The following is a 115,343-nucleotide window of genomic DNA, read 5'->3' as shown; positions in this document are numbered from 1 at the left end:
AACTGATTTTGATTGTTCATCATGACTTAAGTAGGGTCAGGAATTACTTTGACCAGCTTATCATCTTGAATAAAGAGCTGGTTGCATATGGTCCTGTGGAGACTAATTTCACGGTGAATAACTTGAAGCGAGCCTTTGGGAACCTAGTTTTCTTGGGGGAGGTCTAGAATGTTAGGTGAATTTTTGTCTGGTCTTGGGACCTATCATTTTTTTACAAAATGCCTTGGTAACGGCTCTGGTTATCGGTTTAGTGGCTGGTGCCCTTGGCCCCTTTATTGTTTTGCGTTCCCTGTCCCTGATGGGGGATGCCATTTCCCACGCTGTTTTACCGGGAGTTGCCCTATCCTATATGCTGGGAATTAATTTTTTCTTTGGGGCAATTGCTTGCGGGCTACTGGCGGCTATCATTATCACCTTCATCAAAGAAAATAGTTTCATTAAAGGGAATGCAGCAATCGGTATTACTTTTTCCTCCTTTCTAGCTCTGGGAGTAATCCTTATTGGTCTGGCCAATAGTTCGACGGATCTCTTCCATATTCTCTTTGGTAATATTCTTGCCGTACAAGATAGTAATAAGTGGCTGACCTTGCTTGTTTCAACCCTGGTCTTAGGGCTTCTCTTGCTTTTCTTCAAAAAGCTTTTGCTAACCACTTTTGACCCTATCCTAGCCAGAACCATGGGAATCAGAGTTGGTTTTTACCACTACCTTCTGATGATCCTTTTAACGGTGGTTTCGGTAACGGCTATGCAGAGTGTTGGAACTATTTTAATCGTTACTCTACCCCCGCAGCAACGGCCTATCTATTTGCCAATAGTCTTCGGATGATGGTGATTTTATCTGCCGGGCTAGGAGCGCTTTCGTCAGTTTTGGGACTTTTTATCGGTTATAGTTTTAATCTGGCTGTTGGCTCCACCATCGTCTTGACCTCAACAGCTATTTTCCTAATCAGTTTCCTGATGTCACCCAAGCAAAAGCTCTTTAACAAGCGCCTGTTAAAAAAGGACTACAAGGAAGAATCATGTGAGACCCTTCCTTGTAGAACCGAGGAAAATGAATTTTATGAACACAAAAAAACGAATGCCAGGCTTGCTATTCTTCTATGAATCCTTGCATTCGTTTTTTCTTATATAAAACTTTTTCTCTGATTACTAGTCAGCTTTCTTGACACTTGACTTTTTCACTGGTATTAATACCCAGTGTTTCGACCTTTTGAACCGTTACTTATCTGTTTTTAGCATCAGATGGAGAAAATAAGGGGCACCGAGGACCGAGACGATGATACCTGTTGGAATGCCTGTTCCAACCAGCAGCAGGCGGCCGATAGTATCCGAGCTCGTCAAAAGAATCATGCCAATAATCAGCGAGGCTGGTAGGCTATTTTGGTGTTGGCTACCGAGGAGACGATGGCTAATATGGCCAGCAACCAGGCCTACGAAGGTGATATTACCGACCAGAACGACGCTAAGTGAAGCTAGAGCAGTCGCTAGACTCAGGGTGATGAGGCGTTCCCTTTGCAGGCGCAGTCCCAGAGCCAGAGCTGTTTGCTCATTGAGAGCCATAATATTGAGGGCCCTGCTTCGACTAAAGGTTAGAAGCCAAAGGATGATTAAGAGGGGAGCGAAGATGGCCAGACTGGTCCAGTCATTACCTGTAATCTTGCCACTGAGCCAGGAGATAATGCTGGTCATCTTATTGTCATCCGTCAAGCTGAGAATGGCTACCATAAAGCCTGATAGCATACTGGAAATTCCAACTCCCGTGATAATCAAGCGGTTGGGGTTTATGCTGTGATTTTTCTGCAGCGATACAAGGTAGACGAGAAGGATAGCGGCTGCTCCCCCTAGCATGGCAAAGAGGGGGAGAGAAGCGGTTGCCTCCAAGCTAGTATCTACTGATAGGCCAATCATGATGGTCATGACCAAACCTGCCCCAGCATTAATTCCCAGGATACCAGAGTCCGCTAGAGGATTCCTGGTTAGGGTCTGCAAAAGGACACCTCCTAGGGCTAGGGAACCACCGCCGACTAGACAGGCCAGAATCCGAGGCAAGCGAATCTGAGTAATAATAAAATTTTGAGCCTGTTCTCCCTGACCAATCAAGAGTCGTCCAAGGTCCGTGAGAGAGGAATGACTGTAGCCCAGCGAAAGAGAAAGGTATATGACGGTTAGCAATAAGGCGGTCAGGAGGATTAGCACTTTGAGGGAAGATTTCTTGGTCATCATAAGTCGCCTCCTTTTTTAACCAGCCAGAGGAAGCAAGGTAGTCCTGCTAGGCAGACAATGGCACTAATGGGAACCTCTGTCGGAGGATTGAGGATACGACTGAGGAGATCTACATAAATCATAAAAGTGGCTCCGGTAAAGGCTGTTAAGGGGAGCAGGTAGCGGTAATCTCGGACGATGAAAACCCGAATAAAATGGGGAATAATTAGACCGATAAAGGCGATACTACCAACCAGAGCTACGGCCCCAGCTGACAAGAGGAGGACAATGCCCAGAAGTAGAAAACTGATGGTGTTGGTCCTTTGACCCAGAGATTTGGAGACTGTCTCATCCAGGCTGAGAATAGTCAACTGGTGGGAGAAAAGCTGAGCCAGAACTAGCCCTAGAATAATCAGGGGACCGACTATGGCCAGCATCTTCCAATTGATTTGTGAAAAGCCTCCAGCCTGCCAGCCGATGACATTGGTTTCTAGATTGAAGTAGAGGGTGACAGCTTGACCTATGGCAGAGCAGAGAGTAGCCACCATGGCTCCAGCTAAAATCAGGCGAATGGGATGGTAGCCTCGTCTAGGCTGATAGGACAAGCCCAGAACTAGGAGGGTCGCCAAGAGAGACCCCAAGAGGCAGAGCAGGAGAATGAGATTGTAATGGAGACTGCCGAAGATGGCGTAGCCTAAAATCAGGGCCAGCCCAGCACCAGCATTGATGCCGAGTAAGCCTGGGTCGGCAATGGGGTTGCGGGTCACCCCTTGCATAATGGCACCAGCCTGAGACATGGCTGCCCCAACTAGGGTAGCCGCTAGGAGCCTGGGTAGACGTAAATCAATAACAATGTCCTGCATAGCCGAATTCGTAAAAGGATGTCCCAGGATCTGCCAAAGTTGGGCTTGACTATAGTTGACGGCTCCAAAGCGCAAGGAAAGGTAGCAGGCCAAGGTAAATAATAGGAGAATGACGAAAAAAACAAGCCAAGTAAGATTTGGCTTATTCTTTTGTTTCAGAAGAGAAGGCTTCTTCATAGTGTTTTCCAATCTAATTGGCTTCTTTGACAGCCTTGACGAAGGCAGGAAGCTGTTTGTCAAGCGACATAGGGTCGGAGAAGTAGAAGAGCTCTTCTTCAACTTCTAGGACGTGTTTGTTTTGAACGGCTGGAATATTTTTCCAAACATCACTTTCTTTCAGGGAAGCAGCTGAGTGCTTGGTTGCCTTGCTAACATTGAGGAGGGCGTAGTCACCGATATAATCGCCGAGGACTTCTTGGGAAACTCCGAAATAGCCTGTTTTAAAGACATCATCTTGGACCTTTTGTGGGGCAGAGTAGCCCAGGACATCATAGATGAGTTCGCCACCGCGCCCCCAATTTTTTCCGTAGAGGTAGATGTCCTTATCATAGAAGTCCATAACGGTGAAGCTGGTATTTTCAGGCAGGTAGCTCTTTAATTCTTCCTTAGCTTGAGCTGTTTTCTTCTTCCAGTTGGTCAACCAGGTTTTGGCCTTGTCTTCCTTGTCAAAAACCTTTCCCAGGTCCGTCAGCATTTGTAGGTAGTCGCGTTTACCGTACTCAATGACTAGGACGGGAGCAATTTCTTTGAGTTGCTTGATAGTCTTATCCGTTGAAAAGGCGATAATCAGGTCTGGTTTTTGGGCTGCAATCGCTTCGGTATCTTCAGAGGTCAATTTTTTAGCCTTCTTGAGTTTATCACCAAAGGCCGGGCTATTGATTTCGTTATCCAAGGAATAGCTGGAGACATTGACACCCAGCTCAAGCAGGTAGCCAGTATAGGAGTAAGCAAAATTAACCACTTTCTTAGGATTTTTTGGAACCTTGCCATAGTAGGTGAAGCCAGAAATCTTTGGCATGGATGAAAGGGCCTCGTCTTTATGAGCCTGCTTGTTATTGCCACAAGCCACAAGGACAAATACAGCAAGAAGGGCAAAGAGGGCTGTCATTATTTTTTTCATAGAATTTCTCCTGTGAATCTTATCTATTTAATCAGCTGATAGGTCAGCAGTAGGGGACGTTTAGTGATGGGGTCTTCGGTCAGCTGAGCCTTAATACCGAAGATTTCCTTGAGAATGTCAGCGCTCATAATCTGAGCAACGGGACCCTGATGGAGGATTTGACCATCCTTCATGGTAATCAGAAGATCAGAAAAGCGAGCGGATAGATTGAGGTCATGCAGGACCATAACAATGGTTTTTTCAGTATTCTGGTTGAGTTTCTGGAGCAATTCCAGAACTTCCAGCTGGTGGTTCATATCCAGATAGGTGGTTGGCTCATCTAGGAAGATAGTGTCGGTATCCTGAGCCAAGGCCATAGCAATCCAGACCCTTTGGCGTTGACCACCAGACAGGCTATCAACATCCAAGTTAGCAAAGTCCGTAACCTTGGTGACCTCCATGGCCCAATGAATGGCATTGCGGTCTTCTTTGGTCAGGCTTCCCAGGTACTTTTGATGAGGAAAGCGACCATAGGAAATGAGATCATAGACAGAAATCCCCTTGCTAGCCTGTGTTTGCTGAGGGAGAAGGGCCAATTTCTTAGCGATTTCCTTGGTGGGTAGACTAGCAATGGCTTGACCATCGAGGTAGATTCTTCCCTTCTTAAGTGGGTGAATCCGCGTTAGAGCCTTGAGCAGGGTTGATTTACCACAGCCGTTGGCACCGATGATGGTGGTTATTTTCCCTTCTGGAATTTCCAGAGATAGGTGATCAATAATGGTGTGATTGTCATAGGCCACCTGAATTTGGTCCGCACGAATTTTAGTCATCTGAACCTCCTTTCTTTTTGAGATGGAAGAGGGTCCAAAATGGGTCTCAAGCTGTTGGATTAGATTGGACTCTTCCTGAACCTTCAAATTATCTCAAGCACTCATTTTTGAGCAAGCTGAGATTGAAAATTCTTCCACATTATAGCATAGGAATTTTAAATTTGGAATCGTTTTTAGACAATTTTTGAATAAAGTAAAAGCCAAGTCCCCCAAGGGATTTGGCTACTTGTAATTATTTTTATTTAGCCCGCTAAATAAAAATAATTGTTTAAGAATTTAAGTACTTTTTGGCGATAGCCAGGTCGCCAGCATAGGACGCCCGTTTGCCATCAACAATTTGGAAGGCATCCGCTCCCTTACCAGCGATGATGACGGCATCCTGGGCTGTTTGGGTCAGCTGCAGAGCCGTTTTAATAGCCTTTTCGCGGTCAACAATAATCTCAACGGGCCGCTTAATGTGGCTGGCAATTTCCTGACAGATGACTTGGGGGTCTTCCTTGTTTGGGTCGTCGGCTGATAGGATGACCTCTAGGTCAGGATGGTGATTGATGACAGCCCCGAAATCGGCCCGTCGACTTTCACCTTTGTTTCCGGGAGCACCCAAGATAAGAATATTTTTCCCACTTTGGTGCTGGGCAACAACAGATAAGAGTTTTTTAAGGCTATCTCCATTATGGGCATAATCAACGAAGACCTTGGCCCCATTGGTCTGAGTCAAAACCTCCATGCGACCTGGGACGGTCGTTTCCGCAATCCCCCTTTGGATATCGGCTGGGCTGGCTCCTAGACGCAGGCAGGCTAAGCCAGCGGCCAAGGCATTTTCCTGATTGAAATCACCGATGAGTTGGATGTCGTAGTGGCCTGCCAGTTTACCGGTCAAGTCAAAGTCAAACGCTCGGCTATTTTTAATCTGGTTGTCAGAAAGTTCTCCGTAAAAATCATGAGGGATTGAAGCTACCTGGTCACGCAGGATGGCAAAATGGTCCATACCACTATTGACAACGACTGCTCGACTATTCTCCATTAGTAAACGCTTGTGGTAGAAATAGTCCTCAAAGGTCGGATGCTCAATTGGTCCGATGTGGTCGGGGCTAATATTGAGAAAGACGCCGACATCAAAGGTCAGGCCATAAACGCGTTTGACCAAAAAGGCCTGACTGGAAACTTCCATAATCAGATGACTACGACCATTCTCAACGGCCTGGGCCATCATCTCAAAAAGATCCAAACTCTCGGGTGTGGTCAGCTGAGATTTAAAAAAGGTCTCCCCATCCAGGGTGGTATTCATGGTTGAGAGCATGGCTGGCTTCTGGCTCTGCTTGAAAATATTGTAGGCGAAGTAAGCAGCCGTGGTCTTGCCCTTGGTTCCAGTAAAGGCTAGAATTTTTAGCTTGTCTTGGGGGTTGTCATAGAAGGCCATGGCAATCAGACTCATGGCCTGTTTAATGTCATTGACCAAAATAGCTGGAATGCCAACCTCATAATCCTTTTCGGCAATATAGAAGGCCAAGCCTTTTTCAACAGCCCCTTGCAAAAATTCCTTCTTAAAGACAGCTCCCTTGGCAAAAAAGAGGCTGCTAGGAGTGACATGACGACTGTCATAGCTGAGATGGTCAAAGGTGACTCCGCTCCAGTTGTAAGCATAATCGCCCTGATAGGCAATGTCTCGAAAATTCTTATCTTGCTTGAGGATATCAAGCACTTGCTCAATCTTTATCATGACTACTATTTTAGACGGAAAGTTCCCGTTTTACAAGTCACAGGCAAAAGTTTATAATAGTAAGGCTAGTTTATACTCAGTAAATAGCCAAATTTTATTTTGATATTTTCTAACGTAGCAAGTTTCAAAATACTATCGATTTTGAAATTCCATGTCGTTAAATAGTGCGGACGGAAGTAAATTCTAACAAGATACAAAGCCGTTAAGCACTACGGCGAAAATACTAGGCTAAGTTCGCTCCTTTTAATTTACTCCGAACAAGTGATTTATTTTGCTGATATAGACTGATAATTTTGAATTTAACTCAGTATTAACCAAGATAAGAAAGAGATCTATGGCAGAAAAACAACTGACTCAAAATGAAAAAATGGCTCGAGGGACCTTCTGGGCAACGACGGGGAATACCCTCAGTCGCCTCATGGGTGCCCTCTACATTATCCCATGGTATGCCTGGATGGGGAAGTATGGCAACCAAGCCAATGCCCTCTACGGTATGGGCTACAATATCTATGCCTACTTCCTCTTGCTGTCAACCACAGGTATTAATGTTGCCGTGGCCAAGCAAATTGCCAAGTACAATGCCATGGATAAGGAAGACCATTCCATTCACCTGATTAAGGGCTTCCTCAAGCTCATGGGCGTGGTCGGTCTGGTCTTCGCCATTATCATGTATCTGGCCTCACCACTTTTTGCCATTGTGTCGGGGACTGGGCCAGAGCTGATTCCGGTTATCCATAGCCTGTCCCTAGCCGTGCTGGTCTTCCCCGCCATGAGTGTTATTCGGGGGATTTTCCAAGGGTACAATGACTTTAAGCCCTATGCCATGAGCCAGATTTTTGAGCAACTGATTCGGGTTATCTGGATGCTTCTGACCGCCTACTTCATCATGCAGATGGGTTCGGGAGATTATGTGACAGCTGTCAGCCAGTCAACATTTGCCGCCTTTATCGGTATGATTGCCAGCATGACGGTTTTGGTTTTCTACCTCAATAAGGCAGGTCTACTCAAGAAAATTTTTGCCAAGGAAGCCAAAAATATTAAGATTGATACCTTGGGTCTACTCAAGGAAACCTTCAAGGAAGCCATTCCCTTTATCATCACGGGTTCAGCCATCCAAACCCTGCAGCTGATTGACCAAGGAACCTTCAATAATGTCCTAGCCCTTTTCACCAACTATAGCCAGACTGAACGTAATATCCTCTTTAGCTATATGTCTGCCAATCCAAGCAAAATCAATATGATCTTGATTTCGGTAGCCACCTCAATCGGAGGTGTCGGCATCCCGGTTATTACCGAGTCCTTCACCAAGAAAAGATGGGAGGAGCTCCGCAAGGTGGTTGTCAATAACCTGCAGATGCTTTGGCTCTTTATCCTGCCAGCGGTTGTCGGGTCGGTTATTCTGGCCAAACCTATCTATGTGGTCTTCTACGGTCTGCCAAGTAAGACGGCCCACTATCTCTTTGTCTTTGTTATGGCTGAGACAATCCTCCTAGCCCTCTATTCGCTCATGGCTCCTATGCTCCAGGCCCTTTTTGAAAATCGCAAGGCTATTCAATATTTCCTCTGGGGAATTTTGGCCAAGCTGGTCTTCCAGGTACCCATGCTCTATGTCTTTGGCCCATACGGTCCGCTGGTGGCAACAGCCCTGGCTCTCTGGATTCCTATCGTTCTTATGTATTTCAAAATCCAAGAAGTGACTGGTTTTGACCATGCTGAAATCAGACAGGATGCCAAAACTATTCTTTGGATGACCATTATTATGGGACTGGTCGTTGGTCTTGGCTACTTCGGCCTCAGTCAAGTTTATCCTGTTGTCGGCCGAGTTTCCAGTCTCGTCCATGTAGTCGTTCTCGGTGCTCTGGGCGTGGTTGTTTATGGTTACTTTGCCCTGCGTACCCGCCAGATTGATGGCCTCCTAGGTCGTCGTGCCGAGAGCCTGAGACAGAAGTTTGGAATTAAATAAGGTGAACGAACTAGCAACTCCTTTAAACAGAGCTTGTTTTTCTTTCCTTCGTCTTCCTCTTATAACTTTTTCTTATATCTGTCTATCAAATTTAAGTATGGGATGGGTGGCTGTCTTCCTTCAAAATCGTGCTAAAATAAAAGGCAGATGTTAAAACTCAATGAAAATCCATCCAGTCTAGGCCAGAAGCCTTGCCGACGGAAGGTTTTGATTTTCAAGAGTCTAAGGAGGCGTTTTGATGACACAAGACTATAAATTGGCCACACTATTGGCTCATGCCGGAATTAATTCAGACAGGGAAACGGGGGCCTTGGCTGCCCCCTTGCATTTTTCAACCACCTACCAGCACCCTGAATTTGGTCAGTCAACCGGTTTTGACTATACGAGAACCAAAAATCCAACTAGGGCAACCTTAGAAAAAACGCTGGCAGCCATTGAAAAGGCGGACTATGCCATCGCGACTAGCTCTGGTATGAGTGCGGTTGTCCTAGCTCTGGAAATTTTTCCAGTCGGCTCCAAGGTTGTGGCAGCTAGGGACCTTTACGGGGGTTCCTTCCGCTGGTTTAATGACCAAGAAAAACAGGGGCGCTTTTATTTCACCTATACCAACTCCCAAGAAGAAATGCTGGCAGCTATTGGTGATGATACCGATATTGTCTATATTGAAACGCCGACCAATCCCCTTATGATTGAGTTTGATATAAAGGCAGTCGCTGAGTTGGCCCACCAAAAAGGGGCGGCCGTTATTGTGGATAATACCTTCTACAGTCCTATTTATCAAAATCCCATTGAGCTGGGGGCTGATATCGTTGTCCACTCGGCGACCAAGTACCTAGCTGGTCACAATGATGTCTTAGCAGGTGTTGTCATCACCAGCAATCAAGCCTACTATGATAAGCTCTTCGATAATCTTAATACGACTGGCCCCAACCTTTCGCCCTTTGATAGCTACATGCTCATGCGGGGGCTTAAGACCCTCAAGCTTCGGATGGAAGCTTCAACACAGAACGCAAGAGCTGTTGCCCAATACCTAGAGCAATCGCCTGCCGTTAAGGAAGTCCTCTATACGGGTAAGGGTGGCATGATCTCTTTCAAAGTCAAGGACCAAGCCAAAATTCCAACCATCATCAATAGTCTGCAGGTCTTCACCTTTGCGGAAAGCCTGGGAGGGGTGGAAAGTCTCATTACCTACCCAACCACCCAGACCCATGCTGATATTCCAGCAGATGTTAGGGCTTCCTATGGCTTGACAGATAATTTGTTACGGTTGTCTATTGGTATTGAAGATAAGGAAGATTTAATCGCCGATTTGGCCCAAGCCCTTAAGGCCTAATATAACTAGTATTCGCTCATGACTTCCCCCTACATTCAATCTTGAGCGATTTATACTCTTCAAAAATCAAAAATATCCCACGGATAAAGTCACTCTATGATTTCTCATTAGAGTGACTACGAAAACTACGATTGTAGTTTTCTATATCCCTGACTAATTTCATAAAAACTGGAATATTGACAGTTTTTACTCCATGTCGCATCGTTAACTCACTTTGCCGTACTTACTGAGGAAAGCAAAGCTTTCCCGATTTCCAACCTCAAAAGGTCTCCTAGAGCTTTTGAGCTACCTGCAGCTCGTGCGATGCGGAGCAAAGTTGGTCGATTTCACCAACTTTGTGAGGTTAGTAAGGGAGCTAGGCAATCGCTATGGAGATTGCCGTTTGGGAGTAAGACAGAAGGGCTTTGACAGATGCCAAAACCTTCGTCACCTCACACCTTTTTATTTTAAAGTGTCGGCTAAGACAGTCCACCGGACTGTCTTACTACCCCAGCAAGGGTGACTAGCTGTCTGCTGTGCCACAAAGTGGCGCAAAGATAGCAGACACCTACTGCGACATCAGTCACTTTAGTGACTTGATGTCATTGCTCCTTGCCTTGGCTAGATTGATTTTTATTGAGTATTATTAGGCCCTCAGCCCAACTAGTGAGGAGAAACAGATGATAGATTTTGATTTTAACACCCTACCCGACCGCCTAGAGAACCACTCAATGAAATGGAAAGAAGTAGAGGCCAATCGGGACCTGCTACCTCTTTGGGTAGCCGATATGGATTTCCTGCCTTTTCCTAAAATGAAGGCAGCTGTAGAGGCCTATGCCCAGCGTGGCGACTACGGTTACCCTTATTTTTCTGACCAAGTCCTAGAGTCCATCCAGACCTGGGAAAAAGAGGAGCATGGCTATGGATTTGAGAAGGAAGCTCTGGTTCTGATTGAAGGCGTGGTACCAGCTATTTCGGTGGCCATTCAGGCCTTCAGTAAGGAAGGCGAGGCGGTCCTCATCAATACCCCAGTCTATCCGCCTTTCGCTCGCTCGGTCAAGCTCAATAATCGCCAGTTAGTTGAAAACTCCTTAGTCGAGAAAAATGGACGTTTTGAATTAGAATTTGAGCAATTGGAAAAGGACCTTGTTGAAAACCAAGTCAAGGTCTATGTCTTTTGTAGTCCTCACAATCCAGGTGGCCGGGTCTGGAGTCCAGAAGAATTGGTTAAGGTGGCAGAGCTTTGCCGTAAGCATAATGTTATTCTGGTTTCTGATGAGATTCACCAAGACCTGGCCCTCTTTGGGAACAAGCATCATTCTCTCAACACCTTAGGTGACTTCAAGGATTTCACCCTAATTCTAGGTAGTGCCACCAAGACCTTTAATGTAGCAGGGACTAAGAATAGTTTTGCCATCATTGAAAATCCTGAACTGAGAGCCATTTTCAAAAAACGGCAGCTGGGCAATAATCAGCACGAGGTTCCAACCATTGGACTGGTGACCACCGAAACTGCCTTTCGCTACGGTCGCTCTTGGTTAACGGAACTCAAGAAAGTTTTGGAAGAAAATATCAATCTGGTGGTTGAGCGCCTGACAAGGGAGACTCAAATAAAGGTCATGAAGCCAGAAGGAACCTATCTGGTCTGGCTGGACTTTTCAGCCTATAGCTTGGATGATGAAGAACTTCACCGCAAAATCAAGGAGGAAGCCAAGTTGATTCTCAATGTCGGCTCCACCTTCGGGAAAGAGGGTCTTGGTCATGCTCGCTTAAATGTCGCAACGCCACAGGCTACCCTAAAAGAGGCTCTAGACCGCCTGAGTCAGGTTTTCTAAAAAGCTCCTCAGCTGGCTTATTTCCTGAATTTTCCTGCTAATTATGGGATGTTTTGCTATAATAAAGGAAAACAAGAAGAAAGGTGGAAAGCTTCACAGAAGCGGACACATTATGGGAAAATTTCAAGTTATTTCACATCCACTGATTCAGCACAAATTATCAATCTTGCGTCGTGAGGATACCTCAACCAAGGTCTTTCGCGAATTGGTCAATGAAATTGCCATGTTGATGGGCTACGAAGTTTCTCGAGACCTCCCCTTAGAAGATATCGAAATCCAGACCCCCATCACCAAGACGACTCAAAAGCAGTTGGCTGGTAAGAAATTGGCCATTGTCCCTATTTTGCGGGCTGGAATTGGGATGGTTGATGGCTTGGTTAGCTTGGTCCCTGCAGCTAAGGTTGGCCATATCGGAATGTATCGCGATGAAGAGACCCTGCAACCTGTTGAATATCTGGTTAAATTGCCAGAAGATATTGACCAAAGGCAAATCTTCCTAGTTGACCCTATGTTGGCGACAGGTGGCTCAGCAATCTTAGGCGTTGATTCCTTGAAGAAGCGCGGGGCAGCTAACATTAAATTTGTCTGCCTAGTCGCTGCTCCCGAAGGGGTGAAGGCCTTGCAGGAAGCTCACCCAGATATCGACATCTACACCGCAGCTCTTGATGAAAAGCTCAACGAAAATGGCTATATTGTCCCTGGCTTGGGAGATGCGGGCGATCGTCTCTTTGGAACAAAATAAGTTGATAAAGCAAGAAGTTCCCTCAGAAGGTAGCTTCTTTTTCTTAGCCTAAGTTTTTTATTTGACCTTTTTTGACCAAATCGCTATAATGGTGACACGGTGATAGAGCGACCAATCTCTAATCAATAGATTGGTCTTCTGTCCAGATTTAAGTTAAGAAACGGAGAATTTTTATGATTCCAGTAGTTATTGAACAAACCAGCCGTGGAGAACGCTCCTACGATATTTATTCTCGTCTTTTAAAAGACCGGATTGTCATGTTGACAGGGCCAGTCGAAGACAATATGGCCAACTCCATCATTGCCCAGTTGCTCTTCTTGGATGCCCAAGATAGTAGCAAGGATATTTATCTTTATGTCAATACCCCAGGTGGGTCTGTCTCAGCCGGTTTGGCCATTGTAGACACCATGAATTTCATTAAATCCGATGTGCAAACTATTGTTATGGGGATGGCTGCTTCCATGGGAACCATCATCGCTTCCAGCGGTGCCAAGGGCAAACGCTTTATGTTGCCTCATGCTGAATATATGATCCACCAACCAATGGGTGGTACTGGCGGTGGAACCCAGCAATCCGATATGGCTATTGCGGCTGAACACCTACTGCAAACTCGGGAAACCCTTGAAAAAATCTTGGCTGACAATTCAGGCCAAACTCTCAAGAAGATTCACGCCGATGCCGAACGCGACAACTGGATGACCGCCAAAGAAACCTTGGATTATGGCTTCATTGATGAAATCATGGAAAATAATGAATTAAAGTAAAATGCTAAGAGCGTTAAAAAGTCATATGAAAATGGGAAAGGGGCAGAAAATTCTGATTTTCTAGGACCTTTAACTTTTTCACTAGGCTTTTAACCCGAGATCAATTAAATCAAAACCACCAGTTCGAAACTTGAGCTGGTGGTTTTGATTTGCTTCTTTATTAATCAAGAGACATCTCTCAATGAATTGACTTCTTAATTGTACCTTCGAACTTGTTATAGGCAGCCACAGCATCCCTATAAGAGGCATTGGCTTCGCTGAGGGCTTTGAAAAAGACTAAGGTTTTAATATTACTTTACAAAAATAATTTTTAAGGTAACTCTTTAATTGAAGATATAGAAGCTCGCTGACCCTGTTGTTCTTTTGTAAGAATATATAAGTAAATGCAATGGACGGAATTGGAAATATTCCCACAAATATGAATCAATTTTTGGGCAAATAGAGAAAAGATAATTGGAAGATATAGCAATTGGAATTTAGGTTAGGCCATCGTTAACGCGTCTTGATGAACCGAGTAGAAGGCAGAGTTTTCTCTATCCCCAGCCTCAAACAGTCTGCTAGACTGTTTTGAAGCTTGCCTAATCCGATTCCTAAATCAAACCGCTATATTACTTATGTTAGGCATTTATTTTCACCCAATCTCTTAATTCTGCCAAGCTATAATTTGAGCTTATTTGGTCGAAGACCTGAGCTAGAGTAATTGAAGAAAGTGTCGTAACCAATGTATCCTCAATTGCATCAAGCGAGTCTGTAACCGCACATTTTTGAGCTTTTTTACCTTCATTTTCACCTAGGAATTTTTTCAATAATTGTTGACTAGCAAATATTTTTCCCCTTCCCTCAATTGCTACAAATACATCATAAAAAGTAATTTCTTTTAATGGCTTCGCTAAAGAAAATCCACCAAATTTTCCTGGAACCGAAGTAATTAATCCTTCATTAACTAGCAGTTTTATGATTTTTTTTAAGTATGAGTGGGATGTTCCTAACCTTTCGCTTAGCAATTGGGAATTCATTGTCTGCTTATCAGGTAATTGTGAAAGTATTAGCAAAACATAAACAGATTGTTCCCAACCAGATGATAGTTTCATATTGACATTTACCTCCAATAGTAATATACTCTCTATTAGAGATATAAAATATCTCTAATAGGAGCAATTATTTTCTCTTATTATATCTTTTTGATAATGGATTGTAAAGATGGGAGGAAAACTAGTGGTTTTTAAAGTATCATCTAAGAACTCGTTCTTATTTAGTATTATATTGACGACTATATTTATGGGTTCGTCTTTTCCAACTGGGAAATATTTGATTTCTATTAATCGTGCTCCTCCCTTTCTAATTGGAAGTTGGCGTTTTATTATTGCAGGTCTCCTAATGTTAGTATTCACAATTTTAACAAAAGGAATATCTGAAATAATACCTAGAAGCAAAGGAAGTATAAAAAAAGGAATTTTATTAGTTATAAGTATCGGACTATTGCAAACAGCCGGAACAATGGGATTTTTAAATCTTTCTATGGCAAAAGGGCTTTCATCGTCAATGTCCTCAATTATTTTGTTTACGAATCCCTTGTGGCTAGCGCTTTTTGCTCACTTTTTGCTAAATGATAGACTAAATAAATGGAAGATATTATCCCTTATTTTGGGTCTATTAGGTGTCATTTTGTGCTTAGGTGTAGACAAATCAGCAATCAGTATAGGTTCTTTTATTGCCCTCCTTGGTTCTATTTGTTGGGCAATCAATACTGTTATTACTAAGAAAATTCCATTCGATAAGGGTTCATGGGTATTTACTGGCTGGCAACTTCTTATAGGTGGTATAGCAATGTACTTGGTTTCACTAGCGCTTCAGGAGACCTACAATTTTGCACTTATTAATGCAGTAGGATGGTTTTGCTTTGTCTGGCTTGTTTTGCCAGCCTCTATCGGCTCATTTGGCCTTTGGTTTTATAGTCTTAAACAAGGTGGTGCCACGGTTGCCAGTAGCTTCTTATTTTTAGTTCCACTATTTTCTACAATTTTCTCTGTTATCGGTTTGCATGACCACTTTACATTGAGTGTAGTAGTTGGTGGACTTTTAGTAATAACTTCATTGATTTTAGTAAATAAAAGTTCAAATATATAGGAGGTAGTTAATTGGCAAAAGTAGAAAGTTTTGAGCTAGATCATACTAAAGTTCTTGCTCCTTATGTTCGAAAGATTGATGCACAAGTTGGAAAAAATGGTGATTCCATTAGTAATTTTGATGTAAGATTTGTTCAGCCTAATCAAAATGCGATTCCGACAGCTGGCATCCATACTATTGAACATTCGCTTGCGAGCCTTATTCGAGACCGCATTGTTGGGATGATCGATTTTTCTCTCTTTGGTTGTCGAACAGGTTTCCATTTAATCATATGGGGTGACCACTCATCGAAAGAGATAGCATTAGTGATAAAAAATGCTTTGGAAGAATTGGTGAGTGATAGTTTTCAATGGAAAAATGTACCAGGAGTTTCTGAAAAGCAATGCGGAAATTATAGGGATCACTCCCTTTTCACTGCTAAAGAGTGGGCAAAAAAATATTAAGACAAGGGATTTCGAGTAATCCTTCCACTCGTGAAATTGTATAGAAAAATCTAGGAGGTAAGTACAATGGTTGTTAAAGTTGGAATTAATGGGTTTGGTCGTATTGGTCGTTTAGCACTTCGCCGAATTCAAACACTAAATAATATTGAAGTGACACATGTCAATGATTTAACAGATTCAAAAATGTTAGCCCACCTTTTAAAATATGATAGTACCCAAGGAAGGTTTGATGGTACAGTTGATGTTAAAGAAGGTGGATTTGTCGTCAATGGTAAGTTTATTAAAGTAACCAGTGAACCTAATCCTGAAAAGATTGATTGGGCTTCCTATGGAGTTGATATTGTACTTGAAGCGACAGGATTCTTTGCAAGTAAAGAAAAAGCTGAAAAGCACCTTCACGCTAATGGTGGGGCTAAGAAAGTAATTATTACTGCTCCTGGTGGAAATGATGTTAAAACGGTAGTATTTAATGTAAATCACGAAACTTTAACAGGAAAGGAAACAGTAATTTCGCCAGGTTCATGTACTACGAACTGCCTTGCACCAATGGCTGATACACTTAATAAAGCGTTTGGAATTGCAGTAGGTACAATGACAACTATCCATAGCTATACAGGAGATCAAATGACTCTTGATGCACCACATCGTAAAGGAGATTTTCGTCGAGCACGGGCAGCTGCAGTAAATACAGTGCCCACTTCATCTGGAGCAGCCAAGGCAATTGGACTTGTAATTCCAGAATTGGATGGCCTATTAAAAGGTCATGCTCAACGGGTTACTACCCCGACAGGTTCATTAACGGAACTTGTAAGTGTTGTGAAAAAGCCAGTAACGGTTGACGAAGTGAATGCTGCGATGAAGGCTGCGCAAAATGAAAGTTTTGCTTACAATGAAGATTTGATTGTTTCAAGTGATATCATAGGTGATACACATGGTTCAATTTTCGATGCAACTCAAACAGAAGTTACGACGGACGGAAGAAACTATCTTGTTAAGACTGTTGCTTGGTATGATAACGAAATGAGTTTTACTGCTCAATTGATTAGGACCCTAAATTATTTTGCGAGCCTCACTTAATATTTAATGGGTTCTATTTAAGTCTAGTTGCTTAGGAGGATTCCAATGGATGTTGGAAATGATATAGACATAAATGATAGTCATCAGTGGACTTTTTATAATGGAGTGGCAAAACATTTTGATAATCATGTAAAACTATCTGTTCCATTATATGAAGAAGGTCACGAGTTTATTTGTTACTTGAGTGATTTTTTCTTAAAAGAGGGCAGTAATTACTATGAGGTTGGAAGCTCCACAGGGACATTAATCAATAAGTTGTGTGAACGCCATGACAGTAAGAAAAATGTAACCTTTTATGGTGTTGAACCTGTAAAAGAAATGATTGACCTTGCTCAGAAAAAATGTGATAAAGAAATAAAATTTGTTAATGATACCATTGAAAATGTTAATCTTTTACCTGCTAGTCTGATTGTAGGTTACTTGTAGGTTACTATTTCCTGCAATTTATCCCAATCTCAAATCGTAAAGCTGTCATCGAAAAAATTTACGATGCATTAATTCCTGGGGGGTGGTTTCATCTTATTTGAAAAAGAACTACCTTTAGATCCTAAAATATACAAATTGATAACTTCTTCATATATGAAATTTAAAATAGATCATGGATTTTCTCCTGAGGAAGTATTATCAAAACAATTCAGTTTAGAAGGCGCGATGGTGACTAATACACATTCTGAGAATCGACATCTCTTGTCTGGTGCAGGTTTCTCGCATGTTACTACAGTAATGAGATATGGGGAGTTTAATGGTTATGTATGCTTCAAATGACAATAAGTGGCAATCATTACATAAAGAATCCCAAAACAGGAGGATTAGAAATGAGCCAAATTATGCCATAAAAAGAATCTATTCTTTAAAAGATAAAATCTTTCAAAAAGAACCAATAAATCGCACATTAGAAATCGGTTGTGGTTTTGGTAGAAATCTTAGATATTTGATTGATAATAACTTTTCTGATTACTACTACGGGGTAGATTTAACTCAAACAGCTATTGAAAAAGCTTCTGACTTTTTGAGTGAACCAATTGGTCAAGGACTGCTTGAATTGAAAGAATGTGATGTCAGCAAAGGTTTACCTTTCCCAGATAACTATTTTGATTGTATTTTTGACATTATGTCACCAATTACATTTATTGTGAGTAAAAAAGGGCGGGAAAGCTATTTTTCTGAGATCAATAGAGTTCTAAGACCTGAAGGTTCATTTCTTTTTCTGGCAGTACGCAAGGGAGGCATCTTTTACGATGCTTATAATGATTCAGATTTACTGAAAAAGGGATATATTAAAAGAAAACTTGATGGTATGATTGAAAGGGTATATTCATTGGACGAATTAGTGAGCTTACTGTGCCCCTTGCAGCTAGTAGTTTTGGACATAACTTCCGAACACACTAGAGCATTTGGTTCCGAAAAGTTCATACGCGAAAATGGATTTTAGTTCGGTCACTTTAAAAAATAGTGCCTTAAATTTACAAGAATCCTAGAATTTGAAGATTTTGGATGATGCTCTCTCTACGCCTCTTTTACTAAGATACGTCCGTCATACAACCGAAACCGATTAGCTCGAAAAGCCGGCCAGAAAGGGGCCGGCTTTGCAATATGCTATAATAGAAGAATGTTAGAAATTAATGAGGAGCTCTTGGCCATTGATGATGCCATTGAGCAACTAGTTGAGGCGATTCTTGCTAGTCCTCAGGTCCAGGACTATCAAGCCAAGCAAGTCAGTTTGATGGCAGACCAGGACTTGCAAGACCAGCTGGCCCAGTTTCAAGAATTGCAGGCCAGCTATGAGGACCAAAAGGAATTTGCCAAGTATCGGCCAGAGGTTTCCCAGCTTCGCCGTCAGATTTTACGATTAAAACGCCAGATTGATATGACTCAGACCATGCAGGACTTTCGGCTAGCAGAGGTAATCCTGCAGAGCCTTTTGGCCGAGATTACCAGGCAGTTGGCTGAAAGTGTCTCCTCTGATATTTTTGTTGATACAGGGCTTCCTTTGGCTCCTCGTCGTCACAAGCACGGACAAGGACGAGGGGAAAATATTCGTGAGGATGCCCAAGAATAGAGTCAAAGCCCTAGGCCAGTTCAATTAGAAAGGATAAGCTAAACAAGCATGTTTGAAAAACAAAAACGTGTCGGAATCATCGTTTATCTCTATTACAATCGGGATGCCCGCAAGTTAAATCGCTATGGAGATATGATTTATCACTCACGCCGTTTTCGCTATGTCCAACTTTATCTAGATGCGCAAAAGCAAGCAGAGACCCTCGAGGCATTAAAGAAGTTAAAGTTTGTCAAGCGAGTTCGTCCTTCCCATCTGGACGATATTAATCAGGATTTTGTTGGTAGTCTTTTTCGAGAAGACCAGCCAGAAATTAATTAATCGAAATCAAAGCTAGGCACTTGAAGACTCTTTCTTTATTTTTGCCTAGCTTTTTCTAATGCTATCTAAATAGCACTAATTAGTATTATTGTCCTTAGCCTCTTGAAAGCTGATGAGGTCTGCTAAAACCTTCTGTATCCTAGGCCAAGTTTCAAGACCTCTTTAGGTTTCTTGAAAGTAGAAAAAGTCTTGAAAAAGACGCTAAATCAACAGAAGTTGGAATCTGATTAAGTTCTGATTTTTTAATTTGCAGGCGCTAATTCATACGTTCTAGCCAGATTAAAGTCCAAAGCAAGGTAGATGAAAACCACTGCATTTAGCTAGCAGGTAAATACCCTTGACAATTATCTGATAATTCTGTATTCTATTCAGTAGCCTTAAAAAGCGGTAGAAATTAGGGATTTGCTTCCCAGCCGACTTTTTAAAATGAAGATGAGGAGAATAATCGGATGCGTAAAAAGATTATCGCAACTGGTATGGCCCTGCTGGCTGCCGTAACCTTGGTGGCCTGTGGTAAGTCACCCGATGTTACCAGCAATGCTCAGGGAACAAAAATCGGAAATACCATAAAAATTGGTGTCGACATGGAGTTGACCGGTGCGGTTTCTGCCTATGGAACGGCTGAAAATAAGGGAATCAAGCTGGCGGTTGATGAAATCAATAAGGCTGGCGGTGTTGATGGTAAAAAGTTGGAATTGGTTACCAAGGACAACAAGTCTGATAATGCCGAAAGTTCAACGGCTGCAACCAATTTGGCGGTACAAAATCAGGTTAATGCCATCATTGGCCCTGCCACCTCTGGTGCCGTATCTGCAGCTTCCTTGAATGCCCAAAAGACAGGAGTACCTCTCTTGTCCCCTTCTGGTACCCAGGACGACTTGACGGTTGATTCTACTAGTGGTAAGGATAAGGCTAAGCGCTTTGTCTTTAGGACCACCTTTAGGGATAGCTTCCAAGGGAAGGTCCTGGCCCAATATGCTTCTGAAAATATGCAGGCCAAAAAGGTTGTACTTTTCTACGACAATTCTAGTGACTATGCCAAGGGTATTGCTGACCAGTTCAAGAAGAGCTACAAGGGACAAATTGTTTCGACCCAAACCTTTGTGGCCAACGATACAGACTTCCAATCAGCCTTGACAGCTATCAAGGATAAGGATTATGACTTAATTGTTATGCCAGGTTACTATACCGAAACTGGCCTGATTACTAAACAGGCTAGGGATAAGGGAATTGACAAACCAATCCTAGGCCCTGATGGCTTTAGTGACAAGACCTTTATTGATTTGGCCGGCAAGAAGGATGCCAGCAATGTTTACTACGTTTCGGGTTACTCGACCAAGGCAGACCTCTCAGCTAAGGCTAGAGATTTTATCAAGGCTTATCAGAAGAAATATGGCAATGAGCCTAACCAGTTCTCAGCCCTTTCCTATGATTCTGTTTATATGATTGCAGCAGCTGCCAAGGGAGCCAAGAATTCGATTGAGCTCGCTGATAATTTAGCGAAACTCAAGAACTTTGTTGGCGTAACGGGTGAGATGACCATTGATAACCTTCATAATCCGATTAAATCAGCGGTTATGGTTAAGTTAGACAATGGTGTCGAAACCTCTGCTGATACCGTAACGATTAAGAAGTAGTAGAAGTTTTCTTGACAAGATAAAAACAAAGAAAGTTTGGTATTTTATGTTAGCACAACTTCCCCAACAACTGGTAAATGGGATTATCCTAGGAAGTATCTATGCCCTTTTGGCCCTAGGATATACCATGGTTTATGGGATTATTAAATTGATTAACTTTGCCCACGGGGACATCTTCATGATGGGGGCCTTTATTGGCTACTGGGCCATTAATGGTTTACACCTGAATTTCTGGATTGCTCTGATTTTCTCAATGGTCCTTACCGCTATTTTGGGAATGGTGATTGAGTTCTTGGCCTATCGACCTTTGAGAAATTCGACTCGGATTTCAGCCTTGATTACGGCTATCGGGGTCTCCTTCCTCTTGGAATACACCATGGTCTTCTTCTTTGGCTCGAATAAGCGCTCTTTCCCACAGGCTATCAAGATGCATAGCTTTGATTTGGGACCTGTGACCATTACCAATATTCAGCTCCTGATTTTGGCCGTGGCTATCGTTCTCATGATTGGTCTCCAATTGATTGTCAAACAGACCAAGATGGGGAAAGCCATGCGGGCAGTCTCTGTTGATAGCGATGCCGCTCAACTGATGGGGATCAATGTTGACTCTACCATCAGCTTCACCTTTGCCCTAGGTTCCGCCCTGGCTGGTGCAGCAGGGGTCCTCATTGCCCTCTACTATAATTCGATTGACCCGCTTATGGGGATGACACCAGGGATTAAGGCCTTTGTCGCTGCCGTTCTGGGTGGTATCGGTCTTATCCCAGGTGCGGCTATCGGTGGCTTTGTCATCGGTATCTTGGAAACCCTATCCAATGCCCTTGGTCTATCAACCTACCGTGATGCTATCGTTTATGCCGTCTTGATTGTTATCCTCCTGGTCCGTCCAGCAGGTATCCTCGGTAAAAACGTGAAAGAGAAGGTGTAGGACATGAAAAAGAATTTAAAATTAAATCTGACATGGCTTGCTATTGTCGCAGTCATCTACGCCATTCTCCAAGTCTTAGCTAGCACAGGTCTTCTAAACCTCTACTATATTCAAATCCTAATGGGAATTGGAATTTCCATCCTTATGGGCTTGGGAACCAATTTGGTTCTTGGTTTTTCTGGTCAGTTTACCCTGGGTCAAGCTGGTTTCATGGCCATCGGGGCCTATGCTTCGGCTATTGTTACCCAATACTATCCTACCTATGATGGCTTTTACTGGTCTATGCTCTTGGGGGCTCTTATCGCAGCCCTGGTCGCTATCATCTTTGGTGTCCCAACCCTGCGACTTAAAGGAGACTACCTGGCTATCGCAACCCTTGGTATGGCTGAAATTATTCGCATCATCATCGTTAATGGTGGGACCCTTACTAATGGTGCTGCTGGTCTGACAGGAATTCTGCCCTACACTACTTGGCAGGTCATCTTTGTCTTTGTAGTGGTCATTACCATTCTGGTTCTTAACTTCCTACGGTCATCAACCGGCCGGCAAATTATTGCAGTTCGTGAGGATGAAATTGCAGCTGAGTCCATGGGGGTTAACCTGACTCGCCAGAAGGTTTTGGTCTTTGTTATGGGGGCTGTTATCTCAGCCATCGCCGGTTCTCTCTATGTCAGCTATATAGGGACAGTCGTACCAAAAGATTTCACCATCATGAAATCCATTGACTACCTGATTATCGCCGTTATGGGAGGGCTGGGTTCCATTACTGGTACTATTATTGCTGGTGTTGTTCTTGGTATCCTCAATATGTTCCTGCAAAATTTCTCAGAATTGCGGATGATTATCTATTCATTGGCCCTGATTTTGGTCATGATCTTCCGTCCTGGTGGACTTTTGGGAACCAAGGAATTTACCCTATCAAGATTTTTCAACAAGAATAAGGAGGGTAAGAACTAATGGCACTTCTTGAAGTTAAAAACTTAACCAAAAATTTCGGTGGTCTGACAGCCGTTGGTGATGTTTCTCTGGAACTCAACAAGGGAGAACTGGTCGGTTTGATTGGTCCCAATGGGGCTGGGAAAACCACCCTTTTCAACCTCTTAACAGGTGTTTACGTTCCAAGTGAAGGGACAGTCACACTAGATGGCACCCTTCTCAATGGCAAGGCTCCTCATAAGATTGCTTCTTTAGGCCTCTCTCGGACCTTCCAAAATATCCGCCTCTTTAAGGAAATGACGGTTCTGGACAATGTTCTGATTGGTTTTGCCAATCGCCATAGTGCTCACCTCTTGGCCTCATTCTTGCGTTTACCCAAGTATTATCAAAGTGAAAAAGAGCTCAAGGCTAAGGCTCTGGAACTCTTGAAAATCTTTGACTTGGGCCAAGATGCCGATACCCTTGCTAAGAATCTTCCTTATGGCCAACAACGCCGTTTGGAAATTGTTCGGGCCCTAGCTACTGAGCCAAAAATTCTTTTCCTAGATGAACCAGCTGCAGGGATGAACCCTCAAGAAACAGCGGAATTGACAGCCTTGATTCGCAAAATTAAGGAAGAATTTGCCATCACGGTTATCCTGATTGAACACGATATGAGTTTGGTTATGGATGTAACCGAAAGGATTTACGTACTGGAATACGGTCGGCTGATTGCCCATGGGACACCTGATGAAATCAAGACCAATAAGCGAGTGATCGAAGCCTATCTGGGAGGTGAAGCCTAATGTCTATGTTAAAAATTGAAAACCTCTCAATCAGCTATGGGGCTATCGAAGCTGTCAAGAATGTCAGCTTCGAAGTCAATGAAGGTGAGGTTGTCACCCTCATTGGTGCCAATGGTGCTGGCAAGACCTCAATTTTGCGGACTATCTCAGGTTTGGTTCGCCCGAGTGAGGGTAGCATTAGCTACTTGGGCAACCAGATTCAAAAGACAGCTGCTCGTAAGATTGTCGCAGATGGTTTAGCTCAGGTACCAGAAGGTCGACATGTCTTCCCTGGTTTAACCGTTCTAGAAAATCTAGAAATGGGTGCCTTTTTAAATAATAACAAGGACCAAAATCAAGCCAATTTGGAGCATGTTTTTAATCGCTTCCCTCGTTTGGAAGAGCGCAAGAATCAGGATGCGGCAACCCTGTCTGGTGGTGAGCAACAGATGTTAGCCATGGGACGAGCCTTGATGAGTCAACCCCAGCTCCTCCTTCTCGATGAGCCTTCTATGGGACTGGCTCCAATCTTCATCCAAGAAATCTTTGACATCATCCAAGATATTCAAAAGCAGGGGACCACGGTTCTCCTGATTGAGCAGAACGCTAATAAGGCCCTGTCAATCGCTGATAGGGGCTATGTCCTAGAAACTGGGAAAATTGTTCTCTCAGGTACAGGTCAAGAATTGCTGGCTTCCGATGAAGTTCGTAAGGCCTACCTAGGTGGATAAAACTCATAAAATCAAAGTAAAAGCTGGCGGAAGTTCATTTCACCAGCTTTTTCGTGCCATAACGCGATAAGTGGAACTAGCCACATTCAGCGCCTATTCCTTGTAAAGGCGAATGCTTGGTTTAGTCTTAGATATAGATTCTTGGTTCTAATTTTCCCTGACCCTTAAATGAAAATAATGCTAATTTTCTGCATTTTCTTCTCACTAACTTGAATAATTCCCGAAATAAGCTATAATAAATTTTGTATCTGCTTTCAGATGGGGCTTATAGCCCAATGAAAGCTATTCAGACGATTGATGAATAGTCGGTCGCATTCAAGGGAGAGAAGCGCTAGGACTGGCTTGTCGCTATAAGTCTAGTCATCCCAGTTGTCTTCCAATATTTTAAGAGAGAGGGTCTTTATGAAGTTTAAAAGAAGTGAAAGCCTATATTTAGCAATGAGCCTTGCCCTGCTTGTTCTTATTTTTGGTCTCTTTGTCTATACCAAATACAGCAATAAGCCAGTTAAGGGGGGAGATGTAGAGGTAGCGCCAAGGTATATCTCTAGCACTAGCAGTTCCTCTTCGTCATCACAAAGCAATAAGAACGTGGAAGCAGATTTAGAAGCGCTGGAAAATAATCCTAGTGTCGATAAGCTTGACAGTCTCCAAGATGAGATTGATCAGGTTTCCAATAAAAGTCAGAAGGCTGCCTATCAGGAGCGCTTTAATATTGTTTCAGCTAAGCTAGCCTTGGCCAATGCCCAGGCCAATCCGACTGCGGACAATATCCAGTTAGCCCAAGGAGCCATTGACAAGGTAACAACCACCTCGAAAAAATCAGACCTGCAAAGTCAGCTGGATGCTCTGAGCCAGCCAGCCCAAACTGGTCTGCAATAAGTTTAATACCGAGTTAAAACTAAGGTCTGGAATCGATGGACTTGTTTGGAGATATGTTCACTTTCCTCAAATGCTCCCTCCGGCAGAAAATACAGGGATATTTAATTTTCTAAATTATAGAGGGAGAGTGAACCTAGGTGATACTTTCGCCGTAGTGGCATTATTAGCAACAACTCTTTTTGTTGCTAATAACGGATTTTTTGAAGAGATTTCGTCCAGTGGACGAAATCTGCCTGAGCCTAAAAATGTAAAAGCGAAGGGCTCAAAAAATAGCAGGAAGCAAAGACATCAAGCCACTAAAGTGTCTGATGTCAAACGTCCATCTCCATTGAGATGGGTTAGCTTCCTGACTAACTCAGCTAGTCCAGTAATATCGACTGGACTAACTTCGTGTTGGAATGGAACGCCAAAGGTGGTCGCTTCCGTCCGCACTACTTAACGACATGACATTTTCAAAATCGATGATATTTTGGAAATGGTATTAGTAAGGTAGCTAGGTAAATCGCCATAGCGATTACCGTAGTTTATCAGCAATTAAAAGTCGCTGATAAACTTGCTAGGTTAGAAAGTATCAAAATAATAAGTTTGATTTCGACCAAAAGCACTTTTTCGAACAGGTTTAATAAAGAAAAACACCATTAAACCTTGAAATTATTAACGACCGATGTGAGTTTAGTCTGGGATTTGTTGACTGTAAAAAAACTCAGCTGAAAATATTTTTTTAATGGAAAAGAAGCTAACCAATCTTGCTAAATGGCTAGTCTAAAGCCATTTCAGAGCTTCGTTAACTGTTTAAATTATGACAGACACGTTAAAAATGGGTTAAACTTCCTTGGACTTGTCGTAAAAATTAGGTATAATAAAGCGTGAAATCAATAATACTGGAGAAGCAATGATGGCAAGACATAATCGATCCAAGTCTAAGAGTTTTAGCACGCATTATTTCGTCAATATTTTATTATTTATACTCTATACGGCGGTTTCAGCGATGACCCTCTTTATCACCTATAAATATAATTTTTTGGCTTCGAAATACCTTAACCTTATTTTTACAGTCCTCCTAGCCGTAGTATTTGTTTTAGCGGCCTTTCTCATTGTTAAGAATCGCGCCAAGATGTGGACCAGTGTCCTCTTAGTGATTTTTACGGTGATTTCTGCCCTGACTTTTCTTGGCTTTAATAAGTTTGTTAACTTCATTGGCACTCTTAATGACTCCACCAAGTATTCTCAGGTAGAAATGAGCATCGTTGTGCCCAAGGATAGTTCCATTAAGGACTTAGAAAACATTGATGAAGTCGAGGCACCAACCCAAAGCGATGGCACTAATATTGATGAATTCGTCAAAGAAATCAAGGCAGATAAGTCCAAGAGTATAACCGTCAATCATGTCGATTCCTATGCCCAGGCCTATAATGACCTGATGTCCGGTTCTACCAAGGCCATTATTCTGAATAGTGCCTACTCTAGTCTGATTGAAGCCCAGGACAAGGATTTCAGTAAGAAGGTTAGGACCATCTATAGCCATAAGATTCAAACGGCTAATAAGGTTGAATCCAATAAAAAGGTTGATACCAATGCCTTTAATATCTATATTTCTGGTATCGACACCTACGGTCCGATTAACTCAGTTTCTCGATCCGATGTTAACATTATTGCCAGCATCAACCTTAAGACTCACAAGGTTCTCTTGACCACAACCCCTCGTGATGCCTACGTTACCATCCCAGATGGAGGTAACAACCAAAAGGATAAGCTGACCCACGCTGGTATCTATGGTGTTCAGACATCTATGAAGACCTTAGAAAATCTTTACAATATCAACATTGATTATTATGCCCGCCTCAACTTTACCTCCTTCCTCAAGTTAGTTGACCTGCTAGGTGGTATTGACGTTTATAACGACCAGGCCTTTACCGCCCACACCAACAAGGATTATACCTTTGAAGTGGGCAATGTCCATTTAGATTCACAAGGTGCTCTGGCCTTTGTTCGTGAACGTTATAGTCTAGAAAATGGTGATAATGACCGCGGTAAGAACCAAGAGAAGGTCATCACAGCCATCATCAATAAGTTGGCCTCGGCGAAATCAGTTTCTAAGATTTCCTCTATCGCCAACAATCTCCAAGATTCCATCCAAACCAATATGCCAATCAGCGATTTGATGACTATTGCCAATACGCAATTGGACTCAGGAGCTTCCTTCAAGGTCAGCTCCCAAGCTGTTACGGGTACAGGCTCAACAGGAGAATTGCCTTCCTATGCCATGCCTGGAGCTTCCCTCTACATGATGCAACTGGATGATGCCAGCGTATCCGATGCGGCTGACAAGATTAAAGATGTTTTAGGAGGTAAGTAAGTGTGATAGATATTCATTCGCACATTGTTTTTGATGTGGATGATGGGCCCAAGAGCCTGGAGGAAAGCCTCAATCTAATCTCCGAGAGCTACCGCCAGGGGGTTCGGATCCTTGTTTCAACCTCGCATCGGCGTAAGGATATGTTTGAAACGCCAGAGGAAAAAATTCATGCCAACTTTTTAAAGGTCAAAGAAGCGGCTGAGAAAAAATTCCCCGACCTAAGCATTCTCTATGGGGGAGAACTCTATTACACAGAAGATCTTCGTCAGAAATTAGAGAAAAATCTTGTTCCAACCATGGACGGTAGTCGCTATGCCTTGATTGAATTTAGTATGACAACACCTTGGCGAGATATCCACCAGGCCCTGACCAAGGTCTTAATGTTGGGAATCACTCCCCTTGTTGCTCATATTGAACGCTACAATGCCCTAGAAAATAAACCTGACCGTGTTCAGGAAATTATCAACATGGGCTGTTATACTCAAGTCAACAGCAATCATGTCCTCAAGCCCAAACTCTTTGGCGACAAGGAGAAGGTCTTTAAGCAAAGGGGACGCTACTTTTTGGAAGCAGACCTCGTTCACTGTATTGCTAGCGACATGCATAACCTTGATAAGCGCCCCCCTTATATGAAAGAGGCCTATGACTTAGTTGCTAAGACCTATGGCCAAGCTAGAGCTCAAGCCCTCTTCAAGGAGAATATGCAAGCCCTTCTCGAGGATAAAACTAATTAAGGAAAGCTGATTGGACTTTGGCAATTTTCTCTAAGAATCCTTGGTCCCACATGAATTTTTAGGCTGGGATAAGGCCAATAAGGTCAAAGCTTTCATGATGGCCTATCATGCTCCCTTAACTATCACAATCAAAAGGAGAACCTATGACTTCAGCAGATAATGCATCATTTGAAATTGATGTATTCGCCCTACTTAAGAAATTATGGAACCGAAAATTTTTAATTATTTTCGTGGCCCTACTGTTTGGCTTCGTGGCCCTGTTTGTTAGTGTATTTATCATTCCTAAAACCTATACCTCTGCCACCCGAGTCTATGTGGTTAATAGTAGCAACAATAATTCCATCAATTATCAGGACATCCAAGTAGGAACCGACTTGGTTAATGACTATAAGGAAATTATCAAGTCTCAGGATGTCTTGGAAGATGTTGTCAGCAAGGAAAAGTTGGACATTAGTGCTGGTGAACTTTCTCAAAAGATTAGTATTGATGTGCCAACGGATACCCGCCTGATTACGATTTCTGTCAAGGATAAGAGCCCACAGGAGGCCAGTCGTTTGGCGAATGCTGTGCGTGAAATTGCTATCCAAAAAATCAAGGATGTTACCAAGGTTGAGGATGTCACCACAGCAGAAACGGCCAAGGTACCAACGTCACCAACCTCGCCAAGTGTCAAGAAGAATTTTGTTCTTGGGGTCGCAGCCGGTGGCTTCATTGCTATTGTGATTTTGATTCTTTTTGAGGCTCTTGATGATCGTATCAAGACGAGTGAAGATGTTGAAAAGGCACTTGGTCGCACCTTGCTTGGGGTTGTTCCCAATACCGACAGCCTATAGGAGGAAGTATGGGATACTTAGAATTAGCTAGTAACAAAGAAAAATTGATGGATAAGGCTAAGGAATACTACAATTCCATCCGAGCTAATATCCAGTTTAGTGGTAGTGACATCAAGGTCATTGCTTTGACCTCGGTTCAACCCAAAGAAGGGAAGTCCACGACAAGCATGAGCTTGGCAGTATCTTTCGCCCGTGCGGGCTACCGGACCCTTCTGGTTGATGCGGATACCAGAAACTCTGTCATGATGGGGAGCTTTAAACCTGATGCTCCCCTTAAGGGTCTGACCGACTTCTTGTCAGGACATGCTGACTTGCAGACCACTATCAGTCGGACCAGCGTTCCTAACCTGACTATGATTCCTTCGGGACAGGTCCCACCAAATCCGACGGCCCTCTTTCAGAGCGATAACTTCAAGCGGATGATTGAGGCGGTTCGGGAACATTATGATTATGTCTTGATTGATACACCACCGATTGGCAAGGTCGTTGATGCGGCTATCATCGCTCAGGATTGTGATGCCTCTATCATGATTACTGAGGCTGGGGTCATTCGTCGCCGCTTCATTCGGAAAGCCATTGAGCAGATGGAAAAGAGTGGGGCTCAATTCTTGGGCGTTATCCTTAATAAGGTTGATGAGAAATCGGAAAACTACGGCAACTATGGTAGTTACGGTAGCTATGGTGATTACGGCAAGCCATCGTCCAAAGATAAAAGCGAACACACGAGTCACCTGCGTCGTGCTAAATAAAGATTAAGGAAGCCTGAGGGCTTCTTTTTTTGTGAGCTAAGGGGGATGGTCTGGAAGAATAAGTTTTGGTTCTGGGCTGTTTTTATTCTCATCTAGGAGCTGATAAGTGCTTGGACACATCGCGCTACCCTAGCCTCCTTATACTCATGACCAGCCTTCAAATGGGTGGCATGAAAATTGTGTGAACCATTGACCTTGGATAAATTTCAGTTGCGAGACTTTCTGTAAAATTTTTGTTACTTTCAATTTCTTTCATAGTCTAGAGACCATAGAGGCACTAATCTGCCATGAAATAATGGCGCAACAGTCCTGCCTTTTAAGTCTAATCCTTATATTACAAGCGCCGGGGGGCGCTTGACAGAAGATTTTTACCTCGTTAGAATGGGGGGCGAGGTCAGCTCAGGTTGCCTCGTTTTTTCTGAATGGGAACTTTGCTGTATCCGGAAGGTAAAGCACCATTCACAAACAAGCTAGCCGGCTCCTTGTAACCGGTTTGGGTTGCTAGTGGCGTAAGAATCGTAAGGAGAAAAACCAATGACAAAAATGACACAATTAATGAAAACCAAAAAGCTCTCCTATGCTATTTTGACAACGCTAGGTCTTGCTGTAGCCGGTCTTGGTGGTGTATCTGCCGTTTCTGCTAATTCCCATTCTAGTGCTGATTGTATCAGCCAGGAGCAGGCTAAGACTGTGGCCCTTAAGGGTTGTGGTGTAAATGAGAATCAGGCTCACTTTACTAAGGTGGAAAAGACTCGTTACCAAAATGAGGAAGTTTACCTTGTCGATTTCAAGAAGGTCAAAAGGAATACGACTATACTATTGATGCTCACAAGGGAACGGTAACGCAAAAGGACAATAAGTCCCAAAACTCACAAGCAAATAGAGGGACTACACCAACGGGTTCAGCACCAAGCAGTTCAGTTCCAACAAATGGCACGGCTACCAGCTCACAGGCCGGTAGCTCAAGCTCGCAATCTAGCCAGGCTGGATCAAGCTCATCTTCTCAAGCATCGGGTAACCAAAATCAAGCAAGTGTTACAAATGAAGAGGCTAAGCAAATCGCCCTTCATAACGCTGGTTTAGCTGAAAACCAAGTTGGTGAATTGAAGGTCGACCAGGACCAACAAGATGATTCCCCAGTTTATAAGATTAATTTCAAGTATGGTGAATGCGGCTATTCCTGTGTTGTTAGCGCTGTAAATGGCAGCATTTTGGAAATTGATAACGATACCGATAATTCATCAAGTCAATCTAACCAAACCAATTCATCTTCACAAACGAATCAAACGAGTCCCTCATCTGAAACTAGCTCATCAAGTCAAAGCTCTCAAGGAAGCACCTCAAGTAGCTCTACTTCCAGTCAAGCCGATGACCAAGCCGGTAATGATGACAGTGATTACGATGGTGACCACTATCAAGACCATCATGACGGAGATGACGATGACGAAGATCTTAACGATGAGTACGAATAAGTAAAGCAAGATAGCTAATTTCAAGGTCAAGCCCCTTATCGGGCTTGGCTTTTTTTGTGGGACCAACAAAATAAGGAGGATATTTTTTGAACACTTGCAGAGTTTACTATTTGGTTAGCGAGCGCTCTTGAAGGGGGAGCAATACTCAATGAAAATCGAAATTAGCCGAGGCAACGAACCGAAGACAGTACTGGAGTGGAGTACGGCAAGGTGAGTTAACGATGGAAAATTTTGATTTTCGAAGAGTATAAGCAAAATTTCTAGAAGGCAGTTTTACTTGGGGGATGTGCTATAATAGACAATCATAAGGAGGTGCTATTATGGAGCGAGCAATTTTTGCGGGTGGCTGTTTTTGGTGTATGGTCCAACCCTTCGAGACCTATCCTGGGGTTCAGTCAGTTCTATCAGGCTATACGGGAGGTCATGTCATTAACCCTAGCTATGAAGAGGTTTGTACTGGACAGACTGGCCATACCGAGGCTGTTGAGATCATCTATGACGAGACTCAGGTTTCTTATCAAAAACTCTTAGAGATTTACTGGGCTCAGACCGACCCCACCGATGCCTTTGGTCAATTCCAGGATCGTGGCGACAATTACCGTCCGGTCATTTTCTATGAGAATGAGCAGCAAAAAGAGCTGGCAGAGGCCTCCAAGGCTGATTTACAGGCATCTGGTCGCTTCGATGCTCCCATTGTCACTAAGATAGAACCTGCCCAGACCTTCTATCCAGCGGAGGGCTACCACCAGCAGTTCTACAAGAAGAATCCCTTACGCTATGCTCTTTCAAGCGAGCTTCGTCATCAATTTTTAAAGGAGCATTGGTAATGAGAAAATCTTTTTATACTTGGCTGATGACGCAACGCAATCCCAAATCCCAGGAACCAGCAGCCCTGTTGGCAGACCTAGCCTTTAACGATAGCACCTTCCCAAAACACACCGATGACTTCGAAGAAGTCAGCCGCTATCTGGAAGATCAGGCCAGCTTTAGCTTTAACCTAGGCCAATTCGACCAAATTTGGGAAGACTATCTGGCCCATTAGAAAAAGTTATCTTTTTTAATTTGCAGATAAGAAGAAGGAGTCGTGCTGGAGAATCTTTTCCAGCATGATTTTTCTTCTTAAATACGTTATAATGGGGCTAAACTAAGCATAGAAAGAGGTAGTCTATTTGCAGGACTATTCTGTTGATATTACCCTAAAACATCCAGATGACCTCATGGCCCTTTTTGGCAGCAATGAGCGTCACCTGAAATTGATTGAAGAAAATACGGGCGTGGTCATCCATGCTAGAACTGAAGTGGTGCAGATTTTGAGCGATGACCAGGAATCCCTGGAGCTTGCCCGCTTGACCATTGAGGCTCTTTTAGTTCTGGTGGGCCGAGGCATGCTGATTAACACTTCCGATGTGGTGACCGCCTTGAGCATGGCTCAAAACGGCACCATTGACAAGTTTGTCGCCCTCTATGAAGAAGAGATTATCAAGGATAATTATGGCAAGCCCATTCGGGTCAAGACCCTGGGTCAGAAGGTCTATGTGGATAGTGTCAAGAACCATGATGTGGTCTTTGGCATCGGTCCAGCTGGGACAGGAAAGACCTTCCTAGCTGTAACCTTAGCGGTTACGGCCCTCAAGCGGGGTCAGGTTAAGCGGATTATCCTAACTAGGCCAGCGGTTGAAGCTGGCGAAAGTCTTGGCTTTTTGCCAGGCGACCTCAAGGAAAAGGTTGACCCCTACCTGCGGCCGGTCTATGATGCCCTCTATCAGATTTTGGGGAAGGATCAGACGACACGGCTCATGGAGCGCGAAATCATTGAGATTGCCCCCTTGGCCTATATGCGGGGACGTACTCTGGATGATGCCTTTGTCATTCTCGATGAGGCTCAGAACACAACTATTATGCAGATGAAAATGTTTCTGACTCGGCTGGGCTTTAATTCTAAGATGATTGTCAACGGGGACAGCAGTCAGATTGACCTGCCTCGAAATAGTCATTCAGGCTTACTGGATGCCATTGAAAAGCTGAAAAATATTCGTCAGATTGACTTTGTCTACCTGTCTGCCAAGGACGTGGTCCGCCACCCAGTCGTGGCTGAAATCATCAGGGCCTACGAGAATGAAGAGTAGGCTTTCCTAGCACCAAGGGGTCTTCCTATGAAGGTTCCTCTTAAAATCTAGCCATAAAGAAAAGGGAGCTCTCGTCTTGAGGGCTCCTTTTCAGGGTATGATTGGATGATATGGGATTTATACTCAATAAAAATCAAGAATAGCCGAGGCAAGGAGCGAAGCTATCAGCCACTATAGTGGCTTGATAGCTAACGGCAATCTCTATAGCGATTGCCTAGCTCCCTTACTAACCTCACAAAGTTGGTGAAATCGACCAACTTTGCTCTGCATCGCAAAAACTGCAGGTAGCTTAAAAGGTCTGGGAGACCTTTTGAGGTTGGAAAGAGGGAAAGCTTCGCTTTCCTCAGTAAGTACGGCAAAGTGAGTTAACGATGCGACATGGAGTAAAAACTGTCAATATTACAGTTTTTATGAAATTAGTCAGGGATATAGAAAACTACAATCGTAGTTTTCGTAGTCACTCTAAAGAGAAATCATAGAGTGACTTTATCCGTAGGATAGTTTTGATTTTTGAAGTGTATTACTGGTTCTCCTTCTTATTGAGAAAGGCGTAGGCCGCCCCGATAAGGAGGCCACCACCAATCCAGTTTCCGATGAAGGAAATTCCCCAGTGGCGCAGGATATTGGCCAGATTGTAACCATCCAGATGGACGGAATTAAAGCCCATTAAGAGGAAGGAAGAGAAGTTGGCCACCAAGTGTTCTGCGTTCATAAAGACAAACATAAAGATGGCCGAGATGACTAGAATAGTCTTGGCTGTCTGGTCCTTGACTAGAAGGTAGGAGAGGATGGCAATATTAACAAAGATATTAGCAATAATGGCATCAAAGAAAATCTGGCTAGAGGTCTTGGCCAGCTTGGTTTGGACGACACCGACGAGGAAACTCTTTGGGGTCACCAAGGTGTAGGCGAAACTTTGATTAAAGAGGGCGGCAATCAAGGCTGCCCCGACCAGATTGAAGAGGGTGCAGACGACCAAAATTTTCAGGACCTTCTTGACGGAAATGTAGCGGTAGTAGGCCCCAGCGGTCAGGTACATCATGTTTGAAGTGACTAGCTCGGAGTTTAAAAAGAGAATATAGACCAGGCCGAAGCTAAAGATGAAAGGAAAGACGAAGCGACCGAGGCTGGGATGAATCTGATTGATGACATCGGCTGCAATACCACCAACGCCCGTGGAAAGGGTCAGAAAGGCTCCAGCAAAGATGGACTTAACAGCATAGCGGACCATATGCTGGTCTATCAGTTCTTCCTTGGCCCGACAGGCTGCCTGAATTTTTTGTGAAAAGGTCATAAAGATCTCCTTGTGAATTTGTGATAAGTTTATTTTAGCATAGGAAAGGTAGTTTTAAAAAGGTTTTCAGAAAATTAAGTTAGTCAGTCCTGCCAGCTAGCTAGCTATGCTTAAGGCCTTTTATGCTATAATAAAGATGATTATTAGATTGGATAAGCTATGTATATTGAAATGCTAGACGAGACCAAGCAGGTCTCACAAGAAATGATGGATAAAATCAAGGATATGCTCAATTTTGCCGCTAAAAAATTGGGCAAGGAAAACAAGGAGATGGCCATCACCTTTGTTGATAATGAGAAAATCCATCAGATTAATCTTGACTATCGGGATATGGACCGGCCAACTGATGTGGTTAGTCTGGAATACAAACCTGAAACAGACATCGTTTTCTCTGAGGAGGACTTGGAGACCGACCCTGATTTAGCAGCCGTGATGGAGGATTATGATGCCTACATTGGCGAGCTCTTCATCTCAGTCGACAAAGCTCATGAACAGGCTGAGAGTTATGGCCACAGTTTTGAGCGAGAAATGGGCTTTTTGGCCGTGCATGGTTTTTTGCACATCAATGGCTACGACCATTACACCCCTGAAGAAGAAAAAGAAATGTTCACCCTACAGGAAGAGATTTTGACAGCCTATGGACTTACGCGAGACTAATTCACCCAAGAAATGGAAAAACCGAACCCTGACCTCCAGTCTAGAGTTTGCCCTGACAGGGATTCTCACCGCCTTCAAGGAAGAGCGCAATATGCGAAAACACGCTGTATCAGCGATTCTGGCTATCTTGGCTGGCCTGATTTTTCGCATTTCAGCCATTGAGTGGCTATTACTTTTGCTGGCAGTCTTCTTGGTTATCACCTTTGAAATCATCAATTCAGCCATTGAAAATGTAGTTGACCTAGCCAGTAATTATCACTTTTCCATGTTGGCTAAAAATGCCAAGGATATGGCAGCTGGTGCAGTTCTGATGATTTCGGGCTATGCGGTTGTCACAGGCCTCATCATCTTTGTGCCAAAAATCTGGCAACTCATCTTTCACTAATTATAGACAAGACAGAAAGGAAGGAATGTCCCGGACTTGAAGTTGCTCCTCTGGCTAAAGGCTAAGGGGACGCAAGTAGCAGTTGGCATTTCTAAAAATAATATGACATTTAAATCAGGTTTTGTAGCAATCTTAGGTCGTCCCAATGTCGGCAAATCAACCTTTTTGAATCATGTCATGGGGCAAAAGATTGCCATCATGAGCGATAAGGCACAGACTACTCGCAATAAGATTATGGGGATTTACACAACCGACCAAGAGCAGATTGTTTTCATCGACACACCGGGGATTCACAAGCCCAAAACGGCCTTGGGTGATTTTATGGTCGAGTCAGCCTATTCTACACTCCGTGAGGTTGAAACGGTACTTTTTATGGTACCAGCCGACGAGGAACGTGGCAAGGGTGACAATATGATTATGGAGCGGCTCAAAGCTGCTAAGATTCCTGTTATTTTGGTCATCAATAAAATAGACCAGGTCCACCCTGACCAGCTTTTGGAAAAGATTGATGATTTTCGCTCCCAGATGGACTTCAAGGAAATCGTTCCAATCTCTGCCTTGCAGGGCAATAATATTGAAACCCTCATGATGATTCTCAAGGATAATTTGGAGGAAGGCTATCAATATTTCCCAGAGGACCAGATTACAGACCACCCAGAACGCTTCTTGGTATCGGAAATGATTCGTGAGAAGGTTCTCCTTTTGACCCAACAGGAAGTGCCTCATTCGGTTGCTGTCGTTATTGAATCCATGAAAAGGGACGAAGAAACCGACAAGGTTCATATTCGGGCAACTATCATGGTTGAACGCGATAGCCAAAAAGGCATTATCATCGGTAAAAAGGGCAGCATGCTCAAGAAGATCGGCCAGCTGGCTCGCCGCGATATTGAGCTTATGCTGGGTGACAAGGTCTTTCTCGAAACCTGGGTCAAGGTCAAGAAAAACTGGCGCGACAAGAAGCTGGACCTAGCCGACTTTGGTTATAATAAGAAAGAGTATTGAAAAGGTCCAGTGGACCTTTTCAACCCGAGCCTGTCAATAAGAAAGCGAGGTTAGCCTAAAGATAGGCTATTTTAACCCTCGCCTGAAAATGCAAAAACGAGGTAATTGATATGACGGACTTGTTTATCAAAGAAAGTGGTCAGCAAAATGCACAGACGATAGTTTTCTTGCACGCTTCCGGATCTAGCAGTAAGATGTGGCAGCATCACATGGATGCGCTTGGAAGGGACTTTCATTGCCTAGCTATTGACCTGCCTGGGCATGGCAATAGCCGCGATGTAGAGTGGACAAACTTTGACCATGTGACCGAAATGATTGCTGACATCATCAAAGATAAGGCGCATGGCAAATCGCATCTGGTTGGTCTTTCACTGGGTGGCGGTCTTGTTTTGACATTGTTGGAGAAACATGCTGATTTATTTGACCGTGCCCTTGTAGATGGCATGTGTCATCATCCAATCAAAGGTCATCGTAAGGTCATTGTGGCTGTCTGCGTCACGTCATTTCTCAAAAATACTGGTCTGATTGCCAAGGTTATGAGCAAGATGATGGCAAAGGATGGAGTTACTGAAGAGGACTATCAAAGCTTTGTTGCCGATTTGCAGCAAGCTTCAAGCCGATCCTTTCGCCGTGCTATGTCGCAAGCTAATCTCTTAACTACCAATCTCACTTGTGACAATCCTGTCTTCTATGTTTCGGGAGGGAAGGAATCCGATTCAATTCATGAGTCGCACAAGCTACTAGCCAGCCAAAACGCAACAAGCGAATGTGCTTACTATCCTGATAAAGGCCATGCCTGGTTATTTAGTGATGTAACGACACACATTCAGCTCATCCACTATTTCATGCAGGGTTATGCTTTCCCAAACAGGTTACGACACTTTAGCAGAGACTAAACTATCACTAATAAGAAGGCACCTGCACTGTGGACTTAGATGCATTGTTGTGTGTATAGTTAAAAATCGGTCAGGTCAAAAATTTTGGGAAGTCTCAATCAAATAATAATGAAGGAAATGTGATTTATAGCGATAGATTACAATTTTTGTAGGATGATTTTTGTGCTATGGTTACGTAAACCTTTCTTGTAAATAATATTTTAAGAAAGGGCAGGAGTCCTGTAAGCTATGCATGCATAGAATGGAGGGCAGTTTCATTAAAGTAAAGACATGTTTAGGTGTATTATCTAGGGACCGGAAAATTTTTGACCGGTTTTTTTGAGTTTCTTAACAAGAATTTAACACCTGCTTTGCTATAGTTTATCTATCTATAGAAGGTGAGGTTATTATGAAAAAACGATCTCTTGGGAAATTAGCATTGGTTTTTAGTCTGGTGCTTTGTATAATATTAATTTGTATCATTCGACATACTGGTATACTTCGTTTCTCCGAAACAGAAAAAGTTACTGAAAAAACGAATCTCTACAAGACTGTTAATAAAGAATGGTTAGCGAAAACAACTTTAAAGCCTGGTCAATCCAATACTGGAGCTTTTGCGGAATTAGAAGAAAAAGTAGATAATCGTTTAAAAGCAGATATGAAAAAAATGGCTTCGGGAGAACTTGTGACAACGAATGCAGAGCAAGAAAAGATGGTTGCTTACTATAAACAGGCACTAAACAGGCACTTGATTTTGATAAACGAGATAAAGATGGGCTAAAACCCCTGGTTCCCTTTGTTCAACAAATTCAAAATATGTCGACAGTAGCTGCTTTTCAGCAAGTGGCTTATAATTTTCTAATGGCTAATTATTCCATGCCTTTTTCACTAACAACTGAAAGCCTTCAGAACTTCCGTAGCGAAGTTACTTAAGCAGTATGGAATGGATGAACAACAATCAAAAGAGCTGATTGAAAATGCTTTAGCTTTTGATAAGTTAATCACAGAAAAATCTCAAAGCTAAGCAACGGAAGAAGAGAATACTCCGGCAAGTCACTATCATCCCGTAAACTTAGCAACTATTGAAGGCTATCATAAACAGTTTAGTTTTACACAATTAATTGAAAAAGCGGTTGGTCAAACAGACAAAGATGTCAGTGTAGAAAACTTGAACTACTTTAAGCAGCTGGATACCATTATTAATGACCAAAATCTCGAAAAGATGAAAGCTTGGATGATTGCCAATCTTCTCATTGACCGCTCAGACGTATTGGGACAGCAAAATCGTCAGGTGGCCAGTGCCTTTCAGCAAGCAACCTCAGGTACAACGAAAATTGAATCCAAGGAGAAAAATGCCTACACCCACACTTCCTACACCTTTGGGCATGTATTGGGGGATTATTATGGTAAAAAATACTTTGGTCAGCAGGCTCGCCAGGATGTGACTAAGATAGCGAAGAATATCATTGCCAGCTATAAAAAACGCTTAAATGCCAATACTTGGCTGTCACAAGAAACAAAAGCTATGGCTATTAAAAAATTGGACAATCTGAAACTCATGATAGGCTACCCTGAAACCTATTCTGATCTTTACCGTAATTATCAGGTGGACCCTACGAAATCATTTTTTGAAAATGACTACAATTACCACGTCCTATCCAACAAGATGGCCTTTTCTGAGTTTAATAAGCTTAATGACCGTGAAGAGTGGAAAATGAGTGCCAATGCAGTCAATGCTTACTATAATCCCAATACCAATGCTATTATTTTCCCAGCTGCTGTTTTGCAGGCCCCATTTTTCAGTAAAGAGAATACAATCAGCCAAAATTATGGGGGAATAGGTGCTATTATCGGTCATGAAATTTCCCATTCTTTTGATATTAATGGAATGAAGTACGATGAAAATGGGAATTTACATGATTGGTGGACCAAAAAGGACCTGGCTATGTATAAAAAGAAAACCAGAGCCATGGTTAAACAATGGGATGGCTTAAAGGCAGATGGCGGAAAAGTTGATGGCAAAGCGACATTGGCGGAAAATATCGCTGATAACGGCGGTGTCATGGTGGCTCTTGAAACGTTGAAAAAAGAAAAAGCTCCTAATTACAAGGAATTCTTTTATGCTTGGGCAAGTATATGGCGTCAAAAGGCAACCAAGGAATATGGTAAATTTTCCGTTGAATCTGATGCGCATGCACCTTATGAACTCAGGGCCAATATTCCTGTTAGAAACTTTAAAGAGTACTACGATACCTTTGATGTTAAAAAAGGTGATCCCATGTACCTTCCAGAGAATAAACGGATCACGATTTGGTAGAGAGGAAGATAATATGACTCAATTGATAAAAAAACTGATGATAGCTGTGATAGTCTCAATCTTAATCGGAGGAGTCGTCGGCTTTCAAATGTGGAAAAAGTACCAATCCCAATCCCCCATTCAAGCTTACGGTAAGCTGGTTACAGTCGGTGGTCGCAAGATGAATATTTATCAAATAGGAAAAGGCAAGCAGACCTTGGTTTTTATTCCTGGACAAGGCGAACCAGCTCCTAAGGCTAGTTTTACAAATCTAGCCAAGCAATTAAAAAACAAGTACCGTTTAGTTTTCGTTGAGCCACTTGGCTCGGGATTATCCGATGATACGCCAAAGCCACGGACTTCAAAAAATATTGTTTCAGAGATCCATGAAGCTCTCCAAAAGGCAGGAATCAAGAAGGGCTATTTCCTTGCCGGTCATTCTATTGGCGGTATCTATGGTCTTCAGTATGTGAAAACCTATGGCAGTGATGTTAAAGGATTTATTGGTATTGACTCTTCTACACCGGGTATGGAAGGGGGGGATGAAGGTTGAGACACAACAGATTGACTTGAAAAATCTGCATACAATCCCCAACGTTCCTAATGCCATTAACAAGGAATTTAAGGCACTAGCCAAGCGCAATTATAAGACAAAAGCTGTGAAAAATGAAGGTGAACAGATCTCTCAAAATCTCAAAAATGCAGAAGTCGTCACTTTCCCTAAAGACTTTAAGTCCCTCTATCTTCTTGCTCAAGATACCTATGATGATATGGAAAATCGTCGCAAATATTTCGATATTAAGGGAAATTGGATTGAGCAGCATGAAGCCTTATCAGCGGATAAGGGTGATGTAAAAACCAAAGTTCTTAAAGGCGATCATCTCCTTTATTTAACGGCTTATAAGGAAATGGCAAAAGAGATAGAAGACTTTATATCGGCCAATAAATAATTAATGAGGTAAGGAAAAGAGAAGCAATTCAAAATTTATATAAGAAGATTCTCGTATAAATTTTAGATCAAAAAGTCTATTCGTAACAATTGCCTTGAAGATATGGTAGAATGAAAAGTATCAGTAGATTAAGTTTTACTAGTAAAGAAGGCAGCACTAAACAGAAAAAAAGAAGGAGAGTGGTGAGAGGTTTAAGTCTTCATCACTCTCTTTTATATATAAGGAGGAGATTCCTAGGGGCTTATTTAGAGATGCTAGTCTAGAGATCAACCACTCCAAGGTTTCAAAAGGCCTCTACTTGTGCTATTTAAAGTGTCATAGCTAAGCAACTAATAGCTTTCCGTTTTCTGCAAGGGCCTAGGGTCTAGTCTATAACCTGGCCGGCTGGGTATGCAAGCGCATGATGTGAATGGGATTGCAGATTCCTATCTTAAGAGATAGAAACCGTTTGGTTTAGCCAGAGTTGGAAGGAAAATTCCATCTGGACATATTGGGATACTAGGTTAGTACCATAGTCTAATCTGGAAAAGTCTCCAAAGGTTTAGATAGAAGATGTGAAATTAGGGACCAAGCTTTCTAGAAGCCGTTACAGTCCTGACTAAAAATTATTCTAACTCCCTTAATAAGATAGAGCCTAATGATATTATTGATGGCTCTCCGATTTCTGCTGTTACCTGTGGTACACGCTTGGTCTTAATCATTGACGATGTTACCATTGCTCTTGAGCCAAGTCTTTTACGCTAGAAATCTGTTGTGTTTGAGAATACAAATGGCAGAGCAATTTTGTTATTATAATGTAAGAATGGAGAATACGAAATGGATTTATTTTTAACCTCCTATTTGGCAGGAACAAAAAAGTTGCTGAAAGAATTTTTACAACCGCTGGTGTCAAAGGAAGTCGTTTTTATTCCTACCGCAGCGAATGTGGAGGAATATAAGGAATATGTAGATGAGGCTATCAGCGTTTTTCAGGAACTGGGCTTTCACATTAAAATGATGGATGTTGCTGCCATGGAGACTTCTCAAATTGAGGAATTGCTAAAAAACTGTAGCTGTTTGTATATTTCAAGCGGAAATACTTTTTACCTCTTGCAGGAGTTAAAGAGAAAAGGAATCGACAAGACTATCGTTGACAGAGTATCTGATGGAATAGTCTATATTGGAGAATCGGCTGGAGCGATTATTGCCTCAGCTGACATTGAGTATAACCAGATTATGGATGATAAGACTGTAGCTGAGGACTTAAAGGATTACTCAGGTATGAATCTTTTCAACTCTTATATTCTTCCGCATTACGGTGAATTTCCCTTTGCTCAAAGCAGTAAAGAAACGCTGGAGGCTTATGGTTCTTCATTAGATTTGCTTCCTTTGACAAATAGCCAAGCCCTTATTGTGACTGCTGATGGCTATAAGATTCTGGAAGAAAGAAGCGTTAGATAAGGTAATTAACAGAGATCAAGGAAAAGAGCAACATGGCAAAATCACAAATCAATATGATGCTATCCTGTCCAATTGATAAAGTATGGGCAACTGTAACCGACCTCGAGCATTTTGCTTGGCGAAGTGACTTAAAGGATATTGAAATTATTGATAATGCTAACTTTATTGAGGTAACCAAGTCTGGCATAGAAACACATTTTCAAACGACCAAACTGGAAGCCCGCAAATCTTGGGAATTTGACATGGAAAATGATAGTATCAAGGGTCATTGGACTGGAAGTTTCACACCGCAAGGACAGCAGACACTTGTGAATTTTACCGAGAATGTCACAGCCAAAAAGATTTTGTTAAGACCTTTAATTGGCTCTTACTTAAGAAGGCAACAGAAACAGTATATGAAAGACCTCAGGCAGGAGCTAGAAGTGGGAAACAAGTCCTAGGCTCAAGCCATTTGGCTCCCCCGCTGCTTGTTGGGGGCGACTAAAAAGATCATAAGTTCAAAAAAAGGAGCGAAGCACCATGCCCGAATTACCAGAAGTCGAGAACGTCAGACGCGGCTTGGAAAGGCAGATCCTCGGCAAGACCATTAAAACAGTCAAGGTGACCTATCCCAAACTGGTTCGGACCGGAGTAGAAGATTTCCAATTGCTTCTGCCAGGGCAGACGGTTCAAGTCATGCGTCGGCGAGGAAAATATTTGATTTTTGAGCTGACAGGCGGTCTGATTATTTCCCACTTACGGATGGAAGGAAAATATTTTCTCTTCTCCGACCAATTGCCAACTAATAAGCACTTTCACGCCTTCTTTACCTTCACCGATGGCACGACCTTGGTTTATCAGGATGTCCGCAAGTTTGGCACCATGGAATACCTGCCCAAGTCCCAAGAAGCAGCTTATTTTCTCAGTAAGAAATTAGGCCCCGAGCCTACCAAGGAAACTTTTAAATTAGCTCCTTTTGAGAGGACCTTGGTAGAGTCCCATAGGCCGATTAAGTCCTATTTGCTGAACCAATCCTTGGTGGCTGGTCTGGGGAATATCTATGCGGATGAAGTGCTTTGGGCTGCCAAGGTTCATCCTGAAAGACGCTCAGATAGCTTGCGACCAGCCGAAATCAAGCGGTTGCATGACCAGACCATCAGGATTTTGCAAGAGGGTATCAAGCGTGGTGGTTCGACCATTCGCACCTATAAGAATACCTTGGGAGAAGATGGCAGCATGCAGGATTTTCTGGAGGTCTATGGGCGTGAGGGAGAGCTTTGCTCCCGCTGTGGGTCAACTATTGAAAAAATCAAAGTAGGAGGGCGGGGTAGTCATTATTGTCCCAAGTGTCAGAAGAAATGAGTAAGATTATTGGATTAACCGGGGGCATCGCCTCAGGCAAATCAACGGTGACGGCCTACCTCAGGCAAAAGGGCTACCAAGTGGTTGATGCTGACCAACTGGTGCATAGCCTGCAAGCCAAGGGAGGCTTGCTCTACCAAGCTTTGATTTTAGCCTTTGGAACAGGGATCTTGGGACCTGACCAGGAGCTGGATCGGCCTAAATTTGCCCAATTGATTTTCAATGACCCGGCTGCCAGAAAGAAATCAGCCGACCTGCAGGACCGTATAATTCGCCAGGAACTCATCAAGGAGCGGGATCGTTTGGCTCAAGAAGAGGACATTTTCTTTATGGACCTGCCCCTGCTCTTTGAACTGGACTATGAAGACTGGTTCGATGAAATCTGGTTGGTCGTCTTGGACGAGGACCAACAGTTGCAACGGTTGATGGCAAGAAATGGCTACTCCTTTGACCAAGCTCAAAAACGAATTGCAGCCCAGTTGCCCTTAGCTAAAAAGATACGCTTAGCTGACCAGCTGATTGATAACAACGGCAGCCTAGAAGAGACCTATGCTCAGCTGGATCAGCAGCTGGAGCGATTGAAAGCTCAACTTTAATCAATAATTCTCAGACTTGATGTCTTGTCAGTTTATAATACTCGGCACTAACTAGATTGTACTAGTTAGTGTTTTTTGTTTGCGATGGAATCATGGGCAATTTCTTCTTAAGGGAGTTATATTCTCACCAGTTAGTAATTTTTTATGGGTATACCTCCGATTTTATTCGGGTTTTCAGAATATCACCAGTTAGTGTTTTCTGGCAGCGCTGCCTCCGACTTTGTTCGGATTATCCGCAATACCATTAGTTAGTTATTTTTTTAGCTTAGTAAGTTATCTCAGATGAAGTTTTTCGAGTTAGTCTGATTCTCATTAACTAGTGATTTTTGCCTCCCCGAATTAATTAAAAAATCAATCGGCTGATAATTTTTCCCCATGCAACTTGTGGTATAATACTTAGCAGATGATCTGAGAAAGAAGATGATGATCTATTCAAACGCAAAGTATCACTACGGTTAACTGGCAGCAGAATATGCTAGTGGCCTGGCTGGGGAACTTCCTGACTGGGGCCAGTTTTTCGCTGGTCATGCCTTTTATGTCCATCTTTGTCGAGCAGTTAGGAGCTAGGCCGGGAACAATTGAGATCTATGCTGGTCTTTCGGTTTCCCTGTCTGCCCTGGCATCAGCCTTGGTCTCTCCTATCTGGGGAGCTCTGGCCGACCGCTATGGCCGCAAGCCCATGATGATTCGGGCCAGTCTGGTCATGGCCTTCACGATGGGAGGCTTAGCCTTTGTGCCCAATGTTTTTTGGCTCTTGACCCTCCGCTTGCTCAATGGGATGTTTTCAGGCTATGTACCCAATTCCACAGCCCTGATTGCCAGTCAGGCTCCCAAAAATAAGCTGGGCTTTGCCCTAGGGACCCTGGCAACAGGAGTAACAGCGGGGACCCTGATTGGTCCCCTCTTGGGTGGCTACTTTGCCGACCTGCTGGGCATTCGCAATATTTTCTTGGGTGTCGGTTTTCTCCTTTTGGCCCTCAATCTGATGACCATTTTCTTAATCAAGGAAGACTTCGTTCCTGTTAAGAAGGAGCATGAGTTGCCAACCAGGGAGCTGCTCAAACAGGTCAAGAACCGTCAGGTTATGCTGGGGCTCTTTGTGACCAGTATGATTATTCAGGTCTCAGCTCAATCCATCGCCCCAATCTTGACCCTCTATATTCGTCATCTAGGTCAGACGACCAACCTCATGTTTGTTTCAGGCTTGATTGTCTCTAGTATGGGTTTTTCCAGCATGCTGTCTAGCTCATTCCTTGGTAAGATTGGTGACAAGATTGGCAACCACCGCCTACTTCTCATCGCCCTTTTTTACAGCTTTTGCATGTACTTTTCCTTTGCTCATGCTAAGACCCCGCTGGAATTAGGCCTACTTCGCTTTATGTATGGCTTTGGAACTGGGGCTCTCATGCCCAGTGTCAATTCTCTCCTGACTAAGATTACGCCCAAGGAAGGGATTTCTCGCATCTTTAGCTATAATCAGACCTTCACCTATATGGGTCAGGTCATCGGTCCCTTCATCGGCTCTAGTGTCGCGGCCCTCTTGGGCTATCACTGGGTCTTCTATGCTACCTCCCTCATCGTTTTTGTCAATTTCTCATGGAGCTTTATCAATTTTAGACATTATTTGAAAGTTAAGGAAATCTAGTGCGGATAAAAATAAATTTGAAATGCAGCTCTTGTGGCAGTATCAATTATTTGACCTCGAAAAATAAGGCCAATCATCCTGAAAAAATCCAAGTGCCCAAATACTGTCCCAAGGAGCGAAAAGTGACCATCCACCTTGAATCTTAAGGCCATTTATGATAAACTACTTAGGACAATAGTGGAGGAAAGATATGTATAATATTCTACTGACTGCTTTATTGGTTATGTCTGTAATTTTGATTATTGCAATTTTTATGCAGCCGCAGAAAAACCCAAGCAGTAATGTATTTGATAGTAGCGGTTCAGAAGCCCTCTTCGAGCGAACAAAAGCCCGTGGATTTGAGGCCTTCATGGAACGCTTTACCGGTGTCCTAACCTTCCTTTGGTTGCTGGATGCCCTAGTGCTTGCGATTTTATCAAGTAAGTAATGACAAAGGTGAGCCGACGACTTGGTTGGCTCCTTTTTTATAGAAATTTCCCCACGAAAATTACACTAATACTCTAAAGTTCAAAACTTAATACTTATGGCTTTCGCATGGTTCTATCTGGCTAATAAGGCATACTTTTTAAGCCAATGAGGAAAAGATAGCCTGATACTTTCGCCAAACTGGTATCAAACTCCTTTGGATTCAAAGAAATCATCCACTGGATCTTTCTTCTTGCGTCCGCACTTTTAAACGACATTCCATTTTCAAAATCGATGCTATTTTGAAAATGGAAGAGTAAGGTAGTTAGGTAACTCGCACTAGCGATTACCGTAGTTTATCAGTGGTTTTTAATCACTGATAAACTTGCTACGTTAGAAAGTATCAAAAAGTTAGTTTTGACTTTAAATGAGTATCAATGAAAATCAAGAAATGAAGAGGATGAAAGGGTAGCGCTAGTAAAACTAGTCCACCCAAAAAGACTATGGAAGAACAAATTATTAACTATTTAAAGGAGCAGGGCAAATCCAGCGTCAATGATTTGGCGGCTGCCTTAGATATGGCTGGCTCTCAGAAATTTCCCCAGCTCATTAAGGTCATCTCCAAACTAGAGAGTAACAAGAAGCTACGCTTTAATCAGGACGGCTATGTCTCTTTGCGTAAGGAAGTCTCCAAGAAAAAGCATGACATTACCATTCAAGGGGTCTTTCGGGCCAACAAGAATGGTTTTGGCTTCCTGCATGTCAGCGATGATGAAGAGGATATGTTTATTGGTCGCAATGATGTTGGCTATGCTATTGATGGCGATACCGTTGAAGTTGTAGTCAAGAAGCCAGCAGACCGTCTAAAGGGAACAGCCGCCGAAGTTCGGGTCGTTGATGTGGTTGACCGAGCGCTTAAGACCGTGGTCGGGAAGTTCGTTCTGGATGACGAACGCCCACCCTACGCTGGTTATATCAAGTCCAAGAATCAAAAGATTTCCCAAAAAATCTACATCAAAAAAGAACCGGTGGCTCTGGACAGCACCGAGGTTCTCAAGGTTGAGATTGACAAGTATCCGACCCGCCATCATGATTATTTCGTCGCCCATGTGTCTGATATTGTTGGCCACAAGGATGATGTTGGGATTGATGTGCTGGAAGTTCTGGAATCCATGGATATTGTCTCTGAATTTCCAGAAGCCGTCATGGCAGAGGCCCAGGCTATTCCTGATGCTCCGTCTGAGAGCGATTTTGAAGATCGCTTGGACCTGCGCGATGAGATTACCTTTACCATTGATGGCAAGGAAGCCAAGGACTTGGACGATGCCGTCCATATCAAGAGGTTACCCAATGGCAACTTTGAACTGGGGGTCCATATCGCTGATGTTTCCTATTATGTGACTGAAGGGTCTGCTCTGGACAAGGAAGCTGTTGCCCGTGGGACTTCCGTCTATGTGACCGACCGAGTGGTGCCAATGTTACCTGAGCGCCTCTCCAATGGTATCTGTTCCCTCAATCCTAATGTGGATCGGCTGACCCAGTCGGCTATTATGGAAATCAATCCCCAAGGTAAGGTAGTTAAGCACACCATCACCCAGACCGTGATCAAGACCTCCTTTAGGATGACCTACGATGATGTCAACCAGATGTTGGCTGGCAACCAAGAAGTTATTTCCCAGTTTAAGCCAATTATGGACTCTGTCAATGCTATGGCTGAGCTCCATAAGATTTTAGTCGAGATGCGGATTAAGCGGGGTGCCCTAGATTTTGACCGTCCTGAAGCAAGGATTTTGGTGGATGATAAGGGTCTGCCAACGGATGTAGTCGTCCGTGACCGTGGAACGGCTGAGCGGATGATTGAGTCCTTCATGCTAGCCGCCAATGAGTGTGTGGCTGAGCATTTTGCTAAAAGGAAGCTTCCTTTTATCTATCGGATTCACGAGACGCCCAAGGCCGAGAAGTTGCAGAAGTTCATAGACTACGCCTCCCTCTTTGGTGTGCCCATCTATGGAACAGCCAACAGTCTAGGCCAGAAGGCCCTGCAGGAATTCATGGCCCAAATTGCTGGTCAACCTGGTCACGAAGTTATGTCCATGATGTTGCTACGCTCCATGCAACAGGCCCGCTACTCTGAAGACAACCATGGCCACTATGGCTTGGCGGCTGATTATTATACCCACTTTACCAGTCCTATTCGCCGTTACCCCGACCTTCTGGTCCACCGTATGGTGCGGGAATACAGCGATTTGACCGAGGAGAAGAAGGAACACTTCCAGGAGATAATTCCGGAATTGGCCAGCTCCTCTTCAAACCTGGAACGCCGAGCTATTGATGCCGAGCGGACGGTTGAGGCCATGAAGAAGGCCGAATATATGGCTGACCAAGTTGGCCAAGAGTTTGAAGCCGTGGTAGCTAGCGTGGTCAAATTTGGTATGTTCATCGAATTGCCTAATACCATTGAAGGTCTGGTTCACATCACCACCCTGCCTGAATTTTACAATTACAATGAGCGGACCATGACCCTGCAAGGGGAAAAGTCTGGCAAGGTCTTCCGTGTCGGCCAAAAAGTTAAGGTCAAATTGACCCGAGCTGATAAGGAAACGGGAGACATTGACTTTGCCTATCTCCCTAGTGACCTTGATGTCATTGAAAAGGTTGACAGACAGGCCAGAAAGGCCCGTGAGGATAAGGCCAAGGAATTTCGCCGCAATCGTCAAGGTTCAGGCAAACGCCGTTTTGACAAGAAGCAAAATCGCTTTGGCGACAAGGACCAGTCCAGCAAGGGCAAGTGGGACAAGAAGCCTAAGGACCACAAGAAGAAAAAGCCCGACAAGCGCAAGAATCAGAACCGCCCCCACAATGATAAAAAGGGACGCGAATCTGGTCGCCGGCGTAAGAAGCGCTAATGTAAGCTGATGCTGGTGGTCGGGCTGGCTCCAAGCTAGAAGAAGAAAATCTGTAAGAAGGGAGAATTATGGCTAAAAAACCAAGTCAAACTAATAATGTTCTGGCCCAGAATAAAAAGGCTAGACACGATTATTCCATCGTTGATACCATTGAGGCTGGCATGGTCCTGACTGGGACCGAGATTAAGTCGGTTCGGGCCTCTCGCATCCAACTCAAAGATGGCTACGCCCAGATTAAAAATGGCCAAGCCTGGCTGGTCAATGTTCATATTGCTCCCTTTGAGCAGGGCAATATCTGGAACCAGGACCCTGAGCGGACCCGCAAGCTTCTCTTGAAGAAGCGAGAAATTACCCGACTTGAGAATGAACTCAAAGGGACAGGTATGACTCTGATTCCCCTCAAGGTCTATATCAAGCGAGGTTTCGCCAAGATTTTGCTTGGCCTAGCCAAGGGGAAACACGATTATGACAAACGCGAGTCCATCAAACGTCGTGACCAAGAGCGCGATATGAAACGGGTCATGAAGAATTTTAATGGACGGCAGAAATAAATAGACAAACAGGCAGGCCGTTGATGGCTGCCTGTTTTTTGTCAATAAATTTTATAGGGTGTTTCAGTCCTCTTCCACTCGAATATAGTCTTTCAGATCACGGCGGACACCAGAATTTTCACCATAAGACTCAATATACCCTGCCCGTAAAATCATTTGAACAGGCTCATCAACTTGCAAATCCTTCTCAAGATTTTTGTTATAGTCAGAGACTTCAATCATAGCACTGATGGGTTGGATGGCAATCCCTTTTTTGGTGCAATCGTACCAAAAAGCTTGCACTTGGCGACCAGTTGCAATCCAATCTTCTATGGTTTGCTTTCCTGTCATTACAAAGAAACCAGCACAGTTATTGACTTGTTTTTTCAGGGTAGATAGGCTTTGTTTGGCAAATCCTTGATTAGTAGCATTCTGATGGTTGGTGGTCATAAAGTATAGGGATTTCAAAAGAGGATTGAGCCCCAACACGTCTCCTGAAATTCCATCTTTCTTTTTTTCAGTCTCTTGGTTGGAAAATCTGAGCCAGTCACTCTGCTCCTTTAAAAAATCCGAGCTTTCTGACTGCTTTTTGACCGCCCTGATGCTACCCTCTTTTAGGTAGGTAAATTTTTGACTTGACCTAGGATAGTAGTGGAGATTCTTATATCGCTTGGTCGCTTGAGAAATAAAATCTTTATCAAGTTTCCTAGCCAGATACTTTCTTTTATCTGTATGCCGTTTCTTAATAAGGTCAACTTGTTGTTGGTCATTTTTTTCATGATCCCCTTTTTGGTAGTTAGAGATAATAGCTTGGTAGTGGTTGCTGGCCGAAGGGGAGGTTTGTCTTAAGTCGACTTTATAACCGTAGGCCTCAAAGGCCGTCTTTAAGGACTGAATATAGCAACCAAGAGAAATATAAAGTTCCCTATTTTTAGGGTCAACGACATCTAAAGAACGTTTTTTATCCAGGGAGACCGTCAACTCACCCTGGTTGGGCTTCACGGTCACCTTCCAACTTTGGATGTTATGAGAATTAGCCGCAAAAGAACCATAGTAGAGAGCCTCTTCAATATCTGATGGGACCCCTTTTAAATGAATGTCGGTTTGAATAGTGGCTTTCCTTCCAATCGTAAGCATAGATATTCCTCCTGTGAGTATGACGACGATAGGAAATAGCAGAAGAATCAGACTCATCCTTTTTTTCATAATAAGCTAGCCTTTCTTAAAAGCAAGCAAGAGATTTAGGTACTCCTCGTTTAAAAAATCTTGATTATCTAGGCTCAGAAGTTGATAATAGGCCTTTTTATTACCAGCCATGCGAATAATACCCGAAAGAGCACTCCAGAAAAAGATGGTCAGGTGATTAATGTTCAGCCCTTCCTGCAAATAATTAAGTTCAATACCGTATTGGACAAAACGGCTGATTAGCTGGTTCATTTCCAAACCCAATTGGTATATATCTTTATAGATTTGTGGTGTTTCTTCCTTATTTTTAAAGTAGACATAGAGGGTTGCCTTGCTGTAACCTGCAGCTTTGGCAATCATATCAACAGTTGTCGCTGCCAGCCCCTTGCCGATAAAGAGCTGGTGGGCCGCTTGAGCAATAGCCCTGCGGTGAGCTTCTACGGGTTCCTTTTTTCGTCTAGCCATAGTCGTTTTCCTTTTTATCCTATTTAATTAAACCGTTGGTTTAATTAAATATAGGACTTAACGGTAAATTTGTCACCCAAAAAAAGCTCCACAGGACCTGAACCTTTGTGTCTAAGGTAACTGTGGAGCGTTTTTCTTTTAATCAATCCAAAAACTGTTTAAGCCGGATCACTTCAATCTTATAGCCGTCTGGGTCGGTGATGAAGTAGTACATCTTGGGTTTGCCAGGTAAGCCCTTGAGGTCGGTGACGGTGTAGCCAGCTACTTGGTGAGCCTGGTGGCTGGCTTCCAGGTCGTCAACACCAACAGCGATATGGCCATAGCCATCACCTAGGTCATAGTCACCATGGCCGTAGTTGTAGGTTAATTCCAGTTCGTAGTCTGGGTCATCTTCAAAGGCCAGGTAAACTAGGGTAAATTCATATTCAGGGAAATCATTGCGTCGGACTTCCTTAAAATTGAGGGCATCCTGATAAAATTTGATGGAGACTTCTAGGTCCTTGACACGAACGCAGGTGTGTAAAAATTTCATAAGTGCTAACTCTCTTTCTAATAATGATGCTTAAGGGATTAGTCCAACCAAGTGATGACATCTTCCCTCGGCTTGCGACTTCTTGGGTGTTTGGGGTCTCGCAGACGATAACCAAAGGAAACCATGCTGGCAATACCTTCCTTATCAGGTTTGATAATCTGGTGTTTGGCCAAGATGGCATTGACCTGATCATAATCAAAACCTTCAATAGGGCAGGAATCAATTCCCATCAGGGCAGCAGAGGTCATCATATTGGCTAGGGCAATGTAGGTCTGCTTGGCCGTCCAGTCAAAGAGGGTTCGAGGATTGTCGGCCAGTTTCATATCCTTTTCTTGGAAGGACTTGTAGAGGGCTAGGCGAGCTTCCAGGTCTGCCGAATCGGTAATTCCTCAGCGAATTAAGCTTTCCCTAATAGGCTGACTATCGTAGCGGACATCTTTTTCAGCCAGAAGAAGGACAAAATGGCTGGCAGTATCTAGCTGGTACTGAGCGCCCCAAGCAACTTCCTTGAGCTCAGGAGCCAAATCTTTAATGTGCTGGCGGTCTAGAACGACAAAGCGCCAGCCTTCTAGGCCGATAGAAGAGGGACTAAGCCAAGCTGTGTCAAGAATAGCTTCCATATCCTCCCGAGGGATTTCTTGATCCTTGTAAACACGGACCGCTACTCGCCGGTCAAAGGCCTGGCGAATCTGTTTTTTTATAGCATCATTTATCATGTCTTACCTACCTTCCAGAGGTTGAGTGAGGGCCAGCCTCACTATTTTTGTATGAACCATCAATTTTTTGGGAGTGGAAGTGGTGATTTAGCCCAGCGGGTACTCTAAAAATGAGAAAGAGTGACCAATCTGCTGGGCTCCTTAAAGCTAGGAAGCTTTCTTTCAGGATTTTTCAATTTTGAAAGGAAGTTGTAGTAAGTGGGGCTGATTAGTTAGGAACTAGTCTAGCCACCCCCTACTAATGTGAAAAACCCTAGGGAAAATGGCTGGTTGTTTCCTGACGATGTCAATCCTAATTCCCCAAACTTACCTGTTTTGAGTACCAAGCTAAAGTCTTCCTGGCTGGTCCTTCCCCTCCCAGCTTTTATGCTTTCATGATAACATTTTCCGAAAATTCCTGCCAATCTTAGGAAAAATTGTGATAAGATTAACTTAGAAGCATTCCAAAGGAAGGTGAGACTAGTATGATAGTTTTGCCCATAGATATAGGAGGAACGCAAATCAAGTCGGGACTGGTTTCTGATGATTATCAAATCGAAGCGACCTTTCCTCCCCTGCCTTCTCCAGATAATCTGTCAGACTGTCTGGCTCTCTTTGACGACCTTATCCAACCGGTCCTGTTGCAGATTTCGGGGATTGCCATCAGTGCCCCTGGAACCATTGATACCAAGCAGTCCATTATCTATTACGGCGGCACCCTGCCCTTTCTTCATGACTTTAAAGTTAAGGACTATTTTGCCAAAACCTATGGCCTGCCAGCTAGTGCCCTTAATGATGGCAAGGCAGCTGTTCTAGCTGAGCTGGCAAGGGGGAATTTGCAGGGCTGTCAAAATGCTGCTGCTCTGGTACTAGGAACCGGTCTGGGTGGTGGTCTGGTCTTAAATGGTCAACTCTATCAAGGCACTCATTTTCAAGCTGGTGAGTTGACCTTTCTCTTACCTCCAAAATTAGCCAAGATTGAGATTGGCGAGATGCGTGGTGTTGAGGTGTCAGCTGTCGCTCTCGTTCAGCGATTGGCCGAGCTTCTTGGTCTGGCTGATAAAACCGATGGCAGGTCCGTGTTTCAAGCCCTCGAGCAGAAAGATAAGCGGGTCTATTCAATTTTTGAAGACTACTGTCGCTATGTGGCCCTGACCATTCTCAACCTACAGACGACCCTAGATCTAGAACGCTTCGCCATCGGCGGAGGTATTAGTGCCCAGCCCCTGCTTTTAGAGGAAATTAACCGACAGTTTGACCGACTTAAGGAGGAGGTAGCCCCTGTCAGCACCATCATCGAAAGGCCAGACATCGTCGCCTGTCGCCACCATAATCATGCCAATTTAATTGGGGCAGCCTATCTTTTCCAGACCGAGCAGGGCTAAGGATTTAAAAGGATGTAAAATGCTACAGGTGACATCAGACCTTCTCTGCAAAAGCAGCTAGGCTCATGAGAAGAAGTTTGAGGGGTGCCCAAGGTTAGGGGTCTTGCCTATCAGGCTTCATTTTTCAGCTAATACTCTTCAAAAATCAAAACAATCCCATGGATAAAGTCACTCTATGATTTCTCTTTAGAGTGACTACGAAAACTACGATTGTAGTTTTCTATATCCCTGACTAATTTCATAAAAACTGTAATATTGACAGTTTTTACTCTATGTCGCATCGTTAACTCACTTTGCCGTACCTGCTGAGGAAAGCGAAGCTTTCCCTATTTCCAACCTCCAAAGGTCTTCCAGACCTTTGGAGCTACCTGCAGTTCGTGCGACGCAGAGCAAAGTTGGTCGATTTCACCAATTTTGCGAGGTTAGTAAGGGAGCTAGGCAATCTCCACAGCGATTGCCGTTAGCTATTTTTGATTTTTATTGAGTATAAGCTATGTCAAAAAATTCAGTTAAAGGAGTTATCATGCAAAATCAACGGAAGGAATTTGGCTATTTATCCAGTTCAATTCTGACCTCCGTTTTTCGAGGAATTTTAGTTGGCCTTTTTTCAGGCTTTACGGTTAGCCTTTTTCGCTATCTCATTACAATTATTTTTGAGCAATTCCAAAAGGGATTTATATTGGCCCACAACCTTCCTTGGATTTTAATCATTATTCTTCTGATTTATCTGATTTTTAGCCTTATTATCGGTCGCTTGATTGTGTCCGAGTCAGACATCAAGGGATCGGGTATCCCACAAGTTGAGGCCGAGCTCAAGGGCCTGATGAGCCAGAACTGGTGGTCCATTCTTTGGAAGAAATTTCTGGCGGGCGTGCTGGGAATCTCCAGCGGTCTTGTGCTGGGGCGTGAAGGACCTAGTATTCAGGTTGGTGCCGTTAGCGGTAAGGGGCTAGCCCGCTACCTCAAGCTCAGTAAATTAGAAGAGCGGACCCTGATTGCTAGTGGGGCAGCAGCAGGGGTTTCAGCTGCCTTCAATGCCCCGATTGCGGGTCTTCTCTTTGTGGTTGAAGAGGTCTATCATCATTTTTCCAGTCGAGTCTGGATTACGGCCCTGTCAGCCAGTCTGACAGCTAATTTGATTTCCTTGCGGGTCTTCGGACAGACCCCAGTTCTAGCCATGCCTGATAACCTGCCAACCCCGCGTTTATCTACCTACATTATTTTTGTCCTTATGGGCCTTCTCTTAGGACTTTTGGCCTACCACTACGAGTGGCTGGTTTTGCGGATGGGTCACTATTACAGTCGTCTGGGAAAAATCTTCCACCTCCAACCTCAATATTACAGTATCATTGCTTTTGTTCTGATTATGCCTCTAGGCTACCTGGCACCCCAGCTCTTAGGCGGGGGTAATGCCTTCGTTCGTTCGCTCTCATCTTTACAGGCTCCAGTTCTTTATTTTCTAGCCTTCTTCTTGCTCCGCTATTTCTACAGTATGATGAGCTATGGCTCAGGCCTACCGGGTGGCATCTTCCTGCCTATTTTGACCCTGGGAGCTTGTCTGGGTGCCTTTTTCGGTAGTGTCTTTCTTCATCTGGGCTGGATTTCGCAAAATGAATTTCCGATTTTCATTATTCTGGGCATGAGTGCCTACTTTGGGGCTATTTCTAAGGCTCCCTTAACGGCCATGATTTTGGTCTGCGAAATGGTTGGCGACCTCCATCACCTTATGGCTTTGGGAACAACAACCCTCCTGGCCTATATCGTCATGGACCTGCTGGGCGGTGCCCCTGTCTATGAGGCTATGCTGGAAAACCTTCTTGAAGGAGACCAGCCCCATGAAGACGATAGTCCTCTGACCTGGATTGAAGTACCTGTTTCCGAAAAAATTGCTGGCAAATCAGTCTATCAGCTGGAATTACCCAAGGATGTCCTCATTACCAGTCAACGTGAAAATGGCAAGAGTCACATCGTTTCAGGCGGGACCAAGCTGATTCTTGGTAATGCCATTAACGTCGTTTTACCAGAAGATAAGATTGACCAAGTCAGACACCTGCTCTTGGACTAATACTCATTAAAGTCAAAATCAGAATTTGAATGAGTATGAGACCTAGATTTTATAGAATATAAAAAGCGAAATCCCGAAAAGGTGGGATTTCGCTTTTGCTATAGTGAATTGGATTTTTGAAGAGTATTAGAGTTCAAAATATTGCAGTTTCTTTGGGGTTTGTGTCAGAGGATTGAAGCCATCCTTGGTGATGTAACCGCAGTCTTCAATTCGTACCCCAACCTTGCCAGGAATATAGATACCAGGTTCAACCGAGAAGCACATGCCCTCTTGGATGACCAGATCATTACCAGCCATGATGGATGGGTATTCGTGGACATCCATTCCCAGGCCGTGGCCCAGGCGGTGGTTGAAGTAGTCCCCGTATCCAGCCTTTTCGATGACCTTGCGGGCAGCTGCATCAACCTCGCTAGCAGTCACGCCTGGTTTGATAAAATCTTGGGCGGTTAGTTGGGCCTCCAGACAGAGCTTGTAAATATCTTCCTTGAAAGGATCAGGACGACCGACCGCAACGGTTCTGGTCATATCAGAGGTATACCCCTCACATACAACGCCAAGATCAAACAGCAGGAAGGCATTATTTTCAATCGGATTCTTGCCAGGGATACCGTGGGGGTTGGCCGCATTCTTACCTGTCAGAACCAAGGTATCAAAGCTCATTTGGCTGATGCCTTTTTTCTTGAGGTCAAATTCAATCTGAGCTACCAGGTCCATTTCCGTCCGACCAGCTCGAATATGGTCAAAACCAACCTTAACGGCGTAGTCGGCATAAACACCAGCCACCAACATCTTGTTGATTTCATCGGTTGACTTAATCAGGCGCATCTCTTGGATAAAGGGGGTCAGGTTTTCAAAGCGACCTAAGAAAACCGATTGCAGGCCATTGAATTTGGTCACATTGAGGTGATCAAATTCGACAAAGATTGATTTGGAATCAATTCTTGGCAGGCTGTAGCGAATCTTTTGCCAAGGATTTTCAGCATCCTGATAACCGACAACCTCAAAATCGACTGTTTGAGAGGCTCTAGCGACCTCTAGTTCAGGGACGAAAAGGATAGGAGTATTGTCGCTGTAGACAAAAAGAAACATCTGGCGTTCATGAGGGTCGCAGTCAAAACCAGTTAGATAATTGACGGTGACAGGGTCTGAAACAATAGCCAGACGAGCCTGATGCCGAGCGATATAGTTACGGATTTGATTGATTTTTGACATGTCAAAACCTCTTTTTCTGAATTAATTCTTGCCTTTATTCTTTCAAAAAATCCCCTAAATTGCAAGGGCTTACTAAAATTTTCCTCTAGGCAGAAATTTCTATCCCTTTTTTGTCTTGTTTTGTGCTAGAATAGACCTGAGAAAATAATTTCTAAATTTTCCAAAAATTTAGCCGGATCAATATAACTAGTTAGGAACTGCCGGCAAAAAATTTCAGGAGCAAGAGGAGGACTAGGAATGGTAACACGTCGAGAATTTGCTAATGAGGAAATGCGGGCAAAGAGCCCTTATTTTTCTCCTTTAAAAACTGTGATTGAAACGGCTTTTTATGAAAATCATGTTAAACCCATTAAGAGTTTGGAGGAAGCTTATCAGCTAGCTTCATCAGCTGCAGGAACGGTCATTTTAGATATGCCGATTATCCACACCAAGGAGTTGGGGCTCCCTTCCTATGCTAGGGTGCTTTTGACCAATTCAGGAGCAGTAGTAGGCCGAACTGCCAGAGCTAGACGGATTTACGGTCGAAATCCAGCTGAGGACCAAAAGCTCCTTTCCCTAGTGCGGGACGCGGTCCTGCAGGCCAAACAGAAGCCTTTCTACCGTTCGTCAGCAGTTGTAGGTCTGGATGAAGATTTCATGGTTAGGGCCCATCTGATGGTACCTGAGGATGAGAGTCCCAACCTTTATTCCTGGCTCTTAAATTTCCAAATTTTGGACGAGACCTTCAAAAATCGCTTGGTCGCTTCTAAGTCCTACAATGAAAATGATATTTTTATCTTCTTTGATCCCGATTGGTCCCATCCTGATTATCCAGATGGCCTCGTTTACTTTGATGTCCAGCATAATTGCGCCATGATATTGGGTCTACGGTATTTTGGTGAGCTCAAAAAGGCCACCCTGACCCTGGCCTGGAGTACCGCCGCCAGAAATGATTATGTTGCCTGTCACGGAGGCTTAAAAATCTTCAGAAAGAAAACAGCTGCTACTGACCCTGCCTATGTTGCTTCCTTCTTTGGCCTGTCTGGTTCGGGAAAGTCGACTCTGACTCATGCCAAGCACAATGGCAAGTATGACATTCAGGTCCTGCATGATGATGCCTTTATCATTTCAACCAAGGATGGTTCCTCCATTGCTTTGGAACCCTCCTATTTTGATAAGACCAATGACTATCCAACGGGGCACCGAGAACAGGATTACTTTGTTACCGTGCAGAATTGCGGGGTGACTCTGGATGCCAACGGCCGCAAGAAATTGGTCACCGAAGACATCCGCAACGGTAACGGTCGAACAGTTAAGTCCCGTTATGCAACGCCCAATCGCGTTGACCGTATCGATGAGCCAATCAAGGCTATTTTCTGGATTATGAAGGATGACAGTCTGCCTCCGCTCCTCAAAATTGATGATCCTGCTTTGGCCACTACCATGGGCTGTACCCTAATGACCAAACGTTCCAATGCGGAAAATCTCTCAGGCCAGCAAAGGGATCTGATTATTGAACCCTTCGCTAATCCATTTCGTGTTTATCCTCTAGTCGAAGATTTTCGAAAGTTCTGCTCTCTTTTCGAGTCAGGTGTTGACTGCTATATCATCAATACCGGCCTCTACATGGGCAAGCATATTCCTAAGGAAGTCTCACTGGACATCATTGAATCTGTCGTTGACGGCCAAGGAACCTTCAAGCCCTTTGGCTCCCTCAAGGGTATCAATTATCTGGAGCTGGAAAAGTACCCTGTGCCGGCCTTCGACCACCACTACAAACAACTGATTCGCGAAAGAATGCAGGTTAGACAAGACTTCCTCCTCTCCTTCAACCAGAAATATCCCCATACGGCCCTGCCGGTTGAAGCAATTTCCAAGATGGAGGCTGTCCTCAAACATCTAGACTAAAGGAAAGGCTTTGTTTACCGAGATTTCGAAAGCTTAATAAATCAAAAATTGAAAGGGCATACAAAAATTTCAAAAAATTGCTTCTTAATTATTGAAAGTGTTTACAAGATGTGATAATATAATCGTGAAAGCGTAATTTTCATATACATCTCTAGCTGCTTTCCAAGAGCTTAAGGCAGCACAGAGCCAGAATTTTCGATAAAGGGGAGAGCTCGCATGAATACTGATGATACCATTACCATTTATGATGTAGCACGTGAAGCCGGTGTTTCCATGGCGACTGTCAGCCGGGTAGTCAATGGCAATAAAAATGTCAAAGAAAACACTCGTAAAAGAGTTTTAGAGGTGATTGATCGGCTGGACTATCGTCCTAATGCCGTTGCCCGCGGTCTGGCCAGTAAGAAGACCACCACGGTGGGGGTTGTCATTCCTAATATTGCTAACAGCTATTTTTCAATTCTGGCTAAGGGGATTGACGATATTGCTTCCATGTACAAATATAATATTGTTCTTGCCTCTAGCGATGAGAATGATGATAATGAAATCAACGTTATCAACACCCTTTTTGCCAAGCAGGTAGATGGCATTATTTTTATGGGGCACCATCTGACCGATAGGGTTCGTCTGGAATTTTCCCGCTCCCGTACACCCGTTGTTTTAGCAGGGACTGTTGATCTTGATAAGCAATTTCCAAGTGTTAATATTGATGAGGAACAGGCTGCCAATGATGCGGTTGCAGATTTGGCTCAGCGCCACAAGAAAATTGCTTTTGTGTCAGGCCCCTTGATTGATGATATTAATGGTAAGCTTCGCCTGACGGGTTATAAGACTGGCCTAAAAAATGCAGGCATGAAATTCCAAGAGAGTCTGGTTTTTGAATCCAATTATTCTTATGAGGAGGGCTTTGCCCTAGCCAAGAGGGTGCTAAATTCTGGAGCAACAGCAGCCTATGTCGGTGAGGATGAATTGGCGGCAGGTCTGCTCAACGGTCTCTTTGAAGCTGGAAAGTCTGTACCAGATGATTTTGAAATTATCACCAGCAATGACTCGCCAATTGTCAAGTACACCCGCCCTAACCTGTCCTCCATCAGTCAGCCGATCTATGACTTGGGTGCCGTCAGTATGCGGATGTTGACCAAGATTATGAACAAGGAAGAGCTGGATGAGCATGACATCATTCTCAACCACGGTATCAGCAAGCGCCAATCCAGCCTCTAAAAAGGCACCGAGTTGAGTAGTACTTATCTCAATAGAAAAGATGAAAGGTCTGTCTTGGCAGACCTTTTCTCATCAGATTGGCTAGCTTTTTTGTTTAATAAATAAGCCAGCTGTGCTAAACTAAGAGACGAAAATTTTAAAAGAGAAATAATATTCAAGGAAAATCGAATTAGCCGAGGAAAGTAGCAATGACATCAAGTCACTAAAGTGACTGATGTCGCAGTAGGTGTCTGCTATCTTTGCACCACTTTGTGGCACAGCAGACAGCTAGTCACCCTTGCTGGGGTAAGACAACGAAGGTTTTGACATCTGTCAAATTCCTTCTGTCTTACTCCCAAACGGCAATCTCCATAGCGATTGCCTAGCTCCCTTACTAACCTCACAAAGTTGTTGAAATCGACCAACTTTGCTCCGCATCGCACGAAGTGAAGATAGCTCAAAAGGTCCCCCAGACCTTTTGAGGTTGGAAATCGGGAAAGCTTTGCTTTCCTCAGTAAGTACAGCAAAGTGAGTTAACGACGCGACATGGAGTAAAAACTGTCAATATTCCAGTTTTTATGAAATTAGTCAGGGATATAGAAAACTACAATCGTAGTTTTCGCAGTCACTCTAATGAGAAATCATAGAGTGACTTTACCCGTGGGAAAATTTTGATTTTCGAAGAGTATAAAAGGGGAGAAAGATATGACAAATGCTACATTAATGCAGTATTTCGAATGGTATCTGCCGGCAGATGGTCAGCACTGGCAGCGTTTGGCAGATGATGCAGGCCATCTTAAAGACCTAGGAATCAGTATGGTTTGGTTGCCACCTGCCTTTAAGGGAACCGGTCCAGATGATGTGGGCTATGGGGTCTATGACCTCTATGATTTGGGAGAATTTGACCAAAAGGGCACCGTAGCAACCAAGTACGGGACCAAGGAAGACTATCTCAGAGCTATCCAGGCCTTGGAAGACTTGGATATTCGAACCATGGCTGATATTGTCCTCAACCACAAGGCTGGAGGAGACAAGAAGGAGCGCTTTGAAGTTATTCAGGTCAATCCTGAAAACCGCATGGAGATGGTTTCCAAAATCTTTGAGATTGAAGCTTGGACCGAATTTGATTTTCCAGGTCGCCATGATACCTACAGTGATTTCAAGTGGCACTGGTACCATTTCACTGGTGTGGACTATGATGCCAGCAATAACCAAAGAGGCATTTACATGATTCAGGGTATCAATAAGGGCTGGGCGGATACCAGTCAGGTTGATAGCGAGAATGGGAACTATGACTACCTCATGTTTGATGATATTGATTTTGAACATCCTGAGGTGGTCGACCATCTCAAAACCTGGGTCAAGTGGTTCATTGAAACGACTGGTGTTTCAGGCTTTCGTTTGGATGCCGTCAAGCATATCAAGGCCAGCTTTATGACCGATTTTATTAGCTACATCAAAGAAGAAGTCAAGCCTGACCTCTATGCCTTTGCGGAATATTGGAAAAATGATGCCCAGGCCAATCTGGATTATATTGAGGAGACCCAAGGGGTTTTTGACCTCGTTGATGTGGTCCTTCACATGAATCTCTTTGAAGCTGGTCAGCAAAAGGAGAATTACGATCTCAGTCAGATTCTTGAAGGTAGCCTGATGCAAAATTCAGAGACCTTTGCCGTGACCTTTGTCGATAACCACGATTCTCAAAGAGGACAGGCTCTGGAATCCTGTGTGGAAGAGTGGTTCAAGCCTGCTGCCTATGCCCTCATTCTCTTGCGTCAGCAGGGGCTACCTTGTGTCTTCTACGGAGATTACTATGGTATTTCTGGTGAGTTTGCCCAGCAGGACTTTAAGCGCGAACTAGACAGCCTCCTCTATGTCCGTAAAAACCACGTTTACGGGGAGCAACTTGATTATTTTGATGATCCCAATTGTATCGGTTGGGTCAATCTAGGGGATGAGGAACATCCAGATGGCTCGGCAGTTGTGATTTCAAATGGGGATGCCAGCTCCAAGCGGATGGAGATGGGAAGTGCCAACGCTGGTAAGACCTTTGTCGACATCATGGATAATTGCCCTGACCAGGTTCAAATTGGTCAGTATGGCTGGGCAGACTTCCCTGTCCAAGGTCAATCCGTCTCCGTCTGGGTCAACCAAGAAGTTATCCAATAATGCTTCTCTAGCGAGGCTAGAGATTGACGTGAAGCTAAAGTTTAGCGAAATGAAATAGACTTTCTCGAAATAAAAGCGAGCCAAAAGGCGACATCTGTGTCAGGCGACATGAATGTCGCTATTTTTTTTGCGCCATCTTTCCTATAATAGATTTGTAATAAGAAAGGAAAGTGATTATGCTTAAATTTTTAAAAACTCGCGACATCTACACCGTCGCTAACAGGGGCCTCCTTCTAATGGAAGGCTTGACCCTTGTCTTAACGCTTTTTGGTATTTTATCCCATCTATTCTGGGGAAAATCCCTAGACCTAGTTAGTCCTCTAGGCCCCTTTAAGCCGGGATCTAGCTTGGTTATGATTGGACTGGTTCTCAATCTCTTGGTAGCTGTATTGGTTGCGATTGGTCTGATCAAGAATATGCGAGCACCCATCAAGAGAAACTTAGCCAACTACCTGCCCTATAACCTCGCCATGGTTTGGGCCGTGTTGAGCCTGATTGTGGACCTGGTATTGGGGCTCAATTATCAAGCCAGTCTCTATCTGGGACAAATCTTGGTTTTTCTCTTGGCTTCCCTAGCTGCTCAAGAATACAATTCTCGGGAAAAACGGATGCGCCGTCATAACTACATTCGTGGCTTGATACTCAGATAGACGACTTTCTAATAGAGAGAGCGGGACCTTACCGCTGTTTCACTAGCATGTGCATTAATAAATAACACGACGCTACGCTAAAACTATAATATCGATAGTTTTAGCGTAGCTAGTGAGGTGGCTAAGTAAGTACAATAGTGCTTACTGTTAGTCATCGGCTACTTTTAGTAGCCAGATGACTTTGCCACATCGCAAATCAACTACTGCGTCATGTTGAAAAAGTAACGAGGTTAGGCTGTCTGTCCCAACCTCTTTTTTGGCTGTCAGTTTGCCGAGTCTGGGTTCTTGTATAACCGGTAGCAGACCTCCAAGTTCTTAAATCCGAGGTCTGCCTTGACTATTTGGAGTCAAAATCATTTGTGTCAGGCTTGAATGCTAGGCCATTCGTGCTGATTTTGCTAAATTCCCAAAGCAAGTTCCACTTTATAACGAAGTGGAACTTAGTCTAGGAAAAATCACTAAAACCAAGGAGATTTCGTCTCAGAATAAGTTCCCTTGGTTTTTATAATGGCTGATTTTAAGCTCCTAGCTTTTGTAAGTTATGAATTTTAGGCAAAAATAGGCTATAATAGAGCTTATGAAAGTATTACTCTATTTGGAAGGTGAACACCTGATTAGTAAATCAGGTATTGGTCGGGCTATCAAGCACCAAGAGCGGGCTTTAAAGATGGCTGGCATTCCCTATACGACCGACCCCAAGGATAATTACGATATTGTCCACATCAATACCTATGGTCCAAAGAGCCTGGCTTTGCTGAATTCTTCTAGGAAGCAGGGCAAGAAGGTCATTGTCCACGGTCACTCCACCATGGAGGATTTCAGGAATTCTTTTATCGGGTCAAACCTAGTGGCACCGGTCTTCAAGACCTATTTGACTAAGATTTATCAGGCGGCCGACTATATTATCACCCCTTCTGAGTATTCCAAGTCTTTAATTGAAAATTATGGCGTCACCACTCCTATTTCAGCTATTTCTAATGGGATTGATTTGGCCAAATACCAGCCCAGCCCTGAGAAAGAGCAGGCCTTTCGAGACTATTTCGAGATTAAAGAAGGCCAAAAGGTTGTTGTCTCAGCAGGACTTTATTTCAAGCGCAAGGGCATCCTTGATTTTGTCAAGGTAGCCGAGCAGATGCCAGAGGTTCGCTTTATCTGGTTCGGTAAAATCAATGAACTGGTTATTCCAGCCGATATCCGCAAGGTCGTTGAAAAGGATCATCCTGATAATGTCCTCTTTCCTGGCTACTTCAAGGGTGCTATTTTTGAAGGGGCGATGAGTGGGGCAGATGCTTTCTTCTTCCCTTCCTATGAAGAAACCGAAGGCATTGTGGTCCTAGAGGCTCTGGCAAGTCACCAAGCAGTTGTTCTCAGGGACATTCCTGTTTATCAGGGCTGGATTGATGAGTCTTCGGCTGAGCTCTGTCAAGATAACGAGGAATTTGTCGCCAGTCTCTATCGCACCATCAATAAGGAAGTTGATAAGCGAGTGGCAGGTTATGAGGTCGCTAAGACTCGTTCGCTTGAAAATGTTGCTAAACAGTTAGCAGATGTTTACCAGAAGGTTATGGAGTTGTAAGATGCGAATAGGATTATTTACCGATACCTACTATCCCCAGGTTTCGGGCGTGGCAACCAGTATCAAGACCCTAAAGGATCAGCTGGAAAAAAAGGGGCACGAAGTCTATATTTTTACAGGGACAGACAAAGGAGTCAAGCGCTTTGAAGACCCGACCATTATTCGTCTGCCTAGTGTTCCTTTTGTTTCTTTTTCAGATCGTCGGGTCGTCTATCGTGGCGTCATCACGGCCTATAAGATTGCTAAAGATTATCAACTAGATATTATCCATACCCAGACCGAATTTAGTCTGGGTCTTTTGGGAAAATGGGTCGGAGCTGCCCTGCATATTCCTGTTGTCCACACCTATCACACCCAGTACGAGGATTATGTGGATTACATTGCCAAGGGGCGGCTCATTCGTCCCAGCATGGTCAAATACATCATGCGAGGCTATCTTAAAGATTTAGATGGGGTCGTTTGCCCTAGTCGGATTGTCTTGAATCTGCTGGATGGTTACGGCGTTAAGATTCCCAAGCGGGTCATTCCAACAGGGATTCCCTTGGAAGATTTTACCTGCGACCAAGTGACGGATGAAGATGTGGCGGACTTGCGTGAAAATCTGGGGATTGAGCAAGATGAAACCATGCTCCTTAGCCTGTCACGGATTTCCTCCGAGAAAAATATTCAGGCTGTCTTGTCCACCCTCCCCAAGGTACTGACAGAGAACCAGCGGGTCAAGCTAGTCGTTGTTGGAGATGGGCCTTATCTTCCTGAGCTTAAGAAACAAGCAGAAGAGCTCAATCTGGGGTCTGCAGTGATTTTCACGGGTATGATTCCCCATGACCAAACCGAGGTCTATTATAAGGCGGCTGACTTTTTCATCTCAGCTTCGACCAGCGAGACCCAGGGCTTGACCTACATCGAAAGCCTAGCTATGGGGACCCCCATCATTGCCCATGGCAATCCCTATCTAGATGATCTGATTACCAATCGAATGTTTGGTAGCCTCTTCTATAATGATATTGATATAGCTGACACCATCTTGGATGCCATTGCCCTGACTCCTGATTTGACCCAGGAGCAGTTGCAACGTAAGCGTTACGAAGTTTCAGCAGAGCATTTTGGCCAATCCGTCTATGAATTTTATCTGGATGTCCTCATTTCCTATTCCACCAACAAGGCTGATAAATTCTCTCTAACAATCGAGGGCAGTCCAACCGACCGCTCAGTCCGCCTGGTCAAGTCAGCTGTTCGACTACCAAAGAAGGCGGTTCAGACCACAGTCAAAACCTCTCGCAAGGTGGTCAAGGCCCCTGTCAGGATGGTTAAATCCATTAGAGATTTCTTGGGCTAAGTGCCTAATTTTAAACCGTAGAACGGATCATTAGAAGGTTGATAATAAAAAATGGCCTACATTATTTCATATGTGATCAGTTGGATTTTAGGATTGCTTTTATTTTTCCAGAAAAAGGTCTGGTTACTAGTCTTTTACAGGCCCACCTGGTCTTTGGTATTGGTTTTTTTGGGGTCTTTGGATTTCTTGGACATTTTATCTTTAGTGAGAGGGTAGCTCGGTCAATAGGTTGGACTTCCAATGGCTTTCAGAAAGAGCTTGGTCTGATAACTTTGGGAATTGGAGTTAGTGGGGTCTACTGTGGCTTGTCCAATAATGGACAAAATTCTCTACCTCTATTAATTGTTCTCTCTTTTTTTCTAATTGGGGCTGGCATCAATCATATCAGAGAATTGATTATTAGTCATAATACCAATGCTGGTAATGTTGTCATCATCCTTCCGGATTTCCTAATTCCAATTACCTTGTTAGTTTTATTATATCTACAATAATTTTTGTCCATCTGCCGTAGAAATTTCCACTAGAACTTGAAAATTTCCTTCTTCCTGTTATAATAAAAATCGAAGATATGTTTTTTGTGTTTGACTTTTTAGAGAGTGCTTGGTCGCTGGAAAAGCACAGGTCTATCAAGAAATACTCCTTCCCTGTTTTTATGGAAACATAGAAGGGTGGCTCCCTTAAAGCCAAACACAAGGTCAATAGCTTGGCTATTGACGAACTAAGGTGGTACCACGTAGTCTTGCGTCCTTTTTGGAGGTGAGGCTATTTTTCTGCCTTGGTAAACATTATAAAAATCATAAGGAGGCCACTATGGTCAAGATTACTTTTCCTGATGGTGCTGTTCGAGAATTTGAATCTGGCATCACAACCTTTGAGATTGCTCAAACTATTTCCAATTCTCTGGCTAAAAAAGCCTTGGCTGGGAAACTCAACGATAGACTGATTGATACGACTCGGCCAATCACCCAAGATGGTAGCCTGGAAATCGTGACACCCGACCACGAAGATGCTCTAGGAATTTTGCGCCACTCTGCTGCCCATCTCTTTGCCCAAGCAGCTCGTCGCCTTTTCCCAGATATTCATCTAGGTGTCGGTCCAGCTATTGAGGATGGCTTCTACTATGATACCGATAATGGGGCTGGTCAAATTTCCAATGAAGATCTACCAAAGATCGAAGAAGAAATGAAGAAGATCGTCAAGGAAAACTTCCCATCCATTCGGGAGGAAGTGACCAAGGACCAGGCTCGGGAAATCTTCAAGAACGACCCTTACAAATTGGAATTGATTGAAGAACACTCGGAAGATGCTGGTGGTCTGACCATCTACCGTCAGGGGGAATACGTGGACCTCTGCCGTGGTCCTCACGTCCCATCAACTGGCCGCATCCAAGTTTTTCATCTATTGAATGTGGCTGGTGCCTACTGGCGTGGAAATAGCGATAATGCCATGATGCAAAGGATTTACGGTACGGCCTGGTTTGATAAGAAGGACCTTAAGGCCTACCTCAAGCGCCTGGAAGAAGCCAAGGAACGCGATCACCGTAAGCTCGGTAAGGAACTTGACCTCTTTATGATTTCACAAGAAGTTGGACAAGGCTTGCCTTTCTGGTTGCCAGATGGGGCTACTATTCGTCGTACCATTGAGCGCTACATCACAGACCGTGAAGTGGCCTCTGGTTACCAACACGTTTACACGCCACCGATTGCTTCCGTTGACCTCTATAAGACTTCAGGTCACTGGGATCACTACCGTGAAGATATGTTTCCAACCATGGATATGGGTGACGGTGAAGCATTCGTTCTGCGTCCAATGAACTGTCCCCACCACATTCAAGTCTATAAAAATCACGTGCATTCTTACCGTGAATTGCCAATTCGGATTGCGGAACTTGGTATGATGCACCGTTATGAAAAATCTGGGGCGCTGTCAGGTTTGCAACGGGTTCGGGAAATGACCCTCAATGATGGTCATACCTTCGTTGCACTAGATCAAGTGGAAGATGAATTCAAACAAACCCTTCAATTGATTATTGATGTTTATGAAGATTTTAATATCACCGATTATAGCTTCCGCCTCTCTTATCGTGATCCTGCAGATACGCATAAATATTTCGATGATGACGAGATGTGGGAAAAATCTCAACGCATGCTTAAGGCTGCCATGGATGATATGGGCTTAGATTACTATGAAGCAGAAGGGGAAGCTGCCTTTTACGGTCCAAAACTGGATATCCAAGTTAAGACTGCTCTTGGTAATGATGAAACCTTATCAACCATCCAATTAGATTTCTTACTCCCTGAACGCTTTGAATTGACCTATATTGGTGCTGATGGGGAAGAACACCGTCCAGTTATGATTCACCGTGGTATCGTGTCAACCATGGAACGCTTCACTGCTTACCTGATTGAAACCTACAAGGGTGCCTTCCCGACTTGGTTGGCTCCACATCAGGTTACTGTTATTCCAGTTTCTAACGAAGCACATGCTGATTATGCTTGGGAGGTAGCTAAGGAACTCCGTAATCATGGTGTGCGTGTCGATGTTGACGAACGTAACGAAAAGATGCAGTATAAGATTCGTCAAAGTCAAACGCACAAAATTCCTTATCAATTGATTGTTGGCGATAAAGAAATGGCTGACAAGTCGGTCAATGTCCGCCGCTATGGTAGCAAGCAAACCCATACTGAAAGCCTGAATGAGTTTGTAGACAACATCCAGGCTGATATTGCCCGCAAATCCCGCCCAGCCGAAGAAGCAACTAAATAAGCTAGTGAAAGAAGCCCTGTAGGGCTTTTTTTGCTACGATTATCAACAAAAACCGTTTGTTTTGCCAATATACTTGCTTGAATATCCAATAAAAACCCCATATAATGAATCTAAAAAAGAGGTAAGAAAAGTATGATTAATAAAACAATTCAGTCACTTAGAAAAAAGGCAGACTATTCTCAGGAAACACTAGCTGAAATGGTCGGAGTGTCTCGCCAGACCCTTAGTAAATGGGAATTGGGCGAGAGCCTACCGGATATTATCTCTTCAAGTCGCTTGGCAGAAATTTTTGAGATTAGTTTAGACGAATTGGTTAAGGGAGATGAATTACCCTTTATGTCTAAGCCTACAGAAGGTAAATATGTCTTTGGCACAGTAACTGTTGGAGAGAGAGGCCAAATTGTCATTCCCGCACGAGCGAGAAAACTTTTTAAGATCAAGAAAGGTGATGAGCTTATGGTTTTAGGCGATATCAATCAAGGCTTAGCTTTAATAAACAGTGACTTTTTCGTCCAAGCTTTTAAAGAAATGAGGTTACTAAAATGAAAAAATTAACTATTTGGGGTATCTGCTTTGCAGTCTTAATGTTCTCCTTAAATCTGGTTGGTTGCTATGATTTTATCATGGTGGTGACCCATAATCGGGCTTATTTTGCGGAACTTTATACCCCGGCTATCAAGGATTACTTCACCAACTATCCTATCTTCCTTTTGATCTTGTGGATAGGTAACTTATTGGGGGGAATACTGACTCCAATCTTCTATATTTTCAAAAATAAATCGGCTGTTTCTCTGGCTGGTCTAGCTTTTTGGGCAGATGTCCTATTAGTAATAGTAACCTGTCTCTTTAGAAATCGGATTCAAATTTTTGGCTGGCATTTCGCTTTGGATCTAGTTATTCTATGCTTGATTGGAATCTATTATTGGTATTTACGTAAAGTGGTGAGTAGCAAATAGATGACAGATGAAAAAACCTTGAAAAGTTCCTTTCTCGCTACATGGGACAGAAAAAAACTAATCTCTCTATCATCTTCCATCTTCCTTGCTTTTTAATTTCTAGGCAGGACAAATCGAGAGTCACCTTGGACTCTTGATTTTTGCTATAATATCCGTATGAAAACTATTGTCACAACCAGTCTGAGCGAGGATTCTAACTTGGTGAAAAGGGCCCAAGACCTGGCTCAAGAATATTCTTTTACTTATCTGGAAAGGCGAAAGCAGTCTCTAAAGAAGCTGACGGGTGGGCTGGCTTCAGCCCTCGTCGTCTATCAGGACAAATTGGTCCTAGTTCACCCCCAGGGGGGTCGGCTCGTCCTTCATCCTGATACGGCTAGTTTGCGCATTAAGGCGCCTCACGATCCCCTCTTAGATTTGCTGGGGACCCAGCCTTTGAAGATTCTCGACGCCACTATGGGACTGGCCAGCGATAGTATTGTTATGGCTTGGGCAGGCCATAACGTCACAGCCCTTGAGTCCCATCCTCTCATTCATTTGATTGTTAGCCAGGGTCTCGCCCACTTTCAATCTGGTAATCCTGATTTGGATAGGGCTATGCGCTCCATCCGGACCTTCAATCGGGAAGCACTGTCCTATTTGCAAGACCAGGAGGATAAGAGCTTCGATGTTATTTATTTTGACCCCATGTTTAGCCAGGAAATCGCAGAGTCCAAAAATCTGGCTGGTCTAAAACCGCTAGCCAACCAGTCTCGACTAAGTCCAGAATTGATGGCAGAGGCCACTCGGGTAGCCAGCAAGGCCATCATTATTAAAGGGCATTTTAGGGACTCGGTCTTTGAAGATTTTGGTTTCCAAAGACAAATCCGTCCCAACCAGAAGTTTCACTATGGAATCAAATATGTAAACTAATACTCAATGAAAATCGAAAGACCCGAGGCATCGCACGAACCGCAGGTGGCTCAAAAGGTCTCCCAGACCTTTTGAGCTGTCTTCAGTTCGTGCGACGCGGAGCAAAGTTGGTCGATTTTACCAACTTTGTGAGGTTAGTAAGGGAGCTAGGCAATCGCTATGGAGATTGCCGTTTGACATCAGTCACTTTAGTGACTTGATGTCATTGCTCCTTGCCTTGGCTATTTTTGATTTTTATTGAGTATGACCTTCCAAGTAGGAAGTGTCATTCCAGCGAATAAGCTCAAAGTCTTTGCCATCCTTACTATCAAGGATGGTGACACTAGCATTATCAAGCCCCCCATAACGCCGCAATTGCCCTGACTCAAAGCCCAGGAGGTAGTTGGTTGCAGCGGTAAAGCAGGCTCCGTGCCCAACCAAGAGAACGTTTTGGTCATGCTCATAATCCAAGCCAGCCACGAAGTCAGCGACCCGACGGGTGGCGTGATAGACAGATTCTGCTTCAAAGAAATCATTATCGAACTTGGCTAGATTATAGCGGAAAGCCTCCATCTGTTTAGGATAAATCGAAGCGATGGTCGAGATTTTCTGCCCTTCCAAGCGTCCTAGATTCCATTCTCTTAAGGGTCTAACTGGAGTAATTTCGGTCGGTACCAGATTTTCCTCCATAATTAAGAAAGCCGAATCTCTGGCTCGCTTTAAATCACTAGTGTAGACCTTATCGAAGTGGATATCTGCCAGGTAGCGTCCTAATTTCCTAAGATTTTCTACGGATTCTTTTAAAAGAGGGGAGTCGCCTCTAGCACCTTGGAAGCGACCTTCCAGGTTCCACTGGGTTTTTCCGTGTCTGACAAAATATAAACGCATAGGTTAGGTTAACTTTCTATTTTAATAATGTTCTTGGATGCTGACGCCAAAAGGAAAGAGACTGATGGCGGCAAGCTTAATGGATTGCAAGGCAAAAGGAATCCCGATAATGGTCAGGCAAAGTAGGACTGCGCTCACTAAGTGCATCAAAGCCAATTCCCAGCCAATAAGGATAATCCAGAGGATATTAAAGAAGAGGCTGGAAAAGCTAGAGGCCGGCACCACATCCTTCCCAAAGGGAAAGAGGCCAAAGGAAGCAATCTTGAAGCATTGGATACCAAAAGGAATGCCAATAATGGTTAGGCAGAGAACAAGCCCTGCCACAAACCAGACCAGTCCCGCCCAGAGCCCCGAGCAGAAAAACCAAATCAAATTACCCAATAAGCGCATAGCTACTCCTTAATATCTGCAAAATCAGCAGAGACAAAATCTGCCAAGACTTGACTATCAATCCGAATGGAGCGCTTGAGCTCACCAGCTGAGACAATCATCTGCCCCATCTCTAGGGCAACTTGGTCAATGTAAATGGGGAAATTATGCCTTTGGCGAATTCCGACAGGGTTATTAGCGCCATGAATATAGCCAGTTGTCTTTTCCAAATCCTTCTGGGGAATCATGGAAACCTTTTTGTTAGCAGAAACCTTGGCAAATTTCTTCTCTGAGAGATGCTCAGTAATAGGTACAATACCGATAAGGGGCCCCGTCTTGTCTCCTATCAGAGCTAGGGTCTTAAAGATACTGGAGCGCTCAATACCAGCTGGTAACTCGCCATCAAGTCCATTAAAGTCAAGAGATTCATGAGCAATCTTGGCCTTGTCCAAAATTTGGTCAACCAAGGTCTTTTTTAGTTTCTTTTTCTTAGCCATTTTTTCCTTTTAAAATTCCTATTTCAAGCATATTATAGCATATTAGAATTGATTATAATAGGCCTGCCACCTTGCTAGCATTGCCTTAACAGCATCGTTCGTTTGGACTAAAAATTTTCTAGTGGTATCATTTATTGTCTTATCTGCTGATGAGCACGTGGCCAGGCCTGGATAAGAATGGTCCTCTCTCGTATTTCACTATAAGTTACCCACTACAGTTGACAATGAGCCATAAGAATAGAGCCTGGAGGTTGGTCTCCAGACTCTACTTGGGATTTCTACCTTTTCTTTTACTGGTCGACTGGACCGAAAAGTTTTTCAAAGGTTTCTTTTTTATTCTTGTTAGGGTTGATTTGGTTTAAATCAAGGGTATGGTCAAAACCAGGCAGAGACCCTTTAGAAGTGTACTGATGGAGGTCATAGTCAACATCGGTTTCTGGTTGGGCCTCGTAAACACCTGAGTCAGAGCCGTAGGTTGGCAACCAGACAGCATCAAACTTTTTCACAGAAATTTCCTGCTCGGTCATGAAGTAGGTTCCAATATAGATACCAACGTGTTCAGCCCCCAAGCGTTTTAATTCAGCCCGAAAGGCCTCTACACCCGCATCCATATTCTTCATGGTATCTTCCTCAACGTCAATCCAGTAATAGGTTGGCTTATAGGGAGAAGCGTTTTTATAGAAAATCCTTGCTTCCTCGCGCATCTCTTTTTTAGAAGAACCAAGAGCGTAGCTATAGACAGCCACAGGAACATCACGTTTTTGAAATTCCTTAATATGGGTCTTAAAGGATTTATCAATACCAGAGGAGTGGGCAGCATTGGAGTCTTTGGAGATTTTTGATCCTCCATAGACACGGACAATGGCCCCCGAGACGTTCTTGGCCAAACTATCGTAATCGATCTGTTTGGGCAACTGCCATCCTGAGATATCGACAATCGGATTTAATTTAAAATCTGCATCTGTCGAACTTGACGTAGATGTCTGGACCTGACTAGTGGAAGTAGTTGATGGTTGGTTCTTCTTAGCAGCCTGTAAGGCAGTGCTATGGGCATTGGAGACTACTACAGCAGCAATGCTCAAAAGAAGACCGATTAAGCCTAAAAAGACATAAACGACAATCGGTTTTATTCTCTTTCTCATTATGTCCTATTTTAACGTAAATAGTAGAAAAAATCAAAATGAACAGCCTAGAAATAAGCCTTTTAGAGAGCGGGACCAAAATCGCGATTTTCCAAAAATCAATTGGCCTCACTCCTTAATTTCAAGGAGGCTAGGACTTTTTTATACCTAATCTTCCAAGATTAGGCATTTTTATGGGTGAGGAGGAAATCCTCATGACTGTCTGTCCTAACCTCTAAGGTTAAGAAAGCTGTTCTGAGACCTTCTCATTTAAGATCCAAGGCGGGAGCATTTCAGCTAGAGGCTAGAAAGTCGGACTGAAAGACAGGTCTCTTAACTTTTGGGCTTTTCAAACGTATGGCTGGTTTGAAAGAAGCTTTCTCTAAAGTCAGGGCTAGTCTTAAGAAAAGGTCGCCGAAAGGCCGGCTACTCTTTTGAAGCTAGAATTTCTTACGTTTGGCTAGATAGGTCAAACCAGCAATAGCAACCATACCTAGGCCTAGTCCAGCCATCATGGCTAAGCGCCCTTTGTCGCCAGTTTTAGGCAAGCGTTCCTGCCCTTGTTTGGCTTGGAAAGCCTGCTGTTGGGCTTGAGATTGAGGTCCACCAGCTGACTTATTTATTTGCCTACTTGAGACGCTAGAACCTAAACCAGCCTGATTGACTTGTGGGTCGGCAGAAGGACTAGTAGAAGTCTGATCTGGACCCTGATTAGACTTGGAGCTAGCTTCTTGGCCAGCTTTCTCTGCCCCTGGGTCTCCTTGCTCTCCCCGTGGAGCTGGAGTGTTTCCCTTAGCAGCTTGCTCATGAACCTTGTAGCTGGTACCTGGGACATAGTCTTGTCCTGCGGCCTTGGCTGCGAAAAATTGGTTAGCCGTAATAGAAACAGACTGATTGGCCTTGGCCATGTCAGGATTGGTGTAACCTTGGTCGTCATCCAGGTTACCACTGTTTTTAGGGGCTAGGTAGAAGAAAATCCGACTGATTCGCTGATCTACCTTGGCTCCTGAGACCTCTTCTTGCCCATCATCAGTCTTGGTGTACATCCGTGTTGAACCGCCACCATCCAGAGCGTAGGCGAGTTCAATATTATTGTAGCCAATCTTGTCTAGCAACTGATAAACTTCCTTATGGTTAAGGCCAGTGCCGTAGTTAGTATGACCATAGGTTTGGATAATCTTAACGAGGCCAGACTTGGTCAGGACAAGGATACTTCTAGCATTTTTAGCATCAGGATCTCCTGCTGGCCAGCTGGTGTCTACCTTACCGTCTTTATAGAGAGTGCCGAAGGAAACGGTATTCCAGCCCTTGAGGCCAGTATAGTCAAAAATTTGATAAATTTCTTGCCCAGTCTCCCTAATAGTGGTGCTCTTGAAGTGATTTTCCCCATCGGAATAGAGAACCCCGTCGCGACCTTCCGCTTTGGAATGTTCCTGGTCCCAAGGATTATCAAGGTAACCATAGTTGGACCAACCAGCAGAGCTCAAGAGGGGCGTACCTTTGCCTCTGGCCTCCTTGATCAGCTTATCATCGCTGAGGCCACTATCTTGGCTGTAGTAACCCAACCTGAGGGCGTACTTTCCATTTTGCTCCCAGCTAGCAATCTTGAAGGGGACGCCTTCCGTAGAGCCGTCTTGCAAGTTTCCGGTTTCAATCAAGACAGCCCCATCTAGCATCTGACTAGAGGTCAGTTGGTGGGGAAGGTCGCCTTGCTTCTTAAAGGTTGAGAGATCCTTGGTCTGATTTTTTTCAAGTACCGCTGGGCTGGTAGCGACAGAAGGAGCCTGCACCTGAGGCTGATAGACTTGCTCGTCTTGGCTTTGGCTGACTTGACTGTCTCTGTCAAAGTCCGTCAAGTGTAAGGCAGTAGGACTCTGATTTTGGTCCTGACCTTGACTCAGAAGACTATTTTCGACGGGGATTTGTTCCCCCTCTGGGCTAGGGTTGGTCTTAAAAGTCGGCTGACTGCTTTCAGTCGGCTGTTCGGCTGAGTTCTGCTTGACGATGGCACTATCCGCTTCTGTTGGTTTAGTCTGATTGAGCTCGTCAGCTTGGATACTGGTACTGGCTAAGACCGACAGGCTTAAGAGGAGGGCGGAGCCAGTTATTTTTTTAAAAGATGGTTTAGTTAGGTGAGGCATCATTCTATCCTTTTTAATTTATTAGACTTGTTCGAAAACAAGTTCACTTACCTTAAATATCTGAAGAAGACATAGAGCCATTTGATTTATTTGAAGTTTAGTGGAAGATGAGTGAAGTGAAGTAGACGATACTTTCGCCGTAGTGGCATTATTAGCAACAAACATTTTGTTGCTAATAACAGATTTTTTGAAGAGATTTCGTCCAGTGGACAAAATCTGCCTAAGCCTAAAAACGAAAAAGCGAAGGGGCTAAAAAAATAGGAATGGAACGCCAACAGCGATCGCTTCCGTCCGCACTACCTAAGAAAGTATCAAATTTGATTTTAATCAAGTGTACTTTTCGAACAAGTCCATTGATGCTTTTAAGTATAGCATAATTTCAATAGTCAAACTATATTATCTGAAAACTTTCATAAAAATGTAATAGTTAATGATGGTTAATTAGCAGCTTGAGGATTGACCAGCGGATTACCCAGGATGGCTTTAGCAGTTATAGTTCATAGCTATTGGGATAGATAAGAAATATATATTTTACAGCTATAGGAGCTGATGATAGAATAAGGACATATTTGAAGAAAAGCGTCTCTGTAAGAGTGGAGGATAATTATGACTAAAATTCAGTATCATTTTGACCATGTCGGTTCTTATTTGCGACCAGCCAAGCTCAAAGAAGCTCGTGAACAGTATGCTGCTGGTGACCTTAGCCATGAGGACTTGCTGGCAATTCAGGATGAATTGGTTGCGGATTTGGTCAAGCACCAGGTGGAAAGTGGCCTCAGGGTCGTCTCTGATGGCGAGTTTGGCCGTTCTTGGTGGCACTTGGATTTCCTTTGGAATTTAACAGGTTTTGAAGCCTACCAGCAGGAGGATTCTTATAAGTTCCATGGGGCCAAGACCAGAACTACCAACGTTAGGATTGTTGGCAAGATTACAGAGAACCCTAACCATCCCTTCTACCGCGATTTCAGCTACCTCAAGTCTGTCACTCCTGAGGGCGTGACCCCCAAGGTAACCATTCCTAGCCCTTCCTTGGTCATCAAGCGGGACCACCGTTCTGACCTAGCTCTAGACCACTATGAAACTTGGAAGGATTATTTGGACGGCCTGGCTAAGGCCTATCACGATACCATCCAGCATTTCTACGATTTGGGTGCTCGCTATGTCCAATTGGATGACACGACTTGGGGCTACCTGATTCAGCAATTTGAGGATTATAAGGAAGATCCTGACAAGACGGCTGAATTGGCCTCCATCGCCGAGGACAATGTCTACACCATCAATAAGGCCTTGGCTGGTTTACCGGAAGATTTGACTCTAGCTACCCATGTGTGTCGGGGAAACTTCAAGTCCACCTACCTTTTTGAAGGGGCTTACGATTCGGTAGCCAAGTATCTGGGCCAACTCAATTATGATAATTTCTTCCTCGAATATGATGATGCTAGAAGTGGTAGTTTTGCTCCTCTAAGCCAAATTTGGAATAAGCGCAAGAATGTTGAAATCGTTCTGGGGCTCATCACCTCTAAGGATCCAGCCTTGGAAGATGTGAATCAAGTTGTGGCAAGAATCAAAGAAGCTTCTCAATTAGTTCCTCTAGAAAATCTGGCCCTCTCAACCCAGTGTGGTTTTGCCTCAACCGAAGAAGGCAATAGTTTGACCCAAGACGACCAGTGGAAAAAATTACGCCTAATCGCCAGCATTACAGAGAAAGTCTGGGGCAAATAGGCCTCTTCATAAAAAAATTCCAGCACTTTGATAGAGCGCTGGAATTTTTTATGGTCGGACTTCCTACTTCGAAGAGTATAAGTGGTCTCGCTTGCAAACGTTCCTAGACTATTAGGCGACCAAAATTTGATTTGACCTAAAAGCCCCTATATACTAGCTTTCCTTACCCCAAAGGAAATCAATCAGGGCCTTGTCGACCTGGGAATTTTCATGGAGACGAGAGTGCTTGGCATCTGGGCCTGTAAAGGTTTTTTCCTGGTAAGATTTAGCAAAAGGCGCTACCAGATACTTGAGGGATTTGGTAGCAGCATTAGGAACCCGTCCGTCGGACTTATCGCCTACATTCCCCATTAAATTGAGAACCCGAACCTGATTTTTGGGATAGGCCTCTCGCAACTTGGTTAATTCTTGGTAGCTAGCGTTCATCTTATTGGGCTTGCCCTGACTGTCTACTGTCAGTCCCTCAGGAAGCATAATGGCATCAGGAAGTTTACGATTATCAAAACTCAGGCCGGCATAGTGACCGGCAATGCGAACATAATTTTTGACTAGGGGCAGGTTCTTGTTTTGACTATTTTGCAACATATAATGGAGAATGGCAATATTGCCAAAGGAATGGCCCACCATATTGACTTCCTTAGAAGGGAAAATCTTTTGAAGAGCCTTAACGACACTGGTTGCATACTGGCCCCTCATCTCAAACATAGTAGAAAAATGCTTCTCAAAGTTGACCATGACAATAGGATTTTTGTCATCCTTTTCCAGGTCTCCTTGGATGCTTACCTGTCCTTTAGCATCAACCTTTGCTAGAATAACGGCATCGGTGACACCAGCTTTCTTAGCTGCCTCAACCATGTGCTCTTCCGCATGATAGGAACTAAATCCCCCATGGAAAAAAATGGTCGGAACCCCTTCATGGATTAGGTTTTTAGCAGCCTGCTCCCTCTGCCAGGCCCGCCAAGCCAAAAAGCCAAAACAAAGAATTGTAAGGCTCAGGAAGATGAGTCTCATTTTTTTTGACATTATTTCTCTCCCTTTAAATGATAGTGTCGCCACGGACAAAGCAAGTCTATTATTGGTATTTAGACTTGCTACGAGAATTGCTAGGACAATTCTCTTTGCCCCTGACTAACTCCGCTAAAGCAATATTTTCGATTGCTTTATCTTCGTGTCGCTATGAAGCACAGTCATCTAGTTACTAAAGTAACCGATGGCTGACGGCAATCACTAGGGTAATTGCCTAGCCTCCTTACTAACTCAAACCAGACAGTAATATCGACTGTCTGGTTTTCGTGTCACCACGGATAAAGTCGTATTGCCAACTACTTTGTCTCCCATTCTATCTTAGCGGAAAGGCTTTCAAGAGGCAAGTGCGTAGTTCCAATATTAAAGGAAGAAGAGGACGACTTTAGTTATAGTTAAGAAAGGGACTGTCTCATTTGCCCCAGAGGAACTTAATCAGGGTTTTATCAACTTGGGGATTGGAATGCAGTTTGGAATGCTTGGCCTTGGCTCCCCTAAAGGTCTTTTCTTTATAAGACTTTGCGACAGGAGAAACCAAGTATTTGAGCGACAAGGAGGAAACATTAGGCACGGTTCCATCTGTGTGACCGCCAATATCGCCTATCAGATTGATAACTTCTGTTTGGTTTTTGGGATAGGTATCCCGTAACTTGGTCATCTCTTGGTAGGTGGCATTCATCTTGTTGGGTTTGCCCTCTTTATCAAGCTTCAAGCCCTCTGGTTGTCGAATAGCTTCGGGAATACCCTTGAAATTCAAGCCCGCAAAATGCCCAGCAATGGCGACGTATTTTTGCACCTGGGGCATGGATTGCTTTTGGCCATTCTGGAGCATGTAGTAGACGATGGCAATATTACCGGCTGAGTGACCGACCATATTGACCTTCTTAAAGGCATAAACTTTTTTCAAGGCCTTGACAACATTGCTGGCATAACGACCTCGGTCCTAGAAGTCAAAGTTGGTGCTATTTTCAAAATTGACCATAACCAAGGGATTCTTGTCCGATTGGTTTAGCTTTCCCTGTAGGCGAACATGGCCATCCTTATCCACAAAGGCGATGATGGATTTCTTTGAAGCTCCAGCCTTCTTGGAAGTATTGACCATGTGCTCTTCGGCATGGTAGGAGGAGCCACCCCCGTGAAAAAAGAGGGTAGGCACGGATTCATGATTCAGTTTTTTTCCAGCCTCATGGTTTTGCCAGATTTGCCAAGTTCCAAAAATCAGGGCAAGACTGGCTATGATGAGGAGGGCCAGACTAATTTTTTTCTTCAAAATCGCTTCTCCTTAGGTCCTTATTTCGTGCTTTTATCTTAGCCCAAACTCCCCCAAGAAGCAAAGAAAGAGCTTATCTAGTGCTTGATCCTTCTAGCTACCTAGGCGAAGCCCTCTTTAGGGCAATTGATAGGTCGGTTGCTTTAGTCAGTCAGGCCGTGACTTAATCACTTTAGACTCCTAGGCACAGGTTTAGGTTCAATTAATCGTATTGGCAAATCATTATCTCTACTGTCTGCCACGGATAAAGTCACTCTATTATTTCTCATTAGAGTGACTACAAAAACTACGATTGTAGTTTTCTATATCCCTGGCTAACTCTTATAAACTGTAGCAAGGACAGTTTATACCTCGTGTTGCGTCGTTTGAATCCTGAAACTAGCTTGACAGGCCTGGTTTTCTAGCTTAGACTTATAGTTATGAAAAAAAGTCTCAACCGTTTGACCAGGCTAGCCCTCTTGACGGCTCTTTGTATTGTCCTCAGAGAGGCGTTTTCGGGTCTTCCCAATGTCCAGCCTATTACGGCTATCTTTTTGGTAGTGACCACTACTTATGGTCTGCTAGATGGCATCATTCTCTCTAGTCTAACCATGCTTTTGACAGGCTTTCTCCTAGGTTTCGGCGAAGTGGTCTTTCGGCAGATGCTGGCCTTTGCCCTTATTTGTATCCTTTGGTTCTGGCTCAATGACTTCATCAAGAAACTCCCTTTTGGACTATCTCTAAGCCTGCAGATTTGGCTGGCAGCAGGACTTTCCCTACTCTATGGCGTACTTTTAGATGCCAGCTCAGCCCTTATATATGCTACCCCAGCCTGGGCCTATATTTTGGCAGGTCTGTCATTTGATTTGATTCATGCTGCATCTACGGCCCTTTTTTACCCTATCATTTATTCTATTTTTAGGAGGTTTACCCATGGAAAAAATTCTCACTAGTCTGGCCCTGATATTCTCGCTCTTTCTTTTGGTCGCCTGCGGCAATAGCCAAGCTTCTAAGTCAGCTGACAAAAAGTCCGACAGCTCCAAACAGACTGTTACCCTCATTATCAAAAGTGATGAGAAAACGACTAAGCAAACAGTCAGCTTCAAAAAGGGGGACAAGGTGACTGATGTCCTTAAGCGTCAGGCAAAAATTGAAGAGAAAAGTGGCCTGATTACTAGCATTAATGGTGTCAAGCAGGATGAGAAAGCCGGTAAATACTGGTTCTTCAAGGTCAATGGCAAACTCTCTAACACCGGCGCCGACCAAACCAAGGTCAAAAACGGCGACACCATCGAATTCTACATGGACGTGTATAACTAAAAGCTCCAGTGGAGCTTTCAGTCTGAAGCAAGGATAACCTCGCTTTTCTATTGCATAATCTTATTCTTCAGTTCTTCCAGTTGCTTAGTTGCACTGAACTCAACTCGTTTTGTTGTTCCATCTTCCTCAGTATGATAATAACTTGAATGTATCAACACCCATTCTTCATTATCAATCGTCCAATTACTCCGCCTGTAAGCTGGTACATGAGGTAAATGTGTCCAAGGTTTTTATCTTATCCATATGATTCTTTCTAATGATGGTTTCGACGCTTTTCATTATAGATCTTATGGGACTTTTTTCTACAACAAAATAGGCTCCATAATATACATAGGGGATTTACCCACTACAAATATTATAGAGCCTATAAATGAAGGAGAAGATAGTATAGTCTTCTCCTTTATTAATTGGGTAGTGAGGTGTATAATAAAAGTAAGAGATTTTGAGGAGAAGGACCATGATTGTAAAAGTTTGTAATGCAGATTATAGTCTTCAGTGGGATGGAACGTATCAATTTGCTCTTGAAAACTATCCTAAGATTCAAGAATGGGAATTGGAGAAGCTAGCAAAGTTTATTGCTTATGAACAGGACCATCATCGTCAGACCATTGTGGAATGTGAGAATCATGAATTAAATATACAAATTCATGATTACTTGAAAAAGCATAGCTATTTTCCTCCATACAGACCAAGTCATCAGCTTGTAGCTTCTACCTATGATATCCAGAAAAAGTTGGTTACTTCAGATTATTGTAGTCATACTTGTACAGTCGAGGTGGCTCAGACTATTTTTCAGACTGGAAAACTCATGTCAGCGGTTAAAGTATTTGGTAAAAGTGGGGCTGAGCTAGTTACAGATAGTCGTAATGCCGCTTCTGATCCAGCAGACTATTTTGACTATATCATGTTTGGATGGTCTAATACGACTTCGGGTTACCGACTCGCTATGGAGCGTTTGTTAGGACGGGCACCTTCTGAGGAGGAATTGCAAGAAAAGTTCATTCCTGGCATTAGTTTTCATTTCCTGTATGAAGAATTAATTCAAGCACCAGGTTATATTTTTGATGGCTATCACGTTGCGAAGGTAAGAGATAGTTTAGATTTGGATACCCTTCTTTATTTGTGTATTATTCCTTCGAAAGATAAGGCTTGTTTTGAAGGTTTGATTCCTAGTCAATTACAAGATAGAGTGATTTACCTAGACTATGAGGGAGAAGGGTTACAGGCTTGGAATACCAAGGTTATTCAAGTGCTACATGGCAAGGATAAGTTGAAGGAGTAGTGTATGAAAGAGATTGATCAAGCTCTACTGAAAAAGTGATCATCGAGCGTCCTCGCTCTAGTCATAAGGGAGACTACTGATATTTATTTATAACAACACTATATATCTAGTACAGCATAATCATTAGGTATTATAGGTTTTCAAACCAAATGCGAGTCATTCGTTTTTGCCTCACTTTTGCCCCATTTTTAAATCCTGACATTGAAAATACCTAAAAGTATTTCCCTAAAATCAGCTATATTTCAACATTTTTGATTACTTTCGATATAAAAATTTCTTACAAATTCATGGTGGCGAGCAGCCAACTATATTTCCGTAGCCCAAATGTATCTGAAGGATAATCCCCTGTTACGACGTCCGGTAACCAAAGAAGATGTCAAGGTTCACCCGATTGGTCACTGGGGGACCATTGCTGGGCAAAACTTTATCTATGCCCACCTTCTTAGGGCCATCAATAAATTCGAGTTGAATATGTTCTATATCGAGGGGCCAGGGCACGGTGGCCAAGTTATGGTTTCTAATTCCTACATTGATGGCTCCTATAGCGAGCGTTACCCTCAAATCACTCAAGATGAGGCTGGTCTCAAACAGCTCTGTAAAATTTTCTCCTTCCCTGGCGGTATTGCTTCCCATGCGGCGCCAGAAACGCCAGGCTCTATCCATGAGGGTGGGGAATTGGGTTATGCCCTCTCGCACGCAACTGGGGCTATCTTGGACAGTCCAGATGTGATTGCTGCCACCGTAATTGGTGATGGAGAAGCGGAAACAGGCCCTCTTAATGCTGGTTGGTTCTCCAATATCTTTATCAATCCAGTCAATGATGGAGCGGTATTGCCGATTCTCTACCTCAATGGTGGTAAGATTCACAATCCGACTATTTTGGCTCGCAAGACCGATGAGGAATTGACCCAGCTCTTCCAAGGCTTCGGTTGGAAACCTTACTTTGTTGAAGGAGATGATCCTCGAGTCATTCATGGTCAAATGGCTCAAACATTGGATCAAGTTATTGAAGAAATCAAAGCCATCCAGGCAGAAGCCCGTAAACACCCAGCTGAAGAAGCTAGTCAGGCTACTTGGCCAGTCTTGATTGTTCGGATTCCAAAGGGCTGGACAGGTCCGAAGGAATGGAATGGAGAGCCCATTGAGGGTGGCTTCCGAGCTCACCAGGTACCAATCCCTGTTGAAGCTGGCCACATGGAAAATATTGACGCCCTGACAGGCTGGCTGAAGTCCTATAATCCTGAAGAACTCTTTGATGATAAGGGTTATGTCAAGGAAGACATTCGTAGCCTCTCACCAAAGGGAGACAAGCGCATGTCCATGAATCCCGTTACCAATGCTGGTGTGGTCAAGAAGTTAGACTTGGCTGATTGGCGTAAGCATGCTATTGATACCTCAAAGCCAGGTAGTGTCATGAAACAGGATATGATTGAATTTGGTAATTATGTTGCTGACCTTGTCAAGGCCAATCCAGATAATTTCCGTATCTTTGGACCAGATGAAACCAAGTCCAACCGTCTCAATAATGTCTTTAAGGCCACTAACCGTCAGTGGTTGGCTCCTCGTGATCAGGCCTATGATGAATGGCTTTCACCAGTCGGTCGGGTCATTGATTCGCAATTATCCGAGCACCAAGCTGAAGGCTTCTTGGAAGGTTATGTCTTAACTGGCCGTCATGGTTTCTTTGCCTCCTATGAATCCTTCTTACGAGTGGTTGATTCCATGATTACCCAACATTTCAAATGGTTGCGCAAGTCCAAGACCCATACCGATTGGCGGAAAAACTATCCTTCTCTTAATTTAATTGCGACCTCAACCGTCTTCCAACAAGACCACAATGGATATACCCACCAAGACCCAGGTCTCTTGACCCACTTGGCTGAAAAGACCCCTGAGTATATTCGTGAATACCTGCCAGCTGATTCCAACTCCCTCTTTGCGGTTATGGAACATGCTCTAGCGGATGAAGACAAGGTCAACGTTATCGTCACTTCTAAACACCCTCGGCCACAATTCTATTCTGTTGAAGAGGCTGAAGAATTGGTCAAGGAAGGCTACAAGGTGATTGACTGGGCCTCCAATGACCAAGGAGGAAAGCCTGATGTCGTCTTTGCGGCAGCCGGTACTGAACCAAACCTAGAAATCTTAGCTGGAATTTCCATTCTACATAAAGCCTTCCCAGACATCAAGATTCGTTTCATCAATGTTCTTGATATCTTGAAACTGCGCTCTCCTAAGGTGGATCCACGTGGCTTGTCTGATGAAGCCTTTGACCAACTCTTTACTAAAGATAAGCCGGTCGTCTTTGCCTATCATGGCTATGAAGGCCAAATCCGTGACCTCTTCTTTGATCGCCATAACCATAATGTCTATATCCATGGTTATCGAGAAAACGGGGACATCACCACGCCATTTGATATGCGGGTGCTCTCAGAAATGGATCGCTTCCATATTGCTAAGAATGCAGCTCAAGGGGTCCTTGGACAGAAGGCAAGTGATTTCGCTAAGGAGATGGATGATAAGGTAGCCTATCATACTACTTATATCCGTGAACATGGTGATGACATTCCTGAAGTACAGAACTGGCAGTGGGAAAGTATCAACTAAAAGCCTCAGATTGTAGTTCTAGTTTGCTCAGAGTACATCGATAGCTATAAATTTATCTTTGTCGCTCTGGCTCCCTGCAAAGTTATAGAAAAAAGGTAACCGACTTCCAAGCCAAACAGCTTGGGGCGGTTGCCTTTTCTTATGGGTTTTAGTAACAATCAGATAACAAAAATTTGACAATAATGATAAGTTTCTCACGGAATTTCCAAAGGGCAGAAAAAATGCGGAAATTCTGATACAATGGTTGTAAGTGATTTTAAGCCAGACAGGAGCTAGACAAGCACCTGCAGGCCTGGTCAGGAGGACAAGGTGTCAAAAATAAAACTAATTGCAACAGATATGGACGGGACCTTTCTAAAAGAAGATGGAAGCTATGACAGGGAGCGCCTGAGAAGACTTCTTCCTAAACTTAAGGAAAAAGGTATCCTGTTCACGGTCGCTAGCGGTCGGGCTGTGATTGCCCTAGAGAAGGTCTTTGCTGGTTTTGAGCACGACCTTGCCTTTGTCGCTGAAAATGGATCTTTTGTTCTCCATGACCATCAGGTCCTCTTTGAAGCTAAGATGGGCCAAGAGTTTTATCTAAAGTTACTAACTATCTTGGACGGTCTACCCGATTTAAAAGGCTATTTGCTATCTGGTCGTCGGGGTGCCTACGCCCTGGAAACCGCCCCGGATGATTATATTGATTTCGTCAAAGACTACTATGAAAACGTTCAAAGGGTCCCTAGTCTGGCTGATGTCTACGATGACATTTTTAAAATCACAGTCAACTTCAGCCCAGAAACCATCTATGAGCGCGAAGCTTGGTTAAACCAGCACCTAGATGGAGCAGTCGCCATGACCACGGGTTTTCAATCCTTGGATCTGGTCCTAGATCATGTTGATAAATCAACGGGCCTAGCTGCCATGTGCCAAAAATTGGGTATTAGCCCAGACCAAGTTTTGGCCTTTGGCGACAATATGAACGATTATCAGATGTTGGAGTTTGCTGGTCAGGCAATCGCAACGGCAAACGCTAGATCAGAGGTTAAGGAAATTGCGGATCAGGTCATTGGTCACTGCAATGACCAGGTCGTTATGTCATATTTGGAAAGACTTGTTGAGTAAATGTCAGATATTAAACTTTTAGCCCTGGATTTGGATGGTACGCTTTTTAACCGTCAAAAAGAGGTTAGCTTAGAAAATCAGAGTGCTCTTAAAGAGGCCCATAATAGAGGTGTCAAGGTGGTCATCACAACAGGTAGACCCCTAGCTGCCATTGGAAATCTCTTACAAGAATTAGATTTGATTAGTCCAGAGGATTATAGTATTACCTTTAATAGTGGTCTCGTCCAACGCAATACCGGTCAAATTCTAGCCAAGCAGGAGCTGACCTTTGAAGATGTTCAAAAGATTCATGCTGTCCTTGAGCCTCTTGGTCTACCCGTTGACATTCTTTCAGAAGGAATTGTCTACAGTATTCCTAGTCAAGGGCAAAAGTCGCTTTATCACCTAGCCAATCCTCTTTTGACCTTTGTGGAAATTGCTAGCTTGGACCAGCTTACAAAAGATATCGTCTACAATAAAATTGTCACCGTCTGTCCAGAAGATTATTTGGATGAACGGATAGCCCAATTACCTCCTAGCCTGCGCCAAGATTTCGAAGTTTTCAAATCGCGGGAAATTATTCTGGAAATCATGCCCAAGGGTGTCCATAAGGCGGTTGGTCTACAACTGCTCTGTGATCATCTTGGTCTAGATGCCAGTCAGGTTATGGCAGTCGGCGATGAGGAAAACGACCTATCTATGTTAAAATGGGCAGGCCTGGGGGTCGCCATGGCAAATGGAGTTGACCTGGTCAAAAAAACAGCCAATGCTGTCACTAGCAAGACCAATGAGGAGTCGGGCGTGGCAGAGGCCGTTGAGCGCTATATTCTACAAAAATAATTGCGGGATGACGAAAGATGAGCCCCATGTGCCTGCGTCCCCCCTTTTACCCAACCTCTTAAATGAGACCGAGTAAAGTCCAAACAAGTTGGCTACATCAAAAAAACTAGAAAACAAGGAGAAATTTATGGGATTATTTGACCGCCTTTTTGGCAGAAAAAAAGAAAAGCAAGCAGAAGTAGAAGAGACCCAAGCAAGCTCAGAAGTTGTGGAGCAAGAGGAGTTTCAAGCCTCTCAGGCCCCGCATGAGGAATCTGAATGGAGTTCAGAAGCGACTTCAGAGACTAGTGAGGCCGTTTCCCTGTCTGAATCAATTGATGCCTTAGCCTCTGAGACCAAGGCCCCTTCCTGGGTCAAGGATGTGCTTGATTCCGAAAACTTTATGGCCGATTACAATGCCCTTAAGTCATCCTTGGCTGAAGACAATGATATTCTTTCTGAGTCGGTTGCTGATGCTCAAGAGTCCAGTCTATCGGAAGATGATTATTCGGAGGGCTTTGATAGCCCAAAAGAGTCTGAAATCAAAGGAGAGTCCGCATCCTTTGATGAACCAGAGGCTCAACACAATCAAACCAAAACTCAGCCTAAAGCGGATGCCCAATCAAACCAAGAATCAGCCACTGCAGATACTCAGTCAAATTTAGAAGTTGTTAACCATCAAGCTGTTCAAAGCCCTGACCCCACTAAGACCAATAGCACTGAGGATTCAGAAGAAGAACCTTTCTCAGAATCCAGCTTAGAAGAAGGTCAAACTTCTTTAGAGCCCACTTCCGCACCAGTATCTGAGCAAGAAGAAGACTCCCAAGCCAATCCAGAGCTTGACTCGCAAGCAGATGGCCAAGTTAAGCAGCCAGTTCCTGAACCGGCAGAAGCTTCGACGACCCAAGAGACGGAACAAGATAAATACAATCGCAGTCTAAAGAAGACTAGGACTGGATTTGGTGCCCGTCTAAATGCCTTCTTTGCAAATTTTCGTCGAGTTGATGAAGAATTCTTCGAAGACCTAGAGGAAATGCTCATCCTCTCTGATGTCGGTGTGCAAGTGGCGACCAATTTGACCGAAGAACTGCGTTACGAAGTCAAATTAGAAAATGCCAAGAAGACTGAGGACGTTCGACGAGTCGTTATTGAAAAACTTGTGGACATCTATGAAAAAGATGGCCAATTCAAGGAAACAATCAATTTTCAAGATGGCCTAACGGTCATGCTCTTTGTCGGGGTCAATGGTGTCGGTAAAACCACCTCGATTGGGAAGCTGGCCTACAAGTATAAAAACCAGGGCAAGAAGGTCATGCTGGTTGCTGCTGATACCTTCCGGGCTGGAGCGGTTGCCCAGTTGCAGGAGTGGGGGAATCGCGTTGGTGTACCAGTCATCACAGGTCCTGAAAAAGCTGACCCTGCCAGTGTTGTTTTCGATGGAATGGAAAAAGCAGTCGCCCAAGGTGTTGATATCCTGATGATTGACACGGCCGGTCGCTTGCAAAATAAGGAAAACCTCATGGCGGAGTTGGAAAAAATCGGACGGATTGTCAAGCGAGTCCTACCTGATGCCCCTCATGAAACCCTGCTGGCTTTAGATGCTTCAACAGGTCAGAATGCCCTCAGCCAGGCCAAGGAATTTTCAAAAATCACCCCTCTGACCGGACTGGTTCTCACTAAAATTGATGGAACGGCCAAGGGTGGTATTGTCCTGGCCATCCGTCAAGAATTGGACATTCCCGTTAAATTCATCGGCTTTGGTGAAAAAATTGATGACATCGGGGAATTCCATTCGGAAGAATTCATGCAGGGCCTTCTAGAAGGACTGATTTAGAGTGACAGAACTAAGAAAAAGAGAGAATCAACCACTTCTCTCTTTTTTATCCGTTACAAATCAAGTCTGTTCTCCAAGATTTTCCCTGGCTCATCAGACTATCAATTAAAAAACTAGACATCATAAAAACCTGCCCGAATGGACAGGTTTTTTCTACCCCATCGCAAGGATGAGGCAACTAAAGAAGTAGTAGTTAGGATGTAATATTTACATGTTAGATCACTCTTACAGGTCAAATTAGGAAAGAATGATTACATTGGAAAAAGAATAAAAGTAATCTAGTTTATTGTTATAAATCTTACACCTATTTTTAGTATAGCTCAATACTAGAAATTGACTAGACAAAAATCCTAGAATGATATTTTTTTATCTTGAAATGTCAATGGCTAGTAGTTTCATACTAGAATTTAAGGCTGATTTAATGCCTAAAATTAGAAGACACGATAGACATAAGGGTTGTCTGGCTTGTCGACTTCCTGACATTTAGACATTTCTAGGACAGGTAGGCTTTGCTTGAGCGTTTGATTGTATTCAATATGGATGGTGCCTGTGGCTTGAATCCAAGTATTGTCTTCATAATGAGCCTTATTTCCAGTTGTTGAAAGGCCATAGACGCCAGAGTCAGCAATACAGTGAATAATCCCGAAACGAAAGAGGAATTGGTGGTCCTTCTGGTTGGCATCATTGTAGACAAAACCTGTATAGGTAATGGTTTTACCAACGAAGCGGTCTGGATAGAGGTAGATGAGCTCCATGACCTCCATATAATTCTCCGTTGTAATGTTTATCTTATCCTGCTTCAAATATGGCTTGATTTCCTTTTGCATCTCGGTCTTGTAGGCAGAAGAAGTAAAATAAGCTGAAGTGTCAGGCTTGAGGTATTGAACAGTTGTCCCATCTGAACTGGTCCCACCTGAAGAACCGGCAGCTAAAGGGAAACTATAGCCCTTGGCTGAAACCGTGGTTGAATTGAGGGTTACTGTGGGAACAAGAAGTCCCACCATGACAGGGAAAACCAGGATAGCAGGGCTAAAGAGCCGAGCCCAAAATCCCTTTAAATGACTGTGAATCCTTACCTTTTTCATCCAGATGATTAACTGAACGACGGCCAGGATAAAGGACAGCACCATGGAAATATAGGCTAGGTAGGAGTAATGAATATTGATGTACTGATTGAGTTTACCAGAAAGTTGCAGGTACATGGTCAACTCGAAATAACCGACTAGAATTAAAAAGCGAATCATTTAAGCACCCCCACAAGCAAGCAGTAGACGATGATGACGGTGCTAGATACCCCAACAAATTGGGCGATAAAGCGCAACTTGAAGGACTTGAGCATCATCATCAGGTTCTTAATGTCAACCATGGGCCCTATCAATAGGAAGGCTGTAACCGGGCCGACCCCAAGGGTAGAAAGAAGACTGGCACCGATAAAGGCATCGGCCTCGCTACAAAGAGATAGGATAAAGGCCATCAGCATGAGTACTAGGATGGCTAAGAGGGGTGTGCCACCTAGGGTTCGTAAGATGTGGGTCGGGACATAAATCTGCATGGCCGAGGCCACTAAGCTACCAAAAATTAGGTAGCGACCGGTATCAAAAAATTCATCGATAGCATGAGCCAGGGCGTGGAAAATTTTCTTGGGCCAGGGTACCTGACTGAAATCTTCCTGCTCATGGCTGACATAATTGTCCTTGAGAATCTTGTCATCAAGGACAAAGCCCAGCAAAATTCCTAGGCTCATGGCAACGATGATAGCGCCGATGAGACGCAAGGATAAAATATAGAAGGAATTCCCAAAAGCCGAATAGGTGGCAAAGAGCACAATAGGATTAATAATCGGTGCGGTAGTCAGAAAGGGAACCGCAGTATAACTGGGAACCTTCTTCTCTAAAAATCGGGTAATGATGGGGACAATCCCACACTCGCAAGAGGGAAAAACAAAGCCAACCAGTGTTCCGAATAAAATCCGGAAAAATTTCTGCTTGGGTAGGTATTTGTGAACCCTCTCTGGTGTCAAGTAGACCTCAATAAAGCCCGAGAGAAGCGAGCCCAAAAGGATAAAAGGCAGCGCCTCAATGATGATGGACAGAAAGATGGCCATCCATTGAAGGACACTGCTTGGCAAGTTCTGAAAAATACTCATGACATTTATTTCTTCTTGGTTTCTTTCTTATCTTTCTCGGGGTCGGGTTCCTGACCTCCCCCAAAATCAGGAAAGCTAGCAAAGCCCTCCAACATCTTTTCCAGTTCGTCATTTTTCTTATATTGAATAGCCATAGTAATCTCCAATCTATTTTTTTCTTATTATACTACAAAAATGAGGAGCGAGCAGAATCTAAATGACAGGCCAAGCGCCTTGCTTGAAAATGGAAGCAAGGCTGGGTTTGCCTAATGCCTCTTCGCAAAATTATTGAAGGTATTCTGAAAAATGATTTTTGACCTCTAGAACTTACCACCGAGAGAGTCCTCGAATAGCGATATTTCCTGAATTTTTGGAAAAACTATTAGAAAATGTTAAGATTTTCACGAAGCATTGGCCTATCTATGATATAATGAATAGGATTAAAGAATATAAGGATTGTAAAAATGAATCAACAAGAATGGATAGAGTTGTTTGAATCGGTTAATGGCCGAAAGCCAACAGCTGATGAGTTGGTGGCGGCAGCTAAGGCTGGGGTAATTCCCAACCCTTCACAAGAGAAGACTGCTAGGCAGACTTCTGACAATCAGCCTCAGGCTAGTCAGGAAAGACCGGTGTTTTCCCGTCCTGCTCCCGAGCGCGATGAGTTTGGGAGAAAGATTGCCCCAGCTTCTGCCTCAGAGGTAGAGCGCCCTACACCCAACAATGCTGCTAGTTCTCCTGCTTCTAGTCCGGCTAGTCAAGCCTCCTCAAAGCCAGCCAGTCCAGCTGGAGCTGCCGTTCGGCGGGCTACCTTTGGTGGGGTTCACCAAGCGCCTCGGGCCGAAGTTCCTAGGACCGAATCTAGTCCAGCATCAAGTCAAGTTGATTCAGAGTCAACTTCTATTCCTTCTCAAGTGCCAAAAACAGAGACGCCCAAGCAAGAAACTCCCCAGCTTGGACAAAAGAAAAAGGCCAAGTGGCCTAAGGTCGTCCTTACTTTGGCGGTCCTTCTCTTTCTGGCCTTCGCAGGTGCTGGTAGCTATGCCTTCTGGCGTAATAATGAGGGGAATATAGAAGGAACTTGGCAACTAAGCGAATGGCACTATTATGACCAAGATAGTGACAAGTGGGTCGATGTACTGGACCAATACAAGGAGAAGAAGTTCCATTACCAAGACTTTGTTGTGGTTAATAAGCAAAAGCGCTTTGAAGAGGATTCTTATTCCTTCTCAACCAATGCCAGAAACCAACCCTACCTCCCCTTGGGTAGTTACTTAAATGATATTTATCAGGTCAATCAATGGGATAAGACGATTGATTTCAGCGTTTCCAACAAGGAATACAAGGACAAGGTTACCAAGCTGGTTAAGTCAGATCTAAAAGGTTATTACTCTTACTTAAATGCTCAGGAGACCAAAAAGTATATTTCAAGTATTGCGGACGGCTATCATTACAGCCGCTCCTATAAGGTCAAGGGAGATAAGCTAACCATTATCACCCGAGATAAGTCGGGCCGAAAGATTTCTGAAGCGTCCTATCGACGGCTGTCAGCTAGCAAGGCTCAAAGTCTTAAGTCGGACTTTAAAAAACAAAAGGCTAAATTTGAGAAAAACTATCACATCAAATAGCTTAGCAATAAACTAGAGCAGCTCATGTTCTAGTTTGTTTTTAGTTCATTTTGATGGTATGGTGGTTTGATTTAGGAATAGGACTAGGTAAAACTCCCTGTTGGTGCTGGAATGGAGCAGGTAATTGAACGAACCTATAAACGAGAAACGAAAAAGGCAATGTATTCAAGCACAGTCACTATAAGCCGAACCATCCTGTGGGGCTACTAAGACTGGCTGAAAATGAAAAGAGTGGTCTCAAGTTTTTTAGACTTGAGACCACTCTTTTGAAGTCTTTCAGTTTACTATGGTGGTTTAATTTAGGAATAGAACTAGGCAAGAATCCCTGTTGGTGCTGGAATGGAGCAGGTAATTGAACGAATCTATAAACGAGAAACGAAAAAGACGATGTATTCAAGCACAGTCACTATAAACTGAACTATCTATGGTGATACTAAGAATGGGTGAAAATCATTAACAATCATCGTAATCTTACGGAGGATTCCATTGTTTCAATTAGCTCTTTCAGATAGACTTCTTCACCGTAACCGCGCTTAAGTAAGCCATCTAAAGCACACTCTAACACAAGCCGGCTGAATTGATGGATGGCTTCTAGATGGTGTCCCAAGTCAGGTTTTGAGAAATAGCGGCGCATGGCCTTATAGTCGTGATTGAAGGCTTCAAAGAGAGGTTCAGTTTCGAGAAGGCTCTCCAGCTTTTCTAAATTGGCCATGAGACCGAGATGAAAGGCGATAGGTAGAAAGCTCTTATCAATAGGCTGGGCGCAGGTGCTGCGAAATTCAATGGTACCGCGCTTGGTCAGGTCTTGGTAATGATAGGCACGGTGATCCTTGAAATCAGCTGTTTCAGGAATGATGGTCGTGTGGGTGCCATCCAGAGCATAGGCAGCAATCGTCTCTTGACTCAGATAATCCTTGACTCGAATAGGAGGGAAGTAGTAGCTGTGCCCCTTACGCTCGGCGGTGTAGATGGAAGTTTGTTCCATCCAGTCTAGAAAATCCTGAGTATCCTTAAAGTCCTTTGGGAAAATACCGATATTCTCCTCGTGATAGCCATGCATAGACTGTTCCCAAAAAATATCTCGGGCAATCAAGGTATCCCAGTCTGCTCCGTTAAATGGTGAGTTAGCAAAAAGATAAGCCTTAACGGCTTCTACCTTATTAAAAGCATTGATAGCACGCAGATAATTATCAACTGTGACATCTAGCTGAACCTGACTGCCGCAGATAAAGCCGCCATAGTCAGGAAAGTGGTGGCAGTCAGCCCTTCCTTTGGTTTCTGAGAGTTTTAGGTAATCAATCAGCATTTCATAGCGTTCAATTTTTACAGGACCATTATCATTACGAGACCAGCTTGGGTGGATACCAAAACCTTGCACCATATGACCATGCTGGCTTAACCAGGGCTGGATAAGCCCTAGGTAGTAATCAAAACGCTGCTCGATTTCTTGTATAGTTTCAGTGCAATCAAAAGCAAACTCAATAAGATTGTAAGAGACTTCAAAGACAAGGTGATCCTGATAGGTTTTGTGACGGAGATCAATAGCATGACCTTCCTGATCGTATTGGATGATGTCAAAATCGCAGAGGTTTCCTAGGTAATCAAAGAGTCCTTTGGACACATGGACATCCGTTGATCTGCCAACCATGTTGACAATCGGAAATTCAAATTCAACACCGACATAGAGCTTGGAATCTGTTTTCAGGTTATCGATATATAACTGTTTTAGCAGTTGTCTGGCTTGACTCATGCAACTCTCCTTCTTGATAATTAAACCCCATTGTAACAAAAAATGCCCCCATCTGTCTGCAAAGAGATAGGATTGGTGAATTCGCTACATTTTCAAAATGGTTCCGGCAAGACAAGAACTGGAACTTAATCTTTCAGAAACAGTTTACAGCGTGGTCGGGAATGTCCCCCATCTTTTTTCATACCCAATTTTATGATATAATAGGCTGTTGTGAGACCGCTGGTTTCAGCCATTTGTCTGCTAGAAAAAGAATCTAAGCCGGCGAATGAAAAATGACTATAAAAAGACGGCCTGTATTTTCTAGGAATCAAAGCAGACGTCTGACAATTAGTTTTTAGGTAAAGGAAGACGATAATCATGTCTAATAAAACATTTTATGTGACAACCCCAATCTATTACCCATCAGGTAAACTGCATATTGGGTCAGCCTATACGACCATTGCCTGTGATGTTCTGGCTCGCTACAAACGCATGATGAACTATGATGTACGTTATTTGACTGGACTTGATGAACATGGTCAAAAAATTCAGCAAAAGGCCCAAGAAGTTGGCATCACTCCTCAGGAATACGTTGATGGCATGGCTAAGGACGTTAAAGAGTTGTGGGAACTCTTGAACATTTCTTATGACCAATTTATCCGCACCACAGACGATTTCCACGAAGAAGTGGTTGCTAAGATTTTCGAAAAATTGCTAGCGCAGGGTGACATTTACCTTGGTGAGTACACAGGTTGGTATTCTGTCTCGGATGAAGAATTCTTTACGGAAAGCCAATTGGCTGAAGTCTACCGTGATGACCATGGTAATATGATTGGCGGTGTAGCTCCATCTGGTCATGAAGTTGAAAAGGTTTCAGAAGAATCCTATTTCTTTCGCATGAGTAAGTATGCAGACCGCTTGATTGCCTACTATAAGGAGCACCCAGAGTTCATTCAGCCTGATGGCCGTATGAACGAAATGCTCAAGAACTTCATAGAGCCAGGTTTGGAAGACTTGGCTGTTTCTCGTACGACTTACACGTGGGGAATTAAGGTACCGTCAAATCCAAAACATGTTATCTATGTTTGGATTGATGCCTTAATGAACTATATTACAGCACTTGGCTATGGACAAGAAGACCATGCCAACTTTGATAAGTTCTGGCACAATGACCAGGACCACGAAATTATCCATATGATTGGTAAGGACATCCTTCGTTTCCACTCGATTTATTGGCCAATTATGCTGATGGCACTTGATTTACCTCTGCCAACTCGCCTAGTCGCCCATGGTTGGTTTGTTATGCAAGATGGCAAGATGTCTAAGTCCAAGGGAAATGTGGTCTATCCAGAAATGTTGGTAGAGCGTTTTGGTCTTGACCCGCTTCGTTATTACCTCATGCGCTCGCTCCCCGTCGGATCAGACGGGACCTTTACCCCAGAAGACTATGTTGGTCGTATCAATTACGAACTGGCCAATGACCTTGGTAATCTTCTCAACCGAACAGTTGCCATGATTAACAAATATTTTGATGGGGAAATTCCAAGTTATCAAGAAAATGTCACGGAATTTGATGCCGATTTGGCAGCCGTCGTAGCTGATAATCTGGCGGACTACCACAAACAAATGGCTGCGGTTGATTTTCCTAAAGCTCTGGATGCTGTCTGGAACATTATTGCTCGGACCAACAAGTATATTGATGAAACAGCCCCTTGGGTCCTGGCTAAGGATGAAGCCAAGCGTGACCAATTGGCAGCTGTCATGGCTCACTTAGCTGCTAGCCTGAGACTTGTAGCCCACCTCATCCAACCCTTCATGATGTCAACATCTGATGCGATCATGACGCAGCTAGGACTTGGTCAGGACTTTGATATGGCAAATCTCAGTTTGGCTGGTCTACCTAGTGGCATCAAGGTGGTCTCCAAAGGTCAGCCAATCTTCCCTCGTTTGGATATGGAAGCTGAAATCGCCTACATTAAGGAAAAGATGAATGCGGGAAAACCACAGGCAGAAAAAGAATGGAATCCTGATGAGGTGGAACTCAAGTCCAGCAAGGACCAAATCAAGTTTGATGACTTTGGCAAGGTTGAGATTCGAGTAGCTGAGGTCAAAGAAGTTGCAAAGGTTGAGGGTTCAGATAAATTGCTGCGCTTTCGTTTAGATGCAGGTGATGGTGAGGACCGCCAAATCCTCTCAGGTATTGCCAAATTCTATCCGAATGAGCAAGAGCTTGTCGGTAAGAAATTACAAATCGTTGCCAACCTCAAACCGCGCAAAATGATGAAAAAATATGTCAGCCAAGGCATGATTCTCTCAGCTGAACATGAAGGCAAGTTGACCCTCCTGACAGTTGATGAATCTGTACCCAATGGTTCGATTATCGGATAAAAGTAAAAGGGAGTGGAACAGAAATTGTTACGGCGAAGCCGTCAATTTCGTTGTTCTACCCCCGCACAGTTGATTAGGGAGGACGCTATCCCGAAGGGGATAAGTACTTCCAATCAACAACTGCGTCAAAGTGTTAAATAAATAATAGCGAGGCTTGGATTCATTTGTTTTCGGCCTCATTTTTTTCTTTCAAGAAATTGTATGCTGACAAATCCAAAATTTTGAGCAAGCGACTCTGGCAATGACTAATGCTCTTCAAAAATCAAAACTATCCATCGTTAACTCACTTTGCCGTACCTGCTGAGGAAAGCGAAGTTTTCCCTATTTCCAACCTCAAAAGGTCTCCCAGACCTTTTGAGCTACCTGCAGTTCGTTGCCTTGGCTATTTTTGATTTTTTATTGAGTATAAAGTTTGCCAGGCGCTTCATAGAAAAAGATGAGGCATGCAATAATACTAAGAATAAGGTAAGTCAGAGCTAGCAGGAAAATGATGGTATTTAGTCTGATAGGCTTGGAATAATCCAGCCCTTGTTTTTCAGCAAGGTCATCCGCTCCCTTAACAGCAAGTCTGCTTAAGAAAATGGTGATGGGACAGATAAAGAAGATTCCCTGCAAGATGGCGAGAAGAGGGTTGACAACAAAGGTGATGCCATTAAATACCAGTAGACAAATACTGATGGCAGCTAAAATAGCTGGCAGCAATGATTTTTCAGGAAGGGGTCCCTGGCTTTGGTTTTTTACTGGATTTGTCCATATTCCCTGCCTTTAAAGATTCCTAACTATTTTCATCATAGCTAGACAAGTTGAAAAAGTCAAAGAAAACCCTTTAATTTTACTTAAATTATGTTATAATTAAGCCATTAGAAAGAAAACACCTACATGAGCTCTAGATAGTGCTGGTCAATGAGGAGGAAGATTATGAAAAAACGGACATTATTATTACTTGTTAGTTTAGGTCTAGCCCTAATCTTTTTAGCAGGTTGTGGAGTCAAAAAGGCAGATATACAAGGGAAATGGTATATTCAAGATGCTAGTGGCACCGACATGACCATGACCATTACGGAAAAGTCTTTTAAAATGGACGGAGAAAGCCTAGACTACAAATATACTGGTAAAGGCACCGAAAATGGAACTCGCTATATTTCTATTACGGTCAAAGGGGAGCACTATACTATCTTCTTCCCTGAAAAAGATAAAAATCTAGCACTCATGCTTCAAGCTGATAAAAAGGATGAGCCTCTAAAAGGTAATCTTGTCTTTGCTATGAATAAATCTGAAAAACCGGATTTTGACAAGTATGCTAAGAAGTACTGGAAGAGCGATAAAGACTAAAGCAATTAAGAAAGAGTCTGGGACAGAAATCCGTTTGAGCTCGAAAAATAGAGGATCGCTTGTTGGTGACCCTCTATTTTTTAGGTTCGGTTGCTTCTCCTGTTATATTTGAGGAGATTGTTAGCCATAAGGGCCAATCCCATGTCAATCTTGACCTGTCGTTTCCCCCGCAGATTACACCTTTTGTAACCCAAACAAGCCTTTATCTGCCCAAAGACAGGCTCCACATCAACCTTGCGTTGTGCGAAAACTTGACTGCCCTCAGGAGATAAAAGCGCTTGAACTTCTTTTTGCTTTAAATATTGGTACCGCTCGTTGATATATAGCCCCTTTTGAGGAGCTAATTCAAGCTCCTCAGCCTGGTAGACCTTAATCTCTTGTTCAAAACCTGTTTGCGTTTTCTGGTGTTTGAGATGATGAAACACCTATTTCCAACCCTCTGGATGGGTGTAGCTATCCTCTTTTTCATTATAGTGCCAATTGGCTAGATTCTTGTCAGACTTTCTGTAGGTCCTCTTTTGTTCCTTATCAAACCTGCCATACTTAATCAAGTGATTAATTTCCTCTTGGTCAAGAGTTAGTAGGTTCTCTTCACTACCATAACCAGCATCTGCGACAATAGTCTTGGCGTCATGGGGATAGGAGTCTAAAAATGGTAAGAGGGTCTTGGTGTCTGTCGGATTTGGGAAGATATCATAGTGGAGAACAAATTGATTCTCAGTAGCGATTTGGAGATTGTAGCCAGCCTTCAGTTGACCATTTCTCATGTGGTCGTCTTTCATCCGCATAAAAGTGGCGTCTGTATCTGTCTTTGAAAAACTATTGCGACCAGTGAAAGTAGCTTGATAGGTCTCGTACTTTTGTGCACGGGCTGAAAAATCCTCCCTTACCTTTCGAAGGACTTTCTTGAGTTTCCGACGCTTTGTTTGACGCTCATCCTTTCCTTTGACAGGATTTTCTTCGATGGCTTGGTTAACTGATTTCCATTCTTCCTCAAGGATTTGAGAAAACTCTGTCAATTGTTCAGAAGTTACAGGCTCTTGGTCATCTAAGACAATGGCCTCTTGAATCAAAGGATTAATTTCCTCTTGAAAATAGGTTTTTAGAGTCGCTTGAAGTTTGGCAGAAAATTTATCAACAGCCTTCCGCCAAACAAAACTGTACCTGTTAGCGTTAGCCTCAATCTTAGTCCCGTCAATAAACAAACACTCTAAGGACACTAATTCCTCCATTTTCAACTGAAGGTTGAGGTCAATAAAGAGATTACGAATCAGCTCCTCCATCCCAGGAGCCACACGAAAACGATTGATTGTCCGATAAGAAATCACCAGCTGACCTGTTAAGTATTGCATGGCAAGATTTTCCACCATCATTTTTTCTATCTTTCGTCCGGAAAAGATCCCTTGAGAATAAGCAAATAAAAGGGCTGCTAGGAGTAATTGGGGAGGGTAAGAAGGCCGCCCAACCTCATGATAAAAGTTTAGAAGGGCATTATCATCTAGTTTATTGACCACCTTTTCAATCGTAAAAACGAGATGGTTGTGGGGTAAGAATGCGCTTAATTCTAGTGGCAGAGTCGTTTGATTTGTGTTATAGTGACTGTACATGAGGTAGCCTTTCTATTATTTTTTTGTCAACGATATTTTATCAAGACTACCTATGTCAAGCAAAAAGCAACGGCATCAAAACCGTTGCTTTTTCGTTGGCTGAGGGACAGTTTTGTCCCAAGCTCTTTTGCTATGCTATAATAAGGCTAGCAATGGAGGTGATAATCATGGTCCAGAGACCTGATTTTAGTTCAGACCTGAGTCCCGAAGAATTCCTATCCTACTACTGGTATAAGACTGAATTGGAAGAGATTTGTCGGGATTTCGGTTTGCCCAGCTATGGAACCAAGGCCGAGTTGACAGCCTACATCCAGCAGTTTTTAGAAGGAAAACCGGCCAGTCAGATTAAGCGACTGAGACGAACTAAGCCAGCAGGAGGCTTGAAGGCTGACCAAATTAGTCCAGAGACCAAACTTCTAGATAGTGGTTTTAAGCTGGACAAGGAAGCCCGGCAATTCTTTGCCGACTACTATGGCCAAGAAAAATTTACTTTCAAGAAGGTTATGGCTATCAAATTGAGAGAGGTTGAGCGACTGGAGGATAAGGAAGCTACTGTTGCTGATTTGATCGCAGTACTAGAAAATCCCGACCTCGTTTCCCAGGAGACTCCAGAAGAAAAGTCCTACCAGTGGAATCGCTTCGTCAAGGATTTTCGCCAAGATCCTCTGTCCAAAGATTACCGAGAACCTTTGAAGGTCGCTGCCCTGCTCTGGCGAGGGGTCAAGAATTCCCAAGACGAAAAGGTATACACCAGTCAGTTGTTGGCCGACCATCAGGCGGAACTGACTCAGTATTTAAAATAAGGAGGAGCTTATGCATCTAGCACTTTTAGGAACAGGAATGATTGTTGAGGAAGTCCTGCCAGTTTTACAGACTATTGAAGGCATTAAGTTAGAAGCTATCTTATCGACCCCACGCTCCATAAGTAAGGCTCAAGATTTGGCCAAGGAATATGGTCTAGCTCAGGCTACTAGCGATTTTTCAGAGATTTTAGCCAACAAGGTTGTTGATACCATCTATATCGGCACCCCCAACCATACCCACTACGACTACGCCAAGGCTGCACTCCAGGCAGGCAAGCATGTCATCTGCGAAAAGCCTTTTACCTTAGAGGCTGGACAACTTGAAGATTTGCGGCAGGAAGCAAAGAAAAGGGGGCTTATCTTACTGGAGGCCATCACCAATCAGTATTTACCGAATTTCCAGATTCTCAAGGAAAATCTAGCTAAAATTGGCCAAGTCAAAATTGTTAGCTTCAATTACTCCCAGTATTCGTCGCGCTATGATGCCTTTAAACGAGGAGAAATTGCCCCTGCTTTTAATCCTGCTATGGGTGGCGGTGCTCTGAGAGACCTCAATATTTACAATATCCATCTACTGGTTGGTCTGTTTGGCCAGCCCCAAAAGGTCAACTATCTGGCCAATATCGAAAGGGACGTAGACACCTCAGGCATTCTGGCTTTGGATTATGGAGCTTTCAAGGTGGTTAGTATCGCTGCCAAGGATTGTTCTGCGGAAATTCGTTCCACTATTCAAGGAGATAAGGGCTCGTTGACCATCCTTGGTCCCACTAATAGTCTGCCACAAATCCAGCTGGCCCTTAATGGTCAAGAGTCGATGGACATCAATCAAAGTGAGCCTCATCATCGGATGTATGACGAATTTGTCGCCTTTGAAAAGATTATTGCTGAAAAAGATTTTGTCAGCAGTCGGCAGGCTTTGGATCACAGCCAAGCTGTCATGTCAGTTCTAGATCAGGCGATCGCTTCATTACCTTAGCTCTGGGATTTTATCTGTTTGCAAATAAAAAAGCCTGCCAATTGGCAGGCCTTTTAGAGTACCTTGGGTTTGCTTGGTGCGTGTGAGATTTTGACCTCGATGGGTGTTTGTAGGGCCATAATTTCTTCAACCAATTTTCGTTCCTGCTCCACGGTTGCAAGATCAATTTGATAAGTTAAGTTAATCTGTCCCTTCTTATTATTAGAAATTGTTTGCAAATCAACTTGACTACAATAGCGATTGAGAATAGGGATGATTTGTTCATCATAGTCTGAAAAAGTAGGAGTCTTTATGACCAGTTGTCGACGGGTTCTAGTGTGTTGACCAAATTTTGACCATTCAAAACCGATACTGATAAGAGAGAGAAGCAGGGTGAAACAGGTAGCAAAGGTTAAATAGCCCATTCCTACTGCAATACCAATGGCTGTAGCAGTAAAAATAGCGATTAGTTCCTTTGAGCCTCCCTGAGCTGACCGAAATCGGATCAGACTGAAGGTTCCTGCAACTGCTACACTGGCACCTAGACGCCCATTGACCAAGAAAATAATAATAGCAATCAAGGTTGGCAAAACAGCTAGACTGACAACAAACTGCTTAGTGTAGATGGTCCTGTATTGGTAGGCCAAGGAGGAAATTAGTCCTAGGATTAGGCTAACTCCCAAAGTCACAACAACAATCATTAAAGTCAAGTGATTGGGGTTTTTGGGGAAAACAGATTGAAATAGCTCAGACATGTCCGCCGCCTCCTGTTTTTATTTGCTGGCTAGCCAGATAAGACTGAGCATACTTGGAGAAGGAGTCTTCCTCAATACCGAATTCATCGAGGATAGCTGTCAGCCAGCTAGGAGCTTCGCCGACCAGTTTTATCTCCATAATGTAATGGTCTGGCTCTAAAAGTGGGTAGCCTGTTTTTCCAGCCTGATAGTTGACATTAGTAGGTCGATAGATGAGATTCTGATCAAGAGTAATCCGTAAATTGGGATTTTCTTTCCCTTTGAAGGAACGCCGATCGTAATAGATGTACATCATGGGCTGCAGTTGCTTGTAAATTTGATGGAGCCGATTGAGTTCGTCAGCCAGCTTGGGGTCGCCAAAGTGTTCAACGGTTTTAGTGGTCTCAACAGCTTCAAGAATCTCACTAGCTTTAGCCGTAGTTCTGAATTTATAGCCAATATCGTTAATTTTCTTCTTAATTTCGAGGAAAGCTTGACTTGAGAGGTCGGGGTTGGCTTGGTAGGTTCGCATTCTGACCTTTTCCCTGCCTCCTTTTTTAGCAATAGCGTTTTGAATCATCTGGAAATCAGAGGTGTCAAAGTAGATATTGGTGATGGTTGATTGTGCAAACTCATCTGCCACTAGGTGATCTTTGAAGGCCTCGCTCAATTTTTGATAGATATCATGGTCAATGACATACTTTAACTCGGTTCGCTTGAAGTTTTTTTGAATCATTTTTTCAGTCATAGTTTTTTTCCTTTCTTCCAAATTATTTTAAGTTGCTTAGCATGAGGGAAGATTTTAAAGCCTTTTTCTTAAATAAGGCCTTAATAATGAGCAATTTAGGGATTTGTCTTTTTTTGATAATTGATTATCATAAAAACGCTAAAAATCTGATAAATTTAGATTTTCAATCTAGGCTTATCTTATGTCCTATACCTCAACTGGGAAAACTGACCAAAATATGGTATTCTAATAGGGAAAAAACTGAGATTAACGAAAGTGCTTGACCCTTGTTTGGTCGACCTTGAAAGGAAAAAACTATGGCAAATTATGCGATTATTCTGGCAGCAGGTAAAGGGACTCGGATGAAGTCTGACCTGCCCAAGGTACTTCACAAGGTTTCTGGTATTAGCATGCTGGAGCATGTTTTTCGCAGTGTTTCTGCCATTCAACCAGCAAAGGCTGTAACTGTCATTGGCCACAAAGCGGAACTGGTCAAAGAAGTCCTAGCTGACCAGTCTGATTTTGTCCTACAGACCGAGCAGTTGGGCACGGGCCACGCTGTCATGATGGCCCAAGATCAGCTAGCCGATCTAGGAGGCCAGACCTTAGTGATTGCTGGTGATACGCCCTTGATTACTGGCCAAAGTTTGCAGGAACTGATTGATTTTCATATCAACCATAAAAACGTAGCCACCATTTTGACCGCTACGGCTGACAATCCTTTTGGTTACGGTCGCATCATTCGCAATCAAAATGGCGAAGTTACCAAGATTGTTGAGCAAAAGGATGCGACCCCGTTTGAGCAGGAAGTCAAGGAAATCAATACGGGCACCTATGTCTTTGACAACAAACGGCTTTTTGAAGCCCTTAAGAACATTAATACTGACAATGCTCAAGGGGAGTATTATCTGACCGATGTGATTTCAATTTTCCGCCAGGCTGGCGAAAAGGTCGGCGCCTTTACCCTGAGAGATTTCGATGAAAGTTTAGGTGTTAATGACCGCCAAGCTTTGGCCAAGGCCGAGTCCATCATGCGTCATCGCATCAATCAAAAGCACATGCTTAATGGGGTTAGTTTTCAAAATCCAGACAGCACCTACATTGATGTGGATGTCAGCATTGAGCCAGATGTGGCCATTGAAGCCAATGTCACGCTCAAGGGGCAGACAAGGATTGCCAGCGGGACGTTCCTGACCAATGGTACCTATATTCTTGATTCGACCATTGGCCCCAATACTCGCATCACCCATTCCATAATTGAAAATTCAGTTGTAGAAGCTGGTGTTACGGTTGGGCCCTATGCCCACCTGCGTCCAGACTCTACCCTTAAAGAAGGGGTTCATGTGGGGAACTTTGTTGAGGTGAAGTCCTCAACCCTTGATAAAAACACCAAGGCGGGCCATTTGACCTATATTGGCAATGCCCAGGTTGGTCAGGAGGTTAACTTTGGTGCAGGTACTATTATTGCCAATTATGACGGTAAGAACAAGTACACCAGTAAAATTGGCAACCATGTCTTCATTGGTAGCAATTCAACCTTAATTTCACCCATTGAAATTGGCGACAATGCCCTATCCGCCGCTGGGTCGGTCATTTCCAAGGATGTTCCAGCTGACGGTATTGCTATTGCACGTGGTCGGCAAATCAATAAAGAGGGCTATGCTACCAGGTTGCCTCATCATCCCTCCCGGCAGTAGAAGCTGCTGATAGAAAGAAGGTCCTATGGAATTCGAAGAAAAAACGCTAGAAAGGCAGACCATCTTTGAAGGTCAGATAATGACGGTAGCCAAGGACAAGGTCCAATTACCTAACGGCAAAACCTCCTATCGAGAACTCGTTTTTCATCACGGTGCCGTTGCCGTCCTAGCCGTCACGCCTGATGATAAGATTATTTTAGTCAAGCAGTACCGTAAGGCTATTGAGGCTCTTTCCTACGAAATCCCAGCTGGAAAGTTAGAGTTGGGTGAAGCTGGTCAAGAAAAGCAAGCTGCTGCTAGGGAGCTTGAAGAAGAAACAGGCTACGCTGGTCAGCTTGAGCTACTCTACGAATTTTACTCAGCCATCGGCTTTAGTAATGAGCATATCAAACTCTACCTAGCCAAGGACCTCAAGAAGGTTCCCAATCCCAGACCTCAGGATGAAGACGAATTTTTGGAGCTTCTGGAATTGCCTTATGAGGACTGTATGGACTTGGTTAAGTCGGGCCAGATTCAAGATGCCAAAACCATTATAGCTTTACAATACTATGCCTTGAGTAAAAATCACACTAAATAGGAAGGATTGGCTTATGGGAAAACCACTATTAACCGATGATATGATTGCTCGAGCCAACCGTGGCGAAGAATTGGAAGGCGACTATTTGGATGGTCAGGAAACCCAAATTTATACCGATTTGGACAATGACTACCAGGATTATGGCAGCTATGAGGATGACGATTGGGAGGAGGACTCCCAATACACCTACAAGAGTCGTCGTATTGAGAATGCCAAGCGAGGGGCCTTTCAGTCCAAATTAAATAAGATTTTGATTGTTGTCCTGATTCTTTTGGCCATCTTAATTTATGCCATCTTTAAACTATAAGATAAAAGGTTTAGAAAAAATGCTTTTCCAAGAAGAATAAGCAGAAGTAGGCAAGGGCCTCAAGTCTTCTACCACGTCAATGTGTCTGATGTTGAAAAAATAACGAGGCTAGGACTTTTATACCTAATCTTCCAAGTTTAGGCATTTTTGTGGGTGAGGAGGAACTCCTCATGACTGTCTGTCCCACACTTGCCCTAGTTTTTTGGAAGACTGAAATCAAAAAGGAAGTATCATGAAAATTGGGATTATCGCTGCAATGGAGCAGGAGCTAAGTCTCCTGCTAGAGCAATTGACCAATAAAAAAGCAGAAGTGGTCCTGAATAAGACCTATTATACAGGCCAAATAGGCCAGCATGACCTAGTTCTTGTGCAATCAGGTGTCGGTAAGGTTATGTCAGCCATGTCAGTGGCTATTCTTGCTGATCACTTTGGGGTTCAAGCAGTAATCAATACGGGCTCGGCTGGAGCCCTAGCACCAGGACTCAATATTGGTGATGTCGTTTTAGCTGACCGTCTGGCCTATCATGATGTTGATCTGACAGCCTTTGGCTATGACTATGGTCAGATGTCCATGCAACCCCTCTATTTTGAAAGCGACCCACATTTTCTTGAAGTCTTTCAAAAGGTCTTAAGTCAACATAAGCGTCCTAGTAGGGTTGGGCTGATTACCACCAGTGATAGTTTTATTGCCGGCCAGGATAAGATTGAGCAAATTAAAGCTCATTTCCCAGACACCCTAGCTGTTGAAATGGAAGGAGCGGCGATTGCCCAGGCAGCTCAAGCGGCCGAGCTTCCTTTCATTGTCGTCAGAGCTATGAGTGATACTGCTGCCCATGATGCTAACATCACCTTCGATGAGTTTATCCTGGATGCTGGTCGGCAATCGGCTGAGCTTTTAATTGACTTTTTGAAAACAATATAATTAAAAAGCGATGACAAGTGTGAAAACAGGAATTGAATAATTCCTGAAAACAGACTTTGGTCTCGCTTTTTTGCTTTAGTTTTAGGCTACTAAAAGGATTAAGAATATATGACAAAAAATTGAAATTAAGCGCATTTTCCGTTTTTTTATGGTATAATACCTTCTGAATAACTCTGCCCAAAAAGGGGGGAGTCATTAGATAAGAAATAGATCGTAAAGTAAGTGAGGTCGAGTGAATGGCTAGAAATGGCTTTTTTACAGGTTTGGATATAGGAACAAGCTCGATTAAAGTATTGGTTGCCGAATGGGTTGATGGACAGATGAACGTCATCGGCGTGAGCAATGTCCCTAGTTCGGGTGTAAAAGACGGAATTATTGTTGATATTGAGGCAGCTGCCAATGCCATTAAAGAAGGTGTTGACCAGGCAGAAGAGAAGGCAGGCATCAGTATTGATAAGGTTAATGTTGGCCTACCAGCTAACCTTTTGCAGATTGAGCCAACTCAAGGCATGATTCCGGTTATCACAGAATCAAAAGAAATCAAGGATGAAGATATTGAACGGGTCGTCCAATCGGCCTTGACCAAGAGCATTACACCGGAGAGAGAAGTGATTTCCCTTGTGCCAGAAGAGTTCATTGTTGATGGCTTCCAAGGCATTCGTGACCCTCGTGGAATGATGGGAGTTCGCTTGGAAATGCGCGGCCTGATTTATACTGGGCCAAGCACTATTCTGCACAATCTTCGCACCACCGTTGAACGGGCAGGGATTCAAGTAGAAACGATTATTATTACTCCCCTCTCTCTAGCCAAGTCTGTCCTTAACGAAGGCGAAAGGGAATTTGGTGCCACTGTCATTGATATGGGTGGTGGTCAAACAACGGTTGCCTCCATGCGGGCTCAAGAATTGCAATACACCAATATTTATCCAGAAGGTGGTGACTTTGTCACCAAGGATATTTCAAAGGTTCTGCAAACCTCAATCCAAACCGCTGAAGCCCTCAAATTTAACTTTGGAACGGCTAACCTAGCTGAAGCTAGTACTAAGGAAACAGCCCAAGTTGAATGTGTAGGTAGTGATGAACCTGTCGATGTCTCTGAACGTTACCTGTCAGAGATTATCACAGCTCGTGTTCGTCACATTTTTGACCGTGTTAAACAAGATTTGGAACGCGGTCGTCTGCTAGACCTGCCAGGCGGAATTGTTCTGGTCGGTGGAGCAGCCATGCTTCCAGGTGTTGTCGAGTTGGCCCAAGAAATCTTTGGCACTCAAGTCAAACTTTATATTCCCAACCAAGTTGGTATCCGCAACCCAATGTTTGCTAATGTTATCAGCCTAGTTGAATACGTCGGTATTATGAGTGAGGTAGACATCATCGCTCAGGGTGCTGTCCTTGGCGAAGAGATGCTTCGTCGTAAACCAGTTGTGCCAGTTACTCCTCAAGTAGCACCACAACCAGCACAGCCTTCACCTCCGCAAGCTGCACCGCAGCCAGCTCAGGCTCCTGTTAATAATTTTTCTGTCCCAGAACCTGTTCAAAATGACAGTAAACAGGAAAGCAAGCCTAAGACCAAGGTGACGGACCGTGTTCGTAATATCTTCGGAAGTATGTTTGATTAATTTGAAGTGAGGAAATAAAATGGCATTTTCATTCGATGCTGCATCTGTCCAGGGTGCAGTTATTAAAGTTATCGGTGTCGGTGGTGGCGGAGGTAACGCTATTAACCGCATGATTGAAGAAGGCGTTGCAGGAGTTGAATTCATCGCTGCAAATACAGATATTCAAGCCCTGAGTTCATCAAAGGCTGAGACAGTTATCCAACTCGGCCCTAAATTGACTCGCGGTCTTGGTGCTGGAGGTCAACCTGAGGTTGGTCGTAAGGCTGCTGAAGAAAGTGAAGAAGATTTAAACGAAGCTCTTCAAGGGGCAGACATGGTCTTCATCACAGCTGGTATGGGCGGTGGCTCTGGTACAGGAGCCGCTCCTGTTATCGCTCGGATTGCTAAAGGATTGGGTGCTCTTACCGTTGCGGTCGTAACTCGTCCATTTGGTTTTGAAGGCAACAAGCGTGGTACCTTTGCGGTTGAAGGCATCAATGAACTCCGTGAGCAAGTTGATACCCTCTTGATTATCTCTAACAATAACCTTTTGGAAATTGTTGATAAGAAGACTCCTCTTCTGGAAGCCCTCAGTGAAGCAGATAACGTTCTTCGTCAAGGGGTTCAAGGGATTACCGACTTAATTACCAGCCCAGGCCTGATTAACCTAGACTTTGCCGATGTTAAGACCGTTATGGCCAACAAGGGTAACGCCCTGATGGGTATCGGTATCGGTTCTGGTGAAGAACGGATTATTGAAGCAGCCCGCAAGGCTATCTACTCACCACTCCTGGAAACAACTATTGATGGTGCTGAGGATGTCATCGTCAATGTTACCGGTGGTTTGGATATGACCTTGACTGAAGCCGAAGAAGCTTCTGAAATTGTCAGTCAAGCAGCTGGCCAAGGTGTTAACATCTGGCTGGGTACTGCTATTGATGAAAGCATGAAGGATGAAATCCGCGTGACAGTTGTTGCCACGGGTGTTCGTCCTGAAAAATTTGAACGTGTTTCAGGCGTTTCATCACAAAGAAGTTTCAAACAAGCTGGTCCCGCTAAGGATCAGGTTGCTCCTAGCAATGGTAGCTTTGAGCGTCGTCCAAATAATTTTGAGTTCGACATGGCTGAGCATCGTGAAATGCCTCAGGCAACACCACGCCAAGCTCAACCTAGCCAACAAACCTCTGCTTTTGGTGATTGGGACCTTCGTCGTGATAACATCAGTCGACCAACAGAAAATCAATTGGATAGCCAATTAGATGTTTCTTCTTTCTCAACTTCTGATGTGGATACCGGTGATGATGAACTTGAAACACCACCATTCTTTAAGAATCGTTAATGATGGATTTGCGTAAGAATAAAGATTTCGTCTATGAGCAGGTCGCCCAGGCTGCTTCACAAGCAGGTCGCCAGGTGTCTGATATTTCAATTGTGGCTGTCACCAAATATGTTGACAGCCATATAGCCGAGCAATTGGTAGACCTAGGGGTCAAACACATTGGTGAGAACCGTGTGGATAAATTTCTGGATAAATACCAAGCCTTAAAGGGTAAAGATGTCACTTGGCATTTGATCGGAAGCCTTCAAAGGCGTAAGGTCAAGGATATTATCAACTACGTTGATTATTTCCATGCCTTAGACTCTGTGAAATTGGCGGCAGAAATTCAGAAGCGAGCTGATCATACCATCAAGTGTTTCCTCCAGGTCAATGTCTCTGGGGAGGAGAGCAAACATGGTTTCGCTCCAGAGCAAGTTAATGAGGCTCTTGAGGAGCTGGCTAGCTTTGACAAGCTAGAAATTGTTGGGCTTATGACCATGGCTCCCATTGATGCTGATGAGCAAGAATTGGATGAAATTTTTAGACAAACCAATGCATTGAGACAAGAACTCAAAGAGAGAAAGATAAAGAATATGCCTTTCGATGATTTAAGCATGGGGATGAGCAGGGACTTTCCAATTGCCATCTCAAATGGCTCGACATTTGTTCGAATCGGAACATCATTCTTTAAAGAATAGGAGAGAAACATGGCTTTAAGAGACAGTTTTGAGAAAATCGTTTCCTACTTCGATACGGATGATGCGAATGAAGTAGAAGAAACTCAGGCTCCTGAACCAGCTGTTCAAGGACCAAGACCTGTGCGTCAACCCCAACAACAATCATCACAACCTCAACGCCCACAAAGACAAAAACAAGAAATGACACCACAATCATCTCGGCCACAAAGACCTCAAACATCCCAACAACGTCCGCAATCAGCTAGCCAAAATCGTGCCAGTCAAGAAAATGCAACACGACCAAGTTCCCGTCCTGCGGATGTATCAATTCCATCAGGTTCTGCTGGGACAACCATCGCCCTTAAGTTTCCTCGCAAGTATGAGGATGCCCAGGAAATTGTTGACTTGCTCATCAAACACGAATGTGTCCTGATTGACTTTCAATATATGTTGGAAGCGCAAGCCCGTCGTTGCTTGGACTTTATTGATGGCGCTAGCCGTGTACTTTACGGAAGTCTGCAAAAGGTCGGCTCTTCTATGTATCTTCTGACCCCTAAGGATGTTGTCGTAGATATGGAAGAAATGAACCTATCAAATGCAAACCAAGAGGTTTCATTTGATTATGATATGAAACGTCGCTAATGTCTGTTTTTATCATACTAGTTCTTCATAACCTCATCCGAATTCTCAGTCTCATCTTGGTTCTTTATGCACTTATATCTTGGTTCCCAGGAGCTAGAGACTCTGACTTCGGCCGACTGCTAGAGACTCTGGTTCAGCCCCTTGTCTCCCCTTTTCGTCGCTTCAACCTTCAAATAGGGGGACTTGACTTTACCTTGGTGCTTGTCCTATTTCTCCTGCAGTTTTTGGATAAACTTCTCTTTTACCTTTAATTATGGGCGAGATTGATATTTATCAGCACTTCCGCAAGGAAGAAAGAACCTTTATTGATAAGATGACTGATTTGGCCAAGAGGGTCCAAGATAACTATGTTTATCAGGTCACCGACTTTCTTGATCCAAGGCAGGTTAAAATTGCCAAGAGTGTCTTGGGGCAGATGGGACTGACCTATTATCTGTCTACTGATTTTTTAAAGACCGAGTATGCGAAAATTATCCTAGCTCCAGATTATTATGAGCTGGAGCTTGATGATTTTGAAATAGCCCTCTTGGAAATCAGCTACAATCCTAAATTCAACCACCTGACTCACTCCCAAATCATGGGGAGTTTCATCAATAAGCTGGGGCTGGAGCGGTCTGTCTTTGGGGATATTATTCTAGCTGACAATCGGGCGCAGATTCTGGTAAAGGATTCCATGGTTGCCTACTTTAGTTCGGTCAATAAAATTGGCCGAGCTGCTGTAAAAATTACCAAGGTTCCTTGGAGTCACTTGCTTGAGTCGGTGAATCATGCTAAAGAGGTTGATATACTTGTTTCTAGTATGCGACTGGATAAGGTCATAGCTTCGAGTTTCAAACTTTCTAGAAGCCTAGCAAGTAAGCTAGTTGAGCATGAGAAAGTCAAGCTCAATTATGGCCTGCTAACCAGGCCAGCAGAACTGCTGGAGTTGGGGGATTTGGTGAGCGTTCGAGGTTATGGTCGCTTTGAAGTCTTTCGGGACAATGGCCTATCTAAGAACAAAAAGCACAAATTGACCATAAGAAAGTACGCAAAAAAATAAGGAGATTAGCTTTGGCCTTGAGCGCTAACGATGTTGCCCAAAAAGTTTTCCAGATGAGTTTTCGTGGTTACAAGCAAGATGAAGTGGATGACTTTTTAGACATCATCGAACATGAATTGGACGAGAGAGATCGGGAAATTCATGAGCTTCGGTCAAGAGTCAGAGCATTGGAAAAGAAAGACGACGATTTTCTTCTTTAGAAGGAAGTCGTTACTAGTTAAACTTAGTTTCCCTTTGGGGTCACCCTGAATTGGGAGAATGGGTTGAACCACTTGGTGAAAACGAGTGAGACTAGTTTAGGATAGCAACCTGTAAAGGTTAAGAAAAAATAAATAAGGAGGGTGACATGGCACTAACAGCACTCGATATTAAAAACAAAACTTTTCACACAAAATTCCGCGGTTACAATGAACGCGAAGTTGATGCATTCCTTGATGATCTTGTAGATGATTTTGAAGATCTTTCTCGTAAGAATAAGGACTTAGAAGCAAAGATTAAAACCCTTGAGGAAAAACTGGTTTACTTCGATGAAATGAAGGAATCCCTCAGTCAATCAGTTATCTTGGCTCAAGAAACAGCCGAAAAGGTTAAATTCTCAGCTAATACGCAGGCGACTAACCTGCTCAGCAAGGCCAACTATGATGCTAACCAATTGATTGATGAAGCCAAGGCTCGCGCTAATAAGATTCTGCGTGACTCTACAGACGAAGCGAAGGCAGTGGCTATCGAAACTGAAGCTCTCAAGCGTCAAAGTCGGGTCTTCCATCAACGCTTGCTCAGTACCATTGAAGGCCAGTTGAATATGATTAATTCACAAGAGTGGAATGAGCTCTTGCAACCAACGGCTGTCTACTTACAAAATTCTGACGAAGCCTTCAAGGAAGTTGTCGGAAAAGTTTTGGATGATAATCAAGTACTGACTAGTGCCGGAGCTACTCCTGCAGTTGAACCTGAGTCTACTGATGATGCTACTCGCCAATTTACTGAGTCTGAGATGGCAGAATTACAACGCCGTGTCGAAGAAAGCAACCGCATTCTTGAAGAGACCCAAAAGCTTGACTTGGGTGAAATCTCTGCAGCTATTGATGCTGCAGCAGATAGCACGGCTCAGGTTGACCCTGCAATAACCATTCAGGATACTTCAGAAATGTCAGCAACTGAATTGGCTGGCGGTGAAGCCCAAACCTTCAAATTGAATATTCAAGACTAGGGCAAGGCCTTAGTCCATCGGAAAACACGAGTACTCCCTAATATTTCCAGCGAGCAGGCGATGGTGGAAGACCTGTAATCTCTTAGGAAGGACTTATCATTTCCTATTTTCCTAGCTGAAGCCTCATACTCAATGAAAATCGAAATTAGCCAAGGCAACGAACCGAAGACAGTACTGGAGTACGGCAAGGTGAGTTAACGACCGAAAATTTTGATTTTCGAAGAGTATTAGTAGGTTAGGAGGGTGACCCCCTTATAGTCACAAGAGGGGTGGTCTAGTCTAGGCCATCTGAACTAAGGTGGTACCACGAGCTTTCGTCCTTTCACAGACGAAGGCTCTTTTTATTTTTCTAATCCGTCTTGTAAGCCAGTTCAGGTCTAAAGAAGTTAGGCCTGAAAGTTTAGTCTTCATTGTCGGATATGAGACTTTTGCTAAGCTAGGATTAGAAAACTCACTTAACAATGAAAGGTGTTTTATTTTATGAAATTAAAAGAGACTTTGAATCTTGGGAAAACGGCATTTCCAATGCGGGCTGGACTTCCCAACAAAGAACCCAAGTGGCAAGCGGCTTGGGAGGAAGCAGATATTTATGGCAAGCGTCAAGAATTGAATGCTAAAAAACCTGCCTTCTTCTTACATGATGGCCCTCCCTATGCAAACGGAAATATCCACGTTGGGCACGCTCTGAATAAAATTTCTAAAGATATTATCATCCGCTCTAAGTCTATGATGGGTTACCGAGCGCCTTATAATCCAGGTTGGGATACCCACGGTCTTCCAATCGAGCAAGTCTTGGCTAAAAAAGGCGTTAAGCGTAAAGAAATTCCTCGGGCTGATTACCTAGAAATGTGTAAGGAATATGCGCTTTCCCAAGTGGATAAACAAAGGGAAGACTTCAAGCGTCTGGGTGTGTCAGCTGATTGGGAAAATCCTTACGTCACCCTGACCCATGACTACGAAGCTGCTCAAATTCGAGTTTTCGGTGCTATGGCTGACAAGGGTTATATCTATCGTGGTGCTAAGCCAGTTTACTGGTCTTGGTCGTCTGAATCTGCCTTGGCAGAAGCTGAAATCGAATACCACAACCTAGTTTCAACCTCTCTTTACTATGCCAATAAGGTTAAGGATGGCAAGAGCATTCTGGACAATGATACCTACATTGTAGTCTGGACGACAACACCATTCACCATTACGGCTTCTCGTGGCTTGACTGTCGGCGCAGACTTCAGCTATGTGAGTGTTCAGGTTGCTGGCGATGATCGCAAATTTGTCGTGGCGGAAGAACTCTTGGACGATTTGGCTGGACGATTTGGTTGGTCTGATTTTAAGGTGCTGGAGCGCTACTCTGGTTCCCAATTAGAATACATCACGACTGAGCACCCTTGGGATAGCCAAGTAGAAGAAGTTGTCATGGTCGGCGACCATGTTACCCTTGATTCTGGTACTGGTATCGTCCATACTGCTCCTGGATTTGGTGAGGATGACTATAATGTCAGCCTCAAATACGGTTTGGAAATCTCTGTCACCGTTGACAGTCGTGGTATCATGACTGAGGAAGCTGGACCTGATTTCCAAGGCCAATTCTACGACAAGGTTCTGCCAACAGTCCTTGAAAAATTGGGGAATTTGCTTCTGGCCAAGGAAGAAATCACCCACTCCTATCCATTTGACTGGCGGACTAAAAAGCCAATCATCTGGCGGGCAGTTCCTCAATGGTTTGCCTCTGTTTCTAAATTCCGTCAAGAAATTTTGGATGAAATTGAAAAAGTTGATTTCTTCCCATCTTGGGGTAAGACACGTCTCTACAATATGATTCGGGACCGTGGCGATTGGGTTATCTCCCGTCAACGGGCCTGGGGTGTACCTCTGCCAATCTTTTATGCAGAAGATGGCACAGCTATCATGACCAAGGAAGTTACCGACCATGTGGCCGATCTCTTTGCCCAGCATGGTTCAATTATCTGGTGGGATTGGGAAGCCAAAGACTTACTTCCTGCAGGCTTCAGCCATCCTGGTTCACCAAATGGCCAATTCACCAAGGAAACCGACATCATGGATGTTTGGTTCGACTCTGGATCTTCTTGGAACGGGGTCATGAATCAAAGAGAAGGTCTGGGCTATCCAGCTGACCTTTATCTGGAAGGTTCTGACCAGTACCGTGGTTGGTTTAACTCTTCCCTTATCACTTCTGTGGCGGTCAACGGTCATGCGCCATACAAGGCAGTCCTTTCTCAAGGATTCGTTCTTGATGGTAAGGGTGAAAAGATGTCTAAGTCCAAGGGCAATATCATTTCGCCAAATGATGTGGCCAAGCAGTACGGGGCAGAAATCCTCCGTCTTTGGGTAGCTTCTGTTGATACCGATAATGATGTGCGGGTTTCCATGGAAATTCTCGGCCAAGTTTCGGAAAGCTATCGGAAGATCCGCAATACCCTGCGTTTCCTTTTGGCCAATACCAGTGACTTCAAGAAGGAGCAAGCCGTCGCCTATGAGGACTTGCGCTCAGTTGACCAGTACATGATGGTTAAGTTCAACCAATTGGTTGCCACTATTACCAAAGCCTATGAAAATTATCGCTTTATGGA

102 protein-coding genes and 10 pseudogenes (2 of these 112 only partly in view) are annotated in these 115,343 nt (G+C 43.7%); 85 read left to right on the top strand and 27 right to left on the bottom strand.

Translation table 11 applies throughout. The features are described 5' to 3' along the window. Positions 1–167, top strand: a pseudogene (locus DYE66_RS10500) (metal ABC transporter ATP-binding protein); it begins 532 nt to the left of the window's first position. A gap of 1 nt (position 168) precedes the next feature. Then, a pseudogene (locus DYE66_RS10495) lies at positions 169–1,104 on the top strand (metal ABC transporter permease). 114 nt (positions 1,105–1,218) lie between these two features. Here the strand turns inward: DYE66_RS10495 and DYE66_RS10490 are convergent. The 5 genes from DYE66_RS10490 to DYE66_RS10470 form a co-directional block, all read right to left on the bottom strand. Next, entirely contained in the window at positions 1,219–2,220 is a 1,002-nt protein-coding gene (locus tag DYE66_RS10490; RefSeq protein WP_044123754.1) for a FecCD family ABC transporter permease, read from the bottom strand. Continuing rightward, complete coding sequence (locus DYE66_RS10485; protein WP_002996541.1) at positions 2,220–3,242, bottom strand: FecCD family ABC transporter permease; 1,023 nt, start codon at positions 3,240–3,242, stop codon at positions 2,220–2,222. Before DYE66_RS10485 ends, DYE66_RS10490 begins: the two co-directional genes overlap by 1 nt. A gap of 13 nt (positions 3,243–3,255) precedes the next feature. Then, the gene (locus tag DYE66_RS10480; protein WP_002997353.1) at positions 3,256–4,185 is read right to left on the bottom strand and encodes an ABC transporter substrate-binding protein; all 930 of its coding nucleotides are present in this window, start codon (positions 4,183–4,185) and stop codon (positions 3,256–3,258) included. Between the two features lie 23 nt (positions 4,186–4,208). Then, positions 4,209–4,994 carry an ABC transporter ATP-binding protein gene (locus DYE66_RS10475; RefSeq protein WP_029236856.1) on the bottom strand — a complete coding sequence of 262 codons (786 nt, stop codon included), beginning with the start codon at positions 4,992–4,994 and terminating at the stop codon, positions 4,209–4,211. A 268-nt stretch (positions 4,995–5,262) separates the two neighbouring features. Next, positions 5,263–6,714, bottom strand: a complete 1,452-nt coding sequence (locus tag DYE66_RS10470; RefSeq protein ID WP_002996775.1) for a UDP-N-acetylmuramoyl-L-alanyl-D-glutamate--L-lysine ligase — start codon at positions 6,712–6,714, stop codon at positions 5,263–5,265. A gap of 334 nt (positions 6,715–7,048) precedes the next feature. Between DYE66_RS10470 and DYE66_RS10465 the strand changes: the two genes are divergently transcribed. From DYE66_RS10465 to DYE66_RS10445, 5 genes are all read left to right on the top strand, one after another. Then, a complete protein-coding gene (locus tag DYE66_RS10465) occupies positions 7,049–8,677 on the top strand; it encodes a putative polysaccharide biosynthesis protein (RefSeq protein ID WP_002996743.1) in 1,629 nt (542 codons plus the stop codon). A 238-nt stretch (positions 8,678–8,915) separates the two neighbouring features. Next, positions 8,916–10,010, top strand: coding sequence for a cystathionine gamma-synthase (locus tag DYE66_RS10460; protein ID WP_002997065.1), 1,095 nt, complete (start codon positions 8,916–8,918; stop codon positions 10,008–10,010). 659 nt (positions 10,011–10,669) lie between these two features. Continuing rightward, a complete protein-coding gene (locus tag DYE66_RS10455; protein WP_115325178.1) occupies positions 10,670–11,824 on the top strand; it encodes a MalY/PatB family protein in 1,155 nt (384 codons plus the stop codon). A 112-nt stretch (positions 11,825–11,936) separates the two neighbouring features. After that, on the top strand, positions 11,937–12,566 hold the full coding sequence (upp, locus tag DYE66_RS10450) for a uracil phosphoribosyltransferase (protein ID WP_002963394.1): 630 nt from the start codon (positions 11,937–11,939) through the stop codon (positions 12,564–12,566). Positions 12,567–12,739: 173 nt separating this feature from the next. Further along, on the top strand, positions 12,740–13,330 hold the full coding sequence (locus DYE66_RS10445) for an ATP-dependent Clp protease proteolytic subunit (protein WP_002997050.1): 591 nt from the start codon (positions 12,740–12,742) through the stop codon (positions 13,328–13,330). A gap of 617 nt (positions 13,331–13,947) precedes the next feature. On the opposite strand, the gene DYE66_RS10440 is transcribed toward DYE66_RS10445, so the two are convergent. Beyond that, entirely contained in the window at positions 13,948–14,421 is a 474-nt protein-coding gene (locus DYE66_RS10440) for an RrF2 family transcriptional regulator (RefSeq protein WP_019769165.1), read from the bottom strand. A 124-nt stretch (positions 14,422–14,545) separates the two neighbouring features. On the opposite strand from DYE66_RS10440, the gene DYE66_RS10435 reads away from it, so the two are divergent. The 21 genes and pseudogenes from DYE66_RS10435 (at position 14,546) to DYE66_RS10330 (ending at position 33,499) form a co-directional block, all read left to right on the top strand. Continuing rightward, complete coding sequence (locus tag DYE66_RS10435) at positions 14,546–15,457, top strand: DMT family transporter (protein WP_019769164.1); 912 nt, start codon at positions 14,546–14,548, stop codon at positions 15,455–15,457. A gap of 11 nt (positions 15,458–15,468) precedes the next feature. After that, a pseudogene (locus DYE66_RS10430) lies at positions 15,469–15,944 on the top strand (S-ribosylhomocysteine lyase). Between the two features lie 22 nt (positions 15,945–15,966). Continuing rightward, on the top strand, positions 15,967–16,977 hold the full coding sequence (gene gap / locus DYE66_RS10425) for a type I glyceraldehyde-3-phosphate dehydrogenase (RefSeq protein WP_002996474.1): 1,011 nt from the start codon (positions 15,967–15,969) through the stop codon (positions 16,975–16,977). A 45-nt stretch (positions 16,978–17,022) separates the two neighbouring features. Beyond that, positions 17,023–17,403 (top strand): class I SAM-dependent methyltransferase, encoded by a 381-nt coding sequence (locus tag DYE66_RS10420; RefSeq protein ID WP_002997418.1) that lies wholly within the window; start codon positions 17,023–17,025, stop codon positions 17,401–17,403. 316 nt (positions 17,404–17,719) lie between these two features. Then, complete coding sequence (locus DYE66_RS10415) at positions 17,720–18,409, top strand: methyltransferase domain-containing protein (protein WP_115325176.1); 690 nt, start codon at positions 17,720–17,722, stop codon at positions 18,407–18,409. Positions 18,410–18,586: 177 nt separating this feature from the next. Continuing rightward, complete coding sequence (locus tag DYE66_RS10410) at positions 18,587–19,036, top strand: YlbF/YmcA family competence regulator (protein WP_115325175.1); 450 nt, start codon at positions 18,587–18,589, stop codon at positions 19,034–19,036. Positions 19,037–19,084: 48 nt separating this feature from the next. Beyond that, positions 19,085–19,354: a DUF2129 domain-containing protein gene (locus DYE66_RS10405; protein WP_002996460.1), complete on the top strand. Its 270-nt coding sequence runs from the start codon at positions 19,085–19,087 to the stop codon at positions 19,352–19,354. A 449-nt stretch (positions 19,355–19,803) separates the two neighbouring features. Beyond that, positions 19,804–20,991, top strand: a complete 1,188-nt coding sequence (locus DYE66_RS10400) for an ABC transporter substrate-binding protein (RefSeq protein WP_019783052.1) — start codon at positions 19,804–19,806, stop codon at positions 20,989–20,991. A gap of 46 nt (positions 20,992–21,037) precedes the next feature. After that, complete coding sequence (locus DYE66_RS10395; RefSeq protein WP_002996578.1) at positions 21,038–21,919, top strand: branched-chain amino acid ABC transporter permease; 882 nt, start codon at positions 21,038–21,040, stop codon at positions 21,917–21,919. A 3-nt stretch (positions 21,920–21,922) separates the two neighbouring features. After that, on the top strand, positions 21,923–22,876 hold the full coding sequence (locus DYE66_RS10390; RefSeq protein ID WP_002996565.1) for a branched-chain amino acid ABC transporter permease: 954 nt from the start codon (positions 21,923–21,925) through the stop codon (positions 22,874–22,876). Then, positions 22,876–23,640 carry an ABC transporter ATP-binding protein gene (locus tag DYE66_RS10385; protein ID WP_002997388.1) on the top strand — a complete coding sequence of 255 codons (765 nt, stop codon included), beginning with the start codon at positions 22,876–22,878 and terminating at the stop codon, positions 23,638–23,640. Before DYE66_RS10390 ends, DYE66_RS10385 begins: the two co-directional genes overlap by 1 nt. Beyond that, positions 23,640–24,350: an ABC transporter ATP-binding protein gene (locus DYE66_RS10380; RefSeq protein WP_002996978.1), complete on the top strand. Its 711-nt coding sequence runs from the start codon at positions 23,640–23,642 to the stop codon at positions 24,348–24,350. Before DYE66_RS10385 ends, DYE66_RS10380 begins: the two co-directional genes overlap by 1 nt. Before the next feature lie 402 nt (positions 24,351–24,752). Next, positions 24,753–25,229, top strand: coding sequence for a hypothetical protein (locus tag DYE66_RS10375; protein ID WP_002996707.1), 477 nt, complete (start codon positions 24,753–24,755; stop codon positions 25,227–25,229). Between the two features lie 895 nt (positions 25,230–26,124). Beyond that, positions 26,125–27,585 carry an LCP family glycopolymer transferase CpsA gene (gene cpsA / locus DYE66_RS10365; protein ID WP_032800083.1) on the top strand — a complete coding sequence of 487 codons (1,461 nt, stop codon included), beginning with the start codon at positions 26,125–26,127 and terminating at the stop codon, positions 27,583–27,585. A gap of 2 nt (positions 27,586–27,587) precedes the next feature. After that, a complete protein-coding gene (cps4B, locus tag DYE66_RS10360) occupies positions 27,588–28,319 on the top strand; it encodes a capsular polysaccharide biosynthesis protein Cps4B (RefSeq protein ID WP_002996906.1) in 732 nt (243 codons plus the stop codon). Positions 28,320–28,462: 143 nt separating this feature from the next. Then, positions 28,463–29,152 (top strand): Wzz/FepE/Etk N-terminal domain-containing protein, encoded by a 690-nt coding sequence (locus tag DYE66_RS10355; protein ID WP_002996568.1) that lies wholly within the window; start codon positions 28,463–28,465, stop codon positions 29,150–29,152. Positions 29,153–29,160: 8 nt separating this feature from the next. Continuing rightward, positions 29,161–29,901 carry a tyrosine-protein kinase gene (locus tag DYE66_RS10350; RefSeq protein WP_002997080.1) on the top strand — a complete coding sequence of 247 codons (741 nt, stop codon included), beginning with the start codon at positions 29,161–29,163 and terminating at the stop codon, positions 29,899–29,901. 543 nt (positions 29,902–30,444) lie between these two features. Next, positions 30,445–31,373: pseudogene (locus DYE66_RS10345) on the top strand (PepSY domain-containing protein). A 320-nt stretch (positions 31,374–31,693) separates the two neighbouring features. Next, positions 31,694–32,200 carry a peptide-methionine (S)-S-oxide reductase MsrA gene (gene msrA, locus DYE66_RS10340; RefSeq protein ID WP_002996784.1) on the top strand — a complete coding sequence of 169 codons (507 nt, stop codon included), beginning with the start codon at positions 31,694–31,696 and terminating at the stop codon, positions 32,198–32,200. Next, a complete protein-coding gene (locus tag DYE66_RS10335) occupies positions 32,200–32,415 on the top strand; it encodes a YozE family protein (protein WP_002996462.1) in 216 nt (71 codons plus the stop codon). The genes msrA and DYE66_RS10335 overlap by 1 nt, the downstream gene beginning before the upstream one ends. Positions 32,416–32,542: 127 nt before the next feature. Next, positions 32,543–33,499: a PhoH family protein gene (locus tag DYE66_RS10330; RefSeq protein ID WP_002997187.1), complete on the top strand. Its 957-nt coding sequence runs from the start codon at positions 32,543–32,545 to the stop codon at positions 33,497–33,499. A 520-nt stretch (positions 33,500–34,019) separates the two neighbouring features. On the opposite strand, the gene DYE66_RS10325 is transcribed toward DYE66_RS10330, so the two are convergent. Beyond that, the gene (locus tag DYE66_RS10325) at positions 34,020–34,793 is read right to left on the bottom strand and encodes a formate/nitrite transporter family protein (protein ID WP_002996989.1); all 774 of its coding nucleotides are present in this window, start codon (positions 34,791–34,793) and stop codon (positions 34,020–34,022) included. Between the two features lie 159 nt (positions 34,794–34,952). Between DYE66_RS10325 and ybeY the strand changes: the two genes are divergently transcribed. The 18 genes and pseudogenes from ybeY (at position 34,953) to smpB (ending at position 49,842) form a co-directional block, all read left to right on the top strand. Then, the gene (gene ybeY / locus DYE66_RS10320) at positions 34,953–35,450 is read left to right on the top strand and encodes an rRNA maturation RNase YbeY (protein WP_002997264.1); all 498 of its coding nucleotides are present in this window, start codon (positions 34,953–34,955) and stop codon (positions 35,448–35,450) included. Further along, the gene (gene dagK / locus DYE66_RS10315) at positions 35,431–35,835 is read left to right on the top strand and encodes a diacylglycerol kinase (protein ID WP_002997108.1); all 405 of its coding nucleotides are present in this window, start codon (positions 35,431–35,433) and stop codon (positions 35,833–35,835) included. Before ybeY ends, dagK begins: the two co-directional genes overlap by 20 nt. A gap of 102 nt (positions 35,836–35,937) precedes the next feature. Beyond that, on the top strand, positions 35,938–36,837 hold the full coding sequence (era, locus tag DYE66_RS10310) for a GTPase Era (protein ID WP_044123753.1): 900 nt from the start codon (positions 35,938–35,940) through the stop codon (positions 36,835–36,837). 110 nt (positions 36,838–36,947) lie between these two features. Next, entirely contained in the window at positions 36,948–37,733 is a 786-nt protein-coding gene (locus DYE66_RS10305; protein ID WP_002997284.1) for an alpha/beta hydrolase, read from the top strand. Positions 37,734–38,121: 388 nt separating this feature from the next. Further along, positions 38,122–38,493, top strand: coding sequence for a hypothetical protein (locus DYE66_RS10875; protein WP_206512258.1), 372 nt, complete (start codon positions 38,122–38,124; stop codon positions 38,491–38,493). Positions 38,494–38,754: 261 nt separating this feature from the next. Beyond that, positions 38,755–39,273: pseudogene (locus tag DYE66_RS11105) on the top strand (M13 family metallopeptidase); the annotation flags it as partial. After that, entirely contained in the window at positions 39,271–40,029 is a 759-nt protein-coding gene (locus tag DYE66_RS11100; RefSeq protein WP_338131509.1) for a M13-type metalloendopeptidase, read from the top strand. The pseudogene DYE66_RS11105 and the gene DYE66_RS11100, both read left to right, overlap by 3 nt. A gap of 13 nt (positions 40,030–40,042) precedes the next feature. Beyond that, a complete protein-coding gene (locus DYE66_RS10290; RefSeq protein WP_044123730.1) occupies positions 40,043–40,561 on the top strand; it encodes an alpha/beta fold hydrolase in 519 nt (172 codons plus the stop codon). Next, the gene (locus tag DYE66_RS10285) at positions 40,551–40,958 is read left to right on the top strand and encodes a hypothetical protein (RefSeq protein WP_002996809.1); all 408 of its coding nucleotides are present in this window, start codon (positions 40,551–40,553) and stop codon (positions 40,956–40,958) included. The genes DYE66_RS10290 and DYE66_RS10285 overlap by 11 nt, the downstream gene beginning before the upstream one ends. Before the next feature lie 816 nt (positions 40,959–41,774). Next, positions 41,775–42,398 (top strand): Type 1 glutamine amidotransferase-like domain-containing protein, encoded by a 624-nt coding sequence (locus DYE66_RS10280; RefSeq protein ID WP_115325174.1) that lies wholly within the window; start codon positions 41,775–41,777, stop codon positions 42,396–42,398. A 32-nt stretch (positions 42,399–42,430) separates the two neighbouring features. Next, entirely contained in the window at positions 42,431–42,838 is a 408-nt protein-coding gene (locus tag DYE66_RS10275; protein WP_002996959.1) for an SRPBCC family protein, read from the top strand. 79 nt (positions 42,839–42,917) lie between these two features. Further along, positions 42,918–43,739, top strand: a complete 822-nt coding sequence (gene mutM / locus DYE66_RS10270) for a DNA-formamidopyrimidine glycosylase (protein ID WP_115325173.1) — start codon at positions 42,918–42,920, stop codon at positions 43,737–43,739. Continuing rightward, positions 43,736–44,335: a dephospho-CoA kinase gene (coaE, locus tag DYE66_RS10265; protein WP_002996420.1), complete on the top strand. Its 600-nt coding sequence runs from the start codon at positions 43,736–43,738 to the stop codon at positions 44,333–44,335. Before mutM ends, coaE begins: the two co-directional genes overlap by 4 nt. Before the next feature lie 472 nt (positions 44,336–44,807). Then, positions 44,808–45,980: a multidrug efflux MFS transporter gene (locus DYE66_RS10260; protein WP_002996617.1), complete on the top strand. Its 1,173-nt coding sequence runs from the start codon at positions 44,808–44,810 to the stop codon at positions 45,978–45,980. Beyond that, a complete protein-coding gene (gene rpmG / locus DYE66_RS10255) occupies positions 45,980–46,126 on the top strand; it encodes a 50S ribosomal protein L33 (protein WP_002997422.1) in 147 nt (48 codons plus the stop codon). The genes DYE66_RS10260 and rpmG overlap by 1 nt, the downstream gene beginning before the upstream one ends. A gap of 44 nt (positions 46,127–46,170) precedes the next feature. After that, complete coding sequence (gene secG, locus DYE66_RS10250; protein ID WP_002959995.1) at positions 46,171–46,407, top strand: preprotein translocase subunit SecG; 237 nt, start codon at positions 46,171–46,173, stop codon at positions 46,405–46,407. Between the two features lie 481 nt (positions 46,408–46,888). After that, positions 46,889–49,291: a ribonuclease R gene (gene rnr, locus DYE66_RS10240; RefSeq protein WP_002996839.1), complete on the top strand. Its 2,403-nt coding sequence runs from the start codon at positions 46,889–46,891 to the stop codon at positions 49,289–49,291. Positions 49,292–49,359: 68 nt separating this feature from the next. Continuing rightward, positions 49,360–49,842, top strand: a complete 483-nt coding sequence (smpB, locus tag DYE66_RS10235; RefSeq protein WP_019788436.1) for an SsrA-binding protein SmpB — start codon at positions 49,360–49,362, stop codon at positions 49,840–49,842. A gap of 63 nt (positions 49,843–49,905) precedes the next feature. Here the strand turns inward: smpB and DYE66_RS10230 are convergent, their stop codons facing one another. The 4 genes and pseudogenes from DYE66_RS10230 to DYE66_RS10215 all read right to left on the bottom strand — a co-directional run bounded on the left by DYE66_RS10230 (position 49,906) and on the right by DYE66_RS10215 (position 52,719). After that, positions 49,906–50,958, bottom strand: a complete 1,053-nt coding sequence (locus DYE66_RS10230) for an Acg family FMN-binding oxidoreductase (protein WP_002997383.1) — start codon at positions 50,956–50,958, stop codon at positions 49,906–49,908. Positions 50,959–51,033: 75 nt separating this feature from the next. After that, positions 51,034–51,471 carry a TetR/AcrR family transcriptional regulator gene (locus DYE66_RS10225; protein ID WP_115325170.1) on the bottom strand — a complete coding sequence of 146 codons (438 nt, stop codon included), beginning with the start codon at positions 51,469–51,471 and terminating at the stop codon, positions 51,034–51,036. Between the two features lie 142 nt (positions 51,472–51,613). After that, the gene (gene gloA / locus DYE66_RS10220; protein ID WP_019788529.1) at positions 51,614–52,003 is read right to left on the bottom strand and encodes a lactoylglutathione lyase; all 390 of its coding nucleotides are present in this window, start codon (positions 52,001–52,003) and stop codon (positions 51,614–51,616) included. A gap of 38 nt (positions 52,004–52,041) precedes the next feature. Then, a pseudogene (locus DYE66_RS10215) lies at positions 52,042–52,719 on the bottom strand (NAD(P)H-dependent oxidoreductase). Positions 52,720–53,183: 464 nt separating this feature from the next. Here DYE66_RS10215 and DYE66_RS10210 point away from each other — a divergent pair. Next, positions 53,184–54,083, top strand: a complete 900-nt coding sequence (locus DYE66_RS10210) for an ROK family protein (RefSeq protein ID WP_002997144.1) — start codon at positions 53,184–53,186, stop codon at positions 54,081–54,083. Positions 54,084–54,606: 523 nt separating this feature from the next. Beyond that, on the top strand, positions 54,607–56,148 hold the full coding sequence (locus DYE66_RS10205) for a ClC family H(+)/Cl(-) exchange transporter (RefSeq protein WP_002997406.1): 1,542 nt from the start codon (positions 54,607–54,609) through the stop codon (positions 56,146–56,148). Between the two features lie 126 nt (positions 56,149–56,274). Here DYE66_RS10205 and DYE66_RS10200 read toward each other — a convergent pair whose 3' ends face one another. Next, complete coding sequence (locus tag DYE66_RS10200) at positions 56,275–57,360, bottom strand: M24 family metallopeptidase (RefSeq protein WP_002996510.1); 1,086 nt, start codon at positions 57,358–57,360, stop codon at positions 56,275–56,277. A 237-nt stretch (positions 57,361–57,597) separates the two neighbouring features. On the opposite strand from DYE66_RS10200, the gene DYE66_RS10195 reads away from it, so the two are divergent. The 11 genes and pseudogenes from DYE66_RS10195 (at position 57,598) to DYE66_RS10145 (ending at position 70,806) form a co-directional block, all read left to right on the top strand. Continuing rightward, a complete protein-coding gene (locus DYE66_RS10195) occupies positions 57,598–59,247 on the top strand; it encodes a phosphoenolpyruvate carboxykinase (ATP) (protein ID WP_002996794.1) in 1,650 nt (549 codons plus the stop codon). Between the two features lie 216 nt (positions 59,248–59,463). Further along, complete coding sequence (gene ccpA, locus DYE66_RS10190) at positions 59,464–60,465, top strand: catabolite control protein A (RefSeq protein ID WP_002997053.1); 1,002 nt, start codon at positions 59,464–59,466, stop codon at positions 60,463–60,465. 684 nt (positions 60,466–61,149) lie between these two features. After that, positions 61,150–62,613 carry an alpha-amylase gene (locus tag DYE66_RS10185; RefSeq protein WP_002996962.1) on the top strand — a complete coding sequence of 488 codons (1,464 nt, stop codon included), beginning with the start codon at positions 61,150–61,152 and terminating at the stop codon, positions 62,611–62,613. A gap of 176 nt (positions 62,614–62,789) precedes the next feature. Beyond that, positions 62,790–63,263 (top strand): hypothetical protein, encoded by a 474-nt coding sequence (locus DYE66_RS10180; RefSeq protein ID WP_002996604.1) that lies wholly within the window; start codon positions 62,790–62,792, stop codon positions 63,261–63,263. Positions 63,264–63,840: 577 nt separating this feature from the next. Further along, positions 63,841–64,839 carry an LTA glycolipid anchor biosynthesis glycosyltransferase, IagA/BgsA family gene (locus tag DYE66_RS10175; RefSeq protein WP_002997286.1) on the top strand — a complete coding sequence of 333 codons (999 nt, stop codon included), beginning with the start codon at positions 63,841–63,843 and terminating at the stop codon, positions 64,837–64,839. Between the two features lies 1 nt (position 64,840). Beyond that, on the top strand, positions 64,841–66,175 hold the full coding sequence (locus tag DYE66_RS10170; RefSeq protein WP_002996547.1) for a glycosyltransferase family 4 protein: 1,335 nt from the start codon (positions 64,841–64,843) through the stop codon (positions 66,173–66,175). Positions 66,176–66,226: 51 nt separating this feature from the next. Continuing rightward, positions 66,227–66,666 (top strand): annotated as a pseudogene (locus DYE66_RS10165) (DUF6790 family protein). A 319-nt stretch (positions 66,667–66,985) separates the two neighbouring features. After that, positions 66,986–68,941, top strand: a complete 1,956-nt coding sequence (gene thrS, locus DYE66_RS10160; RefSeq protein WP_002996465.1) for a threonine--tRNA ligase — start codon at positions 66,986–66,988, stop codon at positions 68,939–68,941. A gap of 132 nt (positions 68,942–69,073) precedes the next feature. Continuing rightward, on the top strand, positions 69,074–69,487 hold the full coding sequence (locus DYE66_RS10155; protein WP_002963397.1) for a helix-turn-helix domain-containing protein: 414 nt from the start codon (positions 69,074–69,076) through the stop codon (positions 69,485–69,487). Then, entirely contained in the window at positions 69,484–69,897 is a 414-nt protein-coding gene (locus DYE66_RS10150; RefSeq protein WP_002997331.1) for a hypothetical protein, read from the top strand. Before DYE66_RS10155 ends, DYE66_RS10150 begins: the two co-directional genes overlap by 4 nt. A 156-nt stretch (positions 69,898–70,053) precedes the next feature. Then, complete coding sequence (locus tag DYE66_RS10145) at positions 70,054–70,806, top strand: class I SAM-dependent methyltransferase (RefSeq protein ID WP_002997112.1); 753 nt, start codon at positions 70,054–70,056, stop codon at positions 70,804–70,806. A 234-nt stretch (positions 70,807–71,040) separates the two neighbouring features. Here DYE66_RS10145 and DYE66_RS10140 read toward each other — a convergent pair whose 3' ends face one another. From DYE66_RS10140 to DYE66_RS10120, 5 genes are all read right to left on the bottom strand, one after another. Then, complete coding sequence (locus DYE66_RS10140; protein WP_115325169.1) at positions 71,041–71,673, bottom strand: histidine phosphatase family protein; 633 nt, start codon at positions 71,671–71,673, stop codon at positions 71,041–71,043. Between the two features lie 21 nt (positions 71,674–71,694). After that, positions 71,695–72,063, bottom strand: a complete 369-nt coding sequence (locus DYE66_RS10135) for a YccF domain-containing protein (protein WP_002997013.1) — start codon at positions 72,061–72,063, stop codon at positions 71,695–71,697. Positions 72,064–72,065: 2 nt separating this feature from the next. After that, positions 72,066–72,539, bottom strand: a complete 474-nt coding sequence (locus DYE66_RS10130; protein WP_002997289.1) for an aminoacyl-tRNA deacylase — start codon at positions 72,537–72,539, stop codon at positions 72,066–72,068. A gap of 290 nt (positions 72,540–72,829) precedes the next feature. After that, positions 72,830–73,681 (bottom strand): glycoside hydrolase family 25 protein, encoded by an 852-nt coding sequence (locus DYE66_RS10125; RefSeq protein WP_002996481.1) that lies wholly within the window; start codon positions 73,679–73,681, stop codon positions 72,830–72,832. Between the two features lie 419 nt (positions 73,682–74,100). Continuing rightward, the gene (locus tag DYE66_RS10120; RefSeq protein ID WP_044123729.1) at positions 74,101–75,804 is read right to left on the bottom strand and encodes a phosphodiester glycosidase family protein; all 1,704 of its coding nucleotides are present in this window, start codon (positions 75,802–75,804) and stop codon (positions 74,101–74,103) included. Between the two features lie 603 nt (positions 75,805–76,407). Here DYE66_RS10120 and DYE66_RS10115 point away from each other — a divergent pair. Next, positions 76,408–77,523, top strand: a complete 1,116-nt coding sequence (locus DYE66_RS10115) for a vitamin B12 independent methionine synthase (RefSeq protein WP_002996951.1) — start codon at positions 76,408–76,410, stop codon at positions 77,521–77,523. 153 nt (positions 77,524–77,676) lie between these two features. Here DYE66_RS10115 and DYE66_RS10110 read toward each other — a convergent pair whose 3' ends face one another. Further along, positions 77,677–78,546, bottom strand: a complete 870-nt coding sequence (locus DYE66_RS10110) for an alpha/beta hydrolase (protein WP_002997444.1) — start codon at positions 78,544–78,546, stop codon at positions 77,677–77,679. A gap of 412 nt (positions 78,547–78,958) precedes the next feature. Next, a pseudogene (locus tag DYE66_RS10105) lies at positions 78,959–79,816 on the bottom strand (alpha/beta hydrolase). Positions 79,817–80,235: 419 nt separating this feature from the next. On the opposite strand from DYE66_RS10105, the gene DYE66_RS10100 reads away from it, so the two are divergent. From DYE66_RS10100 to ftsY, 7 genes and pseudogenes are all read left to right on the top strand, one after another. Next, positions 80,236–80,748 carry a hypothetical protein gene (locus DYE66_RS10100; protein ID WP_002997088.1) on the top strand — a complete coding sequence of 171 codons (513 nt, stop codon included), beginning with the start codon at positions 80,236–80,238 and terminating at the stop codon, positions 80,746–80,748. Continuing rightward, the gene (locus DYE66_RS10095) at positions 80,729–81,115 is read left to right on the top strand and encodes a DUF4430 domain-containing protein (RefSeq protein ID WP_002997432.1); all 387 of its coding nucleotides are present in this window, start codon (positions 80,729–80,731) and stop codon (positions 81,113–81,115) included. Before DYE66_RS10100 ends, DYE66_RS10095 begins: the two co-directional genes overlap by 20 nt. Before the next feature lie 457 nt (positions 81,116–81,572). Further along, positions 81,573–82,397 (top strand): hypothetical protein, encoded by an 825-nt coding sequence (locus tag DYE66_RS10085; protein ID WP_002996508.1) that lies wholly within the window; start codon positions 81,573–81,575, stop codon positions 82,395–82,397. 282 nt (positions 82,398–82,679) lie between these two features. Continuing rightward, positions 82,680–85,004: pseudogene (locus tag DYE66_RS10080) on the top strand (phosphoketolase family protein); the annotation flags it as partial. A gap of 309 nt (positions 85,005–85,313) precedes the next feature. Further along, positions 85,314–86,111: a Cof-type HAD-IIB family hydrolase gene (locus DYE66_RS10075; RefSeq protein ID WP_002996972.1), complete on the top strand. Its 798-nt coding sequence runs from the start codon at positions 85,314–85,316 to the stop codon at positions 86,109–86,111. Next, positions 86,112–86,930, top strand: a complete 819-nt coding sequence (locus DYE66_RS10070; RefSeq protein ID WP_002996563.1) for a Cof-type HAD-IIB family hydrolase — start codon at positions 86,112–86,114, stop codon at positions 86,928–86,930. Between the two features lie 127 nt (positions 86,931–87,057). Continuing rightward, positions 87,058–88,743 carry a signal recognition particle-docking protein FtsY gene (gene ftsY / locus DYE66_RS10065; RefSeq protein ID WP_115325168.1) on the top strand — a complete coding sequence of 562 codons (1,686 nt, stop codon included), beginning with the start codon at positions 87,058–87,060 and terminating at the stop codon, positions 88,741–88,743. A gap of 431 nt (positions 88,744–89,174) precedes the next feature. Here ftsY and DYE66_RS10060 read toward each other — a convergent pair whose 3' ends face one another. The 3 genes from DYE66_RS10060 to DYE66_RS11095 are packed head-to-tail and all read right to left on the bottom strand — an operon-like array spanning position 89,175 to position 91,023. Continuing rightward, the gene (locus DYE66_RS10060) at positions 89,175–89,987 is read right to left on the bottom strand and encodes a TIGR03943 family putative permease subunit (protein WP_002996699.1); all 813 of its coding nucleotides are present in this window, start codon (positions 89,985–89,987) and stop codon (positions 89,175–89,177) included. Continuing rightward, positions 89,984–90,889, bottom strand: a complete 906-nt coding sequence (locus DYE66_RS10055; protein ID WP_002996659.1) for a permease — start codon at positions 90,887–90,889, stop codon at positions 89,984–89,986. The genes DYE66_RS10060 and DYE66_RS10055 overlap by 4 nt, the downstream gene beginning before the upstream one ends. Before the next feature lie 5 nt (positions 90,890–90,894). Then, positions 90,895–91,023, bottom strand: coding sequence for an SPJ_0845 family protein (locus DYE66_RS11095; RefSeq protein WP_002996477.1), 129 nt, complete (start codon positions 91,021–91,023; stop codon positions 90,895–90,897). A 309-nt stretch (positions 91,024–91,332) separates the two neighbouring features. Here DYE66_RS11095 and DYE66_RS10050 point away from each other — a divergent pair, with 309 nt between their 5' ends. After that, entirely contained in the window at positions 91,333–92,496 is a 1,164-nt protein-coding gene (locus DYE66_RS10050) for a hypothetical protein (RefSeq protein ID WP_002997230.1), read from the top strand. A 460-nt stretch (positions 92,497–92,956) separates the two neighbouring features. Here DYE66_RS10050 and DYE66_RS10045 read toward each other — a convergent pair whose 3' ends face one another. Next, positions 92,957–94,246, bottom strand: a complete 1,290-nt coding sequence (locus DYE66_RS10045; protein WP_002997044.1) for a glutamate-cysteine ligase family protein — start codon at positions 94,244–94,246, stop codon at positions 92,957–92,959. Between the two features lie 357 nt (positions 94,247–94,603). On the opposite strand from DYE66_RS10045, the gene metG reads away from it, so the two are divergent. Beyond that, positions 94,604–96,613: a methionine--tRNA ligase gene (metG, locus tag DYE66_RS10040; RefSeq protein WP_019788421.1), complete on the top strand. Its 2,010-nt coding sequence runs from the start codon at positions 94,604–94,606 to the stop codon at positions 96,611–96,613. 396 nt (positions 96,614–97,009) lie between these two features. Here metG and DYE66_RS10035 read toward each other — a convergent pair whose 3' ends face one another. Further along, on the bottom strand, positions 97,010–97,315 hold the full coding sequence (locus tag DYE66_RS10035) for a hypothetical protein (RefSeq protein ID WP_002997086.1): 306 nt from the start codon (positions 97,313–97,315) through the stop codon (positions 97,010–97,012). A gap of 216 nt (positions 97,316–97,531) precedes the next feature. Between DYE66_RS10035 and DYE66_RS10030 the strand changes: the two genes are divergently transcribed. After that, entirely contained in the window at positions 97,532–97,945 is a 414-nt protein-coding gene (locus DYE66_RS10030) for a hypothetical protein (protein ID WP_002997195.1), read from the top strand. A gap of 80 nt (positions 97,946–98,025) precedes the next feature. Here the strand turns inward: DYE66_RS10030 and DYE66_RS10025 are convergent. After that, positions 98,026–99,552, bottom strand: a pseudogene (locus tag DYE66_RS10025) (IS1182 family transposase). A gap of 167 nt (positions 99,553–99,719) precedes the next feature. On the opposite strand from DYE66_RS10025, the gene DYE66_RS10020 reads away from it, so the two are divergent. After that, positions 99,720–100,355 carry an SAP domain-containing protein gene (locus DYE66_RS10020; RefSeq protein ID WP_002997317.1) on the top strand — a complete coding sequence of 212 codons (636 nt, stop codon included), beginning with the start codon at positions 99,720–99,722 and terminating at the stop codon, positions 100,353–100,355. 10 nt (positions 100,356–100,365) lie between these two features. Further along, positions 100,366–101,331 carry a Gfo/Idh/MocA family protein gene (locus DYE66_RS10015; protein ID WP_002997215.1) on the top strand — a complete coding sequence of 322 codons (966 nt, stop codon included), beginning with the start codon at positions 100,366–100,368 and terminating at the stop codon, positions 101,329–101,331. Positions 101,332–101,384: 53 nt separating this feature from the next. Here DYE66_RS10015 and DYE66_RS10010 read toward each other — a convergent pair whose 3' ends face one another. Together DYE66_RS10010 and DYE66_RS10005 are read right to left on the bottom strand one after the other, a co-directional pair. Next, positions 101,385–102,065 (bottom strand): DUF4956 domain-containing protein, encoded by a 681-nt coding sequence (locus DYE66_RS10010; protein ID WP_002996994.1) that lies wholly within the window; start codon positions 102,063–102,065, stop codon positions 101,385–101,387. Next, complete coding sequence (locus DYE66_RS10005) at positions 102,058–102,792, bottom strand: polyphosphate polymerase domain-containing protein (protein WP_002996514.1); 735 nt, start codon at positions 102,790–102,792, stop codon at positions 102,058–102,060. Before DYE66_RS10005 ends, DYE66_RS10010 begins: the two co-directional genes overlap by 8 nt. A 296-nt stretch (positions 102,793–103,088) precedes the next feature. Here DYE66_RS10005 and glmU point away from each other — a divergent pair, with 296 nt between their 5' ends. From glmU to ileS, 13 genes are all read left to right on the top strand, one after another. Then, the gene (gene glmU, locus DYE66_RS10000; protein ID WP_002996840.1) at positions 103,089–104,468 is read left to right on the top strand and encodes a bifunctional UDP-N-acetylglucosamine diphosphorylase/glucosamine-1-phosphate N-acetyltransferase GlmU; all 1,380 of its coding nucleotides are present in this window, start codon (positions 103,089–103,091) and stop codon (positions 104,466–104,468) included. 25 nt (positions 104,469–104,493) lie between these two features. Beyond that, complete coding sequence (locus DYE66_RS09995; protein WP_002997175.1) at positions 104,494–105,045, top strand: NUDIX domain-containing protein; 552 nt, start codon at positions 104,494–104,496, stop codon at positions 105,043–105,045. A 13-nt stretch (positions 105,046–105,058) separates the two neighbouring features. Next, entirely contained in the window at positions 105,059–105,352 is a 294-nt protein-coding gene (gene macP / locus DYE66_RS09990; RefSeq protein WP_002996798.1) for a cell wall synthase accessory phosphoprotein MacP, read from the top strand. 232 nt (positions 105,353–105,584) lie between these two features. Next, positions 105,585–106,274: a 5'-methylthioadenosine/adenosylhomocysteine nucleosidase gene (locus DYE66_RS09985; protein ID WP_002996722.1), complete on the top strand. Its 690-nt coding sequence runs from the start codon at positions 105,585–105,587 to the stop codon at positions 106,272–106,274. 236 nt (positions 106,275–106,510) lie between these two features. Beyond that, a complete protein-coding gene (ftsA, locus tag DYE66_RS09980) occupies positions 106,511–107,893 on the top strand; it encodes a cell division protein FtsA (protein WP_002996455.1) in 1,383 nt (460 codons plus the stop codon). 19 nt (positions 107,894–107,912) lie between these two features. Then, positions 107,913–109,211: a cell division protein FtsZ gene (ftsZ, locus tag DYE66_RS09975; protein ID WP_002997189.1), complete on the top strand. Its 1,299-nt coding sequence runs from the start codon at positions 107,913–107,915 to the stop codon at positions 109,209–109,211. Continuing rightward, entirely contained in the window at positions 109,211–109,888 is a 678-nt protein-coding gene (locus DYE66_RS09970; RefSeq protein WP_002996871.1) for a YggS family pyridoxal phosphate-dependent enzyme, read from the top strand. Before ftsZ ends, DYE66_RS09970 begins: the two co-directional genes overlap by 1 nt. A 9-nt stretch (positions 109,889–109,897) precedes the next feature. Further along, positions 109,898–110,509 carry a cell division protein SepF gene (locus DYE66_RS09965; protein ID WP_002996614.1) on the top strand — a complete coding sequence of 204 codons (612 nt, stop codon included), beginning with the start codon at positions 109,898–109,900 and terminating at the stop codon, positions 110,507–110,509. Then, positions 110,509–110,760: a YggT family protein gene (locus tag DYE66_RS09960; protein WP_044123726.1), complete on the top strand. Its 252-nt coding sequence runs from the start codon at positions 110,509–110,511 to the stop codon at positions 110,758–110,760. The genes DYE66_RS09965 and DYE66_RS09960 overlap by 1 nt, the downstream gene beginning before the upstream one ends. A 2-nt stretch (positions 110,761–110,762) precedes the next feature. Then, positions 110,763–111,548: a YlmH family RNA-binding protein gene (locus tag DYE66_RS09955; RefSeq protein ID WP_002997356.1), complete on the top strand. Its 786-nt coding sequence runs from the start codon at positions 110,763–110,765 to the stop codon at positions 111,546–111,548. An 11-nt stretch (positions 111,549–111,559) separates the two neighbouring features. Next, on the top strand, positions 111,560–111,748 hold the full coding sequence (locus DYE66_RS09950) for a DivIVA domain-containing protein (protein ID WP_002997181.1): 189 nt from the start codon (positions 111,560–111,562) through the stop codon (positions 111,746–111,748). Positions 111,749–111,894: 146 nt separating this feature from the next. After that, positions 111,895–112,758, top strand: a complete 864-nt coding sequence (locus DYE66_RS09945; protein ID WP_002996868.1) for a DivIVA domain-containing protein — start codon at positions 111,895–111,897, stop codon at positions 112,756–112,758. Positions 112,759–113,238: 480 nt separating this feature from the next. Further along, a protein-coding gene (gene ileS / locus DYE66_RS09940) for an isoleucine--tRNA ligase (protein ID WP_044123725.1) crosses the window boundary here: on the top strand, positions 113,239–115,343 show its 5' portion. It continues 691 nt past the right edge of the window; only the first 2,105 of its 2,796 coding nucleotides appear in the window; it begins with the start codon at positions 113,239–113,241; its stop codon lies off the right edge, out of view.

This window comes from Streptococcus downei MFe28, assembly GCF_900459175.1.
Classification (GTDB): Bacteria; Bacillota; Bacilli; order Lactobacillales; family Streptococcaceae; genus Streptococcus; species Streptococcus downei.
Note: the sequence above shows the minus strand (reverse complement) of the source record. Positions and strands in the feature narration are given on the sequence as shown.

Coding starts and splice junctions, on each gene's coding strand:
- DYE66_RS10490 (WP_044123754.1), bottom strand. CDS start 2,220: ATGACCAAGAAATCTTCCCTCAAAGTGCTAATCCTCCTGACCGCCTTA.
- DYE66_RS10485 (WP_002996541.1), bottom strand. CDS start 3,242: ATGAAGAAGCCTTCTCTTCTGAAACAAAAGAATAAGCCAAATCTTACT.
- DYE66_RS10480 (WP_002997353.1), bottom strand. CDS start 4,185: ATGAAAAAAATAATGACAGCCCTCTTTGCCCTTCTTGCTGTATTTGTC.
- DYE66_RS10475 (WP_029236856.1), bottom strand. CDS start 4,994: ATGACTAAAATTCGTGCGGACCAAATTCAGGTGGCCTATGACAATCAC.
- DYE66_RS10470 (WP_002996775.1), bottom strand. CDS start 6,714: ATGATAAAGATTGAGCAAGTGCTTGATATCCTCAAGCAAGATAAGAAT.
- DYE66_RS10465 (WP_002996743.1), top strand. CDS start 7,049: ATGGCAGAAAAACAACTGACTCAAAATGAAAAAATGGCTCGAGGGACC.
- DYE66_RS10460 (WP_002997065.1), top strand. CDS start 8,916: ATGACACAAGACTATAAATTGGCCACACTATTGGCTCATGCCGGAATT.
- DYE66_RS10455 (WP_115325178.1), top strand. CDS start 10,670: ATGATAGATTTTGATTTTAACACCCTACCCGACCGCCTAGAGAACCAC.
- upp (WP_002963394.1), top strand. CDS start 11,937: ATGGGAAAATTTCAAGTTATTTCACATCCACTGATTCAGCACAAATTA.
- DYE66_RS10445 (WP_002997050.1), top strand. CDS start 12,740: ATGATTCCAGTAGTTATTGAACAAACCAGCCGTGGAGAACGCTCCTAC.
- DYE66_RS10440 (WP_019769165.1), bottom strand. CDS start 14,421: ATGAAACTATCATCTGGTTGGGAACAATCTGTTTATGTTTTGCTAATA.
- gap (WP_002996474.1), top strand. CDS start 15,967: ATGGTTGTTAAAGTTGGAATTAATGGGTTTGGTCGTATTGGTCGTTTA.
- DYE66_RS10420 (WP_002997418.1), top strand. CDS start 17,023: ATGGATGTTGGAAATGATATAGACATAAATGATAGTCATCAGTGGACT.
- DYE66_RS10415 (WP_115325176.1), top strand. CDS start 17,720: ATGGTTATGTATGCTTCAAATGACAATAAGTGGCAATCATTACATAAA.
- DYE66_RS10410 (WP_115325175.1), top strand. CDS start 18,587: ATGTTAGAAATTAATGAGGAGCTCTTGGCCATTGATGATGCCATTGAG.
- DYE66_RS10405 (WP_002996460.1), top strand. CDS start 19,085: ATGTTTGAAAAACAAAAACGTGTCGGAATCATCGTTTATCTCTATTAC.
- DYE66_RS10400 (WP_019783052.1), top strand. CDS start 19,804: ATGCGTAAAAAGATTATCGCAACTGGTATGGCCCTGCTGGCTGCCGTA.
- DYE66_RS10395 (WP_002996578.1), top strand. CDS start 21,038: ATGTTAGCACAACTTCCCCAACAACTGGTAAATGGGATTATCCTAGGA.
- DYE66_RS10390 (WP_002996565.1), top strand. CDS start 21,923: ATGAAAAAGAATTTAAAATTAAATCTGACATGGCTTGCTATTGTCGCA.
- DYE66_RS10385 (WP_002997388.1), top strand. CDS start 22,876: ATGGCACTTCTTGAAGTTAAAAACTTAACCAAAAATTTCGGTGGTCTG.
- DYE66_RS10380 (WP_002996978.1), top strand. CDS start 23,640: ATGTCTATGTTAAAAATTGAAAACCTCTCAATCAGCTATGGGGCTATC.
- DYE66_RS10375 (WP_002996707.1), top strand. CDS start 24,753: ATGAAGTTTAAAAGAAGTGAAAGCCTATATTTAGCAATGAGCCTTGCC.
- cpsA (WP_032800083.1), top strand. CDS start 26,125: ATGGCAAGACATAATCGATCCAAGTCTAAGAGTTTTAGCACGCATTAT.
- DYE66_RS10355 (WP_002996568.1), top strand. CDS start 28,463: ATGACTTCAGCAGATAATGCATCATTTGAAATTGATGTATTCGCCCTA.
- DYE66_RS10350 (WP_002997080.1), top strand. CDS start 29,161: ATGGGATACTTAGAATTAGCTAGTAACAAAGAAAAATTGATGGATAAG.
- msrA (WP_002996784.1), top strand. CDS start 31,694: ATGGAGCGAGCAATTTTTGCGGGTGGCTGTTTTTGGTGTATGGTCCAA.
- DYE66_RS10335 (WP_002996462.1), top strand. CDS start 32,200: ATGAGAAAATCTTTTTATACTTGGCTGATGACGCAACGCAATCCCAAA.
- DYE66_RS10325 (WP_002996989.1), bottom strand. CDS start 34,793: ATGACCTTTTCACAAAAAATTCAGGCAGCCTGTCGGGCCAAGGAAGAA.
- ybeY (WP_002997264.1), top strand. CDS start 34,953: ATGTATATTGAAATGCTAGACGAGACCAAGCAGGTCTCACAAGAAATG.
- dagK (WP_002997108.1), top strand. CDS start 35,431: ATGGACTTACGCGAGACTAATTCACCCAAGAAATGGAAAAACCGAACC.
- era (WP_044123753.1), top strand. CDS start 35,938: ATGACATTTAAATCAGGTTTTGTAGCAATCTTAGGTCGTCCCAATGTC.
- DYE66_RS10305 (WP_002997284.1), top strand. CDS start 36,948: ATGACGGACTTGTTTATCAAAGAAAGTGGTCAGCAAAATGCACAGACG.
- DYE66_RS10875 (WP_206512258.1), top strand. CDS start 38,122: ATGAAAAAACGATCTCTTGGGAAATTAGCATTGGTTTTTAGTCTGGTG.
- DYE66_RS11100 (WP_338131509.1), top strand. CDS start 39,271: ATGATAGGCTACCCTGAAACCTATTCTGATCTTTACCGTAATTATCAG.
- DYE66_RS10290 (WP_044123730.1), top strand. CDS start 40,043: ATGACTCAATTGATAAAAAAACTGATGATAGCTGTGATAGTCTCAATC.
- DYE66_RS10285 (WP_002996809.1), top strand. CDS start 40,551: ATGAAGGTTGAGACACAACAGATTGACTTGAAAAATCTGCATACAATC.
- DYE66_RS10280 (WP_115325174.1), top strand. CDS start 41,775: ATGGATTTATTTTTAACCTCCTATTTGGCAGGAACAAAAAAGTTGCTG.
- DYE66_RS10275 (WP_002996959.1), top strand. CDS start 42,431: ATGGCAAAATCACAAATCAATATGATGCTATCCTGTCCAATTGATAAA.
- mutM (WP_115325173.1), top strand. CDS start 42,918: ATGCCCGAATTACCAGAAGTCGAGAACGTCAGACGCGGCTTGGAAAGG.
- coaE (WP_002996420.1), top strand. CDS start 43,736: ATGAGTAAGATTATTGGATTAACCGGGGGCATCGCCTCAGGCAAATCA.
- DYE66_RS10260 (WP_002996617.1), top strand. CDS start 44,808: ATGCTAGTGGCCTGGCTGGGGAACTTCCTGACTGGGGCCAGTTTTTCG.
- secG (WP_002959995.1), top strand. CDS start 46,171: ATGTATAATATTCTACTGACTGCTTTATTGGTTATGTCTGTAATTTTG.
- rnr (WP_002996839.1), top strand. CDS start 46,889: ATGGAAGAACAAATTATTAACTATTTAAAGGAGCAGGGCAAATCCAGC.
- smpB (WP_019788436.1), top strand. CDS start 49,360: ATGGCTAAAAAACCAAGTCAAACTAATAATGTTCTGGCCCAGAATAAA.
- DYE66_RS10230 (WP_002997383.1), bottom strand. CDS start 50,958: ATGCTTACGATTGGAAGGAAAGCCACTATTCAAACCGACATTCATTTA.
- DYE66_RS10225 (WP_115325170.1), bottom strand. CDS start 51,471: ATGGCTAGACGAAAAAAGGAACCCGTAGAAGCTCACCGCAGGGCTATT.
- gloA (WP_019788529.1), bottom strand. CDS start 52,003: ATGAAATTTTTACACACCTGCGTTCGTGTCAAGGACCTAGAAGTCTCC.
- DYE66_RS10210 (WP_002997144.1), top strand. CDS start 53,184: ATGATAGTTTTGCCCATAGATATAGGAGGAACGCAAATCAAGTCGGGA.
- DYE66_RS10205 (WP_002997406.1), top strand. CDS start 54,607: ATGCAAAATCAACGGAAGGAATTTGGCTATTTATCCAGTTCAATTCTG.
- DYE66_RS10200 (WP_002996510.1), bottom strand. CDS start 57,360: ATGTCAAAAATCAATCAAATCCGTAACTATATCGCTCGGCATCAGGCT.
- DYE66_RS10195 (WP_002996794.1), top strand. CDS start 57,598: ATGGTAACACGTCGAGAATTTGCTAATGAGGAAATGCGGGCAAAGAGC.
- ccpA (WP_002997053.1), top strand. CDS start 59,464: ATGAATACTGATGATACCATTACCATTTATGATGTAGCACGTGAAGCC.
- DYE66_RS10185 (WP_002996962.1), top strand. CDS start 61,150: ATGACAAATGCTACATTAATGCAGTATTTCGAATGGTATCTGCCGGCA.
- DYE66_RS10180 (WP_002996604.1), top strand. CDS start 62,790: ATGCTTAAATTTTTAAAAACTCGCGACATCTACACCGTCGCTAACAGG.
- DYE66_RS10175 (WP_002997286.1), top strand. CDS start 63,841: ATGAAAGTATTACTCTATTTGGAAGGTGAACACCTGATTAGTAAATCA.
- DYE66_RS10170 (WP_002996547.1), top strand. CDS start 64,841: ATGCGAATAGGATTATTTACCGATACCTACTATCCCCAGGTTTCGGGC.
- thrS (WP_002996465.1), top strand. CDS start 66,986: ATGGTCAAGATTACTTTTCCTGATGGTGCTGTTCGAGAATTTGAATCT.
- DYE66_RS10155 (WP_002963397.1), top strand. CDS start 69,074: ATGATTAATAAAACAATTCAGTCACTTAGAAAAAAGGCAGACTATTCT.
- DYE66_RS10150 (WP_002997331.1), top strand. CDS start 69,484: ATGAAAAAATTAACTATTTGGGGTATCTGCTTTGCAGTCTTAATGTTC.
- DYE66_RS10145 (WP_002997112.1), top strand. CDS start 70,054: ATGAAAACTATTGTCACAACCAGTCTGAGCGAGGATTCTAACTTGGTG.
- DYE66_RS10140 (WP_115325169.1), bottom strand. CDS start 71,673: ATGCGTTTATATTTTGTCAGACACGGAAAAACCCAGTGGAACCTGGAA.
- DYE66_RS10135 (WP_002997013.1), bottom strand. CDS start 72,063: ATGCGCTTATTGGGTAATTTGATTTGGTTTTTCTGCTCGGGGCTCTGG.
- DYE66_RS10130 (WP_002997289.1), bottom strand. CDS start 72,539: ATGGCTAAGAAAAAGAAACTAAAAAAGACCTTGGTTGACCAAATTTTG.
- DYE66_RS10125 (WP_002996481.1), bottom strand. CDS start 73,681: ATGAGAAAGAGAATAAAACCGATTGTCGTTTATGTCTTTTTAGGCTTA.
- DYE66_RS10120 (WP_044123729.1), bottom strand. CDS start 75,804: ATGATGCCTCACCTAACTAAACCATCTTTTAAAAAAATAACTGGCTCC.
- DYE66_RS10115 (WP_002996951.1), top strand. CDS start 76,408: ATGACTAAAATTCAGTATCATTTTGACCATGTCGGTTCTTATTTGCGA.
- DYE66_RS10110 (WP_002997444.1), bottom strand. CDS start 78,546: ATGTCAAAAAAAATGAGACTCATCTTCCTGAGCCTTACAATTCTTTGT.
- DYE66_RS10100 (WP_002997088.1), top strand. CDS start 80,236: ATGAAAAAAAGTCTCAACCGTTTGACCAGGCTAGCCCTCTTGACGGCT.
- DYE66_RS10095 (WP_002997432.1), top strand. CDS start 80,729: ATGGAAAAAATTCTCACTAGTCTGGCCCTGATATTCTCGCTCTTTCTT.
- DYE66_RS10085 (WP_002996508.1), top strand. CDS start 81,573: ATGATTGTAAAAGTTTGTAATGCAGATTATAGTCTTCAGTGGGATGGA.
- DYE66_RS10070 (WP_002996563.1), top strand. CDS start 86,112: ATGTCAGATATTAAACTTTTAGCCCTGGATTTGGATGGTACGCTTTTT.
- ftsY (WP_115325168.1), top strand. CDS start 87,058: ATGGGATTATTTGACCGCCTTTTTGGCAGAAAAAAAGAAAAGCAAGCA.
- DYE66_RS10060 (WP_002996699.1), bottom strand. CDS start 89,987: ATGATTCGCTTTTTAATTCTAGTCGGTTATTTCGAGTTGACCATGTAC.
- DYE66_RS10055 (WP_002996659.1), bottom strand. CDS start 90,889: ATGAGTATTTTTCAGAACTTGCCAAGCAGTGTCCTTCAATGGATGGCC.
- DYE66_RS11095 (WP_002996477.1), bottom strand. CDS start 91,023: ATGGCTATTCAATATAAGAAAAATGACGAACTGGAAAAGATGTTGGAG.
- DYE66_RS10050 (WP_002997230.1), top strand. CDS start 91,333: ATGAATCAACAAGAATGGATAGAGTTGTTTGAATCGGTTAATGGCCGA.
- DYE66_RS10045 (WP_002997044.1), bottom strand. CDS start 94,246: ATGAGTCAAGCCAGACAACTGCTAAAACAGTTATATATCGATAACCTG.
- metG (WP_019788421.1), top strand. CDS start 94,604: ATGTCTAATAAAACATTTTATGTGACAACCCCAATCTATTACCCATCA.
- DYE66_RS10030 (WP_002997195.1), top strand. CDS start 97,532: ATGAAAAAACGGACATTATTATTACTTGTTAGTTTAGGTCTAGCCCTA.
- DYE66_RS10020 (WP_002997317.1), top strand. CDS start 99,720: ATGGTCCAGAGACCTGATTTTAGTTCAGACCTGAGTCCCGAAGAATTC.
- DYE66_RS10015 (WP_002997215.1), top strand. CDS start 100,366: ATGCATCTAGCACTTTTAGGAACAGGAATGATTGTTGAGGAAGTCCTG.
- DYE66_RS10010 (WP_002996994.1), bottom strand. CDS start 102,065: ATGTCTGAGCTATTTCAATCTGTTTTCCCCAAAAACCCCAATCACTTG.
- DYE66_RS10005 (WP_002996514.1), bottom strand. CDS start 102,792: ATGACTGAAAAAATGATTCAAAAAAACTTCAAGCGAACCGAGTTAAAG.
- glmU (WP_002996840.1), top strand. CDS start 103,089: ATGGCAAATTATGCGATTATTCTGGCAGCAGGTAAAGGGACTCGGATG.
- DYE66_RS09995 (WP_002997175.1), top strand. CDS start 104,494: ATGGAATTCGAAGAAAAAACGCTAGAAAGGCAGACCATCTTTGAAGGT.
- macP (WP_002996798.1), top strand. CDS start 105,059: ATGGGAAAACCACTATTAACCGATGATATGATTGCTCGAGCCAACCGT.
- DYE66_RS09985 (WP_002996722.1), top strand. CDS start 105,585: ATGAAAATTGGGATTATCGCTGCAATGGAGCAGGAGCTAAGTCTCCTG.
- ftsA (WP_002996455.1), top strand. CDS start 106,511: ATGGCTAGAAATGGCTTTTTTACAGGTTTGGATATAGGAACAAGCTCG.
- ftsZ (WP_002997189.1), top strand. CDS start 107,913: ATGGCATTTTCATTCGATGCTGCATCTGTCCAGGGTGCAGTTATTAAA.
- DYE66_RS09970 (WP_002996871.1), top strand. CDS start 109,211: ATGATGGATTTGCGTAAGAATAAAGATTTCGTCTATGAGCAGGTCGCC.
- DYE66_RS09965 (WP_002996614.1), top strand. CDS start 109,898: ATGGCTTTAAGAGACAGTTTTGAGAAAATCGTTTCCTACTTCGATACG.
- DYE66_RS09960 (WP_044123726.1), top strand. CDS start 110,509: ATGTCTGTTTTTATCATACTAGTTCTTCATAACCTCATCCGAATTCTC.
- DYE66_RS09955 (WP_002997356.1), top strand. CDS start 110,763: ATGGGCGAGATTGATATTTATCAGCACTTCCGCAAGGAAGAAAGAACC.
- DYE66_RS09945 (WP_002996868.1), top strand. CDS start 111,895: ATGGCACTAACAGCACTCGATATTAAAAACAAAACTTTTCACACAAAA.